Origin of the sequence: Kushneria phyllosphaerae, from assembly GCF_900312995.1 — a bacterium.
GTDB lineage: Bacteria > Pseudomonadota > Gammaproteobacteria > Pseudomonadales > Halomonadaceae > Kushneria > Kushneria phyllosphaerae.
Genome location: NZ_ONZI01000002.1, coordinates 456,702 through 571,414, shown reverse-complemented (window position 1 = coordinate 571,414; position 114,713 = coordinate 456,702). Strand labels below are relative to the sequence as shown.

Below are 114,713 nucleotides of genomic sequence, written 5' to 3'. Positions count from 1 at the left end.
CGGCACTGGGCGTGTTGCAGGTGCATCTCTCCGGCGGTGAGCCGGCGGCCCGGCCGGATCTGGTCGAGCTGGTCGAGACCTGTGCCCAGGAAGGCCTCTATTCCAATCTGATTACCGCCGGCGTCAGCATCACGCCGGAGCGGCTGGCCGCGCTGGACGCCGCCGGGCTGGATCACGTTCAGCTCTCCTTTCAGGGCGCCGATGATGTCGTCACCGAGCATGTTTCGGGAATGCGCGGGGCGTTCGACAAAAAGTGCGCCTTTGCCGGTGAGGTGAGTGCGCGCGGGCTGCCCCTGACGCTCAACGTGGTGCTGCACCGGGCCAATATCCATCAGGTCGATGACTTTATCGAACTGGCGCTCAGGCTTGGCGCCGAGCGTCTGGAGCTGGCGCATGCCCAGTATTACGGCTGGGCACTGCGCAATCGCGGAGCGCTGATGCCCAAAAGGGCAGATGTGATGACGGCGCTGAGAACGGTCGAGGCTGCCAAGGAGCGGTTGAAGGGGCGCCTGGCGATCGATTCGGTCGTGCCGGACTATTACGCCCACTTTCCCAAGCCCTGCATGAATGGCTGGGGCCAGCAAACGATCAACGTCACGCCCTCGGGGCTGGGACTGCCATGCCACGCGGCACAAACGATCCCGGGGCTTGAGTTCTGGAACGTTCGTGAGCATGGCCTCTCGGACATCTGGTACCACTCGCCGGCGTTTAATGCCTTTCGCGGGACCGACTTTTTGCCCGAGACGTGTCAGAGCTGTGATCGGCTCGACATCGATCATGGCGGCTGTCGCTGCCAGGCAATGATGATGACCGGTGACGCTCGCCAGATGGATCCGGTATGCCAGCACTCGCCCTGGCATGAAGATATCCAGACGCTGACGCTGGAAGAAGCCGGTCGTGACGAACCCTTTGCCTATCGACGCTTTGCGAAAACCGCACGGCCCGCCTGAGCAACGCGGCCATGGGCCATTGACCCGAGAAGCAGGATGCAGATGCTTGAAACGGGGCGGCCTGATAAACTTGGGCAACGCCCCGTATCATTTTGAGCCTTCACGTCGTATTCCATGACCCAGTCCGGTGATCTTCACAGCCCGACCCCCGAGGCTGCCCCTGCCGTCATGGTCGGCGGTCAGCCGCTGCATGAGATGCCGGAGGATCTTTATATTCCGCCGGAGGCGCTGCGGGTCTTTCTGGAAACCTTCGAGGGGCCGCTGGATCTGTTGTTGTATCTGATTCGGCGTCAGAATCTCGATATTCTGGCCGTCAACGTGGCGGCCGTCACCCGTCAGTACATCGAATATGTCGAGCTCATGAAGGTCAGCGGTATCGATCTGGCGGCCGAGTACCTGCTGATGGCCGCCATGCTGGCCGAGATCAAGTCGCGCACGCTGTTGCCGCGCCCGCCTCGGGTCAGCGAGGAGGATGACGAGGAAGATCCAACGGCGGCACTGGTGCGGCGACTGCAGGAGTACGAGCAGATCAAGCTGGCCGCCCAGGCCATTGATGAATTGCCGCGTCAGGGACGTGACTGGTATCAGGCCGAAGCCGGCCTGCCAGCGCTTCAGCCTCGCGTGCAGCATCCCGACGTCGAGCTTTCAGAGCTTCTGGGCGCTCTGTCGGCCCTGATGCAGCGTGCCGATTTCAGGCAGGAACATCAGATCACCCGTGAGGTGCTGTCGACCCGCGAGCGGATGATGGCCATTCTTGAGCGCATCAACGAGGAACAGTTCACCGCGTTTGAAGCGCTCTTTGATCCCGAAGAGGGCAAGGCCGGGATCGTGGTGACCTTTATGGCCATTCTGGAACTCAGCAAGGAGCGATTGATCGAAATCGTACAGAACGCGCCGCTGTCGCCCATTCACGTACGCGGTCGGGTGCAGCAGCCCGACAGCGAGGAGGACGCCCTCGAGCAGCCGTTTGAGACCGACGAGCAGGCGGGCATGTCATGACGCCGCCGCTGGATCATATTCTTGAAGGCGTGTTGCTGGCCGCCGGCGAACCGCTGACGCTTGAGCGCCTCGAGGTCGTCTTCGATGATAATGAGCGTCCGGGTCGTCGGGCGCTGCGGGATGCGTTGGCAGTGCTGGACGCGCGACTGACACAGAGTGCCCTGGTGCTTGAAGAAACGGCGTCCGGGTTTCGTCTGCGCGTGCGCGATGGGCTTTCCCCCTGGGTATCACGACTCTGGGATGAGCGCCCGCAGCGCTATTCGCGCGCTCTGCTGGAGACGCTGGCCCTGATTGCCTATCGTCAACCGGTTACGCGCGCCGATATCGAGGACGTGCGAGGGGTCTCGGTCAGTGCCTCGATCATGCGTACCCTGATCGAGCGCGGCTGGGTGCGAGTGGTCGGACATCGTGATGTGCCCGGGCGTCCGGCGGTGTATGCCACCACCAGAAGCTTTCTTGATGATTTCGGGCTGCGTACGCTGGATGCCCTGCCGCCGATCAGTGCGGTAAAAGAGGGAGAAACCGTTGACTGGCTCGAACAGCTCACGCCCAATGCACATACGTCCGCTTCGGTAGCCCCGTCAGATGCCTCGGTGACCACCGTTGGCGCGTTGTCAGGTAATGAAGACGGTGAAGACGATGCTGGCGGTGAAAGGGCCGAGGGCGAAGAGACTGGCAGTGAGGACAGGGGAGAGACTGACAGTGACGATAGTGCCGGCGCCGGCACTGTCAACGAAGACGCTGCCGAGGACGGCAGCAGCAACACCGAGGATGCGCTGACCGATTCGCCCGCAGGCGAGCAGGCGCCATCCGAACGCTCGTCGATTGAGACGCCGATGCTTTCACGTCAGAGCCCGAGTCTTGATGATATCGGTCAACGACTGGCCGAGCGGCTGCGCGACAGGGCAGACCGCGACGGCCCGGATGCTGGGCCCGATGAGAAATCGACGCAAACCAGTTACCCAGAAGATTGAGACTTCGCATGAACACTGAAAAGCTGCAAAAAGTACTGGCCCGTGCCGGGCTGGGATCACGGCGCGAAATGGAAGCCGCCATCGGCGCCGGACGCATCAATGTCAACGGTGAAACGGCCAAACTGGGCGATCGCATCTCTGAGGATGCCCGGGTGACCGTGGATGGCCGTCCGGTCACGCTGAAGTCGAGTGAGGCATCGTCGCGTCGCGTCATCATGTACAACAAGCCGGAAGGGGAGCTTTGTACGCGTCGTGACCCCGAAGGTCGTCGCACCGTGTTCGAACATCTGCCGCGCCTGTCTGGAGAGCGCTGGATTGCCATCGGTCGACTGGACATCAACACCAGCGGTCTGCTGCTGTTTACCACCGATGGAGAGCTGGCCAATCGATTGATGCATCCCTCGATGCAGATCGAGCGCGAGTACGCCGTGCGGGTCATGGGCGAAGTCACCATGGAGAAGGTGCGTGCCATGGTCGATGGCGTGATGCTGGAAGACGGGCCGGCACGCTTTACCGACGTTCAGGAGTTCGGTGGCGAAGGCATCAACACCTGGTTCCATGTGGTCATCATGGAAGGGCGCAACCGGGAAGTGCGCAGGCTCTGGGAATCTCAGGGGCTGACGGTCAGCCGCCTCAAGCGGGTTCGTTACGGCAGCGTCTTTCTGGACAAGCGCGCGAGGGCCGGTGAGTGGACCGAGCTTACCCAGCAGGAAGTCGATGACCTCTCCGTGCTTGCCGGGCTTGAAAAGCGCAAGGTGCCGGCGCTGACACCCGATGAGAAAAATCGCTGGAACCGCGACAAGAACAAGCGTCGTCCCGTACGGGGCGTCAAGTCGCCGGAAGCAGCGCGCAGCGATGCTCAGGAAGGCACGCCTCGTCAGGGCAGTACGTCTCGTCGTCAGGAGAGTACGTCTCGTCACCAGGACAGTGCGCCTCAGCGTCAGGACAGCGCGCCCCGCCGCAGCGAGCGCCGTGATGAAGTACGACCGATGTCGCCCCGCGAGAAGCGCAACGAAAAGCGCAGCGACCTTGGAAACTGGAGCTCTACCGCCCCGACAGGCAATCGTCGTCCGGCTGGCAAGAGTGACAAGGGTCAGGAACGCCGAGGCAGCCATGAGAAGGGCGGCACGGGTGCACCGCAGGGTCGCAAGGGCAGTGGGCGTCGTTAACGCAAGGGTTATGCAATAGGCGCTTGCATCGCGAAGGCTTTCAAAGTAGTATTTGCGCCCGTCGAGTGGGTCGTTAGCTCAGTGGTAGAGCAGTTGGCTTTTAACCAATTGGTCGTAGGTTCGAATCCTACACGACCCACCATCTCGACAGAAATAATGGCATGTTTGTGATTGTCGGTAGAATTGTCGGGTCGTTAGCTCAGTGGTAGAGCAGTTGGCTTTTAACCAATTGGTCGTAGGTTCGAATCCTACACGACCCACCACAAGCATCGTCATTGTTTTGGGCTTCACGCTGTATGCCTGATTTCCGGGTCGTTAGCTCAGTGGTAGAGCAGTTGGCTTTTAACCAATTGGTCGTAGGTTCGAATCCTACACGACCCACCAGTTCTGAAAACGCCTCATCCCTGCAAGGGGGTGAGGCGTTTTTGCATGGCGTGTCGACCGAACTCAACCTGCCGGGCTAGCGAAATTTCTCCAGCGTCTCCTGATATTGTTTAAAATCCTTGCGCCGCTCCCGAATACGGCTGGTCAGGGCATAATCACCATTTTGCTGGGACGCCTTCTCTGCCAGCGTCAGCTGTTCCAGTCCACCGTCGATATCGCCCTTGAGCTGAAGCTGTTCGGCCAGCGCCAGATGACCCCAGTCGTCGCGATTGCTGCGCCCTGCCGCTTCACTGAGCAGGTTCCAGACATCCGGGTCCTCGGCGTGTGTGTCGGCCAGCGTTCGCAGGCTGCGAAAGGCCGTCGCCGGATTAATGCCCAGCTGTGCCTCGGCCTGAATGATCTGCGCCGGATAGTAGTCGGGCGTCAGCCGCAAAATGCGTTCGCAGCGATGAATGGCGTCCTCGCGGCGGCCGGCATCGAGGGCGGCATCGGCGGCACTGGCCGGCAGCATCAGAACCTCCGGCGCCTCGCGGGCCAGCTGATCAAACGCTGCCAGCGCCTGATCGGTGCGCTGGTTAACGCTGTCATTCAGGGCGTCGAGATAGCGCAGGGCAATCGGGTGGGCGTGGTCCTGTTCAAGTCGGGTGCGCACAAACCCCGGGTCGCTCATGTTCATTGCCAGCATGGCACGGGCCCGGATCAGATCATATTCGGGACCCGGGTCGCTGATCTTGCCGGTGTGGTATTGCTGGGCCAGGCTGGTGGTGTTGCTCAGCCGTGAATCGGTCATGGGGTGAGTGAGCAAAAATTCGGGGGGGGTGTTGCCCTGCATGCTCGAAAGCCGTTGCATGGTGGCAAACATGCGCGGCATGGCCATGGGATCCATGTTGGAGCGCGCCATGGCCTGCAGACCGACCCGGTCGGCTTCCTGCTCATAGCGGCGCGAATAGCTCAGCTGGCTCTGCATGGCGGCGGCCTGCGTGCCTGCCATGGTGGCAACGCCCAGGTTGCCACCGCCGCCAGCGGCCAGCACCATGCCGGCCAGCATGGCAGCCATGGTGGGCAGCTGGGTGCGTTCGTTGCGCGCCATTTCACGGGCAAAGTGATGCTGGGACAGATGGCCCATTTCATGGGCAAGGACCGAGGCAAACGCGTCCTGGTCAGGCGCGTAGGCAAATAGCCCTGTATTGATGCCAATGACCCCGCCGGGAACGGCAAAGGCGTTCAGCGTTCGGCTCGAGACCAGTGTGACCACGGGGGTGACATCATCAAGCTGGCTGTTGGGCAAAAGCCTTGCGATCAGCGAGTTGAGATAGTCCTGCGTAATGGGGTCGCGCCATTGTCCGACATGGGCGCGAAACTCTCGCAGCCAGGCCCGTCCAAGACGAAACTCTTCCTGACTGCTGTAGCTTCCTGACGCGTCTCCCAGCGTAGGGAGCTGACCGGCCGGTGATGTCACCGATGAGGTGGCCGTGCCAAGCAGCAGGGCAGCTGTAATAATGCATCGAAAACGCGTACGCCTTGACATGGCATGCTTACCGGATGGCGATGGAGACATGAAAGGGCAGAAGTGACTGTCTGTTTGCAACAGGCAGCAATGGTTGCCGGTAACATCAAGTTGCCTTTAAATCGTGCCGATTACAACCAGCAGAGGAGCCAGTAGCGTTGGAAAACCTTGATGACATCAGGCAGATGGAGCAGGCCGCCGATCATGTACTGGATGCCCGCGGACTTGACTGTCCGATGCCGCTGTTGAAAGCCCGTCAGGCGCTGGCAGCATTGAAGGCGGGGCAGCATTTGCACGTTATCTGTACGGATCCCGGCTCATGGCGTGATTTTGAAAGTTTCGTGGCGCATACGGCACATCAACTTGCTGCGCGCCGACATGATGATGACACCTGGCACTACGTATTGATCAAGGGATGCTGATGCCCGCGCCCGCTGGATGGACCCTTATGGTGACAACAACTTGATGACCTTTAAAAAGCTCTGGAATCATTTCATGGAGCGCTACCTCTCGGATGAGGAAGCGGTCACCCTGGGCGCGCTGCTGGTGTTGGGATTTGCCATCATCATCTTTTTCGGTGGCATGCTGGCGCCGTTTCTGACAGCACTCGTCTTTGCCTTTTTGCTGCAGGGCGTGGTGCGCTGGCTCGAACGGCTGGGACTGTCACGACTGCCTGCCGTCTGTCTGGTGCTTCTGATGTTTGTCGGGGCGATGCTCTTTTTTGCCCTGATCATTTTTCCGATGGTGTGGGATCAGTTTGCCCGTCTGGTGCAGGGCCTGCCTGCCGTGTTGTATCGCAGTCAGGAGCTTCTAAGCGATCTGCAGGCGCGTTATCCCAGTATCGTGACGCCCGACCAGGTGCAGCACCTGATCAATACGGCCAGTCAGGAGGCGACGCAGCTGGGGCGACGGGTGGTCAGCCTGTCCCTGAGCTCGCTGGCCGGTGTGCTCGGCGTCATCATTTATCTGGTGCTGGTGCCAATCCTGGTCTTTTTCATGCTCAAGGATCGCGAGCGTCTGATCGGCTTTTTTCTGTCGCTGCTGCCAAAAAAACGCCTTTTGATGACGCGGGTCTGGTGTGAGATGGACGCTCAGATTGCCAACTTCATCCGTGGCAAGTTCATCGAAATCATGATCGTGGGCGTGGTGTCCTTTTTTACCTTCTGGGCGCTGGGATTACCCTACGCGGTACTGCTGGGGATCGTGGTGGGGCTTTCCGTGCTGGTGCCCTACATCGGGGCGGCGGCGGCCACGCTGCCGGTGGCCGCTTCGGCCGGGCTCCACTTCGGGTTTGATGAGCAGTTTGTCTATGTGCTGCTGGCCTATGCCATTATTCAGGCGCTGGATGGCAACGTTCTGGTCACTCTGCTGTTTTCGGAAGTCGTCAATCTACACCCGGTGGCGATCATTCTGGCTGTGCTCTTTTTTGGCGGCATCTGGGGCTTCTGGGGCATCTTTTTCGCCATTCCGCTGGCCACGCTGATCAAATCCCTGATGTTTGCCTGGCCGCGTGGCGCCAGTGCGCTACGCAAGGAAGGCTCTACCGCCGTCGAATAACCTCGATGGCCCTGCAGGAGTGCAGGGTCATCATGGCCTGGCGTTCAGCGTTCAGCGTTCAGCGTTCAGCGTTCAGCGTTCAGCGTTCAAATTCTGTGCCGCAGCCAGTACCTCGTCGACATGGCCTGTCACCTTGACCTTGCGCCAGAGCGCTGCAATGTTGCCCTCCTGGTCGATCAGAAAGGTACTGCGCTCGATACCTTCATGCTCCTTGCCGTAAAGTTTCTTGAGCTTGATGACATCAAACGCTCTGCACAGGGTTTCCTCCGGGTCGCTGACCAGCTCAAAGGGGAATCCCTGCTTTTCCTTGAAGTTTTCATGCCGGCGCAGCGAATCACGCGAGACGCCAAACACGCGCGTATTGGCCTGTTCAAAGGCCGCCATGCGGTCGCGAAAGTCCTGCCCCTCGGTTGTACACCCGGGCGTTGCATCCTTTGGGTAAAAATAAAGCACAACCTGCTCTCCCTTGAAGGCGGACGGGTTGAAGCCTGTCTCGCCGGTAGCCTCCAGTGTAATGTCCGGGGCGGGCGTGCCGATGGTGATGCTCATGTCAGTGCTCCCTGAAGATAAAACGCATGGCCGGTTTTCGGCCATCCTGAAGCGGCGATGGCGCCAGCGGTACGGCGCCAGGCGAGAGTCGTGACAATAACCGAGACTAAGGGTGAAATCAGCCGCTCGCGGGGCGAGGGCGCGTTTTCCTGCCTGGCTGCGTCTGTACAGCATGGGGTGCGCCGAGTACCATCGTCAGCCTGATGACCGACCCCGTGTGTTCTGCCCTGCAGGCAGACAATACCGGCACAGGTCTGTACCGGCGGCCATGACAGGGCCGCTTTCAAATGAATTCAAAGCAAGAGGTTGGCGGGATGATCACTGGCAGCATGGTCGCTCTGGCGACGCCCATGAAAGCCGATGGGGCCATCGACTGGGACGCCCTCAGGCGTCTTGTAAGCTGGCATCTCGAGCACGGCACTGATGCCATCGTGGCGGCCGGGACCACCGGTGAGCCCACTACCATGAGCGTTGCCGAACACTTCGATGTGATTCGCACGGTCGTTGAAACGGTCAATGGCCGCGTTCCCGTAATTGCAGGTACCGGCGCCAATGCCACGGCAGAAGCCGTTGAGCTTGCACGCTATGCAAGGGATGTCGGTGCCGATTATTGCCTGTCGGTGACGCCCTATTACAACCGTCCGACCCAGGAAGGGCTGTATCAGCACTTCAAGGCCGTGGCACAGGCCTGCGATCTGCCTGTCATCATGTACAACGTGCCCAGTCGTACCGGTGTGGATCTCTACAACGAGACCACGCAGCGCCTGGCATCGATCGACAACATCATTGGCCTCAAGGATGCAACCGGTAACCTCGAGCGTGCCGAGGATCTGATCGAGCGTCTCAAGGGGCGTGATTTTGCTCTGTACTCCGGTGATGATCCGACAGCCTGCGAATTCATGCTTGCCGGCGGGCATGGTGCCATCTCGGTATCGGCCAATGTGGCGCCGCGTGCCATGCACGACCTTTGCAGCGCTGCCACCGGTGGCGACTACGATCGTGCCCACCAGATCAATACCCGACTGATGCCGCTGCATTCGGTACTGGGTATCGAGGCTAACCCGATCCCGGTCAAGTGGGCGCTCAATCAAATGGGTCTGATGGAAAACGGCATTCGCCTGCCCTTGACCTGGCTGTCCGAAAAATACCAATCCACCGTAGCCGAGGCGCTGCAGCTGGCCGGAGTGATGGATCAATGAGCAAGACACGCTGGATGATGGTGACGCCACTGTTGCTCGTGATGGGAGGCTGTGGCAGCGGCTATTACCATGACCGTAACAGCGAGTATGCCGACGCCAAAATGACATCGCCGCTGGAGCTTCCGGCATCGCGTGACCAGACGCGCTATCAAGATGCGATGCCGGTACCGCAGGCCTCCAACGATTTTATCAAGGATCGTGACGGCTACGAGCCGCCGCGTCCGCAGACCCTGTCGACCAGCGACCGTGATACCCGCTTTGTCGAGCCCCGTCAGGCCGATGGCAATCGCTGGCTGGTGGTCAGTGCAGCCCCGGGTGCCATCTGGCCAAGGCTTCAGGAATTCGTGCATGCCAACGGCTATCAGGTACAAAATATCGACGGCAACACGGGGCAGATCACGACCGACCGCGGCGTGCTGTCAGTGCGTCAGGGGATTCGCAACAACACCACGGATGTCTATTGTCAGCAGGGCGGCAATAGCGTGGAGGCCTGTCTGAGCCAGGTCAGTCAGTATCTGTCTTCCAGCGCGCCGCAAAGCGGTGTCTCTCTGGTGGCGCAGAACCTGTCACGCAATGACCGGGTTCGCCTGGAGAGCCGTGATGACAACTGGCGTCTGGCGCTGGCCCTCGATTTTCCGCGCGCCTGGGCAGAACTTGCATGGCAGCTGGAAAACAATTACGAGACCCCCAATCGACGTCTGATTGATCAAAATCGCAGTGAGCGTGTCTTTACCGTGGAATATACGGTAAAGGGCGAGGGCAGCTGGATTCCCTTCCGGGGCAGCAGCGATGAAACGCAGCAGTATCTGCTGCATCTCTCGCCGTCAGACAGCGCCACCTACGTCAGTGTGACCGACAGTGCCGGCAAGCCGGTCGATCAGCAAAGGGCCCATGACCTGCTTGACGGTGTGGCCTCGATTTTGCGCTGATGCGATTTGCATCGCTGGGGAGCGGCAGTCGTGGCAATGCCACGCTGGTCAGCAGTGCCGGTACCACAGTGCTGGTGGACTGTGGTTTTGGTATACGTGAGGCCATCAGGCGGATGCAGAGCCTTGCCATGGATCCGGCCACACTGGCCGGTATCCTGGTCACGCATGAGCACATCGATCACGTTCGCGGTGTGTTTGCCCTGGCGCGCCGGTTTGGCCTGACGGTCTACCTGACTGTCGGGACCTGGCTGTCGCTCAAGCCTGATCCGGCCATCAATGTGGTGCTGATCACGCCGGAAGATACCCTGAGCATCGGTGATTTCGACATTACGCCGGTAACCGTGCCTCATGATGCACGCGAGCCGGTGCAGTACCTGATACAGGCCGGCGAGCATCGGCTGGGCCTTCTGACCGATCTGGGCGTGGTCACACCGCATGTGATCAAGCGCTATCACCAGTGCGATGCGCTGTTTATCGAATGCAATCATGATTCACGCATGCTGGACTACGGGCCCTATCCGCCGAGTCTCAAGCGTCGCGTCAGCGGCAGGCTGGGCCATCTGTCCAATCGTCAGGCCGCAGAGTTTTTGCAGACGCTGGGCACTGATCGTCTGCAGCGACTGGTTGCGTCGCATCTGTCAGAGAAGAATAATCTGCCCGAGCTTGCCTTTGAGGCGTTAAGGCCCTTGCTGGATAACGATGAGTCGCGGCTGGTCATTGCCCAGCAGGGGCGCACCGTTGACTGGCAGTCGGTCAGCTGATGCAACGACATGGCGGGCATGACAGGCACTCAACGTCAGCCCGTTTTTTTTCTATCACCCTCTGATTCCCTGCCGGAGACTTTCGTGGAAAAACGCCAGGAACTTTATGCGGGCAAGGCCAAGTCCGTATTTGAAACCGATGATCCTGATCGCCTGATCCTTGAGTTTCGTGACGACACCAGTGCCTTTGACGGCAAGAAGGTCGAGCAGCTCGCGCGCAAGGGTCGCGTCAATAACCGCTTCAATGCCTTCATCATGGATGCGCTGAAAGCGGCGGGTATTCCGGTTCATTTTGAACGGCTGCGCTCGGATACCGAGTGTGAGGTCAAGCGTCTGACCATGATGCCGGTAGAGTGTGTGGTGCGAAACATCGCGGCCGGTGGGCTGTGTCGTCGTCTGGGGGTAGAAGAGGGGATCGCGCTTGAGCCGCCGACCTTTGAGCTCTTTCTCAAAAATGACGAGAAGGGCGACCCGATGATCAATGAGTCGCTGGCCGAAACCTTCGGCTGGGCGCGTCGTGAACATCTGATGCGCGCACGCGAGCTGACTTTCCGGATCAACGACATTCTTCAAAAGCTCTTTTTGAAGGGCAATCTGCTGCTGGTGGATTACAAGCTCGAATTCGGTCTGTTCAATGGCGAAGTGATGCTGGGTGACGAGTTTTCGCCCGATGGCTGTCGCCTGTGGGATGCCACCACTCGTGAGAAGATGGACAAGGACCGCTTCCGCCAGGGGCTGGGGGGTGTGATCGAGGCCTATGAAGAGGTTGGCCGCCGCATCGGCATCGATTTTGACCAGGCCATCGACTGATCAGCGTTGGCGACTCAGGGTTGATACGGGCGGCGACAAGATATCGTCGCTGCCCTGTCAGCTCAGTTGAACCAGTCTGTCGACCACAATGATGCTGTCATGATCAGGGCCGCTGGCAGGCGCGTTCGCTTCGACATGAAAGCGAACATCCAGATCATGAAGCCTCACGCCATAGCTTCGCTCATCCGGCTTGTGGCGACGATAGGCCGGTCGCGGATCCTGTGACAGTACCTCGTGGATCAGTGCTGCAAGATTTTCCCCGTCAGGACGCGCATTTAGCGTGCGCTGGCAGTCATCGCTCAGCCGGACCTCGAGAAGCGGCGGCGGTTCGGGTGCAAAACCGGCTCTGGCATCGTCAACGCTGTCGGCCCAGGGCAGATAGGGTTTGATATCCACGACCGGCGTGGTGTCCACCAGGTCGTGGCCTCGCAGTATCAGTGCGGGCGTCGGGGTATATTCGATGCCGGCCAGTTCAACCAGTGACAGGCCCAGCCGGTTGGGGCGATGGGTCGAACGTGAGGCGAAAACGCCGATTCTGATATTGCCGCCCAGCCGTGGTGGGCGGATCAGCGGTGTCCATCGTTCGGGGCTTTGATGAAAGATGAAGCTGATCCAGAGGTGGCTGAACTGTTCGAGTCCGCGCACGCAGTCGGGATGATCAAACGGCGCCTTGAGTCGAAGGATGGCCGTGGCACCCGGTGCCAGTCCAGGCTGGCGTGGGATACCAAACTTGTCCGGATAGCAGCTTTCGATGGTGCCGATGATATCAAGCGTCATCGTGGCGCTGATGGGAGAAGACGTATCATGTGTGGTCATGGGCTGATTATGCCATTCGGGCGTGCCGGCGACATCCTGTCATCAAGGGGGGATGGCCGGCGCGCATGTTTGGCCAGGGCCGGGATAAATGACGCCACCCTGATGTCCAACGACCATCGGCACCCTTGATCTGAGACAGGTGCGTGCAGCATTGAAGCAAGGATAAACCATCATGACGGATCACAACGGCGCGGCTTTTGACACGCCGATGCTTTTTACCGAGAAGAAAATCAACACCACGCTTTTGGGCGTGGCCTTTGCCTTCTCGGTGGCCGGCGGTATTACCCTGCTGGTACATGCCTGGCAAACGGAGCGCCTCTGGCCGGTCGGGCCCATCGGGCTTGCCCTGATGGCCTGGGGGCTTCTGGTCGGCAACAATCTGGCCGTACGCAGGCGGCTGTCGCCCGTTTTTAGATTGGAAGCGCAATGCCTGAGCTATATCGGAGGGCCGGCCTGGAAGCCGCGCATGGTGTCAATCAATTTTCGTGACATTACCCATGTCGACAAGGTTCGCAACAGCGGCATCACGCTGCATGTTGAGCAGGAGCCCCGGGCCAGACTTGTGCCGATCGGGCTTTTATCAAAGCGGGACAGGGAAGTCTTTCTTCACGGCTTTCACGCGCGCTGTGACGCGACCCCAACCCTGCAGGCTTCTGCGCAGGGCTCTTGATGATCAGGCTCATGACCTCTGACAGGATGCCCCTGGCATGATGATCGTTGAGCATTATCTTAATGAATCCCGGCGCGTCGATTCCCCCAATGCCGATGCCCGCCCCTTAAGCGAAGTTTCGCTGGTCGTACTGCACTCGATCAGTCTGCCGCCGGGTCAGTTCGGCGGGGATGAGGTCGAGGCGCTTTTCACCAATCGACTGGACTGGGACGCACATCCCTTTTTTCAGTCCATCCGCGGGCTTCGGGTCTCGGCGCATCTGCTGATTCGCCGTGATGGCAGTTGCGTGCAGTTTGTACCCTTCGACCGGCGTGCCTGGCATGCCGGTCGCTCCCGTTGGCAGGGTCGCCAGACACTTAATGATTTTAGTATCGGCATCGAGCTTGAAGGTGATGCACGTCCCTTTACTCATGCTCAGTACCACTGCCTGGTCCGGGTACTGAAAGCCCTTGAAGCGTCCTATCCCGGTATCAATGCCTGCGAGAGGGTGACCCACGAGCAGGTGGCGCCCCTTCGAAAGACCGATCCAGGGCCGAGTTTTGATCATCGGTATCTCGCAAGGCTCATGGCCGACTGACGTGGTCAAACGCGTGCGTTATCGGGCGCTGGCTCATGCAGTATGACGTGACTATTCTGGCAAAATACCCGATAGCATCTGTTGCACTGAACGGGCATGTATCGGCGAAGGCCTTCCCGGTGCGGGCGGTCAGAGGCATGCCCTGCCTGTCACGTCCGGAGACGTTAATTGGCATGACTTCATGTTTGCGGTATCTTCGTCGTCCAATCAGAGCGCCCATGTTCGAGTGTTGCCTGTTTCGTTGATGGCTAAGGAGTCGGAATCCGTTGCAGTGTCCCTATGGCTATCCGCGCCGGCGACTGCACGCCCGATGCCATCGTTTGACGTATCCGGAAACCATGGCCCCTGTAAATATCGGGTGCCTACCCCCGCCTTGAAAGCGCCAGAGGCTCCAAAAGGGCCCGCTGACAACTTATCTTCATTCGGAGAGACGTCTATGAGTCTGGAGGCAAGAGAAGATCACGATCCGATCGAGACAAGGGAGTGGTTGGAAGCCCTGACATCGGTAGTGGATCGTGAAGGTGAGGAGCGTGCTCAGTATATTCTGAGCCGTCTGGCTGATCGCTTGCGCCGTGATGGCAAGCTGCCGCCGTTCTCCGTGAACACGCCTCATCGCAATACCATTCCTGTTCATCGTGAGGCAAAGCTGCCCGGCGACATGTTCATGGAGCGCAAGATCCGCTCCGCGATCCGCTGGAACAGCGTGGCGCAGGTCATTCGCGCCAACAAGAAAAACAAGGGAGTGGGTGGCCACCTGGCCAGCTACATGTCCTGTTCCGTGCTTTATGAAGTGGGTTTCAACCATTTCTTCCGTGCTGACAGCGATGAGCAAAAGGGCGACCTGGTCTACATCCAGGGTCATGTGACGCCTGGTATCTATGCCCGCTCCTTTCTCGAAGGCCGTCTGACCGAAGAGCAGCTCGATACCTTCCGCCAGGAAGCGCTGACCGAAGGTCTGTCTTCCTATCCTCACCCTTATCTGATGCCGGACTACTGGCAGTTCCCGACCGTATCGATGGGGCTGGGGCCGATTCAGGCCATCTATCAGGCGCACGTCATGAAGTACATGAACGCGCGTGGGCTTGCAGATATGGGCGATCGCAAGGTCTGGGCCTTTTTGGGTGATGGCGAATGTGACGAGCCGGAATCGCTCGGTGCGCTGAACCTGGCCAGCCGTGAAAAGCTCGACAACCTGATTTTTGTCATCAACTGCAACCTGCAGCGTCTGGACGGCCCGGTACGGGGTAACGGTCGCATCATGGACGAGCTGGAAGGCATGTTCCGCGGTGCCGGCTGGAACGTCATCAAGGTAGTCTGGGGTGGTCTCTGGGACCCGCTGTTCGAGCAGGACAGCAAGGGCATCATGCAAAAGCGCATGGATGAGGCCGTTGACGGCGAGTATCAGAACTTCAAGGCCCGTGGCGGCGCTTATACCCGCGAGAACTTCTTCGGCAAGTACCCGGAAACGACCGAAATGGTCAAGGACTACTCTGATGAGGACATCTATCGCCTCAATCGCGGTGGCCATGATCCGCAGAAGATGTATGCGGCCTACCATGAAGCGGTGAACAATGCCGGCGGACGACCCACGGTCGTACTGGCGCACACCGTCAAGGGATACGGCATGGGCGGCGGCAGCGGTGAAGCCGACATGGAAGCCCACCAGATCAAGTCGATGGAAACCGATGCCCTCAAGGTCATGCGTGACCGTTTCGGCATTCCGGTTTCCGACAAGCAGCTTGAAGAGGGTATCCCCTATTACAAGCCGGATGACGATAGCCCCGAAATGCGCTATCTGCATCAAAGGCGCAAGCAGCTGGGTGGCTACCTGCCAGCACGCAAAAACGATTTCGATCCCATCGAGATTCCGGGGCTGGATGACAAGATGTTCGCGTCCCAGACCAAGGGGTCAGGCGATCGTGAAGTCTCCACTACCATGTCGTTTGTGCGTGTGCTCAATGGTCTGGTGAAAAACAAGCAGTTCGGTCAGCAGGTGGTGCCCATCATTCCCGATGAGGCGCGCACGTTCGGCATGGAAGGCATGTTCCGCCAGATCGGTATCTATGCGGCGGAAGGTCAGAAGTACGAGCCGATGGATACCGGCCAGATCATGTATTACCGCGAGGATCAAAAGGGTCAGATCCTCGAGGAAGGCATCAACGAGGCCGGTTCCATGGCCGCCTGGATCGCCGCGGCAACATCCTACGCCAACCATCACGTACCGCTGCTGCCGTTTTACATCTATTACTCGATGTTTGGCTATCAGCGCGTTGGTGATCTGGTATGGGCAGCGGGCGACCTGCAGGCACGTGGCTTCATGGTCGGCGGTACTGCCGGACGTACTACCATCAACGGTGAAGGTCTGCAGCACCAGGATGGCCACAGCCATATCCTGATGTCTACGGTGCCCAACTGTCGTGCCTACGACCCCTGCTATGGCCATGAACTGGCGGTCATCATGCAGGACGGTCTCAAGCGCATGTATCAGGACCGCGAAAGCTGCTTCTACTACCTGACGGTCATGAACGAAAACTATGTTCATCCCGAGATGCCGGCAGGCAGCGAGGAAGGCATTATTCGTGGCATGTATCTGCTTCAGGAAGGCGAGAGCGACAAGAAGCAGCCTCGTGTACAGCTGCTGGGCAGCGGCACCATCCTGCGTGAAGTGGAAGCCGCCGCCGAGCTTTTACGTGATGACTTCAACGTGACCGCCGATGTCTGGAGCGTGACCAGCTTCAACGAGCTGCGTCGCGAAGCGTTGGAGTATGATCGTCAGCAGTTCCTCAACCCTGAAGGCGAGCAGCAAAAGCCGTGGGTCACGAGCTGTCTGGAAGGTCGCGACGGGCCGGTCATTGCCTCCACGGACTACATGAAGCTCTATGCTGATCAGGTGCGTGCGTGGGTACCGTCTGACTTCCACGTTCTGGGCACCGATGGTTTCGGCCGCTCGGACACGCGTGAGCATCTGCGTCGTTTCTTCGAAGTCGATCGCTACTTTGTCACCGTACTGGCGCTGCGCGCGCTGGCCAATCGTGGCGAGATCGATGCCAAAGTTGTCAGTGACGCGATGAAAAAATATGACATCGCCCCCAGCAAACCCAATCCGCTGGTGAGCTGAGGCGCCTGTCTCACAAAAGTGCCGCCGGGTGAGTGACACGCTCACCCGGCTCGGGCAACGGCCAGGTGATAAGGAGCGCGACCTTGAGTAGTGAAATCATTAAGGTACCCGACATCGGGGGCAGCGAGGGCGTCGAGATCATCGAGATCTCCGTCCAGGCCGGCGATACGATCGAAGCTGAAGACACCATGATCGTGCTGGAATCCGACAAGGCCAGCATGGACATCCCCGCACCGAAGGCTGGCAAGGTCAGGAAGGTACTGGTCAGCGAAGGGGACAAGGTATCCGAAGGCGACGACATTCTCGAGCTTGAATCCGAGGGTGACGGCGACGCTGAAGAAGGCGATGACGAGGCAGACGAGAGCGGTGATGACACGTCATCGGTCAAGGACGGCCGCAACGCCGAACATCTGGAAGAAGAGGCGCAAGCCGACGAATCTGATGTTAAAGAAGACAAAAAGCCGAAGAAGTCCTCCGGCGGCAAGCGCACGGTAGAAGTGCGTGTTCCGGACATCGGCGGCAGCGAAAACGTTGAAATCATCGAGATCGCGGTCAGCGAAGGCGATGAGATCAGTGAAGAAGATGCCCTGATCACGCTGGAGTCCGACAAGGCCTCGATGGATGTGCCCAGCCCATACAGCGGCAAGCTGGTCTCTCTTGAGCTCAAGGAAGGCGATACCGTCTCCGAGGGCGACCTGATCGGCACCATGGAGATTGCCGGCGAAGGCGATGATGACGCCGACGACGATACCTCCGAAGACGACACCTCCGACGATGATAGTGCCGACCATGAGGATGAGGCCGAGGCTACCGACGACGAAAGCGAAGACGACGTCGAGGAAGGCGACGGCGGTCGTCAGGAGCTGCGGGTTCCGGACATCGGCGGCAGCGACAACGTTGAAATCATCGAAGTCTCGATCAGTGAAGGCGATGAGGTCAACGAAGAAGATGCGCTGATCACGCTGGAGTCCGACAAGGCCTCCATGGACATCCCCAGCCCCTTCAAGGGCAAGATTGTGGAAGTCAGCGTCAAGGAAGGCGATACCGTCTCCGAAGGCGATCTGATCGGCTATATCGAAGTGGCCGGCAGCAAGTCCAAAGGCTCGTCCAAAAAGTCTTCCGGCGACAAGGCTGATTCGAAGAAAAAATCCGACGACTCTGTCAAAAAATCATCTGATTCAAAGGGCAAATCCAGCAGCTCGAAAGAGAGCGGCAAGCAGGATGTGCCGGACAGCAAGGCGAAGAAGGACGAGGGCAGCTACGGCGGTGAGCCTGGTCCCGAGGCTCGTCGCAAGCAGGGCGAAAGTACTTCCGGCAGCAGCGTTCATGCTGGTCCGGCCGTGCGTCTGATGGCACGTGAGCTGGGTGTTGAACTTTCCGACGTCAAGGCCAGCGGTCCGAAGGGACGCGTGCTGAAAGAAGATGTGGATGCCTTCGTCAAGCAGGTCATGGCCGATCGCAGGAAGGGCGGCGGTGCTTCCGCTCAGTCGTCTGCGCCGGCGCAGGGCGGTGCCGGTATTCCGCCGATCCCGGCCATCGATTTCAGCCAGTTCGGTGAGATCGAAGAGAAGCCGATGGGTCGTCTGATGAAGGCGGGTGCGACCAACCTGCATCGCAGCTGGCTCAACGTGCCGCATGTGACCCAGTTCGATGAGGCCGACATCACCGAGCTTGAAGCCTTCCGCAAGGCGATGAAGGACGAGGCGGCACAGCAGGGCGCGAAGCTCACACCGCTGCCGTTCATGATCAAGGCGGCCGCGCACGCACTGGCGAAGTATCCGCAGTTCAATGTGTCGCTGCACCCGGATGGCGACAAGCTGATTCAGAAGAAGTATTTCAACATCGGTGTGGCGGTGGATACGCCCAACGGGCTGATGGTGCCGGTGATCCGCAACGTGGATCAAAAGGGCATTGTCGAGCTGGCAAAGGAAGTGATCGACCTGGCCGGTCGGGCTCAGGAAGGCAAGCTCAAGCGCGAAGAGATGCAGGGTGGCTGCTTTACCATCTCGAGTCTCGGTTCAATTGGCGGCACGGCGTTTACGCCCATCGTCAATGCGCCTGAAGTCGCCATTCTGGGGGTGTCGAAATCGCAGATGAAGCCGGTATGGAACGGCAGCGAGTTCAAGCCACGACTGATGTGTCCGCTGTCCCTGTCCTATGACCACCGTGCGGTTAACGGTGCCGATGCGGCACGGTTTACAGCGTATCTGGCAGCGATTCTGACCGATATTCGTCGACTGACCATGTAACGGTTGACCGTATCAAGGGGCGGCTCTTCGGGGCCGCCCTTTTTATGGGGCATGCGGATCGGTTATTGCTGCGCAGTGGGCAGGCGTCGTCAATATGTCGCAGAGTCGTCGACTTCACTTGTGCCTGCAGGGTGCCTGTCGTTATTGTTGCGTTTTATTTTCAGATGGCCCGCCAGCCACGATTGTCTGGTGGCGTCGGTCCGGATCATGAGTCATTTATTGAGGAGCGGTTTTTCATGCGTTTGATCCTGTTGGGAGCCCCTGGTGCGGGTAAGGGGACGCAGGCCCGATTCATCTGCGAACGCTTCGATATCGTCCAGATTTCGACCGGCGATATGCTGCGGGCGGCCGTCAAGGAAGGCAATGAACTGGGCCTGAGGGTCAAGGAAATCATGTCTGCCGGTCAGCTCGTGTCCGATGATCTGATCATTGAACTGGTCAGGGAGCGTATCGCTCAGCCCGATTGTGCCAACGGCTTTTTGTTCGATGGTTTCCCCCGCACGATCGTGCAGGCGGATGCATTGAAAGAGGCCGGTATCGATCTGGATCACGTGCTCGAAATTCACGTGGCCGATGAAGAGATCATCAACCGGCTCTCCGGTCGCCGGGTTCACCCGGGCTCGGGGCGCGTCTATCACGTCGATAATCATCCGCCTCTCACGGCTGATATCGATAATGAAACCGGTGAGCCTCTGATTCAGCGCGAAGACGACCGCGAAGACACCGTGCGCCATCGTCTGGACGTATACCATGACCAGACCGAGCCCCTGATTGCGTACTATCAGCAGTGGCAGGAGCAGGCACCCGAGAAGGCACCGGCTTTCCATCGGATCGAGGGTGTGGGCAGTGTCGAGGAGATTCGTGCCCAGGTGGTCGCGGCACTCTCTGTCTGATCATTGAGGCCATGACAGGCTCTACAAAAACCGCATGCCCTTGGGGATGCGGTTTTTTTATATCCGGATTTCCCTTTTGAACTGTGCCGTTATGCATGTTTTTCGCAAGGTTGACGGAATAATTGAGCTGGCATGGTGTCTCTGTCATGGCAGTGTCATGATGCGCTGCTTCCATGGCCTGCGCTCATTGCTCATGTGCGGTGATCTCATGGTTGTCTCCAGAACGCGGTTTTGAACGCGTTTTGGACGGGCGTTGCGATACCTACGTATAATGCCGCCTCATTTCCGACTCTGACGTAGCGAGCCCATGACTAGCCTGCTGGCCCTTGATGCTTCCTCTTCTGCCTGCTCCGTGGCCCTTTGGATGGACGGTAATGTGATCAGCAGGGTAGAGCATGCCCCGCGGGGTCATACCCGTCGTCTCATGCCCATGATCGATGCCCTTCTTGATGAGGCCGGTATTGCCCGTACCTCGCTGGATGCTATCGCCTATGGTCATGGACCGGGCGCCTTTACCGGCATTCGTATTGCGGCCGGGGCGGCCCAGGGCATCGCTTACGGGCTGGGGTGCCCGCTGCTGGGTGTTTCAACGCTGCGGGCGCTGGCACACAATGCCTGGCAGCGTGACGGCGCCAGTCTCATCATGCCGGCACTTGATGCCCGTCTGGGTGAGCTTTACGTGGCGCTTTACCGAGTCGATGAAGGGCGGCTCGAAGCCGTGATGGCCGATAGCGTCATGGCGCCGGAATCGCTTGCGTTGTCCTCATGTTCGCCTGGGTCGATCACCATGATCGGCAGCGGTGTTGCTCTCATGGACAGGTTGTCGTCCGAGGTTCGAACGTATGTGGGGATAACGCTTGAGCATCGCGAACCCGAAGCCCGTGACATTGCGCAACTGGCAGCCATGGATTTTGCCTCGGGGCTGATCACCAGCCCGCAGGAGGCCCTCCCCGTTTATCTGCGTGATCAGGTTGTTTCCAGCAAGCGTTAAGGATGCTCTTTATGGATTGGTTTCATGTGGTGGTGCTCTCCTTTATTCAGGGGATCTCCGAATTTTTGCCTGTGTCGTCATCGGCACACCTGATTTTGCCATCACAGCTGTTTGGCTGGCCCGACCAAGGGCTGGCGTTTGATGTTGCCGTTCATGTGGGGACGCTTCTGGCCGTGTTGATGGCCTTTCGCAAGGATGTCATCGCCATCCTGGGCGGCTGGTTTGCGCATGTGTTCAAGCGCCGCCCGAGCGAGGAAGCCCGTATCGGCTGGGCCGTGATTGCGGCCACCCTGCCGGCCGGCATTCTGGGCTTTCTGGGCGATGATCTGATCAGCAGCTACGCCCGATCCGGGCTTGTGATCGCAACCACTACCATCCTGTTCGGTCTGTTGCTGTGGTGGGCAGACGTCAAGGGCATCAGAAAGCTCGTCATGTCTCAGATGACGCTTAAAAATGCCGTGCTGATCGGCTTTGCGCAGGCACTGGCCCTGATTCCAGGCACTTCTCGTTCAGGCATCACCATCACGGCGGCGCTGCTTCTGGGCTATACCCGCCAGACCGCGGCGCGTTTTTCGTTTTTGATGTCGATTCCGCTGATTCTGGCGGCAGGGCTTTTCAAGGGCATCGAGCTTGCCGAGACCGGTGCCGATGCCCACTGGTTGCCTATCATGGGCGGTGTTGTCCTGTCGTTTCTCTCGGCACTGGCCTGTATCAAGCTCTTTTTGGCCGCGCTGGATCGCATCGGCATGCTGCCCTTTGTCATCTATCGCATGATTCTGGGCATCTTCCTGTTCATCACTCTGGCATGACACTGTTAAATCCCATGCCCCGTCCTGTCATGCTCGGCGATGACACACAAGACCATGTCCTGGCGCACCGGCTGGGGCTGGCATTGGTGCCGACGCCGGGCAGTGATGAGCTGTGGCTGCGCCATGGTGAGCACGGGCTGGAACTGGGCGGCGACAAACGTCAATTCGGTGCACCGATCCGGGCCGATCTGGTCGGAGGCGGTGTGGCGCACCGACGTCAGTTCGGCGGCGGGCGCGGTCAGCTGATCGCGCGCGCCTGCGGTCTGAAACAAGGGGTGTCGCCAGACATCATTGATGCCACGGCGGGGCTCGGGCGGGACAGCGCGGTGCTGGCCTCGCTTGGGGCGAGGGTCCTGATGATCGAGCGTCATCCGGTTGTGGCAGCCCTGCTGTTGGATGCGCTGAATCGAGCCTGCCGACTGGAAGCGCTAAAGGCGCTGACGCAGCGCCTTTATTTCGTGGAAGGGGACAGCAGTCAGACGCTGTCAGAACTGATTGCCACGTCAGACGTTGCGCCTCAGGTCGTTCATCTTGATCCCATGTATCCGCATCAGGACAAGTCGGCATTGGTGAAAAAGGAGATGCGCCTTTTTCGCCGTCTTGTCGGGGATGACACGGATGCGCCGCAGCTTTTGGCCCAGGCGCTCGATATCGCGACCCACCGGGTCGTGGTTAAAAGGCCAAAGGGTGCACCGCCCATCGAGGGGCCGTCCCCCAGCCATGAGATTGTTTCCAAAAACAGTCGCTATGACCTTTATGTGCATCGCTCACTAAAACCCTCACGCTGAGGCTTCACTGTGCGCGCGCCCGGCGGTCAGCTCTGTCAGGCGATGGCGAAGGGCCGGATCAAACAGCATGCGGCTTTTCATCAGGGCTTCCGGCAGGCGGGCATCAAAGTTGAGCTTTTCCTGTGACTGCCAGAGCCAGCCGTCGCGTTCCAGACTGTCCAGCAGTCCGGCAAACAGGCGCCGATCGAAAAATTCCGGTGCATTAAGCCCCTGTAGCCGCGTCAGTCGCTCTGCCAGCAGTTGACTCTGTGCTTCCAGCATTTCCCGACTGATGGTGCCATTGGGGTAATGCATCAGCGTTGAAAAGAGGATAAAGCCGCGCTCGAGCGTCGGCTGGATGGCACGGCCCAGCAGGTAGAGCCGTTCCCGCGCCTCATCGCCTGTCTCGGGACGCTGCCAGGTATCCCCCTGGTGTGTCAAAAGCCCCAGTGCCACGAACACTTCCAGGACGCCATTCAGATGCTCGGCAAAGGCCTGGTCATCAGCCTCGATGAAGAACTCCTGCTGCAGCGCCGGCCAGATGGGGGCCAGCAGGCTTTCAAGGGTGGTGAATTCAAGGCGGGCGTTATTGCGAAAGGCAAAGGCGACCAGCGCGTGAAGGGCAAAGAGATGCAGCACGTTGTTGCGATACCAGGTCAGCAGCGGCGCTCGCTCGTCGCTGACCGTAATCAAATCCCCCAGTGAGTGTTCGATACGACTGACCATGCCCAGATATTCACTGCGTTCCACCCATTCCCGTGGTCCCTGTTCGGGCAGTCGAACGCGTTTGCCGCCGGGCAGGCGTTCCTGTAGTGCATACAGCGTCTTGAGCTGGCGCATGAGCAGATCGATTTCGATGGTGCGATGTGGCGTGGCCAGCATCGTCAGGGCGACCATCGAAATGGGCGTGAGCGCGGCGGCGTGATTGATGCGGGTGGCAATTTCAAGGCTTAGATTCGGCACGGCCTCTCGCAGCCAGTCGGCCTCTGGCCCGGGCTTCTGCGAGCGCCAGTCGGGGAAACGCTGATTCAGATAGCTGCCCAGTACCAGCGGTTCGCCGACGCTGACCTGAACGCGTCCAAAGGGCTGGCGCAAATGGCGCAGCACGCGCAGTAGTCCCAGTGGGGTCTCCTTGCGCTTTTTGCCCGTGCGCAGCTCGCGGATATAGGCGTTGGATTCGAGCACTTTCTCGTAGCCGATATAAATCGGTATGAAGGCCAGTTCGCGACTCGGTGCACGGGCATGGGAGCGTAGCGTCATCGACAGCATGCCGGGTTTGGGGGAGAGCATGCGTCCGGTGCGTGAGCGTCCGCCTTCGATGAAGTATTCGACCGGGTGCCCCTGAGACAGCAGCTGATGCAGATACTCGTTGAATACGGCGCCATAGAGGCGGTTACCCTTGAAACTGCGACGCATGAAAAAGGCGCCGGCACGTCGCAGCAGTGGGCCGATCAGGGGCATGTCGAGATTGCGGCCGGCGGCAATGTGCGGTGGCATCAGCCCCTGCTGATAGAGCACGTAGGAGAGCAGCAGATAGTCGATATGGCTGCGGTGGCAGGGGACATAGACCAGCTCATGAGTCCCCGCCAGGGCTTCGACATCCTCGATGCCGTGCACATCGACGCCATCGTAAAGCCGATTCCACAGCCGGCCCAGCACCTGATAAAGAAAGCGCAGCACCGGGGTGGACATGTTGGCGGCAATTTCAAATCCGTAGCGCTCGGCACGCTGAAGGGCGTGCTCATCACGTTCGCCGCGCTCCAGGGCGCTGTCGTGCACGGCTGCCCGAACGGCGGGCTGGCGCAACACCCGCCTGACCAGTGTGCGACGATGAGAAAGGTCAGGCCCGATGGCCTGGAGCCGAATGCGGCGAAAATAGCGCCGTAAAAAGCGGGTGATGCGGGTGCGGTTGAACTGCTGGTCGACCTCGCCATGGGCCATCAGGGTACGCAGCGATACCGGTTCTCCCAGGCGGATCTCAAGCGAGCGGCCGTTGATGATCACGCCCGCCAGACGCTGCAGGCGGCCCACCAGCGACCAGCCGTCGGCGGTCAGGAGATGACGCAGGCCTACGCGTTCACGTTGCGGAGCTCGCCCCCAGAACAGCGTGACCGGTACCAGATCCACATCACTGTCAGGGTACTCTTCCAGTGCCGTGATCAGATGATCCAGCGATGTGGAGCGGTCGACATGGCCACGGTGACGGCGATAGTGCGTCGCATCGAACAGGGCCATGCGCGCCGGAAAACGCTGACCATGGGCCAGGCAGACATTGCCATCGGGAGAGGGCAGATCAAGGCGCTGACAGAAAATGGACAGTGCAAGACGATCAGACAGGGCCGACACCGGTAATATGTAGATGATCGGCCGATCATGCCCGGTCAAAAGTGTTTTCGGGCATTCGGGATCAATGCTGCGAAAGCGCAGCCAAGCGCCGAGTGCCTGGCACCCCAGGCGCTGCCAGAATCCCTGTGAAGATGTTTCAGACATGGCCGGTTTGCTCGCTGAATCGGGAATATGGGAGGTTGAATGATCTGACAATGAGATCTGCACCGATCCGATGACCTGGCACTATAGTATAGCGCTGGTTGAATCGACATGGCCCGGAGGGCAGCAAGACAGGGAGATGCAACATGAGAGAGCAGTGGCATGACGGCAATCATTTTTCCCTGTTGCCGACGGCAGACTGTTTTGTGCCCGCACTGCTTGACGCCATCGATCACGCGAAGGCCTCGATTCTGATCGAGCTCTATATCGTCGAGGATGGCGACATGGGGGTGCGTTTTTTTGAAGCACTTATCCGGGCCCGCGCCCGCGGCGTCGAGGTGCGGCTTTTAATTGATGCCTGCGGATCATGGTCACTTTCCGATGAAAGCAAGCAGCGTCTGGTGGATGCCAACATTTCCCTTCGTGAGTTCAACGTCCTCTCGCTCAGACATCTGGGGCGTTTTATTTCCAGAGATCATCGAAAGCTGGTCATCATCGATGGACATACCGCCTTTACGGGGGGCTTTGGGATCAGTGACCAGTTTCTCGGGTCATGGTTTGAAGTGGCCATCCGCATCACCGGCCCGTGTGTTGATGACTGGATTGGATTGTTCAATCGCGTGTGGCGCTCAAGAAAAGCCCAGGATTTTTTGACCGGTGCCCGTCGCAGGGGCGATACGCCCGAGATTGCGCCGAATCCAATGCGCTGTGAAGGTCATATGGTCGGTCGCGTGGTCTGGGGGCAGGGATATCACTATCAGGCCATCCGTCGCTCACTGCAGCATCAGGTCAGTACGGCTCAAACGCGTATCTGGATCTGTACCCCTTATTTCGTACCCACACGCACGTTGAGAAGGCAGCTGCGCCGAGCGGCACGTCGCGGGGTAGATGTGCGGCTATTGCTGGCCGCACGTGATCATGACCATCCTAGCGTGCGCTACGCCGGACAGCGGTTTTTTACCCGGCTTCTGCGTTCAAACGTGCGCATTTTCGAGTTCCAGCCGCGCTTTATTCATGCCAAGTTCAGCCTGTGTGACGGCTGGGCCACCATTGGCTCATGCAATTTTGATCACTGGAGCCTGCAGTGGAATCTGGAGGCCAATCAGGAAATTGATGATCCTGGCTTCGCCACCGAGCTGGGGGAACTCTTTGAACACTGTTTTGATCAGTGCCATGAAATCAGCGCTGTCCACTGGGCGTCGCGGTCGCGACGCCAGCGGCTGCGTGAATGGGTCTACGGCATGATGGATGCGCTGATTACTCGATTGCGCTGAAGGCTTTTGCCAGGCGTCTTTTACTGGCGCTTGCCCGGGCCTCTGGACTTGCCCTTGCTGTTTGAGTTGCCCCTTGCGCCCTTGCTGCCTTTTGAAGGTGCGGGGGCAGGCTTTTCAACCGGTGCGCGCTGCAGCAGGTAAAGATCCAGCGTCAGCTCGGCCAGCTGACCTGCCAGGCGGGTGGCTTCGGCGGGCTGTTGGCCAAGGGCTGCCAGCTCCGGGTCTTCCTCGTCAAACAGGCCCGACAGGGTCATGAAGGGCAGCAGCAGTTCAGCGGCCGTCTCTTCCTGAGCGCCGAACCAGGCCGCCTCATCAAGAAAGACGCCTTCCATGAAGCCGGCACACCAGAGGCGTACGGGATGCTCTTCGTTGTCTTCTTCGCTGCCTTCAAACTCGAGGTCAAAGGGCAGGTCCGGGATGTTGCCGTTTTCAAACACTTCGACTGCATTGACGAGCAGGGCATCCAGTGCGTCAAGGGTCTCCTGGCGCTGCTGATCGCTTTCAAAGTCGGGCGTGGTGTCAAAAATCAGGGCATGGCGCTCATCGCGCTCGTGAGACACGGTCGAGATGGCCAGCGCCGTCAGAAGCCCATGGGCGCCAAACAGGTCCAGCGCTTCCTCGTTGACGCGTTCGGAGTCGAGAAACTCGAACAGGGCATCAAGACGCTCATCCTCCAGCAGCGGTACCGATTGCGGCGTATCGGCCGTGATATCATTCATTGATCAGCATCCATACAGTACATACAGTAAGCGGCGCGTGGCACGGCAGCCGGGCCGCCGGGTTAAGAGTGCATAGTTTATCATCCATGACCGATTTTCCTGCCAGCGACATTGATGACTTTCCGCTCGGCGATGCCAGCCGTGCCCGGCTGTTGGCTCATGTTGAGCGATGTCTTGTGACAGCCCGCGTTCACTATCCGGCGCTGCCCTCTCCCGAAATCTGGTGCGATCTGCGTGGGCGCAGTGCCGGTCAGGCGCATTATGGTCGCGGTGGTCTGCGCTTTAACATGACGCTTTACGGCGAGCAGCCCGAGGCCTTTCTTGCCGATGTGGTGCCGCATGAAATGGCGCACTGGGTCGTTCATCATGCCTGTCCCGGGCGCGTTCGACCGCACGGCGCGGCGTGGCAGCGGGTCATGATCGAGGTGTTTGACCGACCCCCCAGCGTTACCCATTGCTTTGATACCTCGCGTGCCAGTCCTGCCCCCTATGCCTATCTCTGTGGCTGTCGTCGGCACTACTTTACCCGGCGGCGCCATAACAACGTTTGCCGGGGCAGTCGGTATCGCTGTCGCCACTGCGGCGAGGCACTGCGTCCTGAAGCATGTGACGATCGCGTGTGATCCGATTCAGACGAAAAGAGAATGGTCGAACAGTGACCATCGTCTAATGGTCAGTCTGCCCCTGCCTGACGCTAATCTATGGGTCACACTATCCAATGGTGGGTCTGCGTGACCCATTAGATCAAGGAGATGCGACATGAGCCATACTGCCCCAGCCATGGCAGGTGCCGCACAAAAGCTGCGTAGCCCGATCAGTGAGCAGGACTACCGCGAGCGTTATCGTTATTCGATCGAATCTCCTGAAGACTTCTGGCGTGAAGAGATGCAGCGCCTTGACTGGATCCGCACGCCTGAAAAGATCATCAACGGGCATTTTGGCGAAAATCACTCTCGTATTCAGTGGTTTGAGGACGGTGTGCTCAATGTCTCGGCCAACTGTCTGGATCGTCATCTTGAAAGCCGCGGTGACAAGACTGCCATCCTCTGGGAAGGCGATAACCCCGATCAACAGCGAGTGATTACCTATCGCGAACTGCACGAACAGACGTGCCGGTTTGCCAATATGCTCAAGGCGCTTGGGGTAGGGCGTGGCGACACCGTCACGCTGTACATGCCCATGATTCCGGAAGCGGCCATGGCCATGCTGGCGTGTGCACGTATAGGTGCCGTGCATTCAGTGGTGTTTGGCGGCTTCTCGCCCGAGGCGCTGGCAGGACGGATATCGGATTGTGCCTCCCGCGTGGTGATTACCGCCGATATTTCACGTCGCGGTGGCAAGCAGGTGCCGCTCAAGAAAAACGTCGACGAGGCGCTGGCCATCAAGGGTACCGAGTGCGTCGAGCATGTGCTGGTTGTTCCCTGTGGTGACAAGCCCATCGACTGGCAATCCCGCGATATCGATGCCTGCGCGATGATGCAGGAGCAGTCTGTAGCGTGTGAGCCCGAGGCCATGGGCGCCGAGGACCCCCTGTTCATTCTTTACACTTCGGGGTCTACGGGCACCCCCAAGGGCCTGATGCATACCACCGGGGGATATCTGCTTTATGCGGCCATGACCCATCAGGAGATCTTTGGACTGCGTGAAGATGATGTCTACTGGTGCGCTGCCGATGTGGGCTGGGTCACCGGTCACTCCTATGTGGTGTATGGGCCACTGGCCAACGGTGCCACAACGGTCATGTTCGAAGGCGTGCCGAGCTATCCAGATTATGGTCGTGTCGGGGAGGTGATTGACCGGCACAACATTACAATCTTCTATACCTCGCCGACGGCCATCCGCGCCATGATGGGCCATGGCGATCATGTCATGGACAGCAGCCGACGAGATTCGCTGCGCCTGATCGGGACAGTGGGTGAGCCCATCAATCCGCAGGCCTGGCATTTCAGCCACCAGATTATTGGCAACGGGCGCTGCCCGATCATGGATACCTGGTGGCAGACCGAAACCGGTGGCCACATGATGGCGCCCCTGACCGACGTTGAAAACGTCAAGCCAGGCGCGGCCATGCGGCCTTTCTTCGGCATTCGTCCGGCATTGATGGATGCCGAGGGCAAGCGCATTGAAGGTGATGGCGAAGGCAGTCTGGTCATCGAAGGCAGCTGGCCGGGTCAGGCGCGTACCATTTGGGGCAACCATGAGCGTTTCGAGGAAACCTATTTCAGCATGCATCCCGGCGCCTACTTCACCGGTGATGGCGCGCACCGCGATGCCGATGGGGATTACTGGATTACCGGGCGTATCGATGATGTCCTCAATGTCTCCGGGCACCGCATGGGCACGGCCGAAATCGAATCGGCACTGGTGGCGCATCCGTCCGTTGCCGAGGCAGCGGTTGTAGGCTTTCCTCATGACATGAAGGGGCAGGGCATCTATGCCTACATCACCCTCATGCAGGGGACCGAACCCAGTGAGGCGCTGAGCAAGGAGCTCAATGAGGTTGTGCGCCGCGACATCGGGGCCATTGCCAAGCTGGATGCCATTCAGTGGGCGCCGGGCCTGCCCAAGACGCGTTCCGGCAAGATCATGCGACGCATTCTGCGCAAGATTGCCGCCAACGAAGTGGATGGCCTTGGCGACATCAGTACGCTGTCCGATCCTGACGTTGTGGAAGCCCTGATCAAGGAGCGCGTTCACCACTAGCAAATATGCTCATCTGCTTCTCTATCACGACAAGCGCGTCATCTTGTCGCATAATGAACGTTAGCGCCGGGGAACCGGTTGCTAACGTTTTATTTTGGAAATAAAAAAATCATGGGGTAACATGCTGAGATTGCTGGTTACATGATCGGCAGGTGGCATGATGACGCTCGGCCTTGCACTGCTGATGACGTGGCTGACCGCGTTTTGACCGGGGCTGGGCCGTCCTGAATGATACGGGGAATCCTGGAGGAAACTGCATGGCCTTTGCCCAGAAGTTTATCGTGGCAGACGATCACCCCTTGTTCCGTGCGGCGCTGACGCAGTCATTGCGTCAGGTAGCGGCCAATGCCGAAATTGTTGAAGCCGATACCATGGAAGCCACCATCGAGGTCGTTACGCGCCATCCTGATGCTGACCTGATTCTTCTGGATCTGCGTATGCCCGGTGCACATGGTTTTTCAGGCCTGATTCAGCTGCGCGGACAGATGCCTGACATCCCCGTGGCAGTGATCTCGGGCAGTGAAGAGCCACAGGTGGTTCGTCGCTCTCTTGATTATGGGGCGTCCGGTTTTATTCCCAAGTCGGCGTCACTGGACACGATCGCCGGTGGCATCAGTGCCATCCTTGATGGCGAGATATGGCTTCCGCCTGAAATGGCTGACTATCTGGGAGACGGTGATGAGGAAGAAGCCAAGTTTGCCGCGGCGATCGCATCACTGACGCCGCAGCAGTTTCGCGTGCTTAACATGCTGACCGAAGGCCTGCTGAACAAGCAGATTGCCTACGACCTCAATGTTTCCGAGGCGACCATCAAGGCACATGTCACGGCGATTTTACGCAAGCTGGGTGTTCATTCGCGAACGCAGGCGGTGATCGCGGCCCAGAAACTGGAAGTAGAGCCTTCACGCGTCGAAAACTGAACGCCAATTCGATTGTTAAAAATCCCGGCATGGACCGGGATTTTTTTGTGCCTTGTGATGGTGTGTCGGTTCAGTTCATACGGCGGTTGGCCTGAAGGGTTCGGGTCAGCAGCGCACGCAGTGCCGCCGGTCGCACCGGCTTGTTCAGCAGGTGATAGCCCGCTCTGCGAATCAGATCAGCCACCTCTTCAGTACGGTCAGCCGTGATCACGATACCGGGCACATCTCCGGTAAAGCGCTCGGCAAGCGACTCCAGCGCCATCAGTCCGGTGACTTCGTTGTCCAGATGGTAATCGGCCAGAATGATATCGGGCTCGCCGGTCATGTTGCGTACTACCGAGCGGGCGCCGCCGATCGAGGTGGCCGTAAACACCTCGCACTCCCAACCTTCCAGCATCGCCTTCATGCCTTCAAGCGTCATGGTCTCATTATCGATACAGATGATACGTGCACCGCGAATGCGATTGCCGGCGCTTTTCTGAGCGGCCTGAGTTTCCTGGCGAGTGAGTACCGCGCCTCGCTTGAGCGGCACGCCAAGGGCAAAGACCGTGCCGTGACCTTCCCGCGAGTGAATGGTGATCGGGTGATCGAGCACTCGCGCCATCCGATCGGCGATCGAAAGGCCCAGCCCCAGCCCCTTTTCACTTTCCCGGTGGCGGGACTTTTGATCCAGTCGCCGAAACTCCTGAAAAATCTCGGACTGACGTGACTCCGGAATGCCGGGTCCGGTATCCCAGACTTCGATCGATAGATTCTCGCCCCGGCGGCGACAGCCCAGCAGGACACGACCGTGCTGGGTATAGCGCAGGGCATTGGAGAGGAAGTTCTGAATGATGCGTCTGAGCATCTGCGGATCACTGTCGATCACGGTGCCCGTTTCGACCATGTCCAAGTCCAGCCCGCGATCCAGAGCCATGACCGAAAACTCCGCATACAGAGGGCTCAGAATCTCATTGAGGGCAAACACCTGACGTCGAGGGGTCAGGGCGCCGGCATCCAGCTTGGAGATGTCCAGAAGCGTGCCCAGCAGCTCCTCTGCCGCTTGAAGTGAGTTGTCGATGTGGACCAGCGTGTCGTGATGTTCGCTCTCTGCTAGGCGCTGGGTCAGCGCAGAAGTGAATAGCCGCGCAGCATTGAGCGGCTGGAGCAAATCATGGCTGGCTGCGGCGAGAAAGCGTGTCTTGGAAGCGTTGGCGGTTTCGGCAACCTGCTTGGCCTGTCGCAGCGCCAGTTCTGCTTCCGAGCGCACCCGGTTTTCCTGACGCAGTGCAATGTTGACCTCTGACAGTTCCCGGGTTCGCTCACGCACGCGCTCCTCAAGATGTTCGTTGGTTTCCTTGAGAGCGATCTCTGCCAGCCGACGCTCGGTAATGTCCTGATACAGCGCGAAAAACCCCAGTACCCGGCCTGCTTCTCCGACATGGGGCGTATAGGTGGCCAGCATATAGCGTGTCCCGCCTTCACGGTCGAGCAGGGAGAGCTCCCACGAGACGCGTTCACCGCCGAGTGCCCGCTGCATCCAGGGGGCGCGCAGTTTCCATGTACTGGCGGTCATGACGTCTTCGGCACGCTTGCCAATGGCCTGCAGTCGATCCACCTCCATGGCGGTTTCATAGGCGCGATTGGTAAAGAGGTAGTGACAGTCGCGATCAAAATAGGCGATCAGCGCCGGCACATTGTCGGTATAGATACGGATGTTGTTTTCCGAGCGGATCAGCGCCTCTTCGGTGCGCTTCTGGTCGGTAACATCCTGATAGGTATAAACAAAACCGCCGCCCACCATGGGGTTGCCATGGATGTCGAGCACGCTGTCGTCCTGTCGATAGCGCTGATAGTGATGCGCCTGGCCACCGCGAATATTGTCCATCAACAGGCGCACATGTTCCTGCGGGTCGCCGGGGCCATATTCACCGTGCTCGGCGTTATATAAAAAGATGCGCTCGATGGGTTCGCCGACATGAATCAGGTGGTCAGGAAAGCGAAACAGCTCCAGATAGCGCTGGTTCCAGACCACGATGCGCAGCTTGTGATCCACCACCATCACGCCCTGATTGATGTTCTCGATGGTGGCCTGCAAAAGGGATCGGTTGAACTCGAGCACCTGAGAGGCTTCATCGACGATGGAGACGACATCAGAAATCGACACGTCCCGTCCCGAAAGGGCCGAGTTCATTACGATGCGCGCCGAAGAGGCTCCGATGGCCGAGGCCAGAAGCCGTTCGGTAAAGCCGATCAAATCGATCGACGCGCGCATGCCCGGGTCCAGGCGCTGATGATGGCGCCATCCATAGTCATTGAAGGCGCGTTCGACCTGATCTTCGTTGAGAAAGCGCCGGGACAGGGACTTGAGATCACTCACCGACGTTGTGCCACCCCATGGGCGATTGATCAGCGTCTGGTGAGACGCCACGCTGTCGACAAACAACGATGCCTGAATGCGCTCGACCACACGCTGTCGCGTGACCTGAGAGAAAAAGATGTAGCAGAAAAGGTTCACGCCCAGCGACAACAGTACCCCCTGGGTGATGGGGTCATCCAGAGACAGGCCCAGCAGGTTGGCGGGACTGAGCAGTTCCAGACCCATCGGGCCTGCATCGATGGGAAAGGAGAAAAGGCCCGTGCGTACCAGTGTGGGCAGCAGCAGGGTGTAGGCCCATATCAGAAAGCCCAGCAGCAGCCCCAGGCTGACGCCCAGACGGTTGCCTCGTTTCCAGTAAAGCCCGCCGATCAGTGCCGGGGCCAGCTGCGCCAGCGCTGCCAGTGACAGTACCCCAAGGCTTGCCAGCGAGCTGGAAGGGGCGGTGAGCTTGTAAAAACCGTAAGCCAGCGCCAGCGTCAGCACAATGATAAGTCGGCGGATACGCAGTACCCAGCGGGCATAATCGCCGTGGCGCGCGTCAAACCCCTTGAAGCGCAGCAGCAGGGGAATGACAACTTCGTTGGAGATCATGATGGACAGGGTTACGGCGGCCATGATGACCATGCCGCTGGCGGCCGCAAACCCGCCAATGAACGTGACCATGACCAGCCAGGGCTGGTCCAGTGCCATGGCGAGGTGCAATACCCACGTATCCGGATCAAGCCCCTGGCCTTCAAACAGGGTCAGGGCGGCCACGGCCAGCGGGAGCACGAAAAAACCGGCCGCCACCAGGTACAGCGGAAAAAGCCAGCGGGCTCGGGCGGTGTCGTCGGTACTGGTGTTTTCAACCACGGTGACGTGGAACTGACGGGGAATGCAGAACACGGCCAGCATGGCCAGCAGCGTCTGGGTCCAGAAGCCCTGGCCGAAGCTGGCGCTGCTGAAATGACTGCCGGCGGAAAGATCATGCACCGCGCGGCTTGAAAGCTCACCCAGACCGTCAAAGGCGCCCCAGGTGATCAAGGCGCCCAGCAGCACGAAGGCGCCGAGCTTGACCACGGACTCAAAGGCAATGGCCTGAATCAATCCTTCGTGATGCTCGGTGGCATCGGTGTGTCGTGTACCGAACAAAATGGCAAACAGCGCCATGAGCGCGGCCACATAAAAGGCGGTATCGCCGAGAATGGGAGAGCGCACAATGTCATTGTTGGCGGTCAGCACTGTAAAACTGGCTGCCATGGCCTTGAGCTGCAGGGCCAGGTAGGGAAGGGTGCCCAGCAGGGCGACCAGGCTGGCCAGTGCCGCCAGTGCCTGGGTCTTGCCGTAGCGAGATGCAATAAAATCGGCGATCGAGGTGATATTTTGTCGCTTGGCGACGCGAATCATCTTGGTCAGGATGGGCCAGAACAGCAAAAAGGCCAGGATGGGGCCCAGAAAAACGCTGAGGTATTGAAGACCCGAGTTGGCCACCTGACCCACACTGCCGTAGAAGGTCCATGAGGTGCAGTACACGGCCAGGGCCAGACTGTAGACCAACGGTCGCCGCTTTGCCGGCCCAAGCCTTCTGGCACGCTGGTCACCCCGCCAGGCAATGCCAAAGAGGGTGGCGATGTATAACAGCGAGATGGTGAGCAGTAACCAGCCCTGGAACATCGTGAAAATCCTTGCCTGACCCGCGTAATGGCTGCTTCATGGTGGCAGCCTTGAAATACCGATAACGCGCCGGTGTTTGCCGGCGTGCTATCGCCCCTTCAGCCCCCGCATAACGTGCCGGGGCTTCGCCTGTACCAGACGGCGATGATAAAGTAGCGCCAATGTCGCATTAATCTGAAGTCATCTCCATGCAAGAACTTGATCAGTCCGTGAATACCCGCCAGAAGCGGGAATTAGACAAGCTTCAAAAGCGCCTTCGCCGCCATGTCGGCAACGCCATTATCGACTACGCCATGATCAACGAGGGCGACAGGGTGATGGTGTGCCTTTCCGGTGGCAAGGATTCCTACACCATGCTCGAGATTCTTCGCAATCTTCAGCGCAATGCGCCGGTGAATTTCGAGCTGGTGGCCGTCAATATGGATCAAAAGCAGCCCGGCTTCCCCGAGCATGTGCTGCCGGCGTATCTGGAACAACAGGGCATCGAATATCACATCGTCGAGCGCGATACCTATTCGATCGTCAAGGAGAAGGTGCCCGAGGGCAAAACGACCTGCGGGCTGTGTTCACGGCTGCGCCGCGGCACGCTGTATGGCTTTGCCGAAGAAATCGGGGCCAACAAGATCGCCCTGGGTCATCACCGTGATGACATGCTGGAAACCCTTTTTCTCAACATGTTTTTCGGGGGCTCGCTCAAGTCGATGCCGCCCAAGCTGCTCTCCGATGACGGCAAAAATATCGTGATCCGCCCGATGGCCTACTGCTCGGAGGCCGATATTGTCCGGTTTTCCGAAGCAATGGCCTTTCCCATCATTCCGTGCAATCTGTGTGGCAGTCAGGAAAATCTGCAGCGTCAGGTCGTCAAGGAAATGCTGGCAGACTGGGAGCGCAAGCATCCCGGGCGAGTGGATACCATGTTCAAGGCACTGACCAATGTGGCGCCTTCTCAGCTGGCAGATCGTGACCTGTTCGATTTCCACGGTCTCGAGGAAAAACAGCGTCTGATGCAGCGGGATCGCATCGATACGATTAACCTCATGGCGCAGGATGCCGATACGCCGCTGTCATGAATTTGCCGCTTTTGTTCTGGAAGTGTTTGACTTTCCTGCAATGATCGGTAGAATGCAGCGCCACATGACCCGGGTGGTTAGCTCAGTTGGAAGAGCACCAGCCTTACAAGCTGGGGGTCACTGGTTCGAGCCCAGTACCACCCACCATCATTTTTGATAAGGTCATGTTGCTGTAATCAGGGTTGCGGACTGGTAGTTCAGTTGGTTAGAATGCCGGCCTGTCACGCCGGAGGTCGCGGGTTCAAGTCCCGTCCAGTCCGCCAAATCTCTGGGTACAGTAATATTTCGATAGTCGTTGGACTGGTAGTTCAGTTGGTTAGAATGCCGGCCTGTCACGCCGGAGGTCGCGGGTTCAAGTCCCGTCCAGTCCGCCATCGAAACTGTCGTACTATCGGGTGGTTAGCTCAGTTGGAAGAGCACCAGCCTTACAAGCTGGGGGTCACTGGTTCGAGCCCAGTACCACCCACCATCATCTTCCAAAGATGATCTGATGTTGCAAGTGTATGCGGACTGGTAGTTCAGTTGGTTAGAATGCCGGCCTGTCACGCCGGAGGTCGCGGGTTCAAGTCCCGTCCAGTCCGCCATTCGCTTGAACGTTGATTGCTTTCTCTCCTGCAAAACCCATTCCTGTTTTAATTGTTCTTCCTGCATGATCACTGTCATGTCTGCCTGATTCCGTTCTGCCTGATTCCGTTCTGCCTGATGACGCGTTGTTTCTGTAATGCCATGCGGACGTTGTTTGCGGTATATCGGCTTGCCAGTCTCTGCTGCGCGCGGCATGCTTGAATTGTCATGCCATGGATCGAGTGATCCTCGATCGGCAAGCCGATAACAATCAGCAGGACAACCTCAACATGACTACCCCGGTTTTCAGCAATACTGTCGCCACCAGCGACATTGCCATTGCATCTCCGCGTTTTCTGGCCAGCGACAACACATCGGGCATCTGTCCCGAGGCCATGCATTATCTGCTTCAGGCCAACGAGCAGGATGACCTGGCCTACGGCAACGATGTCTGGACCGAGCGCGCATCGAGCCATTTCAGAACGCTTTTTGAGGCAGACTGCGAAATATTTTTCGTCTTCAACGGGACCGCGGCCAATTCTCTGGCGCTGGCTTCCCTTTGCCAGTCCTATCATGGTGTCATCTGCCATCAGCTGGCGCATATCGAGACCGACGAGTGCGGTGGGCCGGAATTTTTTTCCAATGGTTCAAAGCTTTTGCCGGTGGATACACCCATGGGCAAGCTCACGCCTGAAGGCATTGCCAGCGTCGTGACACGGCGCAACGATATTCACTACCCGCGCCCCAAAGTGGTGTCCATCACTCAGGCCACCGAGGTGGGGACGCTCTACTCTCTAGAGGAGCTACAGGCCATTCGTGAGGTGGCGGATCAACACGATCTTAGAATCCACATGGATGGCGCTCGCTTTGCCAACGCCTGCGCCTCGCTGAATGTGACGCCTGCCGAGATGACCTGGAAGGCCGGCGTGGATGTCCTGTGTTTTTCAGGCACCAAAAATGGTCTGGCCTTCGGTGAAGCCATCGTCTTTTTTGATCGTGAGCTGGCGCGTGATTTTGAATACCGCTGCAAGCAGGCCGGGCAGCTGGCCTCCAAGATGCGGTTTGTCAGTGCGCCCTGGCTTGGGCTTCTGGAAAATGATGTTTGGCTTGCCAATGCCCGCCATGCCAATGCCATGGCAAGGCGCCTGGTCAACGGCGTGCGTGATATCGAAGGTGTTGAGGTCATGTTTCCCGTGCAGGCCAACAGCGTCTTTCTTGAAGTGCCTGCTCTGGCACAACAGTACTTGCGCGATTGCGGATGGACGTTTTATACCTTTATAGGGGAGGGCGGTGTTCGCTTTGTCTGTAGCTGGAACACGTCCGAGACACTGATCGACGCACTGGTGGCTGACCTTCGCCAGGCACTGGCACAACACGATCAACAGTGATATTGATAAGGCATCTTTCCTGACACCGATGCGGCATTGCCTCATGCCGCATCGCCTGAATCAAGCAGGGGTGTTATCCGGTGTGTTCCCGGATCAACACGACCAACCATCCTCGTTTTAACGCCTGACAGTGCTTTCCATAAGCGAGAAAGAACCTTCGATAAGCGGGAGTGCCGCAGTGGCTGATTGATTTCACGGAAATGACGAGCGTGCGTACGGCAGGACACACCGTCGCCACTCAAGGAGAAGTTCATGAGCATTTTTGATCATGTGCAGCATCGCTTTGAGCGCACCCTCCAGGAAGAGATGAGTCTTCAGGAGTATCTTGAACTCTGTCGCAAGGACCCGGAGGCCTACGCCAGTGCTTCCGAGCGCATGCTCAGGGCCATTGGTGAGCCAGAAGTCATTGATACGGCCAAAACCCCCCGCCTTTCTCGTATTTTTTCCAACAAGCTGATCCGTCGCTATCCCGCCTTTGCCGAATTTCATGGCATGGAAGAGGCGATCGAGCAGATCGTTGCCTATTTTCGCCACGCCTCCCAGGGGCTTGAAGAGCGCAAGCAGATTCTCTACCTGCTCGGACCGGTCGGCGGTGGCAAGTCCTCGATTGCCGAGCGTTTGAAGGCGCTGATGGAGCAGATTCCCTTTTATGCCATCAAGGGCTCCCCGGTGCATGAGTCACCGCTGGGGCTTTTTAGCCCCGATGAGGACGGTGACACGCTGGAAAGCGAATACAACATTCCAAAGCGTTACATGCGCAGTGTCATGTCGCCCTGGGCGGCCAAGCGGCTGCGCGAATATGGCGGCGATATTTCCCGCTTTCGAGTCGTCAAGGTCTACCCGTCACGACTCAACCAGATCGCAATCTCCAAGACCGAGCCGGGAGATGAGAACAATCAGGACATCTCCTCGCTGGTTGGCAAGGTCGATATCCGCAAGCTTGAGCTCTTTTCTCAGGATGATCCGGACGCCTACAGCTTCTCGGGCGGGCTGTGTCGCGCCAATCAGGGATTGATGGAGTTTGTGGAGATGTTCAAGGCGCCGATCAAGGTGCTGCATCCACTCCTGACCGCCACCCAGGAGGGCAACTACAATCCGACCGAGGGCATGGGGGCCATTCCCTTTGATGGGGTGATTCTGGCGCACTCCAATGAGAGTGAGTGGCAGCAGTTTCGCAATAATCGCAACAATGAGGCCTTTCTGGACCGCGTGTACATGGTCAAGGTGCCTTATTCGCTGCGCGTCTCCGAGGAGATGAAAATCTATGAAAAACTGCTGCAGCACTCATCGCTGTCCCATGCCCCCTGTGCGCCGGATACCTTGCGAATGCTGGCGCAGTTTTCAGTGCTTTCAAGGCTCAAGGAGCCGGAAAACTCCAGCGTTTACTCCAAGATGCGCATCTATGACGGGCAGAATCTGAAGGATACCGACCCCCGTGCCCGCTCGATCCAGGAGTACCGAGACAGCGCCGGCGTGGATGAGGGGATGGAAGGTTTGTCGACCCGCTTTGCCTTCAAGATTCTCTCGAAAGTCTTCAATTTCGACTCCAGCGAAGTGGCTGCCAACCCTGTACATCTTCTATATGTTCTCGAGCAGCGCCTTGAGCAGGAGCAGTTGCCGAGTGAGGTACACGACCGCTACCTGCGCTTTATCAAGGAGTATCTGGCGCCACGCTATGTCGACTTCATCGGCAAGGAGATTCAAACCGCCTATCTGGAGTCCTACTCCGAGTACGGTCAGAACATTTTTGATCGTTACGTGACCTACGCCGATTTCTGGATTCAGGATCAGGAGTTTCGCGACCCTGAGACGGGTGAACTGCTTGACCGCCAGGCACTCAATGAAGAGCTCGAGAAGATCGAAAAGCCGGCCGGTATTTCCAATCCGAAGGATTTTCGTCACGAAGTGGTCAATTTCGTGTTGCGAGCTCGGGCGCAAAACGAGGGGCTTAATCCCAGCTGGCAGTCCTATGAAAAGCTCAAGGGTGTGATCGAGCACAAGATGTTTGCCAACACCGAAGAGCTTTTGCCGGTCATCTCGTTCAATGCCAAGGCCTCCAATGACGATCGCAGAAAGCACGAGGATTTTGTCGATCGCATGGTCGCGCGCGGCTATACCGAAAAGCAGGTGCGTTTACTGTCGGAGTGGTATCTGCGCGTACGCAAGTCCCAGTAAGCGGTTGGCGCCGGCTGGCCGGTGTCCATTCCCACCCGGAGACGGGGCAGCCGGTGTGAGCGGTCTGCAGGAGGTGGTGACGTGAGCTATTTCATCGATCGGCGCAGCAACGCCCGTCACAAGAGTGCGGTCAACCGACAGCGCTTTTTAAAACGCTATCAAAAGCACATCAAGCGGGCCGTGGAGGAGTCGGTCAATCGGCGCTCGATCACCGACATGGAGCGCGGAGAGAAAGTCAGTATTCCAGGCCGGGACATTTCCGAGCCCGTGTTCCGTCATGGCAAGGGCGGTCGGCGCACCGTGGTCAGCCCCGGCAACCGCGAGTTCGCCGAAGGGGATCGAATGCGTCGCCCGCACGGCGGCGGTGGAGGCGGTGGCAGTGGCGAAGGGTCGGCTTCCAACCAGGGGGAAGGCGTGGATGAATTTGCCTTTACGCTGTCCCGGGACGAGTTTTTAAGCTTTATCTTCGACGGGCTGGAACTGCCGCATCTCGAGCGCAAGCAGATTGCCGACATGGCCGAAAGCCGGCCTGTACGTGCCGGCCTGTCGCGTCAGGGCGTGCCTGCCCGCATGAATATCGTGCGCTCGATGCGCGAGGCACAGGCGCGTCGCATTGCCATGCGCGCACCAATCAGGCGAGCGCTGTGTGATGCACAAAAGGCACTGGAGGAAGAAGAGCGCAAGGATCCGGTCCTGCGCCACCCCGGCCGGCTTCGCGAGCTAAGAGACGAGATAGAGCGGCTGGAAAGGCGTCTGGAAGCTGTGCCCTTCATCGATACCTATGATCTTCGCTATAACCATCTTACCGACCAGCCTCAACCCTCCAACAAGGCGGTCATGTTTTGTGTGATGGATGTCTCGGGCTCCATGACCCAGAACCACAAGGACATCGCCAAGCGATTTTTTCTACTGCTGTATCTGTTTCTTGAGCGCGACTACGAACGCGTCGAGCTGGTGTTCATCCGCCATCACACCTCGGCGCGCGAAGTCGATGAAGAAGCCTTTTTCTACTCGCGTGAAACCGGCGGCACCATTGTGTCCAGTGCGCTGCATCTGCTCGATGAGATCATCGAGGCGCGCTATCCGCCCGCGCAGTGGAATCTCTACGTGGCTCAGGCAAGTGATGGCGACAACTGGGATGACGACTCCATTCAGTGTCGCCAGATCCTCTCGGATGCCCTGATGCCCAGGCTTCAATATTACGCCTATGTCGAAATCACCCCGCATGCCCATCAGGCGCTCTGGGAGGAGTACACGCGGGTGCAGGACCGCTATCCCGAGCGATTTGCCATGCGCCAGATCGTGCAGGCCGGTGATATCTATCCGGTCTTTCGTGAGCTCTTCAAAAGCCGCCAGAGCGGTCAGGAGGCGCACTCATGAGCACATCCTACAAGCCGATTCACGACGAGGATTTTCTGGGGCAGGGGTCGGACTGGTCCTTTGACGATCTTGAACACTATGAGCGAGAGATTGCTCGCATTGCCGGCGAATTTCGCCTGGACACCTATCCCAATCAGATCGAAATCATTACCTCCGAGCAGATGATGGATGCCTATTCCAGCATCGGCATGCCGGTGGGTTACAGCCACTGGTCGTTTGGCAAGCAGTTCCTGTCCGTTGAGCAGGCCTACAAGCGCGGGCAGATGGGGCTGGCCTATGAGCTGGTCATCAACTCCGACCCCTGCATTGCCTATCTGATGGAAGAAAACACCCTGATGATGCAGATTCTGGTCATGGCGCACGCCTGCCATGGCCACAACTCATTTTTCAAGGGCAACTATCTTTTCCGGGCGTGGACCGATGCCTCCGCCATTGTGGATTATCTGGTCTTTGCCCGTCGCTATGTCAGCGAATGCGAGGAGCGTCATGGCGTCGAGGCCGTCGAGCAGCTGCTGGATGCCTGTCACGCGCTGCAAAATCAGGGTGTAGATCGCTACAAGCGTCCCTCTGCCATTTCGGCCGAGGAGGAGGCGCGTCGCCAGCAGGAACGTGAAGGCTATCTGCAGCAGCAGATCAATACGCTCTGGAGTACTATTCCTCAACTGCGTACCGCCGATGCCCCGGGTGCGGATGGCGATGCTCAGGGGCTCAATCAGCGTCCACGCTACCCATCAGAACCGCAGGAAAACCTGCTCTATTTCATCGAAAAAAATGCGCCGCTGCTGGCGCCCTGGCAGCGTGAGATCGTACGCATCGTGCGCAAGCTGGCGCAATATTTCTATCCGCAGCGCCAGACCCAGGTCATGAATGAAGGATGGGCCACCTTCTGGCACTACAACATCATGCATCGCCTCTTTAATGAAAAGCTCATTGATGAAGGCGTGATGCTGGAATTTCTCCAGTCGCATACGGCGGTGGTAGCGCAGCCGGGCTTTGACAGTCCCTGGTATAACGGCATCAATCCCTATGCGCTGGGATTTGCCATGTTCACTGATATACGGCGTATCTGCACCGAACCTACCGAGGAGGACCGGGCATGGTTTCCGGAGATGGCCGGCAGCGACTGGCTCGACACGGTCCATTTCGCCATGCACAACTTCAAGGATGAATCCTTCATTCAGCAGTTTCTGTCGCCGAAGGTGATGCGAGACATGAAGTTTTTTGCACTGCTTGATGACGATCAGGATGACATGGTCGAAATTTCGGCCATTCATGATGAACGCGGTTACAGGCGCATTCGTGAGGCGTTGTCGCTGCAGTATTCGCTGGGGCACCGGGAGCCGGATATTCAGGTCTGGGCGGCCAATATTCATGGCGACCGCTCGCTGGTGCTGCGTCATGAGCGAACGCAGCGGCGAACGCTGGATGATACGTTGTCACCGGTCATGCACTATCTGCATCAGCTGTGGGGATTTCCCATCGTGCTGGAAGTCGTCGACAACGGTGAAGTGGTAGATACCCATCACTGGCCGCAGAACTTCGGATAGTGGCATGCCCCGCCGATGTTGTACTTGCACTGGATGAAACGGGCCTTCTGGCCCGTTTTTTTAGTCATATCAGCAGCCTGTTACTGACTGATGTATACTCGCCGCCGCCTGGATGGGCGGCTTTCGAAAAGTCAGCGGTTTTTGAAAAAAACAGTGGCAGGGGATGGATATGGCGCGGCGACGCCCAGGGCTTTTAAAGCGCTTCAGGCGCATGAGTGGTGCCGGCCTTATGGCAACGGCGGTCATTTATGGGCTCTGGTATTACCAGGAGCGCACGTACTGGGCGCAGATGAGCTGGATGGGTACGCCCCAGGCCGAAGTCTGGTATGACTGGAAAACGCTCAATCGAACGCTTCGCAACGACGGGTTCCTGACGGGCTGGTCGGATCTGCGCGCCAATCCATTATGGACGGTTTATCGTCTGAACCGGGTGAACCATCCCGCCATTGGCGCCCGCCCGGGGCATTTCAGTGATGACTGGCGTACGCTCTGGCCGGTCACCAGTGATGACTATACCGGCAGTGGCTTTGATCGTGGTCATCAAGCGCCCAATTACGCGGTTGCCGCCGTTCACGGTCGTCAGGCGCAGCTTGATACCTTTCAGATGAGCAATATCTCGCCCCAAAGACCCGACCTGAACCGGCGCGTATGGCAGCGGCTGGAAGAGGTAGTGATCGATGATTTTGCCGATCGATTCGGTACTCTCTGGATCACCACCGGCCCTGTCTTCGATGACGATATCAAGCGGCTGTCATCGTTTATCGAAATTCCGGACGCCTTTTACAAGATTGTGGTGGCACCGGGCAGCGCCGATACCGCGCCAAAAATGATTGCCTTTATCGTGCCTCAAAACGTTCGTGGCGATGAGCCGCTTGATCGTTTTCTGGTCAGCGTGGACGAGGTTGAAGCGCGCACGGGATTTAACTTCTTCAGCGAACTGCCACTTGATATGGCCGAGCCGCTGGAATCCGGTGTTAATACGCAAGGGTGGGGGCTTGAGAAGGTAGCAAGACAGCCGGCGCGCTATTGAGCCCGGTCACGGCATCAGCCTGAGTCGGTGTCATGACGATGTCAGCGTTGCTGAAGATGTCAGGGCGCCAGACAGGGCAGGGAAGTCATTTAAACCACGTGTAGGAAACCATCGCGCGAAGAGGTGATCAGACAGGCGCGTCTGACAATACCATCAGGGATGGGATCCAGATATCGAAGGATAAAACAGATCAAAAGGTCAATCAGGGGAGAAACATGGTGCCCGGGAAAGGACTTGAACCTTCACGACCATACGGTCACTAGCACCTGAAGCTAGCGCGTCTACCAATTCCGCCACCCGGGCAGGGTGTCATCAGTCCGAAGACCGTGATGAAAGCGATGTCTGATCAACTGGTGCCCGGAAGAGGACTTGAACCTCCACGACCATACGGTCACTAGCACCTGAAGCTAGCGCGTCTACCAATTCCGCCATCCGGGCGTCGATCAAACGATACTGCAGCTACCTGAGTTCGACAAAACCAGCCATCGGTATCTGTCTTTTCACCGTCTCGGTGTTTGAGATGGTGCCCGGAAGAGGACTTGAACCTCCACGACCATACGGTCACTAGCACCTGAAGCTAGCGCGTCTACCAATTCCGCCATCCGGGCAGGTGGGCCGAAATAATACGCAATTTTTTGAGTGATGCAAGAGGAGAGGGTCACCAAAAGCCATTTTTTTACACCCTGCAACGTTTTCGGGGTAATAAAGGGGTTTGGGTCGTCCAGTCGAGACCGCTATAATCGATGTTATGAAGACAAGACATCACATTATCCCGCGCCCGCTGCTCGCCATCTTGCCCGGTATCACAAGACAACCATTTCAGGGAAGCAATCTATGAGTCAATGGACGCCAGCCGACGATCCGCAAGCGGAACGCGAGGCCAGTCAATATGACAACCCGGTCCCCAGTCGTGAATACCTTCTGCAGATTCTGACCGAGCACGGCAAGCCGATTGCACACGAAGATGTCAGCAAGTTGCTGGGTATCAAGGATGAGGATCGTCTGGAAGCGGTCCGCCGACGCCTGTCTGCCATGGAGCGTGACGGACAGATCCTGCGTCAGAAAAGCGGCGCGTTTGAAATTATCGACCCCGATCTATTGCTGGATGGTCGCGTGGTCGGCCATCGCGATGGCATCGGCTTTTTTGTCCGCGATGACAAGCAAAAGCCGGACCTTGTCATTCCGCCGCGTCAGATGCGCCGTCTTTTTGACGGTGATCGCGTGCGTGTACGTGTCAGCGGCAAGGATCGACGTGGCAGGGAAGAGGCCAGTGTCAATGACATTCTAGAGCGCAATACGCCCACATTGATCGGGCTATATCGCAATCGCGGCAGCGATATCGCCGTGGTTGTGCCCGAAAATAGTCGCATTGCTCATGAAATCATCATCGAGGAAGGCTCGGCCAACGGCGCTGAAGATGGTCAGGTGGTCGAGGTGCGCATTACCACGCAGCCTGGTCTGCGCCAGCAGCCCATTGGTGAAGTGACCGAAGTGCTGGGTGAGCGCATGGACCCCGGCATGGAAATCGATATCGCCATTCGCGAACATGATATCCCGGCCGAGTTCCCGGTCGAGGTGCTGGATCAGATCCGCGACATGAGCGAGGAAGTTCTCGACGAGGACAAGCAGCAGCGCGTCGATCTGCGTGACTGGCCGCTGGTCACCATCGACGGTGAAGACGCCAAGGACTTTGACGACGCCGTTTATTCCTGGAAGACCAAATCCGGCGGCTGGAAGCTGATTGTGGCCATTGCCGATGTCTCGCACTACGTCGAGGTCGATTCGCCGCTGGACCGCGAGGCCTGGCAGCGAGGCAATTCGGTTTACTTCCCCGGCCAGGTCGTGCCCATGCTGCCCGAGCTGTTGTCCAACGGACTGTGCTCGATCAATCCGGATGTCGACCGGCTCTGCATGGTCTGCGAGATGAATATCTCGCAACGCGGCGAGATCAGCCGCTACAAGTTCTATGAAGGCGTGATGCGCTCGCATGCGCGGCTGACCTACAACAAGGTCGGCACCATGCTTGAAGACGCCGACAGCGAAGAAGGTCAGGCCCTGCGCGGCGAATACGCCCATGTGGTCAAGCCGCTGGAAGCGCTGCACGGGCTTTACAAGACACTGCGCCAGGCGCGCACCGTCCGCGGTGCGATCGATTTTGAAACGACCGAAACCCAGATCGTTTTCAACGAGCAGCGCAAGATCGAACGCATCGTGCCGCGGACCCGCAATGATGCCCACAAGCTGATCGAAGAGTGCATGCTGGCGGCCAACGTGGCCACCGCGCGCTTTCTGGAAAAGCACAAGCTGCCGGCGCTTTATCGCGTTCACGCCTCGCCCTCTGATGAAAAGCTTGCCACGCTGCGGGCATTTTTGGGCGAGCTGGGTCTGACGCTGGGCGCCAGTGGCGAAAAGGGCAAGTCCACGCCGCAGGATTTCCAGACGCTTCGTGAAGTGATCAATGGCCGTCCGGATGCCGATATCATTCAGACTGTCATGCTGCGCAGCATGAACCAGGCCGTTTATTCGCCGCACAATGAAGGCCATTTCGGGCTGGCCTATGCCGCCTACGCTCACTTTACGTCGCCGATCAGGCGCTATCCTGATCTGCTGGTGCATCGCGCTATTCGCTCGGTCATTCGCAGTCAGCGTGAATCGACCAACGTGGAGCGTGTGGAAGGTGCGGCCAATAATGAGCCGCAGCGCTGGTGCCCGTATAACTTCGAACAGATGGTCGCCATGGGTGAGCATTGCTCGATGACCGAACGGCGTGCCGATGAAGCCACGCGCGATGTCGAGGACTGGCTCAAGTGCGAGTTCATGGCCGACAAGGTCGGTGATGTCTTCGAAGGCGCCATCGCCTCGGTTACTCAGTTCGGCCTGTTTGTGCGGCTCAACGAGCACTTTGTCGAGGGGCTGGTGCATATCACCAATCTGCCTTCCGACTATTACCAGTATGAAGCCGAGCGGCATCAGCTCAAGGGCGATCGCAGCGGCGTGACCTATCGTCTCGGCGATGGCGTCACCGTTCAGGTGGCTCGCGTCGATCTTGATGATCGCAAGATCGATTTCATGCTGACCGATGCCAAACCCCAGTCGCGTCGCCGTATTCGCAAGCCCGGTGCCGATGCGCCGGCCGGTGACAGCAAGACGCCTGTCGAAACGGAGGCGCCGAGCAAGAAGCGTCGCAAGTCCCGCCCGGGCAAGAAGGAACGTCTGCGCCGTCGGGAAGAGAAGGCCTCCAGCACAGAGGCCCCTGATACCCTAAAGGCTGAAGAAGACGCGGCCGAGCGGAAGTCTCGCAAACGTAGTGACAAGTCTGCCAGCGTCAGCGGTAGTGAGCCCGACAAGCGAAAGAGCGGCAAAACCAGGAGCAGTGGCGAGAAAAAAGGCAAGCGTGAGACTGACAAGGGCCGTCGCAAGTCATGAAAGGCGATCATCAGCGCAGTGATAAAAGTGGCAAACGCGGCGGCAGCAAACCACAGGAGCAACGCCGGCAGCAGACTACTGGCCGTGGCAAGGGCGGTGGTCACTCGGGTGCCCGGGCTGGCGCGCCGCGCGGGCTTGATGCTGTCCATGGCGTTCACGCCGTCGAAACCCTGCTGGCACGCCAGCAGGTGCCCGTGGAGCTCTGGGTGCAGGAAGGTCAGGCAGAAAAGCGTCTGGCCGATATCCAGCAGCAGGCCACTACGCTCGGCGCGCGTCTTGTGCTTCAGCCTCGTGAGGTGCTCGATCAGATCGCCGAAGGGGCTCATCAGGGGGTGATTGCCTTTTGTGAGCCGCTGGTCGCCGACAATGAGGCCTCTCTTTTCTGGCAGCTTGACGCGCGGGCTGATCAATCACCGCTGCTTCTGGTGCTTGATGGCGTCACCGACGTACATAACTTCGGAGCCTGTCTGCGCTCGGCCGATGCAGCAGGCGTCATTGGCGTGATGGTCGCCAAGGACCGCTCGGCGCCGCTTAATGCCACGGTGCGAAAGATTTCCTGTGGCGGTGCCGAAAGCGTGCCGGTGTATCAGGTGACCAATCTGGCAAGAGCTCTGGTACGGCTGAAAGAGTACGGCATGCAGGTTCTGGGGGCCGCGGGAGAAGCCGAGGCTCTGGTTCACGATGTCGACCTGCGCGGGCCCACCGCGCTGGTCATGGGGGCCGAAGGCAAGGGCCTTCGACGTCTGACGCGCGAGCACTGTGATCAGTTGGTCAAGCTTCCCATGGCCGGCCAGGTGTCGAGTCTCAATGTGTCGGTGGCCACCGGCATCTGTCTGTTTGAAGCGGTGCGTCAGCGAAGCACCCACTGATCCTTTTGCTTGCAAGCAGCGGGCCATCTCCCTACAATTGTGCGGTTTCGCGGCGGCTACGGCCGCCGAATGCATTTGCAGGGCATCGAGACAACATCCTCGGGCCTGCCCTTGTAACGAAAAATACCCTTCTATCAACTCCTTGCTTCCCATGGCGGATATGTCTGTCATCGAGAAGCTGTCAAACCGAAAGGAGACACCATGCGTCATTACGAAATCGTGGTCATGGTCCATCCGGACCAGAGCGAGCAGGTGCCTGCCATGATCGAGCGCTATACCGGCCTCGTGACTGAAAACGGCGGTACTGTTCATCGTCTTGAAGACTGGGGCCGTCGTCACCTGGCTTACCCGATCAACAAGATCCACAAGGCTCACTACGTTCTGATGAACGTGGAATGCAGCGGCGAAACACTGGCTGAACTGGAAAACATCTTCCGTTTCAACGATGCCATTATTCGCAACATGGTCGTGCGTTGCACTGAAGCGGTCACTGAAGCATCTCCGATGATGAAAGCGGCAGATGAGAAGGGACGCCGTCGCGAGCGCTCTGATGATGACCGCCCGCGTGAACGCTCTGATTCTGACGACGATCGCCCGCGCGAACGCTCTGACGAGTCGACCGAAGCTGCCTCCTGAGCTGATGCTCTGGCCTGAATCCACCTACTGGAGAGACTGACATGGCCCGTTTTTTCCGTCGTCGCAAGTTTTGCCGCTTCACCGCCGAAGGCGTGAAGTACATTGACTACAAGGACCTCGACACGCTGAAAGCCTACGTGACCGAGACCGGCAAGATTGTCCCGAGTCGTATCACCGGTACACGTGCACGCTATCAGCGTCAGCTGGCTACCGCGATCAAGCGCGCTCGTTATCTGGCCCTGCTGCCCTACACCGACAGCCACCAGTAAGCTGCATACGCCATGCAGGGTTTCGCTCGCTGGATAATGCAGAGTACGCCACGCGCGGTTGGTGTGGCGCTACTGGGCTCACTGGTCCCATGGCTTTTCTGGCTGTCTGCTGCCATCAGCGCGCTGGTGACGCTGCGCCGCGGTTTTGGGCCGGCATCACCGGTCGTGCTGGCCGCCGCAGTGCCGGCAGGCTGGTGGTGGATGCAGGGAGATGCCATACCGCTGGCCAGCATTTTGCTGGTGACGGTGATGGCCATTATTCTGCGAGAGCGATTTCGCTGGGGGGAAACCCTGCTGGCAGGGGCCATTGTGGTGGCCGTGTTGATCCAGATTGGGGTCTTCGCACCACCTGATGCCTCGCAACTGATTGAGGAAGTGCGCGCCCAGGCGCCGGAGATTGACGAGCTGCTTCGGCAGTACGCAAGTCAGGGTGTGCCGGTTGAACAACTGGCACGATTGATGATCTCGGCCGTTACCGGCCTGATGGTCATGCTGGCTGCGACGGCCTGCCTTTCGCTGGCGCGCAGCTGGCAGGCGGCCCTGTATAATCCCGGCGGTTTTCGAGAAGAGTTCCATCGCTTTCGCCTGTCGAGGCTGGAACTTGCCGGGGTGGTCCTGATGACTGCCGTTGGCCTTCTGGGTGCGTTGCCGGGTGCTGTCCTGATGGCCTGGGTACCTCTTCTGGTAGCGGGTATTGCCCTGGTGCACGGTGTTGTAGGTGTAAAGTCCATGAGAGGGTTCTGGCTGGTCGGCTTTTATGCCTTGCTGCTGACCACCTGGCCCACGTTAGTGATTGTGCTGCTGCTGGCGCTGATAGATACCTTTGCGGATTTCCGCACGCGTCTGATCGGCAGTCAACGTTAAGAGGTCCACGAGATGGAAGTCATTCTGCTCGACAAGCTCGGCAAGCTGGGAGATCTGGGCGACCAGGTTACCGTTAAGCCGGGTTACGGTCGTAATTACCTGGTGCCCTACGGCTTGGCCGTTCCGGCAACCAAATCCAACGTCGACGCCTTCGAAACGCGCCGTGCCGAACTTGAAGCCAACGCTGCAGAGCGTCAGGCCGAAGCCGAGCGCCGCGCTGAAGAGCTGTCCGAGATCGAGCTGTCGCTCGTTGCTCGCGCCGGTGAAGAAGGCAAGCTGTTCGGTTCCATCGGTCCGCGCGATCTGGCTGATGCCATCGCTCAGGCGGGTATCGATGTCGCACGCAGCGAAGTGCGCATGCCGACAGGCCCGATTCGCCAGACCGGCGAATATGACATCGAGCTGCGTCTGCACTCCGATGTTACTGCCAGCGTTCGCGTGGTCGTTGTTGCTGAATAAGCCACATTGATGGCACTGCGCATATCGATGATATGCCACGAGAAGGGGCACCTTGTGTGCCCCTTTTTTTAATGACTGTTTTCAACGAATGTTCAAGCGCGGAAGAGGTCATGACATGTTCTTCCCGCGAGCGTAGGCTATGATCCTGCGTTGAATGACTCTCCCTGGTAAGTCGTCATGGTTAATCGTCCTCATGAGTGAAGTGATCGAATTTGATCGGGAAACCGCTGCACTCAAGGTGCCGCCACACTCGCTTGAAGCCGAGCAGTCCGTTCTGGGTGGCCTGATGCTGGACAATCAGGCCTGGGACGAGATCGCCGACCGCCTGGTCAGCGATGACTTCTACCGCATCGAGCATCGCGATGTTTTCAAGGCCATGGTGCGTCTGGCAGAAGAGGGCCGCCCGTTCGATGTGGTGACGCTCTCTGAAGAGCTTGAATCGCATGACCGTCTGGGGCGTGTGGGCGGACTGTCCTATCTGGCCGAACTTGCCCGCAACACGCCTTCTGCCAGCAATATTCGCGCCTATGCCGATATCGTGCGCGAGCGTGCCACGCTGCGAAAACTGATCGCTGCCGCCAATCAGATTGCCGATGGGGCCTTCAATCCGCAGGGACGTAGTGCGGACGAGCTGGTCAATGAAGCCGAGCGGCTGGTGTTTCAGATTTCCGAATCCCGCCCCAAGACCGGCGGGGCCATTGGCATGAGCGATCTGCTCAGTAAGGCAGTGGACCGCATCGATGAGCTTTTCAATCTCAAGGGGCAGATGACGGGGCTGTCGACCGGCTTTCGCGATCTGGACGACATGACTTCCGGCCTGCAGCCTTCTGATCTGGTGATCGTGGCGGGGCGCCCATCGATGGGCAAGACCACCTTCGCCATGAACCTGGTCGAACACGCCGTGGTCAGCAGTGACAAGGCGGTAGTGGTCTTCTCGATGGAGATGCCTGCTGACTCGCTGATGCTGCGCATGATCTCCTCACTGGGTCGCATCGATCAGACCCGGGTGCGTAACGGGCAGCTTGAGGACGAAGACTGGCCGAGGCTGACTTCTGCGGTCAACCTGCTCAAGGACAAGCAGCTCTACGTCGATGATACAGCCGCGCTCTCACCCAATGAGATGCGCTCGCGAAGCCGACGTATTGCGCGTGATGCCGGGGGCATTGGTCTAATCATGATCGATTACCTGCAGCTGATGCAGGTGCCGGGAATGTCGGAAAACCGCACCGCGGAGATCTCGGAAATTTCGCGCTCGCTCAAGGGGCTGGCCAAGGAATTCAACTGCCCGGTCGTGGCACTGTCGCAGCTTAACCGCTCGCTTGAACAGCGACCCAACAAGCGTCCGGTGATGTCGGATCTGCGTGAATCCGGCGCCATCGAGCAGGACGCGGACGTGATTGCCTTCGTCTATCGTGACGAGGTGTATAACAAGGACAACCCTGACAACAAGGGACTGGCCGAACTGATTATCGGTAAGCAGCGTAACGGTCCCATTGGCACCGTACACATGGCCTTTATCGGCAAGTACACCCGGTTTGAGGATCTGGCACCGGGCAGTTACGGCCAGTACGAAGAGTAAACCGCATGCTGTGCGCGTTCTGATAGATAAAACAAGGCGCTCCGGGCGCCATTTCCCTTTTTCCTGATAAGCCTGACAGGAGTCAATATGCCGGCTGGATACCGTCGCGGCGGACGTCGTCAACCCAAACTGGAAGCACGCGGTACGCTTGAAAGTGTCGAAACCGAAGGGCCCTTCAAGGAGTGGCTGGGGATGCCGGACCTTTACCGGCATACTCTGACCGTTGATGGCGAGATCTACTCCTATCAGGTTGAAGACGCCACGCTGGATGTCGCGATAGGCGACTATGTCGTGTTTCGCTACAAGGAGACCAAGGCCGGACGCTGGATTGACCGCCGCTCGCTGGGTGTCGCCATTGATCCGGCGACCTTTAATCGCGAGTAGACCTTCGGGGCCGGATGTCGGCGTCGTGTTCAAGACCTGCGGGACCGAATGATGCCATTCGGTCCCGTTTTGCATTCAAACGGGCCGTAACAGGAAATACCAGTTGTTTCGTTTGAAATGAGAAGCATTATTATTTAAATTCAGACATCTATCCGTTTATACGGTGTCGGTGATCAGGCGAGGTTACCTGTTCTGGCCGGCAAGCCGTTATCAGAACCCGCACAGGGGTGGTATTGCAGAAGATGGTGATCTCATGAGTCAGGCCGATTTTCTTCCCGTTAGCGGCGCACAGGCTGGTATCTGGTACGGCCAGCAGAGCAGTGCCCGTCAGGGAGGATACTCCACCGCACAGTGCCTCGAGTTCACCGGTGCCATTGATGTTGATCGGCTGGCGCTGGCAGCAGCAATGGCGGTCAGCGAGGCCGATGGTCTGTTTGAAGGGTTTGTGGCCACTGACAGTGGTCCGGCAAGGCGTAAAGGCGAGATCGCGCAGCGAGCGGATCTTCCCGAGATCATCGATCTACGCGGCAATAGGCATGCCCGGGAGCTGGCCTGGCAGCAGATGGCCGAGCGCCGTGAGGTGCCCTTCGCACTGCAGCAGGGACCGCTCTATCGCCAGGCGCTCTGGCGGCTGGCCGACGATCACGTGCTCTGGTGGCTCAACATGCACCATGTGGCGGCCGATGCCTGGGCCTACGGGCTGATTCAACAGCGTGCCGCCGAGCACTATGTTGCGCTGGGTAAAGAGGAGAACGTCAAATCCGTCTGGTATGGCAGCATTGAGCGCGTCATCGAAGAAGAGCAGCGTTATCTGGCCGGTCCGTCGCCTGGGCAGGATCGTGATCACTGGCAGGCAATGTTTGCCGACGACCCCGAGCCCGTGTCTCCCGCTGGCCGATTTGCCCCGGCGCAGCCTCATGCGCTGCGCTGCGAAGTGACGCTGGATCATGAGCAGAGCCAACAGTTTCACGCTCGATGCACCGAACAAAAGCAGGGACTGGCCGAAACCATTCTGGCTGCCAGCGGTGCCTGGTATGCGCGTATGTGTCAACGATCTGATGTCACGCTGGGCGTTCCCATGATGGGACGCATGCAGGGCGCTGCGCTGCGCACGCCCATGACCCAGGTCAATATGTTGCCGCTGCGTCTTCGTGATGACTTCAGCGCTACTCCCCTCCAGTGGTGCCGGTCCGCGGCAGAGTCGCTCGTGGCGCTAAGGCGTCATCAGCGCTATCGCCATGAATGGCTGCTGCGCGATCTGGGGCGTCGTCCCGGCCGGCGTCCGCTTCTTGGCATGCACGTTAATGTGCTGCCCTTTGATTCAAGCGGTCAATGGCCGCAAAGCCGGGTTCACAAACATCATCTGGTGGCAGGGCCGGTCGATGACCTGGTCTTTTCGGTCTATCTCGGCGGCGACAGCGAGGCCATGCGGTTGGCACTTGATGGTAATCCGGCGCTGTATGACCAGAACGAGCTTCAGTGGCATCTTGCACGCCTGGCGCAGTGGCTTGTGAATTTCATGGCAGCCCCCGAGACGCCTGTAGGCGAACTGAAACTGACCCTCCCTGAGGATCACCAGGCGCTCTTGCAGTTCAATGCCACGGATCACCCGGTAGAAGAGACCCATATGGCGACGCTGTTCGAGCGTCAGGTCCATGAGACGCCCACTGCGACAGCACTGGTGGCCAACGGAGAGGTACTGGACTATCAAACGCTGGGGACTCAAGTGCAGGCACTGGCTGATCGCCTGCGCATTAATGGCGTACGGCCCGGTGATGCCGTCGGCGTGGCGCTGCCAAGGTCGCTGGAAATGCAGGTGGCGCTGCTGGCCATTCATCATGCAGGGGCGGCCTGGCTGCCACTGCCGCTGGAATATCCGGACGCGCGATTGGCGGATATTATCGCGCGCGCTGCCCCCCGGGTGATTTTAAGCCATGAGGCGCAGTGTGGCCGCTTTGAGCAGGCGCCTGTCCTGAACATGCCCCTGGCAGAAAGCAATAGCGGCCAGACGCTCATTCCCGGCAGCCCTACGCAGCGTGACCCGCGACTGGGCGCCTATGTTCTCTTTACTTCCGGTTCCACTGGCAAGCCCAAGGGTGTGCTGGTCGAGCATCACGCCATCGTTAACCGCATTCTCTGGATGCAGGGAAGCTATGCGCTGGGAAAAAACGACCGGGTGCTGCAGAAAACGCCCAACGGCTTCGATGTGTCGGTATGGGAGTTTCTCTGGCCCATGGTCAGCGGTGCAGCACTGGTCATGGCACGTGAAAACGGCCACCGTGAGCCGCGCTATCTGATCGATACCATCATTGATGAAGCGATTACCACGCTGCACTTTGTGCCCTCGATGCTCGATATTCTGCTGGATGAACTCGGTGATCGAGATGTCGAGCGCATGGGTGCCCTGCGCCAGGTGTTTGTCAGCGGCGAGGCGCTGTCACGGGAGCTGGAACAGCGCTTTTTGACACGCCTGCCCGGGGTGGCGCTGCACAATCTGTATGGCCCTACCGAGGCCGCCGTCGATGTCAGTGCCTGGCAATGTCATGATTCGGACACCGGCAGCAGTGTGCCCATTGGTGCGCCGATCTGGAACACACACCTGCATGTGCTGGATGCGAATTTCCAGCCGGTACCGGTAGGGATGCCCGGCGAGCTTTATATTGCCGGTCGCAATCTGGCGCGTGGGTATCTGGGCCAGCCGGAGCTGACCGCCGAGCTCTTTATCGACTGTCCGGCGCTGGAGGCTGATTCAAGGCTTTATCGTACCGGCGATCTGGCCCGCTGGCGCTTTGATGGCGTGCTCGACTATCTCGGGCGCATCGACCATCAGGTCAAGCTGCGCGGGCAGCGCCTGGAACTGGGCGAAATCGAGTCCGTCCTGCTGTCTCATGAGGGGGTGGCGCACGCGGTGGTCAGCGTCCATGGCAGCGGCAACAGCGCCCGGCTGGTCGGGTATATTGTCCCCCGGGGTAGCGATGCGCCATCACTGGAGGGGCTCAAGCGCCACCTGGCCCGCGCGCTGCCGGATTATATGGTGCCTGGGGTCATCATGGTGCTGGCGGCGCTGCCGCTGAGCGCCAATGGCAAGCTCGACCGTCGCGCTCTGCCGGCGCCCGAATCCGATCAGGAAAGCGTGGCGCCGGCCAGTCCACGTCAGCAGATCATGGCCGAGCTGTTTGCCGAAGCACTCGACCTTGAGCGGGTCGGCATTCGGGATAACTTCTTCGATCTGGGGGGCAACTCGTTGAACGCCCTGAGGCTGGTGCGTCGTTTAAACGAGGCGCTGGGCACCCGGCTCACGATTGCCACACTGTTTGAGGCGCCCACCATCGAGGCGCTGGATGCGCTCGATATGCAGGACATGGCCGCTGGCGGGCTGGATGTTGTGCTGCCGCTGCGGGAAAGCGGCACAGCGTCTCCCGTATTCTGCATTCATCCGGCGGGGGGGCTGGCCTGGTGCTATGCAGGCCTTGCACAAGCGCTGCCATCGCGCTATCCCCTGTACGGGCTGCAGGCACGCGGGCTGCTGCCTGAAAGTCGTCTGCCGGACACCATGGAGGAGATGGCGCGCGACTACATTGCCCGCATGCGTCGCATTCAGCCTCATGGGCCCTATCGTCTGCTGGGCTGGTCGGTCGGCGGCATGATTGCGCACACCATGGCCGCCCTGCTGGAAGGTGAGGGAGCAACGGTGGACATGCTGGCGCTGCTGGATGCCTATCCGGCCGATCTCTGGCGCGACATGACGCCACCTGATGAGGGCATGGCGCTGGAGGCGCTTCTGCGTATTGCAGGGCTTGCCGACAGGACATTGTCAGAGGATGGCGGGACGCGCCGGGCCCAGGTGATCGCCCTGTTGCAGCGTGAGGGCAGTGCGCTCGGTCAGCTGTCCTCACAGACGCTGGATGCGCTGGTGGATGTGGTCATCAACAACAGTCGCCTGGTGCGTGAAAGTCGCCATCTCGTGTATAGCGGTGACATGCACTTCTTTACCGCGGCCACGCCTCGTGACGAATACTGGCTGGATCGGCACGCCTGGCAGCCCTATGTGGGCGGACGCATCCTCAATCTGGATCTGCCGGCCACGCATCCGGAGCTGATGTACCCGGCGCATCTGGCAACGATTGCGCAGCGTCTAATGACAGTGCTTGAAACTCAAATAGACTGCTGCGATAGCGTGTCATGACGGCCGTTCGGCCCGAGACGCTTCTGGCGGATATCCTTCAGCGCCGCTCTCTGGTGGGGCTTGGTGAGATTCACTGGTGCCCACAAGTGATGATCGAAATCACCGCGCTTTTGGAAAATCCGGCGCTGGAGGGAACGTTTGACGACATTGTTGTCGAATTTGGCAGTGCACGTCATCAGGCATGGCTTGATCGCTATATTGGCGGTGAAGACATGGAGGAGACCGGGCTTGAAGCCGTCTGGCAGGATACGCTCTATTTCCTGCTGTGGAGCCCACCGGTTTATGCCGATTTTTTCAGGCGTCTGCGTGCGCTCAACCTGAAGCGTTCGCTTGATCGCCGTGTTCGCGTGGTACTGGCAGAACCTGCCCTTGATTGGGAAACGCTGAATGATGACGCCTTTGCCCGCTGGCATGAAGCGCGTGAAAGGGCCTATGCTGAACGGGTCGAACAGGAAGTGCTCGATCGCGGGCGGCGCGCGGTTCTGGTATTTGGTCTGCGCCATTTGACCCATCACTCGCTGCCCGGGGCACCATACAGCCCGCTGGCAGAGCTGCTGGTTAAGCGCGAGCCAGGGATTATCGAGCTGATTCATCCTTATCATGGGGAAAAGGGTGTCTTTTCAGGCGATCACCCTTCGCTGGATGTCCGTCATAATGGTCTAATGATACCCGCTGCCGAGTCCTCAGGCGGCCCTGCCATGATCGACCATATCTGGTATCTCGGTGATCTCGAGCGCCGGATCGCGCTACCCGATGCACTTTTTGCCGATACGACTTGGCTTGCCACGATCGTGGCACGACTGCAACGTCTGGGTGAACATCACCTTGCGCGTGCCCGAAAAATGATGACAGCGCCGCAAAGGGCCATCTTCGATGACTGGCTGGTGCATCACCATGACGGTTTTGGCACGGGTCCGACAGCATAGTATCAAGCGTTTCAACACTGGAAAGACAATGTCGGCGCTGACACGGAATCGTCATCCGGCACTGTTATTCTTTTAATAACTGATAGAAAAGACATAGAAATAACCGTCGCCCAGAGTGCGACGAGAAGATAGCCCAGGGAGGGTTACATGGAATTACAGCAACTTCGATATGCCGCGTCACATCACAATGAAATGGAAGTACGCGTTGTACGCAACACACTGAGCCATATTTATCAGATCGAATGTGAAACGGGCAGCGGCAATCGCCAAAAGCTCAGTCGCCGGGGCAAGCCCTGCCTGTTCCGCTCGATTGATGAAGCCATCGACCAACTGCTGGTGGCCGGTATCAGCTACGCCTGGATCGTGCGTCAGAATGAAGAAGATGGCAGTGACAGTTCACGCCGTCTGGTGCAGCTGGGCAACCTGCCCGAGCTGGCCATTGCGATCTGATCATCGCGAATTCGATTGGGGCGCATGCCGTTAAAAATACCAAAACATGACACATTGATTGAATGACCTTGCGCCGGCTTTTGCCGGCGTTTTCCATGGTGGCCCGGGTCAATCACCGCCCTTGCCGGTTCGCCTTTCATATCCCGCCAGATGATCGCCCTGTCCGTAAGCCGGTGTCTCCTCAAGCTGATCCAGAAAACGAAGGGCCTGTTCACGCAGGGCCTGTCGCTTGTCGTCACTCATTTTATTAAGTGAGCCATAAATGAGCTTCATGCGCTGATTGCCGGACAGCTGCTTTTCATTGCGCTCAAGAAAATGCCAGTAAAGGCTGTTGAAGGGGCAGGCGTCCTCGCCGATGCTTTTTTTGACGTCATAGCGGCAGTGCTGACAGTGATCCGACATGCGATCGATATATTTACCCGAAGCGCAGTAGGGCTTGGAGCCCAGATAGCCGCCATCGGCATACAGCACCATACCCAGGGTGTTGGGCAGTTCGACCCACTCAAAGGCATCGATATACACGGCCAGATACCAGTCGCACAGCGCCGCCGGGCTGACACCGCAGAGCAGGGCAAAGTTGCCGGTGACCATCAGCCGCTGAATGTGATGGGCATAGGCGTGATCCCGTGTCATCTCGATGGCGCGTTTCAAGCAGCGCATATCGGTGTCGCCGGTCCAGTAGAAGGCCGGCAGGCCCCGGTCGGCATTGAGATCATTGCGCCTTTTGTAGTCGGGCATGTTCAGCCAGTAAATGCCGCGCACGTATTCGCGCCATCCCAGAATTTGTCGAATGAAGCCTTCCGCACTGTTAATCGGCACCTTGCCGTCACGCCAGGCATTTTCGGCAGCCTGACAGACCTCCCGCGGTCTGAGCAGCCCGGCATTGAGCGCACCGGACAGTCGGGCATGATACAAAAAAGGATGCTGATCGCTGATGGCGTCCTGATAGTCGCCAAAAAAGGGCAGGGCGTGCTCGATAAAATGAGCCAGGTCATTGAGTGCCTGACGTCTAGTGACAGGCCAGTTGAATCCTTCAAGGGTGCCAAAATGGTGGCCGAAATGCGTCTCGACCAGTGTCATCACCTCACGGGTGAGTGAGTCTGGTTGGTGTTCGGGTGGTTCAGGTGGGATGAGGTGTTTGGGCATAGGCTTGCGGTTGTTCTGGTCGAAATTCCACTGATCCCCCTGCGGGTTGTTCTGCTCATCCATTAACAGGCCGGTTTCGCGACGCATCCAGCGATAAAAGTGCTCCATGCGAAATCGCTGACGGCCCTGTGCCCATTGATTAAAACCTTCGCGTGAGCAAAAAAAGCGATCATCGGTCACCATGTACCAAGGAAGTGTGTTGCCTCGCCTTTTCTGAATGCGATCAAAAAGACGCCATTCGCCGGGAGAAGTCACTCGAATGTCGTCGCAGTCATAAAGGCCTGCGATCCGTTCGGCTTCGCTGATCAGATCCTGGGTGTTATCGCTGTCGTCCAGACAGGTGTAGTGCACCTGATGCCCCTGCTGGCGAAGCATGTGCGCAAAATGGCGCATGGCCGAAAAAAGAAAGGCGATCTTTTGCGGATGGTGGGGCACATAGCGACCTTCTTCTTCTACCTCGAACAGGGCCACCACGGCGTTTTCCGGTGCGCCTGTCAATACGGGAAGATCGTGGGTCAATTGATCACCCAGGATTACGATCAGGGGTCGAGACATTTACACTTCCTGCATATGGCGAATAGGGACATTTCATCAGCACTGCCCGAACAGCGCTGATAGAATAATTTCATTAAAATTGATTGTTTTGAGGGTTTGTACAATCAAGCCCCTCTTGTCACTGCAAGGAGTATAGACATGGCGCAGGCCCCCTTCGGCGTACTGCTGGCCAATCTTGGCACCCCGGATGAGCCCACCCCCTCCGCCGTACGGCGCTATCTTGGCGAGTTTTTGTGGGACCGGCGCGTGATTGACGTTTCCCGCCCGCTCTGGTGGTGCATCCTGAATGGCATTGTGCTGAGGACTCGTCCCAAAAGGGTGGCCGAGGCTTATGCCAGCGTCTGGGAGGAAGAAGGGTCGCCCCTGCTGGCCATTGGCAAGCGTCAGCAGCGTGCCCTCAAGGCGCATCTGGATGCGCAGTATGGTTGCGACATGCCGGTCGAACTGGGCATGACCTACGGCCGGCCCACCATGGAAAGCGCCGGCCTTACCTTTCGTCGCGCCGGGGTCAACCGAATCGTGGTGCTGCCGCTCTATCCGCAATATTCACGCACCACCACGGCAGCCGTTTTTGACCGTCTGGCCGATGCGCTCAAGCCGTGCCCGGATATCCCCGAGATGCACTTCATCCGCGATTACCATGATGACCGCGGCTACATTACAGCGCTTGCCGAAAGCGTTCGGGAGCACTGGGCCACGCGTGGCAAGCAAAATCACTTGCTGATCTCATGGCACGGCATCCCGAAGCGTTATGCCGAGGAAGGTGACCCCTATCCGAAGCACTGTCGTGGGACCAGTGAAGCCCTGGCCCGCGAGCTTGGCCTTGAGGACAGCCAGTGGACCATGACCTTTCAGTCGCGTTTCGGGCGGGAGGAGTGGCTCAAGCCCTATACCGATGAAACGCTCAAGAACTGGGACGTAAAAACCACGCCCGGTATCGACGTCATTTGCCCCGGCTTTTCGGCCGACTGTCTGGAAACGCTGGAAGAAATTCAGCAGGAAAACCGGGAATATTTCGTGGAAGCCGGCGGAGAAGACTACAGCTATGTGCCGGCGCTCAATGACCGCGAAAGTCACATTGAGGCGCTGGCGGGACTGGTCGAGAGAAATACGCGCAACTGGCGCTGAGCCTCGCGCCGGTCAGCGCCTCAGGGGCTGTGGCGCTGACCGCTGCCGGGGTCTTCCGGATGCGGTGTGTCCGGTTCCTGGCCGACATCCTCTTCACGCAGCTCACTGGGGGCTCCGGTGGTCGAGATATCGCTGGGCAGCTTCTGATGCAGTGCCACCTTGGCCAGCAGGTGGGCGCTAATGGGCGCCGTGATCAAGAGGAAAATGGTGACCAGCAGCAACTGAATATGAAAGGTGCGCTCAATCAGCAGAAAATAAAACATGCAGGCGACCAGAATCAGGCCCACGCCAAGGGTCGTGGCCTTGGCCGGCCCATGCATGCGCAGGTAGAAATCACGCAGATGCACCATTCCGAAAGAGCTGATGAAAGTGATCAGCGCCCCGGCGATCAGAAAAAAGGCCGTTAACGTCTCAAGTGCCGTATCAACCCATGCCTTGTCCAGCCACGCCATGATGGTCTCCTATTCGATGATGTCGCCGCGCAGCAGATACTTGCATACGGCCACGGTACTGATAAATCCCAGCATGGCAATCAGCAGGGCGCCTTCGAAATAGACCCGCGTACTCAGCCAGATCGTGTACAGGATAATCAGCGCAATGCTGTTCACGTACATGGTATCGAGCGCGATGATGCGATCGGGCAGGGAAGGGCCTACCAGCAGTCGATAGGCGTTGAGAATGATGGCCATGGCGACCAGAAAAAAGCTGATCCACAGCGCAATACCGATCATTCGTAAATCTCCATGAGCGGTCGCTCGTAGCGGTTGTATATCTCGTCAATGATGGCCTGCTCATCGTCGGTATCCAGCACATGAATCAGCAGACTGCGCCCGTCGAGCCTCAGATTGGCCGAAATAGTGCCCGGCGTCAGGCTGATGGTGCTGGCCAGCAGCGTAATGCTGAAGTCACGTTTGAGTGTCAGGGGATACTCGATAAAAGCGGGACGAGGGCGCCGCCAGGGACGGGAAATCAGCCAGGCCACTTCCAGGTTCGCCACGAGAATGTCCAGCATGACGCGCAGGGTGAACCGCAGCAGCAGCAGCGGTTTTTTGACCACCGGTTGCGCATCCCAGAAACGCTGGGTCATCAGTGGAATGGCAATCCCCAGGATGATGCCCATGATGACGGAGCCATAGGTGATAATGTCGGACAGCATGATCCAGACCATCGTCAGGATCGACGAAAGAATGGGTCTGGGGAGACAGCGTTTAATCAGCATCGACAGACGCTCCTGACGTGTCTGAAGTGACATTGCCCAGTACGGCGCTGCGATACTGCACGGTGTCCGTGATCTGCTCGGCGGTAGCCTGAGTGTAGCCGCCGATGGGGCCTGCCAGTATCACCAGCAGCGGTGCGGCAGACAACAGCACCACGGTGCCGACCAGCTTGCCACGGGAAAGGCGTTCACCTGCCGGGTCGCCGTTACCGTGACGCCAAAAGATGGTCGAACCGGCACGTGAGGCGGCCACGACCCCTGCAAGGCCGGATAATAGCAGCAGTGGCCAAAGCCAGAGGCCTTCCGACAGGGTCGCCGTTGACATCAGCCACGCCTTTGCCAGCGCGCCGGACAGTGGGGGAAGCCCGGCGGAACTGACGGCGCCGATCATGTACAGGGCGCTGAGCAGAGTGGCGTATTTGAATTTCTTGCTGCGAACGATGCGGGTGCCGACCTTGCCGCGCTGGTCGGCAATCATGTCGGCCAGCAGGAAAAGCCCGCCGTTGATCAGCGTGGTATGCAGCATGTAGAACAGCATGGCCCCACGCGACGCCGTCCCCTCCATGCCCAGACCGCACAGCAGGGTGCCGATCGAGATCAGCATGAAATAGGAAATCTGCATGCGCAGGTCGCGTGCAGACAGCACGGCAAGCGTTGCCATGCCAAGGGTTGCCAGCCCGCCCCACCACAGCCAGGGCTGTGCCAGATGCGCAAGCCCCCCGGCCTGCTCACCAAAGATCAGGGTGAATACGCGGAAGATGGCGTAGATCCCTACCTTGGTCATGATGGCAAAAAGAGCGGCGATTGGCGCAGGCGCCGAACTATAGGCCCGGGGCAGCCAGAAATAGAGCGGCAGGATGGCGGCCTTGAGTCCAAACACCACCAGCAACAGCAGGGCGCCGGCGCGGACGAGGCCCTGCCGGTCCGCCGGCAGCTGGCTGACGCGCTCGGCCATGTCGGCCATGTTGAGCGTGCCGATGCTGCCATACAAAACGCCCAGCGCGATCAAAAACAGCGAAGAGCCGGCCAGATTCAACACGACATAATGCAATCCGGATTGAACGCGCGCCTTGCCACCGCCGTGCATCAAAAGCGCGTAGGACGCCAGCAGCAGGACTTCAAAAAAGACAAACAGGTTGAAAAGGTCACCGGTCAGAAAGGCACCGTTGATCCCCATCAGCTGTAGATGAAAGAGCCCGTGGAAGTTGGAGCCCTGATTGTCCTCACCGCCACTGGCGTGAATCACGCTGCCCAGCGCCAGCAGGGCCGTCAGCAGGACCATCATGGCAGATAGCCGATCGGCCACCAGCACGATGCCATAGGGCGCCTGCCAGTTGCCCAGTCGATAGACCAGGGTCTCCCCGTCGGCCACCTGACTGACCAGCCAGAAGGCAATCGCGACCAGCAGTGCCGTGGCTGTAATGGAGATGGTTCGCCTGACCGGATCAGCGCCTTCACGCTTTCGCAGCAGGATAATGGCCACCAACAGAGGCAGCAGAACCGGAAAAATGGGCAGATGCTGCATCACGCCTTGTTCTCCCGCGGGTCTTCACGATCGGTGCGGTTGCCATCGACGCTGTCGCTGCCCAGATCGCCTCTGGAGCGCATCGCCAGAATGATGGCAAAGGCCGTCATGGCAAAACCGATAACGATGGCAGTCAACACCAGCGCCTGTGGCAGGGGGTCGGCGTAGTGTTCAGTGGTGCCGACCAGCGCTGCGCCATGAGTGGTCAGACCGCCCATGGAAAACAAAAACAGGTTGACGGCATAAGAGAGCAGCGTCAGCCCGACGACTACCGGAAAGGTACGCCCGCGCAGGGTCAGATAAATGCCGCTGGCGGTCAGGATACCGGTGGTGATGGCGTAGAGCGCTTCCATCAGGGGTTGTCCTTGTTGGGTCGATGTGCGGTGGTGAGCTTGCCCAGATTGGCCAGGATCATCAGCGTGGCGCCAACGACCGCCAGATAGATGCCACCATCAAAGATCAGTGCACTGGCCAGTTCGATATCACCGATCAGAGGCAGATGGAAATGATCAAAGGTCGAGGTCAAAAACGGGTAGCCAAACAGCCAGCTGCAAAGCCCGGTAAAGGTCGACAGGGCAACGCCTGCAATGGCGATGGGCTGGAACTGAAAGTCCAGCCGCTGCTGTGCCCATTCGACGCCGCGTGACATATACAAAAGAATCAGGGCCACTGCCGTGATCAGACCGGCGATAAAGCCGCCGCCGGGCTGGTTATGGCCGCGCAGGAAGATGAAAAACGACACCAGCAGGGCCAGCGGCAGCAGGGTCTGGGACACCACCATCAAAAGCGTCGGATGGCGATCATCGGACCACAGGCGACCTTCCATATCGGTGGCCGGCATGAACAGGCGAAGCCGGTTGAGCAGCTTGAAAATGGCCAGGCCCGCAATGGCAAGCACGGTAATTTCACCCAGCGTATCGAAGCCACGAAAGTCCACCAGGATGACGTTGACCACGTTGTGGCCGCCACCGCCCGGTACGCTCTGACGGATGAAAAATTCCGAAATGCTGTCGAGATCACGGGTCAGCACCGCGAAGTTGAGACTTGCAACGGCCCCCCCGAATCCCGTGGCGATCAGAACGTCACGCACCACGCGGGCACCCCCGGACTCCTTGGGTGTTTTTTGCGGCAGGAAAAAAAGCGCCAGCATCAAAAGAATCATGGTCACGACTTCAACCGACAGCTGCGTCAGGGCCAGGTCCGGCGCCGAGAAACGAGCAAAGGTCAGCGAGACCACCAGCCCCACTACCGAGAGCATCAACAGGGAAATCAGGCGATAGCGGTGCAGGGCAGCGGTCAACACGCCCCCCATGATCAAAAGTGCTGCGCCCATGGCCACGATCGGGTCCAGCGGCTGCTGGCCGAGGTTGCCGGTCAGTGTATCCAGATCTGCCAGGCCCAGCGCCATGGCCAGTACCGATACAGCCATCAGAAGGAACATGTAACGCTGCAGCGAGCCATTTTCGAGCCGGTCGGTCAGACGCTGACACAGCCCGACCAGGCGCTGAACAAAGGCTTCAAAAATGTAGCGGGCATCCTGAGGGCGAAACTGACGATTGAATCGCATCATGTGGCGATGGAGCAGATGCAGCACGATGCCAGCGGCAATGACCGCCATGCTCAGCAGCAGGGCAGGGTTGATGCCATGCCAGAGCGCCAGGTGAAATTCGGGCATCTCACCGGACATCGTCACGCGAACGGCATCTTCTAGGATCGGTGTCTGCGGCAGGGTCGGTACCAGCCCTACAATGATGCACAGAACCACCAGCAGCTCGATGGGAAAGCGCATCGGCCAGGGGGGCTCGTGAGGGGTTTTGGGTGGCTCCTGACGCGGGCGCCGGAAGAAGGTGGCATAGGCCAGACGCAGCGAATAGGCGACGGAAAGCAGCCCGCCCAGGCCTGCCAGCAGGGGCACAATCCATGACAGACCACCGAACTGCTGTGAGGCCAGCGCTTCGGTGAAAAACATTTCCTTGGAGATAAAGCCGTTCAGCGGCGGCACACCGGCCATCGAAATGGTGGCAATACAGGTAAGTGCCGTCGTGATCGGCATCAGGCGGTAAAGGCCACCCAGCTTTCGCACATCACGAGAGCCGGTTTCGTGATCAACGATCCCGGCGGCCATGAACAGCGAGGCCTTGAACAGGGCATGGTTGATGATGTGAAAAAGGGCCGCAATCAATGCCTGAGAATTGCCAAGCCCGAGCAGCGAGGTGATCAGGCCAAGATGGCTGATGGTCGAAAACGCCAGAATTCCCTTGAGGTCGGTCTTTAAAAAGGCAAACCACGCCCCGTAGACCAGCGTGACCAGGCCGGTCAGCGTCACGATGACCGTCCAGAGCTCGGTACCTGACAGCGCCGGATGCAGGCGCAGCATCAGGAAGATGCCCGCCTTGACCATGGTGGCCGAGTGAAGATAGGCCGAGACCGGCGTCGGGGCCGCCATGGCGTGAGGCAGCCAGAAATGAAACGGGAACTGGGCCGACTTGGTAAAGGCGCCCAGCAACACCAGCACGACAATGGCCGGGTAGAGCGGGCTTGCCGTGATCAGATCATGGCTTTCAAGCACCGTGCCGATGTCATAGGTGCCGGTCACCTTGCCGATCAGCATGATGCCGGCCAGCAGGGCCAGACCTCCGGCGCCGGTCACGGTCATCGCCATGCGCGCCCCCTTGCGCGCCGTCGTTTCGTGTGACCAGAAGCTGATCAGCAAAAACGAAGAGATGCTGGTCAATTCCCAGAACCCCCACATCAGCAGCAGATTGTCCGACATGACAATGCCGACCATGGAGGTCATGAACAAAATCAAAAAGGCATAAAACCGCGACATCGAGTCCTTTTCGGACAGGTAGTAGCGGGTATAGAGGATGATCAACAGACCAATGCCGAGAATCAGCAATAAAAAGAGCAGCGATAGCCCATCCAGGCGAAAGGCCACTTCAAGGCCCAGCGATGGAAGCCACTGAAATGAGGTGCGCATGACCTCTTCACCGTCATGCCCCAGATAGAAAAACAGGACCAGGCCAAGGGCGATGGCCGGGGCGACGGCCGTGGCCAGTGCACAGACGGTTCTGCCGCCACGAATGGCAAGCGCGGGCACAAAAACGCCCAGAAAGGTCAGCAGAGGGATCCAGGGCAGGGTCATGAATGCTTGTTTCCTGATGAATGGCTTCCAGTGTACTGACTATTCGACATGCCACGATGACCGGTGACCCGCAGCACAGGTGCTGAAGCAAGCCGGATAACGGGCATCATGAATAGACGACACAGCGAGCAAATCCCGCAGTGCAGTATGCGTCAGTTGATTCCTTGCAGGGCCGGTCAGAGGTCTCGAACAGAAACCCGCCATGAGCGGGAAGCCGTCTCCCGTTGAGGGGCCGGCCCTTGTTGTTAATCATTTGCAGAATGTTGCGCTATGCAATGACATCAAGCAGTTAGGCGATTCTCCCTTGCAGATGACGTGCTGGCAATACCCCTTGTCATGCGCAGACGCCCTTTTCGCCGTCAAACCCGAATCTTAAGGTTAAATGATTGAAAAGGGCACGCCATTCCCGCTGTAATGCGAATCTACCATAGCATATCAAGCCCGATTTGCTGCCTTCTTCCACAAACAGGCAAGGATGTAAGCGGCATAATTGATGCCACGCGTCGCGGTCATCTCATCACCCAGGACAGCAAAAGGAGAGAGCGCATCATGCAGATTGCCGTGCTGGCCGGATTTGCTCTGGCCATCCTTGTTCCCTTTCTGTCTCGCTGGTGCGGCAGCCGTACCGGACTGGTCCTTGCGCTTTACCCTGCCGCCATTGCCTGTTGGCTGGTGTCACTGGCACCTCAGGTCCTGCAGTCGGGCGGCCTTTATTTCGAGCAGGCCTGGGCTCCGAGCCTTGGGCTCAGCTTAAGTTTCTGGCTGGATGGCCTATCGCTACTGTTCGGTCTTTTGATCAGCGGCATCGGCACGCTGATCATCCTTTACGCCAGTGGCTATCTCTACAACCATCCTCAGCTTGCCCGGTTTTATGTCCTGATTCTGTCGTTCATGTCTTCCATGCTCGGGGTGGTCATGGCGGACGGGCTGATGACGCTTTTCGTGTTCTGGGAACTGACCAGTATCACTTCCTATTTGCTGATCGGCTTCAATCACGAGGACGCGGCCGCGCGCAAATCGGCCCTGCAGGGGTTACTGGTCACCTTCACCGGGGGGCTGGCGCTCATGAGCGGTCTGATTCTGCTCAACGTGGCGGGCAGCAGCTGGTCGCTTCAAACACTGCTCAGTGATGGCGAATCGCTGCGCGAACACGCGCTTTATCTGCCGATGCTGCTGTGCCTGCTGGGTGGCGCCTTTACCAAGTCGGCCCAGTTCCCGTTTCATTTCTGGCTGCCCAATGCCATGGCCGCCCCGACCCCGGTCTCGGCCTATCTGCACTCGGCCACCATGGTCAAGGCCGGTATCTATCTCATGGCGCGTCTGCAGCCGGGCCTGGGCGGCACGGAGGCTTGGATGACCATCCTGTGTGTGATCGGCGCGATCACCATGGTGGTCGGGGCCTTTCTGGCCCTTCGGTTTACGGGCATCAAGAAGGTGCTGGCCTATTCCACGGTCATGGCACTTGGCACCCTGACCATGCTGCTGGGCATCGGGGGTGAGGCCGCCATGATCGCCTTTGTCACCTTTCTGACCGCGCATTCGCTCTACAAGGGCGCGCTGTTCATGGTGGCCGGGGCGCTTGATCATGAGACGGGCACCAAGGATATCGATGAGATGGGTGGCCTGCGTCGGCTCATGCCGATCACGGCAACCTGTGCCTTCGTGGCGGCCCTGTCGCTGGGCGGGGTCATTCCGCTTTTTGGGTTTGTGGCCAAGGAGCTGATGTTTGAAGCCGTGCTTGAGGCGCCGCGCTATACCGGCTTTCTCATTGGCATGAGTCTGCTGGCCTCTGTACTGGTCGTGGCCGCTGCCGGCATTGTGGCCCTGCGACCCTTTTTCGGTGCGCTCAAGGCAACCCCGAAAACGCCCCATGAGGCGCCCCTGTCCATGCTGGCCGGGCCCTGTGTGCTGGCGGGCCTGTCACTGGTGCTGGGCTTTATGCCGTGGCTGGCCGGCGATGGTCTTTTGAACGCGGCGGCGGGTGCGGTCATGGGCGCCGAGGTGGTGACAGACCTGTATCTCTGGCACGGCCTCAATACGGCTTTGATGATGTCGATGATCAGTCTGGGCGTGGGGCTTCTGGTGTGCTGGCGTTGGCCGGGCGTGCGAGGCGTAATTCATCGCTTCAGCCCGGTGCTCGATCGTGGCCCTGAAGCCGGGTACTGGAAGCTGATGGATCTGCTGGTCCGCGTGGCCGGGTGGCAGACACGTCTTTTGCAAAGCGGCTACATGCGCAATTACCTGATTCTGACCCTGCTCAGCTTTACGGGGCTGACCGGCTATACACTGCTGGTGCGTCATGGCCCGGTATTTGACCTGGCGCTTGATGTGCGCCTGCAGGAGGTGGTTGTGGCGCTTGTCATCGCCGCCAGTGCCATCGTTGCCTGCATGATGCGCTCGCGCCTGGCCGCCGTGGCAGCCGCGGGGGTGATGGGTTTTGGAATCGCGCTGATCTTTTTACTGTTCAGTGCGCCGGACCTTGCCATCACGCAGCTTCTGATCGAGACCCTGACGGTCATTTTGCTCATTCTGGTGCTCTTTCGAATGCCGCAGTTTGCGAGCCTGTCGACGCCCATGGAGCGGGTGCGTGACATGTTCGTGGCCGTCATGACGGGCGGGCTCATGACCCTTTTGATGCTGACCGTGCTTGGGCAGGATCTCTTTACGTCCATTTCTGAATACATGATCGACAACAGTGTGCCGCTGGGGCACGGCCACAACATCGTCAACGTGATTCTGGTCGATTTCCGCGCACTCGATACACTCGGTGAGATCTTTGTGCTGTCACTGGCGGCCATCGGTGTGCTGGCCATGCTCAGACTGCAGGCCAAAGAGAGGAAGATGCCATGAAAACAGGCACCCTGATCCTCTCGGTCGCCGCCCGGACGCTGGTGCCGCTACAAATTCTGTTTTCTCTTTTTTTATTGCTGCGGGGCCACGATGAGCCGGGTGGTGGCTTTATTGCGGGGCTTGTGGTCGCCGGCGCCTTTGCGCTGCATCAGTTCGTTAACGGCCCGGCCGCTACCCGACGGCTACTGCGTGTCGACCCGCGTGACTGCGTCGGTTTTGGTCTTTTGCTGGGGGTGGGCTCGGCCCTGCCTGCCTGGTGGCAGGGAGAGGCGTTTTTGACCGCTCAATGGTGGGAAGTGCCGGGTCTGGGGCTCAAGCTGTCCACGCCGCTGATCTTTGATATCGGTGTGTACCTGGTGGTGCTGGGGGCAGTGCTGACGGCCGTGATCACGCTGTCGGAGGTCGACAAGGATGAAGCATGACGCGCGCGTACCATCCGGGGAGGGCATCACATGGAACCGATAATGGCAGTGGTCATCGGCGTGATTTACGCAGCGGCCATTTACATGATGCTGCGACGGTCGATCGTCAAACTGGTGATCGGGCTGATCCTGATTTCAAACGCGGCCAACCTGCTGATCTTTGCAACCGCGGGCATGACGCGGGATGCGCCCCCGCTGATCCCCATGAACGGTGATCCGCTGGGGGATGTCATTGCCGACCCGTTGCCGCAGGCGTTGGTACTGACGGCGATCGTGATCGCCTTTGGGGTTCTGTCGTTTGCCGTGGTGCTGATTCGCCGCGCCTGCCAGATTGTCGGGGTCGACGATCTGGATCAGATGAAGGAGAACGACACGTGAGCCCGGAAGTCGCTCTTCCCATCCTGATTCCGCTCATGGCGGGCGCCCTGTCGATGGCGTTCTGGCGCTCGCGTCTGATGCAGCGATTGATTGGTGTTGCCGGGACGGCGGCACTGCTGGGCACCAGCATCTGGCTTTTTGTCAGCGTGCAGGCGCAAGGGTACGTGATCATGAATGCCGGCGGCTGGGCCGCGCCCTTTGGCATTACGCTGGTGGCAGATCTTTTAAGCGCCATCATGGTGGTGTTGACCGGCATTATCGGGTTTGCCGTGGCGGTGTATTCACTGCCGACCATCGGGCGGGGGCATGAAACCTTTGGCTATTATCCGCTCATGCATCTGCTGCTGGCCGGAGTGGCGGGGGCCTTTTTGACCGGCGACATCTTTAATCTGTATGTCTGGTTTGAAGTGATGCTGCTGGCGTCCTTCGCGCTGTTGATTCTGGGCGGCGAGCGGGCTCAGATGGAAGGGGCCATCAAGTATGTGACGCTCAACCTGCTCTCATCGGTCATTTTCCTGAGCGCTGTTGGCCTGTTATACGGCACGCTCGGTACGCTCAATATGGCGGATATCGCCCGTCGCGTCGCGCTGGTGGAGGACAAGACGCTCATTGATGTGCTGGCGGTGATGTTCATGATTTCATTTGGCATCAAGGCGGCGGCCTTTCCCCTGTTTTTCTGGCTGCCAGCGGCTTACCACACGCCACCGGTGGCGGTATCGGCCCTGTTTGCAGGGCTTTTGACCAAGGTCGGCGTCTACGCCCTGTTTCGCGTCTTCACGCTGATCTTCAATCAGTCCGTGGATTACACCCACGACATTCTATTGTGGGTGGCAGGGCTGACCATGCTGACCGGTGTTCTGGGGGCGGCAGCCCAGTTCGAGTTTCGTCGCATCCTCTCCTTTCATATCGTCAGCCAGATCGGCTACATGCTGATGGGGCTGGCGCTTTTTACGCCGCTGGCGCTGGTTGGCGGGGTGTTTTATATCCTTCATCACATCATCGTGAAGACCAATCTGTTCCTGATCAGTGGTGTCGTATATCGCTTGAAGGGCACCCATGACCTCAAGCGACTGGGCGGTGTCTACAAGGCCTGGCCGCTGTTGGGCGTGCTCTTTCTGATTCCGGCGCTGTCGCTGGCCGGGGTGCCGCCACTGTCCGGATTTTTTGCCAAGTTTGTCCTGATTCGTGCCAGTATCGAGGCCGGCCATATCACCATTACGGTGGTGGCGCTGCTGGTGGGGCTTTTGACGCTCTATTCGATGACCAAGATCTGGGCCGAGGTGTTCTGGAAAGCATCTCCTGAGAATAAGGGGGCCGCTCTTCGGGGCACGCCGCTGTCCCAGCGTCATCTCTGGCTGATGCTGTTGCCCATCGTGGGACTGGCGGGCTGTACGGTGTTCATCGGTCTCAACGGTCAGCTGCTTTATGACGTGGCAGAAGCATCGGCTGCGCAGCTTCTTGATCCACAGGGCTACATCGATGCCGTATTGGGAGAGCAGCCATGACCGGGCTTTTATCCAATCTGCTGCTGGCGGTGGCCTGGATTGCGCTGAGTGGCGATTTCAGCATGGGCGGCATGCTGGCCGGTCTGGCCTTCGGCTATCTGGTCATTTTGTTGCTGCAAAACCAGCTGCCCGGCCTTCAGGGCTACGGCACGCGCCTGCCGAAAATGATTTCTTTTGTTTTCTATTTTCTGCGCGAGCTTTTCATGGCCAATTTCAAGGTCGCCTTTGATGTCCTGACCCCGCCCTGGCACATGACGCCGGGCGTGATTGCATTCGAGCTGGAAGCGAAGACCGATTTTGAAATTGCGTTTGTGGCCAATCTGATTTCACTGACACCGGGCACGCTGAGTCTGGATATTTCCGACGATCGGCAGGTGCTGTTCATTCATGCCATGTTCCTGGACGACGAGCAGACCCTGAGAGGAGATCTTCGGGAGATGGAGCGGCGGGCTCTGGCGGTGCTGAGATGACCACGACCATCGTGAACATGACGGGGGCCACATGCAGATACTGATCCATCTGAGTTTTGCCATTCTGGCCCTCTCCATGGTCCTCTGCCTTGCGCGCCTGGTGATGGGCCCCAGCCTGCCGGACCGGGTGGTGGCGCTTGAGCTTTTGTCGATGATCATTGTCGGCATCATCGGGGTTCACACACTCCAAAGCGATGAGACCAGCTTTCTGGATGTTGCCATTGTCGTGGCCTTGATGTCGTTTCTGGCCACTGTCGGATTTGCACGTTTTCTGGAGCGAGGAGGGCGTCGGGATGATTGAACTGCTTCAGGGATTTTTGTTGCTGGCAGGCTCTTTTTTCATGCTGATTGCAGCGCTCGGTATTGTACGGCTACCGGATCTTTTGACCCGCATGCATGCCTCTACCAAGGGAGCCTCGCTGGGGGTCATGCTGTTGATGGCAGGCGTGGCACTGCATTTTCTGGAAGAGGTCGTGTTTGCCCGGACGATCGCCATCACCTTTTTTGTATTGATGACCGCGCCGGTAGCGGCGCATGCCATTGGTCGTGCCGGCTATTTCGTCGGGATCGAGCTGTGGAAGGGGACGGTAAAGGATGAGCTGCGGCCCAATTACAATCCGTTGAGCCATCGCCTGCACAGCGGTCTGAAAAAGACGGCAAGAGGGCAGGAGGCAGGAAAATCTCATGCCCATGACAGTCACAAGGGCGAGGACTGACGTCAGACGCTGCATGTATCGTCAGCCACCGGGCGTTGCTATGCTTGTTATCACCACTTTCTGAATACTGATCCTGCCATGCTGTCTGGAAAAAAATTTGCGACATTGCCCTGGCTTCTGGGTATCGCCGGACTGATCCCCTTTGTGGGGCTTGCCACCGTTATTCTGCTCTCGGTGCCGGGGTGGCAGGCTGTCGCATTTCAGGCCTTTCTCTATTACAGCGCCGTTATCCTCTCGTTTCTGGGGGGCGTGCACTGGGGGGTGGCGATGAGCATTGATCATGAGGGCAGCCATCACTTCACTTCTCGCATGGTCGTGGCCATGGCGCCCTCACTGCTGGCATGGCCGGCACTGATGCTCAGCCCCCGCTTTGCGCTGTTGGCACTGATGACGGGATTTTTATTGATTCGTCTGTATGAGGCCCAGAGTGATAGCGTTGAGCGCCTGCCGCCTTGGTATACCTCACTGCGTACCCTGCTGACGGTCGTGGTGGTGATCTCCCATCTGTCCATTCTGGCGTTATTGACGCTGACGTAGGCATTCAATATCAGCATCAGCGCTCCGGTCGCCATGACGATGGGCCTATTAAAACTTAACTTTTACTGAAATTTTTTTGGCAGACTTAATTGTCGAGCAATATTTAAAGTCATCATATTCATGAAAACGCCCTCGTTTAATAACGAGCGGCGTTTTTTTGTATGGCACTTCCTACAACATCCCATTCTTTTATTTATAGTCAATGACAGTCTTTCCTGGAAGTGCTGAGCAACCATAATTCATGGCGGTTTCGGCACAACATATGAGCATTTTGTTTGTCTATCCTCTGTAACTATTACGTTATCAATGCCAGCCAATATTCATTGTTATTAATATTATTTTTATATTAACAAATACTGCTGTCAGGCTGGTGGCCAACGAAAAATACTCTCTTGTGTCGATTATCCTTATAGACAAAAGTCGGGCCGGCACATGAGATCAGGGGATAGCACATCATGCAGACTGTCATCGTTACCGGAGGTGCGGGGTTTATCGGCTCGGCATTGATACGCCACCTTATCGCGCACGATACCTGCCGTATCGTAAACGTTGACTGTCTGACCTATGCCGGACATACCGCCACGCTGAAAGATATCGACCAGGACCCACGCTACTGCCTGGAACAGGTAGACATTCGTGATCGCTCGGCGCTGGATCGGCTGTTTTCGACCCATCAACCGGATGTGGTGGTGCATCTGGCTGCCGAGTCTCATGTTGACCGCTCCATCGATGGCCCTGCTGTCTTTATCGACACCAACATTGTTGGCGTCTTTAACCTGCTGGAAGCCGCCCGCAGCTGGTATGAAGGGCTCGAAGGTGAGGCGCGCGAGCGCTTTCGCTTTCACCATGTCTCAACGGATGAGGTCTTTGGGGATCTCGCCCTTGATGCCGCGCCCTTTAGCGAAACGTCACCCTATGCGCCCAGTTCCCCCTACGCCGCCAGCAAGGCCAGCGCCGACCATCTCGTGCGCGCATGGCAGCGCACTTACGACCTGCCCACCCTGATCACGAACTGCTCGAACAACTATGGGCCTTGGCACTTCCCGGAGAAGCTGATTCCGCTGGTCATTCTCAACGCCCTGCAGGGGCGCGACATCCCGGTGTATGGGGAAGGCCACCAGATCCGTGACTGGTTGTACGTCGAGGATCACGCCCGGGCGCTTCACCTGGTCATGACGCAGGGAAAAATCGGCACCAACTACAACATCGGTGGTCATGAAGAGCGTCGCAATATCGACGTGGTGACCACGATCTGTGATGTGCTCGAGCGCCTTGATGTCCCCCATCCTGCCGGTGTTAGCCGCTTTCATGACCTCATTACTCATGTGACCGACCGCCCGGGGCACGATCGGCGCTACGCCATCGATGCCTCGCACATTGAGCGTGAGCTGGGCTGGCGTCCACAGGAGAGCTTCGAAAGCGGCATCGAAAAGACCGTGCAGTGGTTTCTGGCGCACGGTGACTGGTGCCATGGCGTCGAGGTCGAACAGACCCGCGAGCGTCAGGGCCTGAGGGTGACAGCATGAAAGGCATCATTTTAGCCGGCGGCAGCGGTACACGGCTGTATCCGCTCACGCTGGGCGTGTCGAAGCAGCTGCTGCCCATCCATGACAAGCCGATGATCTACTATCCGCTGTCGATACTGATGCTGGCCGGTATCCGGGAAGTACTGATCATTACCACGCCTGTCGAGCAGCCCCTGTTCAAGCGCCTTCTCGGGGATGGCGGGCGCTTCGGGATATCGATCGAATACGCCGCGCAGCCCAGCCCTGACGGGCTGGCGCAGGCATTTCTCATCGGCCAGTCCTTTATCGGCAATGACAGTGTCTGTTTGGTGCTGGGAGACAACATCTTCTACGGGCACGGTTTTGTCCCGCGTCTCAAGCGTGCGGTCGAGCGCGGTACTGGTGCCACGATCTTTGGCTATCAGGTGCGCGACCCGGAGCGCTTTGGCGTCGTGGAATTTGACAGTGAGCAACGTGTGCTGTCGCTGGAAGAAAAGCCTGTCGAGCCAAAATCACGCTATGCCGTGACCGGTCTTTATTTTTACGACAACGACGTGGTCGACATTGCCCGTGATGTTCGGCCTTCCCACCGAGGGGAGCTGGAGATCACCAGCGTCAATCAGGCGTATCTGGAGCGGGGCAGACTCAATGTCGAGCTGCTGGGTCGCGGGTTTGCCTGGCTTGATACCGGTACCCACGAAAGCCTGCTGGAAGCTGCCCAGTTTGTCGAAACCATCGAAAAGCGACAGGGCTACAAGGTGGCCTGTCTTGAAGAGATTGCCTGGCGTAACGGCTGGATCGACAGTGACGCGCTGATGGCAGAAGGGCGCGCTCTGGAGAAAAACGGTTACGGGCAGTACCTGATCTCGCTACTGGAGTCGCCATGATCCCCTTTACGCGTCCTTTCCTGCCTCCCGAGGCGGATTATCAGCGCTATATCAACGATATGTTTTCAAGGCAGTGGCTGACCAATCACGGGCCACTGGTGCAGTCCTTTGAAGGCCACCTTCAGGACTTTCTCGGCATCGACCACTGTCACTTTGTCGCCAACGGTACGCTGGCGCTGCAGGTGGCGTTCAAGGCGCTGGCGCTGGAAGGCGAGGTCATCACGACACCGTTTTCCTTCGTGGCTACCCTCAATGCGCTGCTGTGGGAAGGACTGACCCCGGTATTTGTGGATATCGAGCCCTGGACCCTGACGCTGGATCCTGCACGTATCGAGGCGGCCATCACGCCCGAGACCTGCGCTATTCTGGCCACCCACATCTATGGCCACCCCTGTGATGTGGAAGCCATCGAGGCCATCGCCCGGCGTCATGACCTGAAGGTGATTTATGACGGCGCGCACGCTTTCGGGTCGCGCCATCTCGGTCGCAGTCTGCTGGATTATGGCGATATCAGCATCACCAGCTTTCACGCCACCAAGCTCTTTCACACCATCGAAGGTGGGGCACTGTTTACCCGCAACGCCGATCTGAGCCGGCGCATCGCGTCACTGCGTGCCTTTGGACAGGAAGGCGGCGCCGGCATCAATGCCAAGGGTTCGGAAGCGCACGCCGCCATGGGGCTGGCGCTCTGGCCCTGGCTGGAGCACATCCTTGAAAGCCGGGCCAGTATCGCGGGGATTTATGATCGGTGGATCGATCATCATGGTCTGCCCATCACGCGCCCGGGGCTGGTCCCGGGGGCCGAGATCAATCACGGCTATTATCCCGTCCTGCTGCAAAGTGAAGCGCAGCTAGAAAGGGTGCTTCGCTATCTGGCCGAGCAGGACATTCATCCGCGCCGCTACTTTTATCCCTCGCTCAATCTCATTGGTGCGGTGGAGGGTAATGGCGCTCATATGCCCGTATCAGAGGATATCGCCGCTCGGGTTCTGTGCCTGCCCAATTTTGTGACCATGCCCCGGGAAGATGCCGACAGGGTGATGCGTCATATCGAAGAAGCCCTGCTACTGGAGACCGCATGAGCAACGATGCCCAAGGGCTTGTCTTTTATCATCATCGCGACCGTGCAGTCTCGCCGGAAGCGTTTCTGCGCTTTATCGAGCAGGTGGAGCACGAGTTTGAGCCGCCTCTGTCAGCTCAGCATCATCTGCCTGACTACGTGGACAAGCTGCTGCGCCTGGCCGAGGTCAACTATGTGCTCTATGGCGATGATGTCGTGGCGGCCATCGCCTGCTATGCCAATGATCTCGAGCACCATCAGGCCTATGCCACCTTCATCAGTGTGTTGCCGAACTATCGGGGCAGCGGGATTGCCAGGCCCCTGCTGACCCGAGGCATTGAATCCTGTCGAGCGGCCGGCATGCACAATCTGCGGGCAAGAACGTGGCATCGTGGCAAAATTCTGGCCTTTTATGAAGAGATGGGTTTTGTGGTCGAGCGTGTGGAGACCAATGAATGGGGCGTCGAATCACTGCAGCTGAACATGGTGCTCAATGATCCATCTGATCATGCCCGTTAATGCAATGCAGTGGGCCCATTGCAGCGACTCTGGAGTGAATTCATGAACATACTGCTGTCCTGCGTGGGCCGGCGCGGCTACCTGGTGGACTATTTTCGTGAGGCGCTCGCCGGCCAGGGCCGCGTGATCGCGGCCAATAGCGACCCTCTGACCGATGGCATGTGGCGCGCCGATCGTGCCTATGAGGTGCCTGGCGTCAATGATCCGGGCTATATCGATGCGTTGCTCGATATTGCCGAGAAGGAAAAGGTCGGGCTGGTGGTGTCACTGTTTGATATCGATCTGCCTTTTCTCAGCGCCGCCCGCAAGCGATTTGCCGAGCGTGGCATTCAGGTGGCCGTTTCCGATGAGGCGGTCGTGGATATTGCCAACGACAAATGGCGTACCCAGATCTTTTTGCAGGAGCACGGTTTTGATGGCCCACGCACCTGGGCGTCACTGTCGTCGGCACTGGAAGCCGTCGATGCGGGTGAGGTGCGCTGGCCGCTGTTTATAAAGCCTCGCTGGGGCATGGGTTCCATTGGCGTGCAGATGGCCCGTGACGCCGATGAGCTGCGCTTTTTTCATGAGCATACCCGCCGTGGCATTGCCCGCAGTTACCTGACGCTGATGGAAGAGCGTGTTATCGAAAAGGATGGCCGAGGCGATGTACTGATCCAGGAAGGCATTTCAGGTCAGGAATACGGACTTGACGTGTTTAACGACTTCAAGCGCCATCATGTGGTGACCACCGTCAAGCGCAAGGTACGCATGCGCTCGGGAGAGACCGATGTGGCCGAGGTCGTGGATATGCCTGAACTGACACGACTGGGCGAGCGACTGGGGCGTCAGCTGGGACATGTGGGCAATCTGGATGTCGACGTCATGGTCAGTGGTGACCGTCTGGCCGTGATCGAGTTTAATGCCCGCTTCGGCGGTGGGTATCCGTTCTCGCATCTGGCGGGTGCCAACTATCCTGAAATGCTGGTGCGTCTGGCTCAGGGACAGTCACCGGTGCCCTGTGTGGCTCGTGTCGGAACCTTCGGCCTCAAGGCACTGGTGCCCATGCAGGCCCCTGAATCGGCCAGAAATACCTGAACCACAGGCCCCGCGGTTTCGTTTGACAGGAGTACCACGTGTCGGTCAAGGCCAATGCGCTTGCCAACTATGCCGGTCAGCTTTACACCACGCTGATCGGTATTGTCGTTTATCCCTTTTATCTGGCCTGGATGGGCGAGGAAGCCTACGGTCTGGTGGGTTTTTTCATCGTTTTACAAGCTTGGCTCAATCTTCTGGACATGGGCATGTCGCCCACGCTTGCCCGCGAAACGGCCCGGGCGGCAACACATCAGGGCGATCAGTGGCAGCTGCTGCGCAGGCTGGTGCGAAGCCTTGAAATCGTGTTTCTGGGGCTGGCAGTCGTCATGGTGGTGTCGATCGTGCTGGGCAGCGACTGGATCGCCACGAACTGGCTCGAGGTCAAGACGCTGTCACGCGATGAGGTGGCCTGGTGCATTGTGCTCATGGGGTACATGATCGGCATGCGCTGGCTGGCATCATTATATCGAAGCGGCATCCAGGGACTGGAGCGTCAGGTCTCGCTCAATGTGGCCAATGTCGTGATTGCCACGTTCAAGTTCGTCGGTGTTCTGCTGATTTTGCAGTTTGTCAGCACCCGTCCCAGCGCCTATTTCGAATATCAGATTGCCATCGCACTGCTGGAGCTTGTGGTGCTGGGCGTGATGTTCTATCGCCTGCTGGGCGGGCGCGAGCAGTGGCAGGGATTTTCATGGGCCGTGCTGCGCCCGGTGCTGCCCTTTGCCGGCGGCGTGGCCTATACGGCCGGTATCTGGATACTGATGACGCAGCTCGACAAGCTATTGTTGTCCTCGTTTTTGCCGCTGTCGGAATACGGCTATTTCACCCTGGTTGTGGTGGTGGCCAACGCGATCATGACGCTGACCATGCCGATCAGCCGCGCTCTGATGCCCCGCATGACGGGGCTTCTGGCCAGTCAGGAGGAGGCGCAAATGCTGCGCCTTTACCGCCGTGCCTCCCAGTTCATTGCGGCCACTCTGCTGCCGGTAGCCGGAATGGTCGCCCTTTACGGTGGGCAGCTGCTGTATGCCTGGACCGGTAACATGGAGGCCGCCCGGTGGGGCGCGCCCATTCTACTCTGGTATGCGCTGGGCAATGGGCTGCTGGCCATCGGCGCCTTTCAGTATTATCTCCAGTATGCCCATGGTCAGTTGCGCCTGCATGTCATCTACAACACGGTCTCTGTCCTGATCGTGGTGCCGGTGGTGGTGGTGGCCGCCTGGCAGTGGCAGGCGATCGGTGTGGCGGTGGCCTGGTGTGGCTTTCGCCTTCTCTCGTTTTTGCTCTGGACGCCGTTTGTGCATGCAAGGTTTGCCCCGGGGATTCATCGTGAGTGGATGACCCGGGACATTTTGCCCTGCGCGGTCGCCACGGCGCTAATGCTGCTGTTTTATCAGTGGCTGGGGCTGTCTCTCTGGACGCTGCCCAGGCCCTGGATTTTTGTCTGCCTGATGAGCATGGGCATTGCCATTTTGCTGGTCAACGCGGTTGTTTCCTCGGTCGGGCGCGACATGATCATTCGCCGTTTGCAGGAGAGAAAGCATGCCCGCGCTACCCACTGAAGCGATGCTGGTCCGGCAATGGCCGACCGGGGCGGACGCGCCGGAAGTCAGCGTTATCTGCACGACCTTCAACCAGGCCGGCTATATACGGGAGACCATTGAGAGCTTTTTGCATCAGCAAACGGATTTCTGCTTTGAAATCATTGTGCACGACGATGCCTCGACCGATGGTACGGCAGAAATCGTCGCCGAATATGCCCGTCGCTATCCGCGCGTCATTCGGGCCGTACTGCGTGATGACAATCAGTACCAGAAAGGGCACAGAATCATGCCGCTGGCGGCAGGGTTTGCCAGCGCCCCGTATCTGGCGCTGTGTGAAGGCGATGATTTCTGGTGTGACGAGAAAAAGCTTGCCCGACAGTATCGCGCCATGCAGGCCCGACCGGACATCGCGATCAGCTATCACAACGTGATACGGCGCGGCCCCGAGAAGGAAACCCTGCACATTGAGGACCAGGACAGACGCAATCATGAGCGCGTCGTGCCCCTTGATGAACTGCTGGTGCATACCGGTGATTACTGTCCGTCACCGTCATTGATGTTGCATCGACACGTACTGGAGCGCCTGCCCGAATGGTTTTATACCACGGCACCGGTTGGTGACTTTTATCTTCAGGTTTTGGCCGCCTGTCCGGCCGGCGCGCTTTATCTGCCCGATGTCATGGCGGTCTATCGCACGCATGCCCAGGGCTCGTGGTCGCAGCAGCAGCGTCAGCTGGAAGATGACAGACGTTATGCGCGCCATCAGGATTTCATGGCCCGTCACGCCGAGTGCATGACGCATCTGGCGGGCCAGCTCGACGCGTCTCATACGCCAGCCATTACGCTGGCCATGGCGCGGCGCTGGTATTACGCCTCGGTGGAATATCTTCAAGCGGGTCGCTATCGCGGCTTTCGAGAGGCGATCACGACCAGCATGCATCATCAGACCATCTCGTTGCCGCAGCGCTTGCTATTTTTGTTGCGTCGAACCCCCTGGCTGGCGGGTAGAGTCGTGGCGCTGCGTCACTGGTATCAGCGCCAAAGCTCCACCGCCAGCGCCTGACAGCGGTTTAAGTCCGATAAACCTGTGGGGCTACAACCCTGCAGGGCTGACAGGCCGTCCAGGCCCTGTCGGGGCCAAAGAACCTGTCAACGCGGGCTCAGACAGTAGCCATCCGGGTCTTTTGATGCTCGCGCAGCGCATATTTTTGAAGCTTGCCGGTCGAGGTTCTCGGCAGTGACGTTTGAAACGTGACATGCCTTGGCACCTTGAAATGGGCCATGTGCTCACGACACCAGCCCAACAGTTCGGCTTCACCGGGTTGGTCGATATCACAGGCCAGGACCACGAAGGCATGTGGCGTCTCCCCCCAGAAATCATGAGGCCTTGCGATCACGGCGACTTCGCGGATGGCAGGATGGCCCATCATGATTTCTTCGATCTCGATGGAGGAAATCGATTCACCACCTGAAATGATGATGTCCTTGGCGCGATCACGGATCTCGATATAGCCGTCTTCATGCATCACGGCGATGTCGCCGGTATCGAGCCAGCCACGTCCCATGGCTTCGCGAGTGGCGTCAGGGTTTTTGATATAGCCCTGCATGATGGTATTGCCACGCAGCATCAGATGGCCCAGTGACTGCCCATCGGCGGGGACATCTTCATGGGTGACCGGGTCCTTCAGGGCCACGCGTTCTATGGCAAGGGTGCCCACGCCCTGGCGGATCTGAAGGCGCGCGCGCGTCTCGGCGGTCAACGTCGACCACTCCGGCTGGAACTGACAGACCAGTGAGGGGCCATAGGTTTCTGTCATACCGTAGAGGTGCAGCACGTCAAATCCCAGCGCGCTCATGCGGGCAATGGTGGCCGAGTTGGGTGGTGCGCCGCCGGTGGCCAGCATGACCGGGCGCGGAAGCGGCGTGGCCGCTTCCGGGCGCTCCAGCAGCATGGTCATGATGATGGGCGCCGCCGCCATGTGCGTAATGCCTCTGGCATGGATCATTTCAAGTACGCGGCCCGGCTCGATCCGGCGCATGCAGACGTGTGTGCCACCAGCCGCCGTGACCGCCCAGGTATGGGTCCAGCCATTGCAGTGAAACATGGGCAGCGTCCAGAGATAGACCGTGCGGTCATCCATCCTGAGCGTCAGCGTATTGGAAAGGGCGTTGAGATAGGCCCCTCGATGGCTATAGATGACGCCCTTTGGGTTACCTGTCGTGCCCGAGGTGTAATTGAGCGCGATACAGTCATTTTCGTTCTCTGGCGACAGAGAAGGGCACGGCAGGGCACTGTCTACCAGCGCGTCGTAGTCATGAGGCGCGGGCCATTTCCATGATGATGCATCGCTGCTGCCATCCCTGACTTCGATCAGCACGGGCGCCGGTGTTGTCAAAAGTGACAGTGCCGTGGCCACCGTGCTGCGCAGGCCCTGATCAAAGATCAGTACACGCGTTTCAGCATGCGCCATGATGAAGGCGATGGAAGCGCCATCGAGCCTTGCATTGATGGCATTGAGAATGCCGCCTGCCATCGGTACGCCATAGTGTGCTTCCAGCATGGCTTTCGAGTTCATGCCAAGCGTCGACACCACCTCGCCCGGTGCAAGCCCAACCGCCTGAAGGGCACCACCAAGTTGCCGACAACGCTGATAAAACGCTCGATACGTGAGGGTGACGTCCTCTTCAATGACGGCAGCCCGGTCAGGATGAACCCGAACGGCACGCTCCAGAAAGCTGACGGGTGAAAGGGGGGCGTAATTGCTTTCACACTGTGGTGAGCATGACGATGATGCTGGTGCACGGTAATGATTCAATGCCATATCTCCACGAGGCCATGAGTATGCTGTTTTATTTTTTTAATGAGTTTTAAGTCCGACAAATAATATTGGGTATGTCAGTCTCGCAAACTCGGCCTACGATTTAATAATCTGTTAACAAGGCTGGCGAGTTAAACAGATTAAGTTTGAATTAAAAGGTTCACGGTTTTACTCATACAATATAAACACGGTCTCGCTGCTTTTTTGTTTTGTAAAAACAACATGGTCGATACGGCACATTCCGATGAAACAATACGTCGTAGTTTAAAAGTTATTATCTGTTTTATACCCACCGATTATTTGAATCGCTTATGTTTAATATTGAATATAAGGATGCACTGTCGTGTGCGGGCCATGTGTTGCCTCGGAAGATGGAGTCGTCATGACGACGGGTATTGAAGGGCGTCTATGTCTTGAAGGTCGAACGGCGCTGATCACGGGGGCTGCCAGTGGTTTGGGTGCGCATTTCAGTCAGGTGCTTGGAAGCGCCGGTGCGTCATTGATGCTGACGGGGCGGCGACGCGAGCCTCTGGAAACGCAGGCCGCTGAACTGCGCGCGCAAGGCATTACGGTATGGGTGTGTGCCATGGACATTCGTGATGAAAAGGATGTGCGTCATGCACTCGAAACGCTGACGCTTGAGGCGGGTCAGGTTCCTGACATCGTGGTCAACAATGCCGGCATTACCGATACGACCCCGGCGATATCGCGCGACATGGATGCATGGACCGACATCATCGATACCAACCTCAACGGGGCAATGCGGGTCTCAAAAGCTGCAGCGCAGGCCATGCAGGCGCAGGGCACCGGCGGTGCGATCGTCAACGTGGCCTCGATTCTCGGACTGCGGGTGGCCGGTCATGTGGCGGCCTATAGTGCCAGCAAGGCAGGGTTGATCCAGCTCACCAAAAGCCTGGCACTTGAATGGGCACGCTACGGCATTCGAGTGAACGCCCTGGCACCGGGCTATATCGATACGCCTCTCAACCACGACTTTTTCGGGAGCGAGCAGGGGCAGCAGCTGATTCGGCGTATCCCCCAGCGACGCCTGGGCGCGCCCGAATCCCTTGATGGTCCTCTGCTGCTGCTGTGCAGCGACGCCGGCAGCTACATGACCGGCAGCGTACTTACAGTCGATGGCGGCCACACGGTCAGCTCGCTTTGATGCTTATTTCCCTACCTTTCTGGACATCACATGGATTTCTCACTCCCCCGGGACATTGAGCAGTACCGTCAGCGCATCGCTACCTTCGTGGAGGAGCAGATCATGCCGCTGGAGAAGGACCGCGCCAATTACGATGAGCACGAAAACATCGTGGATCATCACCTTCAGCGGCTGCGTGGCGAGGTGAAGGACGCTGGTCTCTGGTCGCCACAGATGCCGCGGGAGCGCGGCGGCATGGGACTTTCCATGGTAGGCATGGCGGCCTGCTATGAAGCCATGAACCGCTCCATTTTCGGACCGGTGTGCTTTAACGCCGTAGCCCCCGATGACGGCAACATGATGGTGCTTGAAAAGGTCGGCACCGAAGCGCAGAAGGCGCGCTGGCTTCAGCCGATTGTTGATGGCCGGGTACGCAGTGCCTTTGCTCTGACCGAGCCACATCCCGGCTCCGGCTCCGATATGGCCGGCATGATGCAGACCCGGGCCGAGCGCCGCGGTGATCGCTGGGTCATCAACGGTCACAAGTGGTTCATTACCGGTGCCGGCCTTGCCGAGCATTTCATGCTGGTGGCAAGAACCAGTGATGATGCGCGCAAAGGGCTGACGGTTTTTCTGTTTCATCGAGATCAGCCCGGCTGGGAGATCAAGCGTCGTATTCCGATCATGGGACCCGAAGAGCACGGGGGGCACTGTGAGCTGATCTTTGACGGGCTTGAAATTCCCGACGACCAGGTGGTGCTGGGGGTGGGCGAAGGCATGAAGGTCGCCCAGATCCGGCTGGCACCGGCGCGGTTGACGCACTGCATGCGCTGGCTGGGTCTGGCACAGCGTGCGATGGAAGAGGCGCTGGGGCATGTCGAGATGCGTCAGGCCTTTGGTGCTGCACTGGCAGATAACCAGAGCATCCAGACGATGCTGGGGGAAGTGGCCATGGAGATCGAGATAGGCCGGACGCTGGTCATGAAGGCTGCCTGGGCACTCGATCAGGGCAGCTTTGCCCGCAAGGAAGTCAGCATGGCCAAGGTGGCCGTCTCCAACGTACTCAACAAGGCCGTGGATGTGGCCATCCAGGTGCATGGTGCCAAGGGGTACTCCCAGGACACGGTGCTGGAGTGGATCTACCGCTACGCGCGTCAGGCTCGCATTGTGGATGGCGCTACCGAAGTCCATCAGATGTTGCTGGCGCGCATGCTTCGCAGTGAAGGCAACGACTTCTGGCACTGGGAGGTGGCTGATCAATGAGGGATGACGGTTCCGATTCGGTTCTGAGGGCGTGGCTGGCACAGCGCAGCGGCGCCGACAACGTGGTGATCAGATCACAGCGGCGCCTGGGGGGCGGCGCCGTGCAGGACAATCGTCTTCTGGAGGTGGCTGTGACCGGCGGGCCCATGGCCGGAGAGCAACGCTGGGTACTGCGCAGCGATGCCCGTGCACCGCTGGCCATTAGTGCCAGCCGTCAGGAAGAGTTTGCGGTGCTTGAGCGTGCCTGGCGCCACAATATTCAGGTGCCCGAGCCGCTGTGGATGTGTGCGGACGACAGCGTTCTGGGTCGCCCCTTCATGGTCATGCGCCATGTTGCGGGTGAGGCATCGCCCCGGGCGCTCGTCGCTCAGGCAGGTGACGGTGCACTCGAGTCGCTGGTGGAAGCTCTGGGGGCAGAGCTTGCGCGCATTCATGCCTTCCCGCTGCCCAGCGATGACGATCACGAGGGCGTTGATGTGGTCTCCACTCAGCTTGCCGATTTTCATGCTCGTCTGGCGCGGCTGGACCAGCCTCAGCCGGTGCTGGCATGGGCGCTGCGCTGGCTGGAATGCCACCCACCGGCATCCGCTCAGCCCGTTTTTGCTCACAACGATTTTCGTACCGGCAATCTCATGATCAACGACGGTCGACTCGAGGCCGTGCTGGACTGGGAGTTTGCCGGACCCAATGCCGCGCTTGCCGACATTGGCTGGTTCTGCGCGCCCTGCTGGCGTTTCGGCGGCCCGGGCGAGGCCGGTGGTCTGGGTTCGATCGACGCCTTTATACGCGGCTATGAGAATGCCGGCGGGGTGCATGTTGATCGTGAGCAGCTCGATAAATGGATTATCCTGGCGACGCTTCGCTGGGCCGTTATCGCCCTGGAGCAGGGCGCGCGGCATGATAGCGGTGTTCAGCCGGATCTTGAGCTTGCGTTGACGTCGCATCTACTGCCGGGCCTTGAGCTTGACCTGCTGCGCCTGATCCCTGTCGCTGCCGGTATCGACCCGGCCAGCCTGCCGTCGTCATCCGATCTGGCAGACGCCCATACGACCGAGCATTCTCTTCCCGTCGCGTGGGAGGCGCTTTCGGCCCTTAATGATGACGCACGCGATCTGATGGAGATCACGCGTCAGACCCTCAAGTCAGAGATCATTCCGGCGCTGGAGGGAGAGGCACGGCATTCGGCCCTGATGGTCGCCAATGCACTATCGATCATTGCTCGCCAGCAGTATCGGGGTGTCTCCATATGGGGCGAGGTCAGGGAAACACTGGCCCAACAGCTCTCCCTGCCGATGGATGCCGAAGACGACCATGCCGGGGCACGGGCGTTGGTCGATGAAATTTCTCGAGGGGCGCGCGATACCCCTGAGCAGTTTGAGGCGCTGCGTCATCTGCTCCGGGAAGACGCGCTGGCGCGTGCGCGTATCAGCCAGCCGCGCGCTGCGCAGCAGTAGAGACGGTCGGTAGTGACATATGCCTGGGCGGCCCGGGCGTTTAAAAAAGCCGTGACAGCAGCGACACGACCGCTGTCTCAACGCGCAGTATGCGCGGACCCAGATGAATCCCTTCAAAGCCCAGTGTCTGAAGTCTTTCGACTTCATAGGGGATAAACCCGCCTTCGGGACCAATCGCCAGGGTCACGGGCTGATCCATGGGCAGCCCGCGAGGGCAGCTTTCTCCGATGCCGGGGTGGGCCAGTAGCGCCCGATGACCGGTCAGTGCCGCAGGCAGCTGATCCTCGATAAAGGGTTTAAAGCGGGGCTGCAGGTCCACTACCGGTAATACCGTGTCGCGGGCCTGCTCAAGGCCAAGGCGCAGATGCGCCTCGATGCGCTCGGGCTGAAGCTCGGGCGACTGCCAGTAGCTTTTCTCGACTCTGGCGGTATGCAAAAGCGTCAGCCGTTTGACCCCCATTGTGGCGATGTTCTCGAGCGAGCGGGCCAGCATTCGCGGGCGTGGCAGGGCCAGCAACAGATGCACCGGCAAAGCCGGTGGCGGGGGGGTGTCAAGATGCAGTATCTCGAACAGTGCCCGCTCTTTTTCAAGTTCGATCAGTCGCGCCCGGCCGATCCCTTCATCGGTCATGCCGACAGTCAGCTCCTCGCCCGGTGAAGCCTTGTGTATCTCGTGAAGATGGCGCAGTCGTCGGCTATCGTGGATACACGCTTGAGCGGGCGTCACAAGGTCGTCAGGAGTGAGCAACAAAAGATTCATGGGGGCGGTATTTCCAAAAGCGAGGGCGTGTCGATGGGGGCGACAATGATAGCGCAGCGGCCACGGGCGGACGACCCGTTCGCTTTCTGACATAATGCGCCGGACACGCACCCGGGCACACGGGTAATGGCTTGAACCATGACGCAGGAAAGCTTCGGCATGAAGGTACTGATGATTGGCGGCGGTGGCCGCGAACACGCGCTGGCGTGGAAACTGGCACAGTCACCGCGGGTGAATGAAGTGCTGCTGGCTCCCGGCAATGCCGGTACCGCACGCGCGCCCGGCCTTCGTAACGTGGATGTTGCCGGCGGTGACATTGAAGGGTTGCTGGCGGTCGCCCTCAATGAAAGGGTGGATCTTACCGTGGTGGGCCCTGAAGCGCCGCTGGTGGCCGGTGTCGTTGACCGTTTTCAGGCCGAAGGCCTCAGGATTTTTGGCCCAAGCGCGTCAGCCGCAAGGCTTGAAGGTTCCAAGTCTTTCAGCAAGGATTTCCTGGCGCGCCACGGCATCCCGACCGCCCGCTATCAAAGCTTTACGGAAGTGGCGCCGGCGCTGGCCTATCTTGAGTCACAAGGGGCACCGATCGTGATCAAGGCTGACGGTCTGGCCGCCGGAAAGGGCGTGATCGTGGCCATGGACATGGCGCAGGCACGCGCGGCCATTCAGGACATGCTGGAGGACAACGCTTTCGGTGATGCCGGCGCGCGCGTGGTCATCGAGGAGTATCTTGACGGCGAAGAAGCCAGCTTTATCGTCATGGCTGATGGCGACCACGTTGTGGAAATGGCGACCAGCCAGGACCACAAGCGGGTAGGTGACAACGACAGCGGTGCCAACACTGGCGGCATGGGTGCCTATTCGCCGGCGCCCGTAGTCACTGAAAGCGTGCGCAAGCGTGTCATGCGTGAAATTATCATGCCGACCATTCAGGGCATGAAGGCTGACGGCAATGCGTATACGGGCTTTTTGTATGCAGGGCTCATGATCGATGATCAGGGCGCCCCGCGCGTTATCGAATACAATTGCCGGTTTGGCGACCCCGAAACCCAGCCGATCATGCTGCGCTTGCAGTCTGATCTGGTTACGCTGTGCGAGGCGGCCATCGATGGCCAGCTTGGCCAGTATCACTGTCAATGGGACCCGCGCCCGGCAGTGGGTGTCGTGATGGCGGCCGAGGGGTATCCGGGCAGCTATCGAAAGGGTGATGTGATTACGGGATTTGATGACGCCGAGCGCCTTGGCTGTCACGTGTTTCATGCCGGCACCCGAGAGAGTGAAAACGGCGCCATCGAGACAGCGGGCGGGCGTGTCCTCTGTGTCACGGCGCTGGGAGATGATGTGAAGGCGGCGCGCGACATTGCCTATGAGGGCGTGGCCGCCATGCAGTTTGAAGGCGGGTTTTATCGCAGCGACATTGCTGCCCGCGCCATCAACCGATAGCGCTGCACGCCGGCCGGCCTTCAGGGCTGACCGGTGTCAATAACAACACCCGTCTCGGGTCTGCAGCTCAGGAGGCGCCATGTCACGCGAGCACCCCGTGATTGCCATTACCGGCTCGTCCGGCGCAGGAACCACTACCGTGCGGCGCGCCTTCGAGCGCATGTTTTCGCGCAAGGGCATCAGGGCGGCCTTTGTGGATGGCGACGCCTTTCACCGCTATAGTCGGGAAGATCTTGCCCGTATCTTTCGTGACGAGCCCGAACGCAAAAACGAGCTCTCACACTTCGCGGTCGAGGCCAACCTGCTGGACCGCCTCGAGCGCCTGTTTGCCGAGTACGGTGAACATGGTACCGGCACCTACCGTCATTACATCCATTCCGAAGACAAGCGTATGCTGGAGGCCGGTTATCGTGTCGGGACCTTTACCGAATGGCAGCCCCTGCCCACCGGTACGGATCTTTTGTTCTACGAGGGACTGCATGGTGGTCTGGTCTCTTCCAGCCAGGACCTGGCACAGCACGTTGATCTGCTGATCGGGGTAACGCCTACCGTTAATCTCGAATGGATTCAAAAGATCGATCGCGACATCAACATGCGCGGTCATTCCCATGAAGCGGTGGTCGAGACGATTCTCGGACGCATGCAGGACTATGTGCGCTATATCGTGCCGCAGTTTTCCCGCACGCATATCAATTTTCAGCGTGTGCCCACGGTAGATACCTCCAATCCCTTCGAGCCGCAGGCGATTCCTTCTGATGCCGAATCCTTCGTGGTGATTCGCTTTCGCGACCGGGACAGCGCGGATTTCCCTTACCTGTTGACCATGCTGTCGGGTGCCTTCATGACGCGGCCCAATACACTGGTGGTGCCCGGGTCACAAATGCCACTGGCCATCGAGTTGATTCTTGAACCTCAGATAGAAGCCCTGCTGGCCCAGCGGCGTTTTCGATAGACGCGCCGACGATAATGATCCATTTCCGACCAGGGAGTTTTCATGTCCACGATCTTTACCAAAATCATCAATCGCGAGATCAATGCCAGCATCGTCTTTGAAGACGATGAGGTGCTGGCGTTCAACGACGTCAATCCTCAAGCGCCGGTGCATGTCCTGATCATTCCCAAAAAGGAAATCGCTACCCTTAACGACCTCACTGAAGCCGACGCGCAAGTGGTGGGCAAGCTGCATCTTGTGGCGGCGCAGATTGCACGTGAAAAGGGAATCGCCGAGCAAGGCTACCGCGTGGTGATGAACTGCAACGAGCAGGGCGGCCAGAGCGTCTACCACATTCACCTGCATCTGATGGGCGGGCGCCAAATGAGCTGGCCTGCCGGTTAAGGCCTTGCATCAACCCTCAAAAGCGCCTGCAGCCTGACTGCCGGCGCTTTTTTCATGCCTGGTACTTCACGATAGGGGCTCTGGCTGGCGGTGTCATCAGGGCGATGGGCCATCGTGGTGCGCGATACGGATAAAAGGCCATACAGGAGATCATGAACAAACGCCCCGGATGACAAATAGGATAAAACGCACCTTTATTCCGCTGTGTTATCCGGGGTTGGTTATATCTGGCACGTGTCTTGCTCGGTAATCGCGTCACGACGCGCCCGGGGCATTCCAGATCAGACCTGCGCCGGTGTGAGTGCGATGAAGCGACTGTTCTGTACGCCTTTTGAAACGCGCGCAGGCGTCATCAAGCCCCTTACCGAGACAGCATCATGGACATCAGAAACAAGGCCACCCGCATTCGGCTTTTCGATTTTAAAACGCCGCAGATGCGTGCGTTTCACCTGTCCTGGTTTGCCTTCCATGTGTGCTTTTTTGGCTGGTTTGGCATCGCGCCGATGATGGCTGTTGTACGAGATGACCTGAACCTGACCAAGACCCAGATTGGTAATACGATGATCGCCTCGGTCGCCGTGACCGTGGTGGTGCGCCTGTTCATCGGGCTTTTATGTGACCGTATTGGTCCGCGGCGCACCTACACCTGGCTGTTGTGCCTGGGCGCACTGCCGGTCATGTCGATCGGGCTTGCCGACAGTTTTGAAAGCTTTTTACTGGCGCGCCTGGCCATCGGCGCGATTGGTGCCTCCTTTGTGATTACCCAGTATCACACCTCGATCATGTTTGGTCCCAATGTGGTGGGCACGGCCAATGCGGCCACGGCCGGCTGGGGCAACCTGGGTGGTGGAACGACCCAGATTCTCATGCCTCTGGTGCTGTCGGGGCTTTTGATGCTGGGCGTTAGTGAAACGCTGGGCTGGCGGCTGGCGATGATCGTGCCGGGTCTGGTGTTGTTTCTGACTGGTATCGCCTATTGGCATTTCACCCAGGACGCACCGGATGGCAATTTTGCCGATCTGCGTCGCTGTGGAGAGCTTGTCGAGGCCAAAAACGAATATGGCGCGCGGGCCAGCTTTGGCTCGGCCATCAGGGATATTCGCGTCTGGGCCCTGTTTCTGGTCTATGGCGCCTGTTTCGGCGTTGAGCTGACCATCAACAATATCGCCGCGCTGTATTATTTCGATAACTTTGAGCTGTCGCTGGGCACGGCCGGCCTGATTGCGGGCCTTTTCGGCATGATGAACCTTTTTGCTCGAGCGCTGGGTGGGTTTTTCTCTGATCGCTTTGCCCGTCTGAGTGGCCTCAAGGGGCGCGTGCGCTGGCTTTTTTTGACGCTGCTGTGCGAGGGCGTGGCGTTGATCCTGTTCTCCCAGATGCAGGTACTGGGCATCGCCATCATGACCATGGTGCTGTTCAGCCTTTGTGTACAGATGGCAGAAGGCGCGACCTATGGTGTGGTGCCCTTTATCAATCGTCGGGCTCTGGGAGCCGTGGCCGGGATCGTCGGCGCCGGCGGCAACGTGGGCGCGGTGGCCGCCGGTTTTCTGTTTCGATCGGAATCACTGAGCTATCAGCAGGGACTTTTCTTTCTGGGGATCGCGGTGACGCTGATTGCCTTTGCTGCATTGAGCGTGCGGTTTCCGCAGGGGGCGACCAGCGAGTCAGGTGAGGCGGGCAGGCCGGTACATGATCAGCCACGAACGCCGGCCGGCGGACACCGTACCGGTGAGCAGATGAGCTGATCATCATTCCTTCTATTGCAGACGGCGCGGCGCATCGATGAGGTGCGTCGCGCCGTTTGATATCCAGCATCGCAAGCCTGAAGGATGGCCGCTATAGTCAGGGCATAATTTGCTTTTTCATCATGAACGCTCTTCAGGAGTCATGCCATGTCTCGTCGGTTCACGCGCAGTGATCGCCTTGTTGATCAGCTCGATACCATGCTGCGTACCCTGGTGCCGGGCGCAACCCGGGCCAGTCGTGCCCGGCCAGGCATGATGACGCGGGACAAGCCGATGGCGGCAGAGGAGACCCGTCATTCCACCGATGTCATGCGCCATCATCATCGGAGTCGGGTGATCGGTCAGGGCATCTATCAGGGACAGCGTTTTGCCACGGGCATCAGCAGCCATTATCAGCCGGTGGATGACCTTTCGGTTCGAGGGGTCGATCATCTGAACTGGTGCGACACGCGACTGCGTGAACTGGGAGGGCGGCCATCGCGTCTGACGCCTTTTTATTACACGACCTCACTGGGTGCCGGAATGTTGCTCAGCCGCCGCAGCCACGTGCGTGGGCTTGGGCTGGTCAATCTGACAGAAAGTCTGCAGGCGCAGTCGCTGGAACGTCAGCTGTCGGCGTTGCCGGGCGAGGATGAAAAATCGCGTGCCGTCATTCGTCAGATGCTCGATGACAGCACGCGTCATGCTCGTGTGGCGCTTGAGGCCGGTGGGCAGCGCTGGCCGGGTGGCTGGCGCTGGGTGACCTCGATGGGCGCCCGGGTGTGCGAATGGCGCCGCCTGCGCCGCTATTCCTCTGCCGGGCTGATCGACTGACTATTGGCCGTCGCGTGGCTCGGGAGACGGGGTTTTCAGGGCTGCGTTTTCAAGGGCTGTGTCTTGCCGGGCTCTGTCGAGATCGGCGACAGCTCGGTAATGGCACCGGCTTCGTCTTCTTCCTTTTCATGAGAGAAAAGATCCCAGGCCGCAATGAACAGGGCCGCAATCAGCGGACCAATCACAAAACCATTGATGCCAAAGAGCGCCATGCCACCCAAGGTCGAGATCAAAACCACGTAGTCAGGCAGCTTGGTATCCTTGCCGACCAGAAGCGGACGCAGGAAGTTGTCGGCAAGACCGATGACCACCACGCCCACAAAGGTCAGGATGACCCCGTCAAGCGTATTGCCGGTCAACAGGTAGTAGATGGCGACCGGTGCCCAGACAAGGGCGGCGCCGATGGCCGGCAGCAGGGACAAAAAGGCCATGATGACGCCCCACAGCAGGGGCGCTTCAATGCCAAGCCCCCAGAAGGCCAGACCACCGATGGCCCCCTGCGTGGCGGCAACGATGATGTTGCCCTTGACCGTGGCACGCGTCACCGTAATGAACTTGTTGAGCAGCTGATACTTGTAGCGCGCACTCAGCGGAATGGCCTGACGAATGCGCCGACCCAGCGGCACACCATCGCGGAACAGGAAAAACAGCAGGTAGAGCATGATGCCCAGGCTGATGAAAAACTGCAGGGTGTTCTGTCCAATGCTCAGGGCTCTTGAGGCCAGCATCTGACTGCCCTGTGCTGCCCCTTCGGAGACGCGATCGCGCAGCTGGGAAAGATCTCCCATTCCCGTACTTTCAAGCCAGCCATCGACCGATGGCGGTAGTGCCTGGCGTGCCTGCTCTACATAGGCACCGATATCCAGATCTCCCGAGCGGATGCGCTGATAAACGCTGGTGCCTTCCTGAACCAGTGAGCCTGCAATCAAAGTGACCGGGATGATGACGATAAATACGCAGATGAGCACGTTGGTCATGGCGGCCAGATTGCGCCGTCCGCCATAGAGGCTCAAAAGGCGCCGCTGCAGCGGCATGAACACCAAAGCCAGAATGACGCCCCAGAAAATGGCGCTGAAAAAGGGCAGCAGTATCCAGATAAAGGCGACCGAGACCACGACCAGCAGCAGCTCAAACGCCCTTTTTTCAATCGGTTTTTCCATACCTTCTCCTGCCTGGCCGTGACGTCAGCAGCGCTGATCGGCAGAGCCTGTAACCGTCGCAAAAAACCCGGCGTAATGCCGGGCATGTGGCCATCAGTGTAGTCGGACTGCGCCGAAGGATATCGGTTCGTTACACGCCATGACGCCGTTGTGGCTTTCAGGCTTCAACGATCTCCCATGAATGGGTGATGTCGACGCCGCCTTTGGCAAGCATCAGTGACGCACTGCAGTATTTCTCGGCCGAAAGCTCCACGGCCCGCTTGACCTGAGCTTCCTTGAGCGCCATACCGGTGACCACGAAGTGGAGATGGATGCTGGTAAACACGGCTGGCGTGGTGTCAGCGCGTTCCGCCTTGAGCTGTGCCACGCAGTCAGTCACTTTCGCGCGCGCCTTTACAAGAATGTTGATGACGTCATAGGCGCTGCACCCGCCGAGTCCCATCAGGACCATTTCCATCGGCCGGGGGCCGGTATTACGACCGCCATTGTCCGGATTGCCATCCAGGATAACGGCATGACCGCTGCCGGATTCGGCCACGAACTGCCGTCCGTCGGTCCATTTGATGCTGGCTTCCATGAGTCTTGCTCCGTACAAATAAAGAGGTGAACCCTCTCATGGGATGATTGAAACAGGGACAGGCATCAATCCCTGTCCTGGTGTGAGAGTTGCTGCTCAAGAGCGGCCAGGCGTTCGGGGGTGCCGATATCCGACCATTGCCCTTTATGGTGATAACCGCCGAGTCTCTGCTGCTGCATGGCATTGACCAGGCAGGGCTTCAGCGGGCAGGGAGTGTCGTTGTCAAGGTCTGCTACCAGTGACGGGTGCATGAGTGCCACGCCGGCATAGACCAGCCTTGGCGTGCCTTTCTCATGCAGGCGCCCGGCATCGTCCAGATAAAAATCTCCCTGACGATGATGCTCGGGCGGATCGACCATGACCAGTCGTGCCAGGTCGCCCTCAAGTGGGCCCAGACTGTCGGGCGTAATATCACACCAGACGTCGGCATTGACCAGCCAGAATGGGTCGTTCCCCAGCAAGGGCAGGGCATGGCGAATGCCGCCGCCCGTTTCAAGCGCGGTGGGCTCGACGCTATAGCGCAGCTGAACGCCGTAGCGCGCACCATCGCCCAGCGTTGTCATGATCTGATCGCCCAGATAGCTGACATTGATGACGATGTCGGTTATACCTGCCCTGCGCAGCCGCTCGAGATGATATTCGATCAGGGCATGGCCCCCCACCTTGAGTAATGGCTTGGGGCAGTGTTCGGTCAGCTCGCGCATGCGCGAGCCGCGACCGGCGGCAAGAATCATTGCTTTCATGTCAGCTCCCGTGACGGGCAGTGCGGTGCTGAATCAGGTGTGCATCCAGCTTCGGCACGAAGCAGGTATCAAACCATTGCATGAACGTTTCAAACCCCGGCTGCCCCATGAGCCCCTGGCGGACGTGTTCGGCAAACAGTGGCAGCAGGGTAAGGTAGCGCGGCTTGCCATCGCGCAGGGCCAGCCGGCAGAACCCACCCAGCACCTTGAGGCTGCGCTGGGCGGTGGTCAGATCAACCATGCGTCTAAATGCTTCCGGTGTGATGGGCGCCGTCACGCCAGCATCCTGTGCCTTCTGGCGCCACATCTCGATCCAGCGCGCCTGATCATTTTCGGGCCAGGCGTTGTTGCGATCGCGCAGCAGCGACACCAGGTCAAAGGTCAGCGGCCCGCGGACGGCGCCCTGAAAGTCGATCACCCAGATGCGTTTTTCATGGCACATGAGATTCTGTGCGTGGAAATCGCGATGCACGCAGACCTGCGGCTGGGCGGCAAGGGCCGTGACCAGCTGGTCGCGAACCTGCGGCCAGCTGTCGGGGGCGGCGATATCCAGCCACTGGCTCAGACACCATTGGGGGAAAAGATCAAGCTCCTCGCCGAGCCAGCGGGCATCGTACTCGGGCAGGTCATCGGCCGGCAGGCCTGCAATGGCCACCGACGTCGAAATGGCCTGTGACATGAGCGCTTCACGCTGATCTTCCTGTGTCAGATGTTGACGCAGCGTGTCATCGCCCAGGTCCTGCAGCTCGATAAACCCTTGATCCAGATCGACATGATAGAGCTCGGGGACAGGAATGCCATGCCGGCGCCACAGGCGCGCGATGTCCACGAACGTGTGGCTGTTTTCGCGTTCCGGTGGGGCGTCCATCAATATGCGTGACTGCCCGGTGTCGAGATGCAGGCGAAAATAGCGTCGAAAGCTGGCATCATCTGCCACGACCTCAAGCTTGGGAGGGGTAATCTCAAGGTCGTGATGAGATGCCGCCCAGTGGCGCAGGGCGTCAAGTCGCGCTGTCATTGGAACTCCTGGTTGACGGTACGGTTGCGGCACCGCATGCTGAGCGCTCAAGGGCCGCAACAGGACACTTTTGTCGCTGTTTTCAGGCTGCTGCGGTTCTGATGCCGCGTACCATACCGATTTTTAAAAGCAATCACATCGCTTCATTGCAAGGAAGAACAAGGATCATGGGCCAGCGTATCTTCTGGACCGCCGCCTCGCTGACCGGTCTTCTCTCGACCATGGCTCAGGCGGCGCCCCAGCCACTGCCTGCAAGCGAACTTGACTGGCAGGCCTGGGGGGATGACCGCCCCGCCAATGCGCTGTGTCGGGGTCGCTATATCATGCCGGATTATCGTATTGATGCCGGTAGTAACCCGTCACAGGTGCGCACCGAATCCGATGACGCCGGATATGGCAGCAATGGTGAAACCCTGCTTGATGGCGAGGTGGTTCTGCGTCGTGGGGATGAGCAGCTGGAAGCCCAGCGTGCCACGCTCAATGAGGCGCGCACGAATGTGGCGCTGCAGGGGCCGGTGTCCTACCGCCAGCCCGGCTTTCTGGTACGCGGCGACAAGGGGCAGGTCGCACTGAACAGTGATGCCGCCGAAATTGATCAGGCCCATTATGTGGCCCACCAGCAGCGCCTGCGTGGTGATGCGGGTCAGCTGTCGCGCCTCGAGGATGGACGCTACCGTCTTCAGGACGCCTCCTTTACGACCTGTGAGCCACAGTCCAGCCTCTGGAAACTGGTCAGCAGCGACATCACGCTGGATCAGAAAAACGGATACGGTACGGCGAAGCATGCGCGTATGGAAATCGAGGACGTCCCGGTCTTTTACTGGCCCTGGGTCCGTTTTCCAATTGATGATCGCCGCCTGACCGGTTTTATGTGGCCCTCTGTCAGTCTGGGCAGTGAGTCAGGGTTTGATTACGCCCAGCCGTTTTATTTGAATTTGGCACCCAACTACGATGCCACGATCACACCACGCTATATTTCGCGACGTGGCGAGGCGATCGGTGGGCAGTTGCGCTACCTCTTTGATGAGGATGCCGGCACGCTGGAAGGCAACTATCTCGGTCACGATGATGGCGGAGAGGACAAGGACTACGAAGGCGAAGACCGCTGGTTCATACGTTACGCCCATGACGGTCGTTTCTCGCCGCGAACCACCTATAACCTGCGCTATGGTGCGGCCAGTGATGGCGACTACTTTGACGATTTCGGTCAGACCTTCGAAGAGCAGGACACCGATAATCTCGAGCGTCTGGCGCGGCTGAATTATCAGGGAACCACCTGGAATCTTCAGGCTCGAGCCCGGGGCTATCAGAAGCTCGATAATCCGCTGCGCGACGATGACAAGCCGTTCTATGAGTTGCCGGCATTGTTGGCCAGCGCCCGCTGGGATCAGGCCAGTGGGCTTTACGAAGAGTTCAACTCCAGCGCCACCTATTTCTGGCGTGACGTCGACTACAGTGACCCCTCCATCATCCCGCAGGAATCCGCCACCGGCGCTCGTGTCCATGTCGCACCTGCCGTTGGTTTCCGGCGCTCTCCCTCCTGGGGATTTTTCGAGCCGCGTGCTCAGCTGATGGCCACTCAGTATGACCTGGACTGGCACGGCCGCGATGACACAACGGGTTTTGATCGCTCGCCTGATCGAGTGCTGCCGGTCCTTTCGGTGGACTCGGGCCTGATCTTTGAGCGTGATACCAGCATTTTCGGACGTGACTGGCGCCAGACCCTGGAGCCACGCCTGTACTATGCTTATGCCCCGTATCGCGATCAGTCAGAGCTGCCACAGTTCGATAGCCGTGAGCAGCCGCTGTCCTATTCGCAGCTGTGGTCACCCTATCGTTTCAGTGGTGTCGATCGCATCGGGGATACCAACAAGGTTTCCTATGGGGTCAGTACCCGCTTCCTTGAAGATGATACCGGGCGTGAACGACTGGGGTTGTCGGTAGGGCAGAGTCATTATTTTGAAGACCGCCGTGTTATCGATGCCCGTTTTGAAGATCGCGTCATCAATGAGCAGAGCGATCTCTTTTACCGCAATACCCGCGACCGCTCGCCGATCGTTGCTGAAGCCGACTGGCAGATCAGCGATCGCTGGTCGGCGCGTCAGTCCTTTTTCTACGACGATCATCGCGATCGGACCGAGAAGACGTCGTCCTATCTGACCTATCAAGATCCGGACAATCTGATTTTGAACATGGGCTATCGCTGGACCGTTCAGGACTTCGATCCTTTCGGAGATCAGGATGACCGCCTGACCTATAACCGTGAAGAGTACGATCTCTCGGCGGCATATCGTGTGACCCCGGCAATTTCACTGCTTGGGCGCTATCTGTATGATCAGACCAATAATCGTACGCTCGAGACGCTGGCCGGGGTGCGCTTCAATGACTGCTGCTACGGCGTTCAGCTTGCCTGGCGTGAATACATCGATGATAACGATACTGCTCGTGTCGAAGATGACGATCGCAAGCAGGGTCTTTTCTTGTCCTTTATCTTCAAGGGACTTGGCGGTGTCGGGCAGGGCAGCAGCGACGGCTATTTCTCCGAGGCCATCCCCGGGGTTCGAGACGATGACTTCGGCGCCTACACCGGCGTGAGCAATTAGGCCACACGATCGCTTGTGACTGGGCCATAACCCGTAGCGAAGGCACGACCTTGCTGCACTACTGACGTAACGTCGGTTTTATGAATGAGAAGAGAGATTTCATGAAAGCACGCAACGCAAACACGCTAGCCGCTCTGGGCCTTGCGCTGAGTCTTTCCGTTTCGCCGCTGGCGACTGCCGCCGTGCAGCCTCTGGATCGTGTCGTCGCCGTGGTCAACGATGAGGCCATCATGTCCAGCGATCTGGATCAGCGCGTCAGTCAGGTGCGTCAGCAGATGCAGTCGCGCAATATCGGCATGCCGGATCAAGGTGAGCTGCGTGATCAGGTGCTCTCGCGCATGATCACCGAGCAGATCGAGCTGCAGATGGCCGAACGTGCCAATTTGAGCGTCAGCGACAGCGACCTCAATCAGGCGATGCGAGGCGTTGCCCAGCGCAACAACATGACGCTTGAACAGTTTGTTGATCGGGTCGAGCAGGAGGGCATGAGCTATGCCCAGGTCAGGGAGCAGGTTCGCCGCGAGCTTTTGATCACTCAGGTACAGCAGCGCAGTGTGGCAAGCCAGGTCAATATTTCCGACCGCGAAGTGGATCAGTATCTAAAACAGGCCGGTAGCAACGCCAATGTGCAGTATCATCTGGCGCACATTCTGATTGCCGTGCCGCAGGCGCCTACGCCTCAGCAGGCTGAAGCGGCCCGTAAAAAGGCCGAGCAGCTACGTCAGGCCATTACCTCGGGTCAGGCGAAGTTTCAGGAAGTTGCAGCGGCCCAGTCCGATGGCCCTCAGGCATTGGACGGCGGTGATCTGGGCTGGCGCTCCGGGGCCGAAATGCCCAGTATCTTTGATGATGTCGTGCCCCGTCTGGAAAAGGGAGAGGTCAGTGAGCCCATCCGCAGCCCGAGCGGTTATCACCTGATTACCCTTCTGGACAAGCGCGGCGGTGGTAATGCCGACCAGCAGCGCGAGCAGATTCGACGTACGCTGTTTCAACGCAAGGTCAACGAGGAGCTGGAAGCCTGGACGCAGGAGATTCGCGCCTCGGCCTACGTTGATAATCGATTGAAACAGGACGACGGCACTGCGCCGTAACAGGCCCTGCCTCCTTTCGGATATCCGCGCTGATGACAGGCCGCGAGCGACCCTCGCGGCCTTTCGTTAATGCAGGTCGCTATCTTTTACGCAAGGATCATTCATGTCACGACAACCGGCCCCCATGCGCGCTCGCAAGCGCTTTGGGCAAAACTTCCTCCAGGATCACGGTGTCATCGAACGTATTGTGCGCTCGATACATCCACAAAAGGGTGACCGGCTGGTCGAAATCGGGCCCGGACAGGGTGCCCTGACCGAGGAGTTGTTGGCCGCGCATGGGTCGCTGGAGGCCATAGAGCTTGACCGGGACCTGATTCCGGGATTGCGCACGCGTTTTTTTAATTATCCTGATTTCAATATCACCGAAGGTGATGCGCTGGCCTTTGATTTCAGGACGTTTTGTGGAGAGGGCGCGCCGCTGCGAGTGGTTGGCAATCTGCCCTACAATATTTCTACACCGCTGATCTTTCATCTGTTGGGTGCCGGTGATGCGGTGCGCGACATGCACTTCATGTTGCAAAAGGAAGTGGTGGCCCGGCTTGCAGCAGAGCCCGGTACGGGGCAGTGGGGCAGGCTGTCAGTCATGACCCGCTATTACTGTCAGGTAGAATCTCTTTTTGATGTGCCGCCGGAAGCCTTTTTTCCTCAGCCCAAGGTAGATTCGAGCATTGTAAGGCTCATTCCCTGGCAGGTACGGCCTCACGTGGCACACGATGAGGAGCTGCTGTCCAATCTGGTACGTCGTGCCTTTTCCCAGCGGCGCAAGACGCTTCGCAACAATCTGCGTGATGTCTTGAGTGCCGAAACGCTGGAGTCGCTCGAGATCGCCCCTGCGCGCCGCCCGGAGACATTGAGTGTTGGCGAGTTCGTGACGATTGCCAATCATCTGTTCGAGAATGCGTCATGAGTGAGCCTGCCCGGGATATTGTGGTCGAGGTTGAAAGCTTTTATCTGCCGCACGAATCGGATCCTTCGCAGCAGCGCTTTGTGTTTGGCTATCGGGTCGCCATTCGCAACCAGTGGGAATATTCCATACAGCTTCTGGCACGCTACTGGCGGATTTCGCTGGGTAGCGGTGAAGTGCGTGAAGTCCGCGGTGAAGGGGTTGTGGGCAAACAGCCCATGATTGCGCCCGGCCTGCCCTTTAATTACTCCAGTCGCGCCATTCTCGACAGTCAGGTCGGTGTGATGGAAGGCAGCTATACCTTCATGGCGCCGGCACTGGGGGAAACGTTTGATGTGCCGATCGCTCCCTTCCGCCTGGCCTGTCCGTTGCATCTGCATTGATGTCTCAAAAAAAGTGCCTGAAAGGGGCGGCGGTATCTTATTCATTCAATGGTTCTGGAGTAGACGATGACAACCTGGGTCATTGGTGATTTGCATGGCTGTTGCCATGAGTTTGACGAGTTGCTTGAAACGATCGATTTTGTGCCCGGGCGCGACCATCTGTGGATTACCGGCGATCTGGTCAACCGTGGTCCGCAGTCGCTTGAAACGCTTCGCCGCGTTTATGAGCTGCGCGAGCATGCAAGCGTCGTACTGGGTAATCATGATCTTCATCTTCTGGCAGTGGCCTTTGGTCACGGTCGCCTCAAGCCCTCGGATACACTGATGGACATCCTTGAAGCGCCTGATCGCGAGACGCTGCTGGAGTGGCTTCGCTGTCAGCCCTTGATGGTCGAATCCCTGACACATCAATGTGTCATGACCCATGCCGGCCTGCCGCCGCAATGGTCGTTGGAGCGTGCCCGGCAGTATGCGCGCGAAGGGGAGGAGATGCTCTCATCTCGCCAGTTTCTCGAGTTTCTGCCTCACATGTACGGTAATGAACCGGCGCGTTTTGAGCCTGCGCTGCGAGGCAATGATCGCCTGCGTGCCATTATCAATGTGTTTACCCGCATGCGATTTATTGATGAGCATGGCACGCTCGACTTTAGCGCCAAGGAAGGGCTGGACAGCGCGCCCGAAGGCTTCAGCCCCTGGTTCTGTTTTGAGCGAGGCGATACCCGTCGGTTGATTTTTGGTCACTGGGCCGCCCTTGAGGGTCGGGCGCCGGGCGCGCGGGCCAACGTTCGCTCTCTTGATGGAGGCTGTGTCTGGGGCGGTGTTTTGATGGCGATGAACCTTGAAACCGATCAGGTCGTTACGGTGGAAGCCAGATCGCGCCCATAAACGCGGGTGCGACGTCACAAACAGCTTCAAAGGAGACTTCATGTCCTTTAGTCATCTCGACCACGACACCCTGAGCCAGTGGCAGGATAACGGCACGGCGCATGAGGTGGTGGATATTCGTGACCCCATGAGCTTCAGTCAGGGACATATTCCGGGCAGTTACCATCTGGACAATACGAGCGTCGGCGATTTTGTCGAGCGCACGCCGCAGGACAGCACGGTGGTGGTGGTCTGCTATCACGGCCATTCCAGCCAGCAGGCAGCGCTGTGGCTGGCCGGACAGGGCTTTGCAAAGGTGTACAGTCTGGAAGGTGGCTTTACCCATTGGCAGCATCACCACCCCGAGCAGGTGGTGCGTGACGAGGGGGCAGGGCCGCAGTGATTCGTTTTGAGCTTGACGAGGCGCTTCAGGGGCTTGAGGTTTACTGCGTTGGCGGTGCCGTACGCGATGATCTGCTGGGCATTGCCCATGATGACCGCGACTGGGTCATCGTGGGCACGACCAGTGAAGAGATGCAAAAGCGTGGATTTCGTCCGGTTGGGCGGGATTTTCCGGTTTTTTTGCATCCTCATACCCAGGAGGAGTATGCGCTGGCGCGGACCGAGCGAAAATCCGGTCATGGTTATACCGGTTTTGAGGTGCACGCCGCCCCCGAGGTGACGCTTGAAGAAGATCTGATACGGCGTGATTTGACCATTAATGCCATGGCGCAGGACAGTTCAGGTCGGCGTGTGGACCCCTACCATGGTCTTGAGGATTGTCGTGCCGGCATTTTGCGTCACGTCTCACAGGCCTTTGGCGAGGATCCTCTGCGCATCCTGCGCACCGCTCGCTTTCTAGCCCGTTTTCGCCCGCGCGGTTTTACGGTGGCCGACGACACCATGACCCTGATGAAGGCCATGGTGGCTGAGGGCGAAGTGGGTCATCTGGTGGCCGAGCGGGTCTGGCAGGAAATTGGGCGAACCCTGGGGGAGTCGGATCCGACGGCTTTTTTCGAACTGCTGCAGCAGTGCGGGGCACTCAAGGTGCTCATGCCGGCGCTTGATGACGTGCTGGCCGCAGGGCTGTCGCGCATGAGAACGGCCGAGGTGCCCATGGCGCGTTGGGCGCTGTTAACGGCGGACCTGTCTCATGATGCGCTGACCGCACTGTGTGACCGTTACCGCGTGCCGGGAGAGTGGCGTGACCGGGCGCTGATGGTCGTGCGCAGCAGGAAACTGCTGTCAAGTTCGCCGGATGCCGACCAGGTGCTGGCCTGGGGCCAGGCCATGGATGCCTGGCGACGGCCATCCCGGCTGGATGAAGTACTCGATATGCTGGCTATCGGCGACCTCGGGTTGCCGGTCGCCGCACTCGAGCAGGCCATCGACCAGGCAAGACAGGTCTCACCGCAGTCACTCATGGCCCAGGGGCATCGGGGTGCCGAGCTGGGTCGCATGATCGATGTGGCGCGCCGCGACGCTATCGAACGCGCGCTGGCGCAAGCGTGACGGCCTCAATGGGTTCCGACGCTGAAATCTGTTTTCCCTGCCACTCGAAGTTGACCGGCCAGAGCCCCTGGGAGTCGGCATCGAACGCCTGCCATAACGCTCGATAGGCGGTGTCTGTAAGCGGGTGTCGATACTCGCCAAAGCTTTCCGCCAGCGGGCGCAGGACAAAGGCATTATAGGTGATCTCTTCGCGGGGCAGAGTCACTCCATCAACGCAGCCGGTAAGGTTGTCCACGCATAAAATATCGATATCCAGCGCGCGTGAGCTGAACTTCGGGGCGCTGTGATCACGGCCGTTATCGCGCTCGACCTGCTTGCACCATTGATTGAGCCTTGCCACCGACCAGGGGCATGACGCCCCCACCACCAGGTTGTAGAAGTTACACGGACTGTCAAAGCCCACCGGATGGCTTTCAAATACCCGCGAGATCAGCAGCTCACCAAAAGCGCCATGCAGGGCCGAAAGCGCGGCATCGATGCGTCGATGACGGTGGGCGTTGCTGCCCAGGCTGAACAGTACGAACGCCATGTCAGCGACCGTACTCGCCGCGCTCGATACGCACGCCGACAAAGGCGGCATCTGCCACGGCGCCGGGCTTTTTCAGCGTCAGACGCAGCCAAGCAATGCCAAACTCCTCCCGAAGCAGGGCTGCAATGCGTTCGGCAAAGGTTTCGACCAGCTCGAACTGGTGCTCGCTGCAGTACTGCTGGAGGCGCTGGCTGATGGCGGCGTAATCAAGGGTTGCTCCCAGATCATCATCGCGCGCGGCCTGTGCGATGTCACACCCCAGTTCCAGAGTCAGTAAAAGACGCTGATGGATGCGCTTTTCCCACTCATATACGCCAATCACGGCTTCCAGCGCCAGTTCTTCGATCAGGACCATGTCCATGGCGTTACTCCTGTCATGGGTTATTGGGTGGCATCACGGCGCGATGCCGGCGGGCTGAGCTCGGAAAGTGGCCAGCGCGGCGTGGCGATCATGGCCTGGTCATCGTGCTCACCCGCCATCAGTCGCTGGGCGCCGACGTAGGCAATCATGGCGCCGTTGTCGGTACAAAACCGTCCTCTCGGATAAAAGGCGCGTGCGCCCAGTTTTTCCAGTGCCGCATCCAGGCGCTGGCGCAGGCGTTGATTGGCGCTGACGCCGCCGGCCACGACCAGCCGCTTGAGGCCGGTCTGCTCCAGCGCGCGTCGACACTTGATGACCATGGTGTCGGCAACGGCTTCCTCAAAGGCACGTGCCACGTCGGCGCGGGTCTGATCATCCAGCGCCCCTTCGGCTTCGAGTGCCTTGATGGTGGTCAGCGTATGGGTCTTGAGCCCCGAGAAGCTGAAGTTCAGGCCGGGGCGGTCGGTCATGGGCCTTGGAAATCGAAAGCGGGTGGGGTCTCCCTGCTCGGCCAATCGGGCGATATGCGGGCCGCCGGGGTAGGGCAGCGAGAGCATGCGGGCTGCCTTGTCAAAGGCTTCTCCAGCGGCATCGTCCACGGATTCACCCAGCAGCTCATAGTCTCCCAGTGCATGCACGGCCACCAGCTGTGTATGTCCGCCGGACACCAGTGCGGCGACAAAGGGAAACTCGGGCCGTTCTTCTTCCAGCATGGGCGCCAGCAGATGACCTTCCATGTGATGCACGCCCAGTACGGGTACCTGCCAGGCCCAGGCCAGACCGTGAGCGGTAGCAGCGCCCACCATCAGGGCACCGACCAGGCCGGGGCCCGCCGTATAGGCAATGGCATCAACATCACGGGCTTCAAGGCCTGCCTCGGCCAGTACCTGGTCAATAAGGGGGAGCAGGCGACGTACGTGATCACGCGAGGCCAGTTCCGGTACAACGCCGCCGTGTTCGACATGCATGTCGATCTGGCTGAACAGGGCGTCGGCCAACAGTCCGTGTTCACTGTCAAACAGGGCGATCCCCGTTTCATCGCAGGAGGTTTCGATCCCCAGTACGCGCATGGTGTGTCCTGATTTCGGTAAGGGCGTCTTTCAATGGCGGGTGCCGTTCTGCAGCTCATTCTGGTTGCAGCCGGCAGGTGGGCAAGTTTACCCGTTTGTACTTCTCGCGTCAGGCGCTTTGCAAACCGAAGGCGCGACGTTTATAATGCGTGTCCCTGTAATACCGGGCTGTGCTTCTGGCCGCTGATCGCGGCGCCTTCGCTGAATCGTGATAAACATGTCATGACCGGTTTAAGTGCCGCATCGACGGCATTGAGCACATTCAAACCTCATTGATCTCCTTAAGGTGGTGATTGCTTAATGCCTTCCGTCAAAGTACGTGACAACGAACCGTTCGACGTTGCTCTGCGTCGCTTCAAGCGCTCCTGTGAAAAGGCTGGCGTGCTTTCCGAAGTCCGTCGTCGTGAGAACTACGAAAAGCCCACGGCCGAGCGCAAGCGCAAGGCAGCAGCAGCTGTCAAGCGCCATGCCAAGAAGCTGCAGCGCGAACGCAAGCGCTTCGAGCGGTTGTATTGATCCGTACCTGAGCGTATGCCCAACGCTTCAGCGGGATGCCGAACGGCCGCCATTGGCGGCCGTTCGTTTTTGTAGATGTTCATTTTACAGGTAATGATGCGTCAGACGCTGCCGATGGGGTGGCAAGTGCTGATGCCATCATGAATAACGCCACACGACACACCCGAGGCAGGCTGCATTTCGATTAATCGGAATGACGGCGCTGGATCAGGCGTGACCACTGACTCTTGAGGTAGTGCAGGACATTATGGCCGGCAGAATCCCTCAACGATTTATCGACGATTTACTGGCACGAACGGATATCGTTGACCTCATTGGTTCTCGTGTACAGCTTAAAAAGACAGGGCGCAATCATTCGGCGCTTTGTCCATTTCATCAGGAAAAGTCTCCTTCCTTTACCGTCAGTGCTGACAAGCAGTTCTATCATTGCTTCGGATGCGGTGCGAGCGGTAATGCGCTGCGCTTTGTCATGGAGTTTGATCGCCTGAACTTTCCGGAGGCGATCGAGGCACTGGCAGGCCGCGCGGGCATGGAAGTGCCCCGGGAAGGAGAAAGCGACGAACAGCGCCAGCAGGCACGGGTGCAGGCGAAACGCCAGGAAGAAGCCGTCAATCTGCTGGAGCTGGGGACGCAATTCTATCAGCAGCAGCTGGCGTCACCTGCGGCGCATCATGCACATGAATATCTGTCGCGCCGCGGTCTGAGTGACGACATCGTCAGCCGCTATGCCATCGGGTATGCGCCTGCCGGCTGGGATACGCTCAAGCGTCATTTGAGCGAGAAGGGCGTAGATGAAAATGTTCAGGTCGAATATGGCCTGCTGGTCAGAAAGGAAGAGGCCGGGCGTAGCTGGGACCGCTTTCGTGATCGGGTCATTTTTCCTATTCGCGACTGGAAGGGGCGTACCATTGGCTTCGGCGGTCGGGTATTGGGGGATGAAAAGCCCAAGTACCTCAACTCGCCCGAGTCTCCGGTATTTCACAAGGGGCGGGAGCTTTACGGTCTCTACGAGACTCGGGTTCAGTCAAAGCGCCCCGAGCGCATGCTTATTGTTGAAGGTTATATTGATGTGGTGGCCCTTGCGCAGCACGGGGTCGACTATGCTGTAGCAACGCTTGGTACTGCCACTACCGATGAACACCTTCGGCGCCTGTTTCGCCTGGTCGACGAAGTGGTGTTCTGTTTTGACGGTGATGCTGCCGGGCGGCAGGCCGCTCATCGTGCGCTGAATACCGTGCTGCCGTTGATGATTGACGGGCGTCAGGCCCGGTTTTTGTTTTTGCCAGACGGAGAAGACCCCGATTCGCTGATCCGCCAGGAGGGTGGTGAGGCGTTTGAGCAGCGCATCGTGAGAGCCGGCTCGCTGACGGAATATCTTTTTGATCATGCTGGTGAAGGGCGTGACCTGCGTCGTATCGAGGATCGTGAACGTTTTGCCAGTGCGGTGCTCGAAGGCATCGGGAAGTTGCCTCAGGGTCTTTTGAGGTCCCTTTTGATGCGTGAGCTCAGCGAGCGTACGGGGCTTGAGCGCAGCACGCTGGAAGAGCTTTCCGAAGGCAGTGCCAGATCCGCGTCTGGCGCTTCACAGGCACCGCAGCATCAGGCACGTACTCAGGCGTCCGGGCCTCAGGAATCACCAACCAGAAAGGGGTCGCCTCCTCGGCAAAAGGGTACTGCGACGCTGAGCTCGAGCGGTCGGATCCTGCACCTGATTGTACATTCTCCGGTTCTGGTCGAGTCGTTGCCGGAAGGGGAGGCATGGTGTCCCGACGATGAGGACGGTCAGCTTCTGCTGGACGTTGTCAGACTGTTGCGCGCCGGTGGTTATCGCTCCTCCCAAGTGCTGCTGGCGCATTTTCATGGCAGCAGCCATGGCAACCGACTGCTGACGCTTTTGCAACGCGAGCCGTTGATTCCGGCGGCACTGCGTCAGCGGGAAATGGAAGTGCTCGTAGCGCATTTTGAACAGCAGCGCCAGCGTTTGAGTCCGGAGCGTGAGCTTGACGCGCTTCAGGCGCGGGAGCGAAACGGTGAAAAGCTTACGCGCGAGGAAGCGGGTCGGCTATGGCAGCTGGTCTGCGAGATCAAGCGCTGAAAGCCCTGCCATGGGGTTGAAACAAGCGTTTATCCCCCATATTTAGTAGGGATATAGCAATAGGCGTCGCATGGCTTTTGGCGCCCGAATCAATACACAGGATTGGTGAGAAGCGTCAGCCTTCTGCTGTCGGCTCCCTGCTGGTCTATACTGGATTGCCTGGTATGCCTTTTGGCATGATCCAGGCGCTTCACTCTTCTTCGAGATAGGTTTCTATGGCTGGAAATACACCGCAGTCACGTCTGAAGGAGTTGATCGCGCAAGGCAAGGAACAGGGGTTTCTTACCTATGCCGAGGTCAACGACCATCTGCCTGAGGATATTGCAGATCCCGATCAGGTAGAAGACATCATCGGCATGATCAACGACATGGGCATCAAGGTCGTTGAAGAAGCGCCCGATGAAGACACGCTGATGATGTCGGATCAGTCACCTGACGAATCTGCCGCCGAAGAAGCTGTCGCAGCGTTGGCGGCCGTTGAAAGTGACGTTGGGCGCACGACTGATCCGGTTCGCATGTACATGCGTGAAATGGGTACCGTTGAACTTCTGACGCGCGAAGGTGAAATTGAAATCGCCAAGCGTATCGAGGAAGGTACCCGTGAGGTCATGTCTGCACTGTCCAGTTTGCCGGGCTCTGTCGACTCCATCCTGCAGGCTTATGATGCCACTCAGGACGAGGAGGCGCCGGGTCGTCTGTCGGATCTTTTCTCCGGTTTCATCGATCCTGATGAAGGGGTTCCGGGTGTAGCAGAAGTTGAAGAGCCTGTACCCGAGGTTGTCGCCGAGGATTCAAACGACAGCGACAGCGATGATGACAGCGACGAGGAGGATAGCGACGAGGAAGACGATACTGCTTCCGAAGGCGGTCCGGACCCGGAGCTGGCGCGCGTTCGTTTCGAGCAGATCCGCGAGCAGAACGAGCAGACCAAGGCAGCGATCGAAGCGCATGGCCTGTCTTCTTCACAGGCGCGCAGCGAGCAGGCGCGTCTGGCAGAGCTTTTCTCGCCGATCAAGCTGGTGCCGCGCCACTTCGAACGGCTCGTCGGTCAGCTGCGCCTGAGTGTTGGTCAGATCCGCGAGCAGGAAAAGACCATCATGCAGCTGTGCGTCAAGCGCGGCAAGGTGCCTCGCAAGGCGTTCATCACTTCCTTCCCGGGTCGCGAGTCCGACTCGAGCTGGCTTGATGATTTTATGGCGCGCAACAGCAAGCACGCCAGCAATATCGAGCCGCTGCGCTCTGACATTGAGCGGGCACAGCGCAAGATTGGCTTTGAAGAGGAGCTGGCGCTGTTGCCGGTATCCGAGCTCAAGGACATCAACCGTCGGCTGTCGATTGGTGAAGCCAAGGCGCGCCGTGCCAAGAAGGAAATGGTGGAAGCCAACCTTCGTCTGGTGATCTCGATCGCCAAGAAGTACACCAACCGTGGTCTGCAGTTCCTGGATCTGATTCAGGAAGGCAACATTGGTTTGATGAAGGCCGTCGACAAGTTCGAATATCGCCGCGGCTACAAGTTCTCGACCTATGCCACCTGGTGGATTCGTCAGGCGATCACGCGCTCGATTGCCGACCAGGCCCGTACCATCCGTATTCCGGTACACATGATCGAAACGATCAACAAGCTCAACCGCGTCTCGCGTCAGATGCTTCAGGAAATGGGCCGCGAGCCTACGCCGGAAGAGCTGGGTGAGCGCCTTGAGATGCCGGAAGACAAGGTGCGCAAGGTGCTCAAGATTGCCAAGGAGCCGATCTCGATGGAAACTCCCATCGGTGATGACGACGACTCCCACCTTGGTGATTTCATCGAGGATTCCACCATGGTTTCCCCGATCGATTCGGCCACCGGTGAAGGTTTGATCGAGGCCACTCGTAACGTTCTGGGCGGTCTGACGGCGCGCGAGGCGAAGGTGCTGCGCATGCGCTTTGGTATCGACATGAATACCGACCATACGCTGGAAGAAGTGGGCAAGCAGTTTGATGTTACCCGCGAGCGTATCCGACAGATTGAAGCCAAGGCACTGCGCAAGCTGCGTCATCCGTCACGTTCCGAGTCACTGCGCTCCTTTATTGACGAATAAATCGTTGATGAACAAGTGATCACCTTGATGTTCAACGCCCGTATCCTTTCCGGATGCGGGCGTTTTTTATGGCCATGATGTCGGGTCGTCACGACCCGGGGGTGCGTCTGGCCTCGGCGCAGATCCAGTCATGAACGGCGCGAATGCGAGGGTCATCCAGTGCCCCAAAGGCATGGACGATCGCATAATGACGTCCTGTATTGACCCGCTGCGGTAGCGGTGCGATCAGTTGGCCGCTGCTTAATTCATCACGTAACAGCGTCTGTCGGGCGATGGCGATCCCCATCCCGGCACGTGCCGCCTCCATGGTGAGGTCATGGCGATTAAAGCTGTAGCCACGCTGGATGCCCACCGGGTCGGCGCCGATGGCCTCAAGATAGTGATGCCATTCGCCGTGTGGGCTGCTGCCGCGCCAGGCGGTGACATCATGCAGCAGGGGGTAATGGGCAATCCTGTCAGGGTGATTCAGCGCCGGACGGTGGCTGAAAAGAGACGGTGCGCATACCGGAAAAATGATCTCTTCCATCAAGAGCGTGGAGGCCATTCCCGGATAGTGATCATTGCCAAGATCGATGGCCAGATCGAAATTTTCCTCGGTGAGGGCGCGGTCGCTGTCTTCAGCGTGCAGGTAAATATCCAGCGCCGGCAGCTGTGCCTGCAGCCGTGGCAGGCGCGGCATCAGCCAGCGGGTCAAAAAGGACGGCACACAGCGCAGTATGAGCTCTCCGCTCATCAGGCCGCGGGACAGTTGCTTGAGCTCCTGGTCGATACGACCGTGGGCACTCAATACGGCCTCGGCCAGGCGCTCGCCCTCGGCTGTCAGCGACAGCCTTCTCGGGTGACGATGGAAAAGTCGAAAGCCGAGCCTTTCCTCCAGCAGTCGAATCTGTTGGCTGACAGCACCGGTGGTCACATTAAGTTCACCCGCTGCACGGGTAAAGGAAAGGTGACGTGCTGCGCAGGCGAAGACATGAAGACCTGCATGCATGGAGGTCGTGGCTGAAGGCATGAAAGACTCGTCATCAGCAGTGGCCCCAATGTCAGGGCAATAAGTGTGATGGTTTAGTAAAACTAAACCCTGGTCGCCTATTTATGCTTTGAAAGGCGCCTCAAGGCAATACATGCTGGCCCCATCGCGCATAAATCCAATGACGGTTTAGCGCTCCTTACACCGATTATGGGGTGACAGCATGCCTATCAGCGTCTTCGAATTGTTCAATATCGGCATTGGTCCATCCAGTTCGCACACGGTCGGCCCCATGCGTGCGGCCAAATTATTTCTGGATGCGCTGGATGAACGGCAGGCGACCTCGCGGGTGACCGGTGTCGAGATTCATCTTCATGGATCGCTGTCGGCTACCGGTGTCGGGCATGGCACCGACCGCGCTGTTATCATGGGATTGATGGGCGAGCTGCCGGCATCGATCGACCCTGACATTATCGCGCCTGCCATCGATGAGCTGCTGGAGTCACAAGTGCTGCGCCTGGGCGGACGGGTCAGCGTCCCCTTTCTGTGGGAGCGTGATTTCTACTGGTCCAACGAGCCACTGCCGCGCCACCCCAACGCCATGACGCTGGTGGCCACGCTCAGGGATGGCAGCAACATTACCCAGACCTGGTATTCGGTCGGCGGCGGTTTTGTGATCAATGGTGCCGACGAAGAGAACGCTGATGCCGAAGCCGGCGTCACCTTGCCGTACGATTTTGACAGTGCCGATGCGCTGCTCGAGATCTGCAAGCGCGAGAACATGAGCATCGCTCAGGTCATGATGGCTAACGAACTGGTCTGGCGCAGTGAAGAAGAAGTGCGTCAGGAGCTCTTTGGTATTTGGCAGGCGATGCAGGCCTGTATCGCCAAGGGCCTTGAGCAAACCGGCGTCCTGCCGGGCGGGCTGAACGTGAAGCGTCGCGCTGCCTCGCTGCTGGTGCGTCTTGAACGTGCCGAGAAGAATCTGATCGCCACTACCTTTTCAGCGATGGACTGGGTCAACCTGTTTGCTCTGGCGGTCAATGAAGAAAATGCCGCTGGCGGACGCATGGTGACCGCACCGACCAACGGCGCCGCCGGTATTATTCCGGCCGTGCTGGGCTACTGGATGAAGTTCGAGGAAACGGCCTGTGAGCGCGGTGTTGTCGACTTCCTGCTGACAGCCGGTGCCATTGGCATCCTGTGCAAGAAAAACGCCTCGATCTCCGGCGCTGAAGTCGGGTGCCAGGGGGAAGTGGGTTCGGCCTGTGCCATGGCCGCGGCCGGTCTTTGCCAGGTCATGGGGGGCACGCCCGAGCAGGTGGAAAATGCCGCCGAGATCGGACTTGAGCATAACCTGGGGCTGACCTGTGATCCGGTCGGTGGCCTGGTTCAGGTGCCGTGCATCGAGCGTAATGCCATCGCGTCGGTCAAGGCCATCAATGCCGCGCAGTTTGCCCTCAACGGCGATGGCACTCACTTTATTTCGCTGGATCACGCCATTCGCACCATGCGCGATACGGGTCGGGACATGCAGAGCAAATACAAGGAAACCTCGCTGGGCGGACTGGCCGTTAACTACGGTCTGGCTGTCAATGCCATCGAGTGTTGAGCCCTGATCGGGTCATGCGTATCCCCTCATGACCCGATAAAAAGCATCAGAGTATAGGCGGCCACCCCGGCCGCCACTGGCAGTCCGAGCGTTCGCGTTTTGTACCAAAGGCACAGTGTGGCAAGACTCCCGACGACCATACTGCTCCAGCCCAGAGCACTGCTCGGATGAGGGGGCAGCGATAGCCCCAGAAGCGCTGCGATCATCAGCGGTGCCAGCACCCCCGGCCACTCTGGAAGCTGCCTCTCCCTTTCGATATCGGATACGCGGCTCATACATCGCTGCATAACATATAGTGGCAGCATTCGAATCAGAAATGTCCCTACGGCCGTCGCCGCAGCGGCCCACCAGATGGCACCGTTCATGAGCGTGTCCTCGCAGTACTTGCCGGCAATAGATAAAAACACAGTGCACCGAGCGCTGCCGCCAGCGGGATGGCGATATTGGTCATGTCATGAAGGCTCAGCATCAAGGCAGAAAGAACGCTGGCCAGCAGCGCGATAAACCAGCGTATTGAGGTAAAGCGTGGCGCCAGCAGTACCCAAAAAAGTGCCGGCAGTGCGAAGGTCATGGCGTTTGCCAATAGCGGCCACCGTTGAATCAACTGCTCACCGGCAAGGCTACCCATGAGCGTCCCGCCCCCCCAGCCTGCCCAGGCCACAATGGCCGTACTGGAAAACCAGCTTATGCGATCATGCTCACTCAGCAGTGGCAGCCGATAATTTGCCAGCGCAAACACCTGGTCTGTCAGGCCATGCATCAGCCATGGCCATCGACGGTTCTGTGATATCCAGGGTGCCAGCGTGATGGAATAGACCAGGTGACGTGCATTGATCAAAAGCGTCATGACCACTGTCAGCCATAGCGGTGCGCCCCCGGCAATCATGCCCACGAACAGAAACTGCGAGGCGCCGGCGTAAATGAAAAGCGATAGCGCCGTTGCCTCCAGTGGGCTGAAGCCGGCCTGGCCTGCGATCAGGCCAAAGGAAAGCGCCACCGGCAGATAGCCACTGAGCAGCGGCAGGGCTTCGCAGGCCCCCATTCGCCACGCTTTCACATTCATGCTCCATCTCCCTGCGGATAAAAGATGGTGACGAGCACCGTGGCGCCCTGAGGGCCCGCTCGGTAGGTATGGGTCTGATCCGCTTCAAACTGATGTATCCCTTCGGCTTCCAGCATGGCGAGTGCCTGGTCAGGGCCGGCCTGCAGTCGGCCAGCGATGACCTGAAGGGTTTCGCGTGTTCCTGCCGCATGAGCGACGGCGTAACGCACGGCTTCAGGGGCCAGCGTCATCAGGTAGATGTCGACGGGTAGAACGCCTTGATGGCGATCAAGCAGGGACACCAAGACATCCTCATCGCTGATACTGCTCTGGGCAGTAGCGATCAGGGCGCTGAAAGGGATATCCAGCTGCAGGGCCAGGCGCCACAGGGTGTCGAGTGTCGGATTGCCCTTGCCCTGCTCAAGGCGTGACAGGCTCGATTTGGCAATGCCGGCCTTGTCGGCCAGAAAGGACAGGGACCACGGTTTGTGCTGGCGCAACGCTGTAATGCGTCGTCCCAGTCGTTGCAGGGCATCATCATCCATGAGAGCTATCGTTCCATTGTGCGCAAAGAAATCGTTTCATATATAGAACGTTTTATATATGCAACGATGTGCTGTCAATGAGACATGCC

General features: G+C 58.7%; 99 protein-coding genes, 11 tRNA genes and 1 pseudogene (1 of these 111 only partly in view). 82 read left to right on the top strand and 29 right to left on the bottom strand.

Going from position 1 to position 114,713, the window contains the following annotated elements:
* The 7 genes and pseudogenes from pqqE to KSP9073_RS08520 all read left to right on the top strand — a co-directional run.
* Positions 1–950, top strand: partial view of a pyrroloquinoline quinone biosynthesis protein PqqE gene (gene pqqE, locus KSP9073_RS08550; RefSeq protein WP_108842539.1) — the 3' portion only. It extends 172 nt beyond the left edge of the window; 950 of the gene's 1,122 nt are visible here — the last part of the coding sequence; the start codon falls outside the window, past its left edge; the stop codon is at positions 948–950.
* Positions 951–1,064: 114 nt separating this feature from the next.
* Complete coding sequence (locus KSP9073_RS08545) at positions 1,065–1,949, top strand: segregation and condensation protein A (RefSeq protein ID WP_108842538.1); 885 nt, start codon at positions 1,065–1,067, stop codon at positions 1,947–1,949.
* The gene (scpB, locus tag KSP9073_RS08540) at positions 1,946–2,923 is read left to right on the top strand and encodes an SMC-Scp complex subunit ScpB (protein ID WP_108842537.1); all 978 of its coding nucleotides are present in this window, start codon (positions 1,946–1,948) and stop codon (positions 2,921–2,923) included. Before KSP9073_RS08545 ends, scpB begins: the two co-directional genes overlap by 4 nt.
* Positions 2,924–2,931: 8 nt before the next feature.
* Positions 2,932–3,768: pseudogene (gene rluB, locus KSP9073_RS08535) on the top strand (23S rRNA pseudouridine(2605) synthase RluB); the annotation flags it as partial.
* Positions 3,769–4,159: 391 nt separating this feature from the next.
* Positions 4,160–4,234 (top strand) — tRNA-Lys (locus tag KSP9073_RS08530).
* 46 nt (positions 4,235–4,280) lie between these two features.
* Positions 4,281–4,355 (top strand) — tRNA-Lys (locus KSP9073_RS08525).
* Between the two features lie 46 nt (positions 4,356–4,401).
* Positions 4,402–4,476, top strand: a tRNA-Lys gene (locus tag KSP9073_RS08520).
* A gap of 76 nt (positions 4,477–4,552) precedes the next feature.
* On the opposite strand, the gene KSP9073_RS08515 is transcribed toward KSP9073_RS08520, so the two are convergent.
* Positions 4,553–6,004, bottom strand: coding sequence for a M48 family metalloprotease (locus tag KSP9073_RS08515; protein ID WP_108842535.1), 1,452 nt, complete (start codon positions 6,002–6,004; stop codon positions 4,553–4,555).
* A 137-nt stretch (positions 6,005–6,141) separates the two neighbouring features.
* Between KSP9073_RS08515 and KSP9073_RS08510 the strand changes: the two genes are divergently transcribed.
* Together KSP9073_RS08510 and KSP9073_RS08505 are read left to right on the top strand one after the other, a co-directional pair.
* Positions 6,142–6,405, top strand: a complete 264-nt coding sequence (locus KSP9073_RS08510) for a sulfurtransferase TusA family protein (RefSeq protein ID WP_341476555.1) — start codon at positions 6,142–6,144, stop codon at positions 6,403–6,405.
* 43 nt (positions 6,406–6,448) lie between these two features.
* Positions 6,449–7,540, top strand: a complete 1,092-nt coding sequence (locus KSP9073_RS08505; protein WP_108842806.1) for an AI-2E family transporter — start codon at positions 6,449–6,451, stop codon at positions 7,538–7,540.
* A gap of 72 nt (positions 7,541–7,612) precedes the next feature.
* Here the strand turns inward: KSP9073_RS08505 and KSP9073_RS08500 are convergent, their stop codons facing one another.
* Positions 7,613–8,089, bottom strand: coding sequence for a peroxiredoxin (locus tag KSP9073_RS08500; protein WP_108842534.1), 477 nt, complete (start codon positions 8,087–8,089; stop codon positions 7,613–7,615).
* A 314-nt stretch (positions 8,090–8,403) separates the two neighbouring features.
* Between KSP9073_RS08500 and dapA the strand changes: the two genes are divergently transcribed.
* The 4 genes from dapA (at position 8,404) to purC (ending at position 11,788) form a co-directional block, all read left to right on the top strand.
* Positions 8,404–9,288 carry a 4-hydroxy-tetrahydrodipicolinate synthase gene (gene dapA / locus KSP9073_RS08495; RefSeq protein ID WP_108842533.1) on the top strand — a complete coding sequence of 295 codons (885 nt, stop codon included), beginning with the start codon at positions 8,404–8,406 and terminating at the stop codon, positions 9,286–9,288.
* The gene (gene bamC, locus KSP9073_RS08490) at positions 9,285–10,217 is read left to right on the top strand and encodes an NlpB/DapX family lipoprotein (RefSeq protein WP_108842532.1); all 933 of its coding nucleotides are present in this window, start codon (positions 9,285–9,287) and stop codon (positions 10,215–10,217) included. Before dapA ends, bamC begins: the two co-directional genes overlap by 4 nt.
* Positions 10,217–10,978, top strand: coding sequence for an MBL fold metallo-hydrolase (locus KSP9073_RS08485; RefSeq protein ID WP_108842531.1), 762 nt, complete (start codon positions 10,217–10,219; stop codon positions 10,976–10,978). The genes bamC and KSP9073_RS08485 overlap by 1 nt, the downstream gene beginning before the upstream one ends.
* An 84-nt stretch (positions 10,979–11,062) precedes the next feature.
* Positions 11,063–11,788, top strand: coding sequence for a phosphoribosylaminoimidazolesuccinocarboxamide synthase (purC, locus tag KSP9073_RS08480; protein ID WP_108842805.1), 726 nt, complete (start codon positions 11,063–11,065; stop codon positions 11,786–11,788).
* A 57-nt stretch (positions 11,789–11,845) separates the two neighbouring features.
* On the opposite strand, the gene tsaA is transcribed toward purC, so the two are convergent.
* On the bottom strand, positions 11,846–12,604 hold the full coding sequence (tsaA, locus tag KSP9073_RS08475) for a tRNA (N6-threonylcarbamoyladenosine(37)-N6)-methyltransferase TrmO (RefSeq protein ID WP_108842530.1): 759 nt from the start codon (positions 12,602–12,604) through the stop codon (positions 11,846–11,848).
* 172 nt (positions 12,605–12,776) lie between these two features.
* On the opposite strand from tsaA, the gene KSP9073_RS08470 reads away from it, so the two are divergent.
* From KSP9073_RS08470 to KSP9073_RS08430, 8 genes are all read left to right on the top strand, one after another.
* Positions 12,777–13,274 (top strand): hypothetical protein, encoded by a 498-nt coding sequence (locus KSP9073_RS08470; protein WP_108842529.1) that lies wholly within the window; start codon positions 12,777–12,779, stop codon positions 13,272–13,274.
* A gap of 37 nt (positions 13,275–13,311) precedes the next feature.
* A complete protein-coding gene (gene ampD / locus KSP9073_RS08465) occupies positions 13,312–13,851 on the top strand; it encodes a 1,6-anhydro-N-acetylmuramyl-L-alanine amidase AmpD (protein WP_108842528.1) in 540 nt (179 codons plus the stop codon).
* 436 nt (positions 13,852–14,287) lie between these two features.
* Complete coding sequence (gene aceE / locus KSP9073_RS08460; protein ID WP_108842527.1) at positions 14,288–16,969, top strand: pyruvate dehydrogenase (acetyl-transferring), homodimeric type; 2,682 nt, start codon at positions 14,288–14,290, stop codon at positions 16,967–16,969.
* 83 nt (positions 16,970–17,052) lie between these two features.
* Positions 17,053–19,218, top strand: a complete 2,166-nt coding sequence (aceF, locus tag KSP9073_RS08455) for a pyruvate dehydrogenase complex dihydrolipoyllysine-residue acetyltransferase (protein ID WP_108842526.1) — start codon at positions 17,053–17,055, stop codon at positions 19,216–19,218.
* 236 nt (positions 19,219–19,454) lie between these two features.
* Positions 19,455–20,111, top strand: a complete 657-nt coding sequence (gene adk / locus KSP9073_RS08450; protein WP_108842804.1) for an adenylate kinase — start codon at positions 19,455–19,457, stop codon at positions 20,109–20,111.
* 307 nt (positions 20,112–20,418) lie between these two features.
* Positions 20,419–21,102 (top strand): tRNA (adenosine(37)-N6)-threonylcarbamoyltransferase complex dimerization subunit type 1 TsaB, encoded by a 684-nt coding sequence (gene tsaB, locus KSP9073_RS08440; protein ID WP_108842524.1) that lies wholly within the window; start codon positions 20,419–20,421, stop codon positions 21,100–21,102.
* 11 nt (positions 21,103–21,113) lie between these two features.
* Positions 21,114–21,911, top strand: a complete 798-nt coding sequence (locus KSP9073_RS08435; RefSeq protein ID WP_108842523.1) for an undecaprenyl-diphosphate phosphatase — start codon at positions 21,114–21,116, stop codon at positions 21,909–21,911.
* A 14-nt stretch (positions 21,912–21,925) separates the two neighbouring features.
* Complete coding sequence (locus KSP9073_RS08430; protein ID WP_207771442.1) at positions 21,926–22,699, top strand: class I SAM-dependent methyltransferase; 774 nt, start codon at positions 21,926–21,928, stop codon at positions 22,697–22,699.
* On the opposite strand, the gene plsB is transcribed toward KSP9073_RS08430, so the two are convergent.
* Positions 22,691–25,168 carry a glycerol-3-phosphate 1-O-acyltransferase PlsB gene (plsB, locus tag KSP9073_RS08425; RefSeq protein WP_108842521.1) on the bottom strand — a complete coding sequence of 826 codons (2,478 nt, stop codon included), beginning with the start codon at positions 25,166–25,168 and terminating at the stop codon, positions 22,691–22,693. The genes KSP9073_RS08430 and plsB overlap by 9 nt on opposite strands.
* 143 nt (positions 25,169–25,311) lie before the next feature.
* Between plsB and KSP9073_RS08420 the strand changes: the two genes are divergently transcribed.
* Positions 25,312–26,439, top strand: a complete 1,128-nt coding sequence (locus KSP9073_RS08420; RefSeq protein WP_108842520.1) for a phospholipase D-like domain-containing protein — start codon at positions 25,312–25,314, stop codon at positions 26,437–26,439.
* Between the two features lie 20 nt (positions 26,440–26,459).
* Here the strand turns inward: KSP9073_RS08420 and KSP9073_RS08415 are convergent, their stop codons facing one another.
* Positions 26,460–27,158, bottom strand: coding sequence for a YecA/YgfB family protein (locus tag KSP9073_RS08415; protein ID WP_108842519.1), 699 nt, complete (start codon positions 27,156–27,158; stop codon positions 26,460–26,462).
* Positions 27,159–27,244: 86 nt separating this feature from the next.
* On the opposite strand from KSP9073_RS08415, the gene KSP9073_RS08410 reads away from it, so the two are divergent.
* From KSP9073_RS08410 to KSP9073_RS08400, 3 genes are all read left to right on the top strand, one after another.
* On the top strand, positions 27,245–27,781 hold the full coding sequence (locus tag KSP9073_RS08410; protein ID WP_108842518.1) for a SprT family zinc-dependent metalloprotease: 537 nt from the start codon (positions 27,245–27,247) through the stop codon (positions 27,779–27,781).
* A gap of 157 nt (positions 27,782–27,938) precedes the next feature.
* Entirely contained in the window at positions 27,939–29,861 is a 1,923-nt protein-coding gene (acs, locus tag KSP9073_RS08405) for an acetate--CoA ligase (RefSeq protein WP_243409184.1), read from the top strand.
* A gap of 257 nt (positions 29,862–30,118) precedes the next feature.
* Positions 30,119–30,781, top strand: a complete 663-nt coding sequence (locus KSP9073_RS08400; protein WP_086622302.1) for a response regulator — start codon at positions 30,119–30,121, stop codon at positions 30,779–30,781.
* A 70-nt stretch (positions 30,782–30,851) separates the two neighbouring features.
* On the opposite strand, the gene KSP9073_RS08395 is transcribed toward KSP9073_RS08400, so the two are convergent.
* Positions 30,852–34,793 carry a hybrid sensor histidine kinase/response regulator gene (locus tag KSP9073_RS08395; protein WP_108842516.1) on the bottom strand — a complete coding sequence of 1,314 codons (3,942 nt, stop codon included), beginning with the start codon at positions 34,791–34,793 and terminating at the stop codon, positions 30,852–30,854.
* A 188-nt stretch (positions 34,794–34,981) separates the two neighbouring features.
* Here KSP9073_RS08395 and ttcA point away from each other — a divergent pair, with 188 nt between their 5' ends.
* From ttcA to KSP9073_RS08335, 11 genes are all read left to right on the top strand, one after another.
* Positions 34,982–35,863: a tRNA 2-thiocytidine(32) synthetase TtcA gene (gene ttcA / locus KSP9073_RS08390; protein WP_108842515.1), complete on the top strand. Its 882-nt coding sequence runs from the start codon at positions 34,982–34,984 to the stop codon at positions 35,861–35,863.
* 71 nt (positions 35,864–35,934) lie between these two features.
* Positions 35,935–36,010 (top strand) — tRNA-Val (locus tag KSP9073_RS08385).
* A 39-nt stretch (positions 36,011–36,049) separates the two neighbouring features.
* Positions 36,050–36,126: transfer RNA gene (locus KSP9073_RS08380), tRNA-Asp, on the top strand.
* A gap of 34 nt (positions 36,127–36,160) precedes the next feature.
* Positions 36,161–36,237, top strand: a tRNA-Asp gene (locus KSP9073_RS08375).
* A 19-nt stretch (positions 36,238–36,256) separates the two neighbouring features.
* A tRNA-Val gene (locus KSP9073_RS08370) sits at positions 36,257–36,332 on the top strand.
* Between the two features lie 38 nt (positions 36,333–36,370).
* Positions 36,371–36,447: transfer RNA gene (locus tag KSP9073_RS08365), tRNA-Asp, on the top strand.
* A gap of 270 nt (positions 36,448–36,717) precedes the next feature.
* Entirely contained in the window at positions 36,718–37,815 is a 1,098-nt protein-coding gene (locus KSP9073_RS08360; RefSeq protein WP_108842803.1) for a threonine aldolase family protein, read from the top strand.
* 252 nt (positions 37,816–38,067) lie between these two features.
* Positions 38,068–39,990 (top strand): PrkA family serine protein kinase, encoded by a 1,923-nt coding sequence (locus tag KSP9073_RS08355; protein WP_108842514.1) that lies wholly within the window; start codon positions 38,068–38,070, stop codon positions 39,988–39,990.
* Between the two features lie 81 nt (positions 39,991–40,071).
* Positions 40,072–41,370, top strand: coding sequence for a YeaH/YhbH family protein (locus KSP9073_RS08350; protein ID WP_108842513.1), 1,299 nt, complete (start codon positions 40,072–40,074; stop codon positions 41,368–41,370).
* Positions 41,367–42,917: a SpoVR family protein gene (locus KSP9073_RS08345; protein ID WP_108842512.1), complete on the top strand. Its 1,551-nt coding sequence runs from the start codon at positions 41,367–41,369 to the stop codon at positions 42,915–42,917. Before KSP9073_RS08350 ends, KSP9073_RS08345 begins: the two co-directional genes overlap by 4 nt.
* A gap of 169 nt (positions 42,918–43,086) precedes the next feature.
* Positions 43,087–43,947, top strand: a complete 861-nt coding sequence (locus KSP9073_RS08335) for a DNA/RNA non-specific endonuclease (protein ID WP_108842510.1) — start codon at positions 43,087–43,089, stop codon at positions 43,945–43,947.
* A 216-nt stretch (positions 43,948–44,163) separates the two neighbouring features.
* Here KSP9073_RS08335 and KSP9073_RS08330 read toward each other — a convergent pair.
* The 3 genes from KSP9073_RS08330 to KSP9073_RS08320 form a co-directional block, all read right to left on the bottom strand.
* Positions 44,164–44,250 (bottom strand) — tRNA-Leu (locus tag KSP9073_RS08330).
* Positions 44,251–44,298: 48 nt separating this feature from the next.
* Positions 44,299–44,385 (bottom strand) — tRNA-Leu (locus KSP9073_RS08325).
* Between the two features lie 83 nt (positions 44,386–44,468).
* Positions 44,469–44,555 (bottom strand) — tRNA-Leu (locus tag KSP9073_RS08320).
* A gap of 226 nt (positions 44,556–44,781) precedes the next feature.
* Here KSP9073_RS08320 and rnr point away from each other — a divergent pair.
* The 11 genes from rnr (at position 44,782) to KSP9073_RS08265 (ending at position 57,995) form a co-directional block, all read left to right on the top strand.
* Positions 44,782–47,373 (top strand): ribonuclease R, encoded by a 2,592-nt coding sequence (gene rnr, locus KSP9073_RS08315; protein ID WP_108842509.1) that lies wholly within the window; start codon positions 44,782–44,784, stop codon positions 47,371–47,373.
* Entirely contained in the window at positions 47,370–48,242 is an 873-nt protein-coding gene (rlmB, locus tag KSP9073_RS08310; protein WP_108842508.1) for a 23S rRNA (guanosine(2251)-2'-O)-methyltransferase RlmB, read from the top strand. Before rnr ends, rlmB begins: the two co-directional genes overlap by 4 nt.
* Before the next feature lie 201 nt (positions 48,243–48,443).
* Positions 48,444–48,878, top strand: coding sequence for a 30S ribosomal protein S6 (rpsF, locus tag KSP9073_RS08305; protein WP_108842507.1), 435 nt, complete (start codon positions 48,444–48,446; stop codon positions 48,876–48,878).
* A 41-nt stretch (positions 48,879–48,919) separates the two neighbouring features.
* Positions 48,920–49,147: a 30S ribosomal protein S18 gene (gene rpsR, locus KSP9073_RS08300; protein WP_086622313.1), complete on the top strand. Its 228-nt coding sequence runs from the start codon at positions 48,920–48,922 to the stop codon at positions 49,145–49,147.
* A gap of 12 nt (positions 49,148–49,159) precedes the next feature.
* On the top strand, positions 49,160–50,011 hold the full coding sequence (locus tag KSP9073_RS08295; RefSeq protein ID WP_108842506.1) for a hypothetical protein: 852 nt from the start codon (positions 49,160–49,162) through the stop codon (positions 50,009–50,011).
* Positions 50,012–50,023: 12 nt separating this feature from the next.
* Positions 50,024–50,470, top strand: coding sequence for a 50S ribosomal protein L9 (gene rplI / locus KSP9073_RS08290; protein ID WP_108842505.1), 447 nt, complete (start codon positions 50,024–50,026; stop codon positions 50,468–50,470).
* A 193-nt stretch (positions 50,471–50,663) separates the two neighbouring features.
* Positions 50,664–52,049: a replicative DNA helicase gene (dnaB, locus tag KSP9073_RS08285; protein ID WP_108842504.1), complete on the top strand. Its 1,386-nt coding sequence runs from the start codon at positions 50,664–50,666 to the stop codon at positions 52,047–52,049.
* An 87-nt stretch (positions 52,050–52,136) separates the two neighbouring features.
* On the top strand, positions 52,137–52,433 hold the full coding sequence (locus KSP9073_RS08280) for a hypothetical protein (protein ID WP_108842503.1): 297 nt from the start codon (positions 52,137–52,139) through the stop codon (positions 52,431–52,433).
* Positions 52,434–52,686: 253 nt separating this feature from the next.
* Complete coding sequence (locus KSP9073_RS08275) at positions 52,687–56,619, top strand: non-ribosomal peptide synthetase (protein WP_108842502.1); 3,933 nt, start codon at positions 52,687–52,689, stop codon at positions 56,617–56,619.
* Positions 56,616–57,545: a hypothetical protein gene (locus KSP9073_RS08270; protein WP_108842501.1), complete on the top strand. Its 930-nt coding sequence runs from the start codon at positions 56,616–56,618 to the stop codon at positions 57,543–57,545. The genes KSP9073_RS08275 and KSP9073_RS08270 overlap by 4 nt, the downstream gene beginning before the upstream one ends.
* Positions 57,546–57,692: 147 nt before the next feature.
* On the top strand, positions 57,693–57,995 hold the full coding sequence (locus tag KSP9073_RS08265; protein ID WP_108842500.1) for a hypothetical protein: 303 nt from the start codon (positions 57,693–57,695) through the stop codon (positions 57,993–57,995).
* Between the two features lie 108 nt (positions 57,996–58,103).
* On the opposite strand, the gene KSP9073_RS08260 is transcribed toward KSP9073_RS08265, so the two are convergent.
* The gene (locus KSP9073_RS08260) at positions 58,104–59,696 is read right to left on the bottom strand and encodes a cryptochrome/photolyase family protein (protein ID WP_108842499.1); all 1,593 of its coding nucleotides are present in this window, start codon (positions 59,694–59,696) and stop codon (positions 58,104–58,106) included.
* 138 nt (positions 59,697–59,834) lie between these two features.
* On the opposite strand from KSP9073_RS08260, the gene hemH reads away from it, so the two are divergent.
* The gene (hemH, locus tag KSP9073_RS08255; protein WP_108842498.1) at positions 59,835–60,824 is read left to right on the top strand and encodes a ferrochelatase; all 990 of its coding nucleotides are present in this window, start codon (positions 59,835–59,837) and stop codon (positions 60,822–60,824) included.
* Positions 60,825–60,844: 20 nt separating this feature from the next.
* Here the strand turns inward: hemH and KSP9073_RS08250 are convergent, their stop codons facing one another.
* Genes KSP9073_RS08250 through KSP9073_RS08225 form a run of 6 tightly spaced genes read right to left on the bottom strand, consistent with a single transcriptional unit; the run spans position 60,845 to position 66,710 of the window.
* The gene (locus KSP9073_RS08250; protein WP_108842497.1) at positions 60,845–61,276 is read right to left on the bottom strand and encodes a Na+/H+ antiporter subunit G; all 432 of its coding nucleotides are present in this window, start codon (positions 61,274–61,276) and stop codon (positions 60,845–60,847) included.
* A gap of 9 nt (positions 61,277–61,285) precedes the next feature.
* Positions 61,286–61,555: a K+/H+ antiporter subunit F gene (locus tag KSP9073_RS08245; protein ID WP_108842496.1), complete on the bottom strand. Its 270-nt coding sequence runs from the start codon at positions 61,553–61,555 to the stop codon at positions 61,286–61,288.
* On the bottom strand, positions 61,552–62,043 hold the full coding sequence (locus tag KSP9073_RS08240; protein ID WP_108842495.1) for a Na+/H+ antiporter subunit E: 492 nt from the start codon (positions 62,041–62,043) through the stop codon (positions 61,552–61,554). Before KSP9073_RS08240 ends, KSP9073_RS08245 begins: the two co-directional genes overlap by 4 nt.
* A complete protein-coding gene (locus KSP9073_RS08235) occupies positions 62,033–63,568 on the bottom strand; it encodes a monovalent cation/H+ antiporter subunit D (RefSeq protein ID WP_108842494.1) in 1,536 nt (511 codons plus the stop codon). The genes KSP9073_RS08240 and KSP9073_RS08235 overlap by 11 nt, the downstream gene beginning before the upstream one ends.
* Entirely contained in the window at positions 63,565–63,918 is a 354-nt protein-coding gene (locus tag KSP9073_RS08230) for a Na+/H+ antiporter subunit C (RefSeq protein ID WP_108842493.1), read from the bottom strand. The genes KSP9073_RS08235 and KSP9073_RS08230 overlap by 4 nt, the downstream gene beginning before the upstream one ends.
* Positions 63,918–66,710 (bottom strand): monovalent cation/H+ antiporter subunit A, encoded by a 2,793-nt coding sequence (locus tag KSP9073_RS08225; RefSeq protein ID WP_108842492.1) that lies wholly within the window; start codon positions 66,708–66,710, stop codon positions 63,918–63,920. Before KSP9073_RS08225 ends, KSP9073_RS08230 begins: the two co-directional genes overlap by 1 nt.
* Positions 66,711–67,259: 549 nt before the next feature.
* On the opposite strand from KSP9073_RS08225, the gene KSP9073_RS08220 reads away from it, so the two are divergent.
* The 15 genes from KSP9073_RS08220 (at position 67,260) to KSP9073_RS08150 (ending at position 81,243) form a co-directional block, all read left to right on the top strand.
* Positions 67,260–69,560 (top strand): putative monovalent cation/H+ antiporter subunit A, encoded by a 2,301-nt coding sequence (locus KSP9073_RS08220; RefSeq protein WP_108842491.1) that lies wholly within the window; start codon positions 67,260–67,262, stop codon positions 69,558–69,560.
* Positions 69,557–69,982 (top strand): Na+/H+ antiporter subunit B, encoded by a 426-nt coding sequence (locus tag KSP9073_RS08215; protein WP_108842490.1) that lies wholly within the window; start codon positions 69,557–69,559, stop codon positions 69,980–69,982. The genes KSP9073_RS08220 and KSP9073_RS08215 overlap by 4 nt, the downstream gene beginning before the upstream one ends.
* Before the next feature lie 30 nt (positions 69,983–70,012).
* A complete protein-coding gene (locus KSP9073_RS08210) occupies positions 70,013–70,360 on the top strand; it encodes a Na+/H+ antiporter subunit C (protein ID WP_108842489.1) in 348 nt (115 codons plus the stop codon).
* The gene (locus tag KSP9073_RS08205; protein ID WP_108842488.1) at positions 70,357–71,865 is read left to right on the top strand and encodes a Na+/H+ antiporter subunit D; all 1,509 of its coding nucleotides are present in this window, start codon (positions 70,357–70,359) and stop codon (positions 71,863–71,865) included. The genes KSP9073_RS08210 and KSP9073_RS08205 overlap by 4 nt, the downstream gene beginning before the upstream one ends.
* Positions 71,862–72,335 carry a Na+/H+ antiporter subunit E gene (locus KSP9073_RS08200; protein WP_108842487.1) on the top strand — a complete coding sequence of 158 codons (474 nt, stop codon included), beginning with the start codon at positions 71,862–71,864 and terminating at the stop codon, positions 72,333–72,335. Before KSP9073_RS08205 ends, KSP9073_RS08200 begins: the two co-directional genes overlap by 4 nt.
* 31 nt (positions 72,336–72,366) lie before the next feature.
* On the top strand, positions 72,367–72,636 hold the full coding sequence (locus KSP9073_RS08195; protein WP_108842486.1) for an MrpF/PhaF family protein: 270 nt from the start codon (positions 72,367–72,369) through the stop codon (positions 72,634–72,636).
* Positions 72,629–73,051 carry a monovalent cation/H(+) antiporter subunit G gene (gene mnhG / locus KSP9073_RS08190; RefSeq protein ID WP_108842485.1) on the top strand — a complete coding sequence of 141 codons (423 nt, stop codon included), beginning with the start codon at positions 72,629–72,631 and terminating at the stop codon, positions 73,049–73,051. The genes KSP9073_RS08195 and mnhG overlap by 8 nt, the downstream gene beginning before the upstream one ends.
* A gap of 78 nt (positions 73,052–73,129) precedes the next feature.
* Positions 73,130–73,588, top strand: coding sequence for a DUF3429 domain-containing protein (locus tag KSP9073_RS08185; RefSeq protein WP_108842484.1), 459 nt, complete (start codon positions 73,130–73,132; stop codon positions 73,586–73,588).
* Between the two features lie 455 nt (positions 73,589–74,043).
* Entirely contained in the window at positions 74,044–75,114 is a 1,071-nt protein-coding gene (gene rfbB, locus KSP9073_RS08180; RefSeq protein ID WP_108842483.1) for a dTDP-glucose 4,6-dehydratase, read from the top strand.
* Positions 75,111–75,980, top strand: coding sequence for a glucose-1-phosphate thymidylyltransferase RfbA (gene rfbA / locus KSP9073_RS08175; protein WP_108842482.1), 870 nt, complete (start codon positions 75,111–75,113; stop codon positions 75,978–75,980). Before rfbB ends, rfbA begins: the two co-directional genes overlap by 4 nt.
* Entirely contained in the window at positions 75,977–77,062 is a 1,086-nt protein-coding gene (locus tag KSP9073_RS08170; RefSeq protein WP_108842481.1) for a DegT/DnrJ/EryC1/StrS family aminotransferase, read from the top strand. The genes rfbA and KSP9073_RS08170 overlap by 4 nt, the downstream gene beginning before the upstream one ends.
* On the top strand, positions 77,059–77,559 hold the full coding sequence (locus tag KSP9073_RS08165) for a GNAT family N-acetyltransferase (RefSeq protein WP_108842480.1): 501 nt from the start codon (positions 77,059–77,061) through the stop codon (positions 77,557–77,559). The genes KSP9073_RS08170 and KSP9073_RS08165 overlap by 4 nt, the downstream gene beginning before the upstream one ends.
* Positions 77,560–77,601: 42 nt before the next feature.
* Entirely contained in the window at positions 77,602–78,636 is a 1,035-nt protein-coding gene (locus KSP9073_RS08160; protein ID WP_108842479.1) for an ATP-grasp domain-containing protein, read from the top strand.
* Between the two features lie 38 nt (positions 78,637–78,674).
* Positions 78,675–80,198 (top strand): lipopolysaccharide biosynthesis protein, encoded by a 1,524-nt coding sequence (locus KSP9073_RS08155; RefSeq protein ID WP_108842478.1) that lies wholly within the window; start codon positions 78,675–78,677, stop codon positions 80,196–80,198.
* Positions 80,179–81,243, top strand: a complete 1,065-nt coding sequence (locus KSP9073_RS08150) for a glycosyltransferase family 2 protein (RefSeq protein ID WP_108842477.1) — start codon at positions 80,179–80,181, stop codon at positions 81,241–81,243. Before KSP9073_RS08155 ends, KSP9073_RS08150 begins: the two co-directional genes overlap by 20 nt.
* A 97-nt stretch (positions 81,244–81,340) precedes the next feature.
* Here the strand turns inward: KSP9073_RS08150 and KSP9073_RS08145 are convergent, their stop codons facing one another.
* A complete protein-coding gene (locus KSP9073_RS08145; RefSeq protein ID WP_207771441.1) occupies positions 81,341–82,996 on the bottom strand; it encodes an AMP-binding protein in 1,656 nt (551 codons plus the stop codon).
* A 385-nt stretch (positions 82,997–83,381) separates the two neighbouring features.
* Between KSP9073_RS08145 and KSP9073_RS08140 the strand changes: the two genes are divergently transcribed.
* The 3 genes from KSP9073_RS08140 to KSP9073_RS08130 are packed head-to-tail and all read left to right on the top strand — an operon-like array spanning position 83,382 to position 86,860.
* Positions 83,382–84,164, top strand: coding sequence for an SDR family NAD(P)-dependent oxidoreductase (locus KSP9073_RS08140; protein ID WP_108842475.1), 783 nt, complete (start codon positions 83,382–83,384; stop codon positions 84,162–84,164).
* 30 nt (positions 84,165–84,194) lie between these two features.
* Positions 84,195–85,406 (top strand): acyl-CoA dehydrogenase family protein, encoded by a 1,212-nt coding sequence (locus KSP9073_RS08135; protein WP_108842474.1) that lies wholly within the window; start codon positions 84,195–84,197, stop codon positions 85,404–85,406.
* Positions 85,403–86,860 (top strand): phosphotransferase, encoded by a 1,458-nt coding sequence (locus KSP9073_RS08130; protein ID WP_108842473.1) that lies wholly within the window; start codon positions 85,403–85,405, stop codon positions 86,858–86,860. Before KSP9073_RS08135 ends, KSP9073_RS08130 begins: the two co-directional genes overlap by 4 nt.
* Before the next feature lie 40 nt (positions 86,861–86,900).
* Here the strand turns inward: KSP9073_RS08130 and KSP9073_RS08125 are convergent, their stop codons facing one another.
* Positions 86,901–87,620: a 16S rRNA (uracil(1498)-N(3))-methyltransferase gene (locus KSP9073_RS08125; RefSeq protein WP_108842472.1), complete on the bottom strand. Its 720-nt coding sequence runs from the start codon at positions 87,618–87,620 to the stop codon at positions 86,901–86,903.
* 159 nt (positions 87,621–87,779) lie between these two features.
* On the opposite strand from KSP9073_RS08125, the gene purD reads away from it, so the two are divergent.
* From purD to KSP9073_RS08100, 5 genes are all read left to right on the top strand, one after another.
* The gene (gene purD / locus KSP9073_RS08120; protein WP_108842802.1) at positions 87,780–89,060 is read left to right on the top strand and encodes a phosphoribosylamine--glycine ligase; all 1,281 of its coding nucleotides are present in this window, start codon (positions 87,780–87,782) and stop codon (positions 89,058–89,060) included.
* A 79-nt stretch (positions 89,061–89,139) separates the two neighbouring features.
* Entirely contained in the window at positions 89,140–90,012 is an 873-nt protein-coding gene (locus tag KSP9073_RS08115) for a phosphoribulokinase (RefSeq protein WP_108842471.1), read from the top strand.
* 42 nt (positions 90,013–90,054) lie between these two features.
* The gene (locus KSP9073_RS08110) at positions 90,055–90,396 is read left to right on the top strand and encodes a histidine triad nucleotide-binding protein (RefSeq protein WP_108842470.1); all 342 of its coding nucleotides are present in this window, start codon (positions 90,055–90,057) and stop codon (positions 90,394–90,396) included.
* A gap of 377 nt (positions 90,397–90,773) precedes the next feature.
* The gene (locus KSP9073_RS08105) at positions 90,774–92,141 is read left to right on the top strand and encodes an MFS transporter (RefSeq protein WP_108842469.1); all 1,368 of its coding nucleotides are present in this window, start codon (positions 90,774–90,776) and stop codon (positions 92,139–92,141) included.
* 147 nt (positions 92,142–92,288) lie between these two features.
* Positions 92,289–92,954, top strand: coding sequence for a 3-demethoxyubiquinol 3-hydroxylase (locus KSP9073_RS08100; protein WP_108842468.1), 666 nt, complete (start codon positions 92,289–92,291; stop codon positions 92,952–92,954).
* Positions 92,955–92,989: 35 nt separating this feature from the next.
* On the opposite strand, the gene KSP9073_RS08095 is transcribed toward KSP9073_RS08100, so the two are convergent.
* The 4 genes from KSP9073_RS08095 to KSP9073_RS08080 all read right to left on the bottom strand — a co-directional run bounded on the left by KSP9073_RS08095 (position 92,990) and on the right by KSP9073_RS08080 (position 96,452).
* Positions 92,990–94,114, bottom strand: coding sequence for an AI-2E family transporter (locus KSP9073_RS08095; RefSeq protein ID WP_108842467.1), 1,125 nt, complete (start codon positions 94,112–94,114; stop codon positions 92,990–92,992).
* 157 nt (positions 94,115–94,271) lie between these two features.
* A complete protein-coding gene (locus KSP9073_RS08090; protein ID WP_108842466.1) occupies positions 94,272–94,691 on the bottom strand; it encodes an OsmC family protein in 420 nt (139 codons plus the stop codon).
* Between the two features lie 65 nt (positions 94,692–94,756).
* Positions 94,757–95,434, bottom strand: a complete 678-nt coding sequence (murU, locus tag KSP9073_RS08085; RefSeq protein WP_108842465.1) for an N-acetylmuramate alpha-1-phosphate uridylyltransferase MurU — start codon at positions 95,432–95,434, stop codon at positions 94,757–94,759.
* A gap of 1 nt (position 95,435) precedes the next feature.
* Positions 95,436–96,452, bottom strand: a complete 1,017-nt coding sequence (locus KSP9073_RS08080; protein ID WP_108842464.1) for an aminoglycoside phosphotransferase family protein — start codon at positions 96,450–96,452, stop codon at positions 95,436–95,438.
* 167 nt (positions 96,453–96,619) lie between these two features.
* Here KSP9073_RS08080 and KSP9073_RS08075 point away from each other — a divergent pair, with 167 nt between their 5' ends.
* The 7 genes from KSP9073_RS08075 (at position 96,620) to KSP9073_RS08045 (ending at position 103,809) form a co-directional block, all read left to right on the top strand.
* Positions 96,620–99,055, top strand: coding sequence for an LPS-assembly protein LptD (locus tag KSP9073_RS08075; RefSeq protein WP_108842463.1), 2,436 nt, complete (start codon positions 96,620–96,622; stop codon positions 99,053–99,055).
* Positions 99,056–99,156: 101 nt separating this feature from the next.
* Positions 99,157–100,146, top strand: coding sequence for a peptidylprolyl isomerase (locus KSP9073_RS08070; protein ID WP_108842462.1), 990 nt, complete (start codon positions 99,157–99,159; stop codon positions 100,144–100,146).
* A gap of 103 nt (positions 100,147–100,249) precedes the next feature.
* Complete coding sequence (gene rsmA, locus KSP9073_RS08065; protein ID WP_108842461.1) at positions 100,250–101,053, top strand: 16S rRNA (adenine(1518)-N(6)/adenine(1519)-N(6))-dimethyltransferase RsmA; 804 nt, start codon at positions 100,250–100,252, stop codon at positions 101,051–101,053.
* A complete protein-coding gene (gene apaG / locus KSP9073_RS08060; protein ID WP_108842460.1) occupies positions 101,050–101,433 on the top strand; it encodes a Co2+/Mg2+ efflux facilitator ApaG/CorD in 384 nt (127 codons plus the stop codon). The genes rsmA and apaG overlap by 4 nt, the downstream gene beginning before the upstream one ends.
* Before the next feature lie 66 nt (positions 101,434–101,499).
* Complete coding sequence (locus KSP9073_RS08055; RefSeq protein WP_108842459.1) at positions 101,500–102,318, top strand: symmetrical bis(5'-nucleosyl)-tetraphosphatase; 819 nt, start codon at positions 101,500–101,502, stop codon at positions 102,316–102,318.
* A 40-nt stretch (positions 102,319–102,358) separates the two neighbouring features.
* Entirely contained in the window at positions 102,359–102,700 is a 342-nt protein-coding gene (gene glpE, locus KSP9073_RS08050) for a thiosulfate sulfurtransferase GlpE (protein ID WP_108842458.1), read from the top strand.
* Positions 102,697–103,809, top strand: coding sequence for a tRNA nucleotidyltransferase/poly(A) polymerase-related protein (locus tag KSP9073_RS08045; RefSeq protein ID WP_341476554.1), 1,113 nt, complete (start codon positions 102,697–102,699; stop codon positions 103,807–103,809). Before glpE ends, KSP9073_RS08045 begins: the two co-directional genes overlap by 4 nt.
* Here KSP9073_RS08045 and folK read toward each other — a convergent pair.
* The 3 genes from folK to tsaD are packed head-to-tail and all read right to left on the bottom strand — an operon-like array spanning position 103,781 to position 105,769.
* Positions 103,781–104,338: a 2-amino-4-hydroxy-6-hydroxymethyldihydropteridine diphosphokinase gene (folK, locus tag KSP9073_RS08040; RefSeq protein ID WP_108842457.1), complete on the bottom strand. Its 558-nt coding sequence runs from the start codon at positions 104,336–104,338 to the stop codon at positions 103,781–103,783. The two genes, KSP9073_RS08045 and folK, sit on opposite strands and share 29 nt — an antisense overlap.
* A 1-nt stretch (position 104,339) precedes the next feature.
* Entirely contained in the window at positions 104,340–104,699 is a 360-nt protein-coding gene (gene folB, locus KSP9073_RS08035) for a dihydroneopterin aldolase (protein ID WP_108842456.1), read from the bottom strand.
* A 20-nt stretch (positions 104,700–104,719) separates the two neighbouring features.
* Positions 104,720–105,769 (bottom strand): tRNA (adenosine(37)-N6)-threonylcarbamoyltransferase complex transferase subunit TsaD, encoded by a 1,050-nt coding sequence (tsaD, locus tag KSP9073_RS08030; protein ID WP_108842455.1) that lies wholly within the window; start codon positions 105,767–105,769, stop codon positions 104,720–104,722.
* A gap of 300 nt (positions 105,770–106,069) precedes the next feature.
* Between tsaD and rpsU the strand changes: the two genes are divergently transcribed.
* The 3 genes from rpsU (at position 106,070) to rpoD (ending at position 110,458) form a co-directional block, all read left to right on the top strand.
* The gene (rpsU, locus tag KSP9073_RS08025) at positions 106,070–106,285 is read left to right on the top strand and encodes a 30S ribosomal protein S21 (protein ID WP_086622362.1); all 216 of its coding nucleotides are present in this window, start codon (positions 106,070–106,072) and stop codon (positions 106,283–106,285) included.
* 247 nt (positions 106,286–106,532) lie between these two features.
* Positions 106,533–108,380 carry a DNA primase gene (gene dnaG, locus KSP9073_RS08020; protein WP_108842454.1) on the top strand — a complete coding sequence of 616 codons (1,848 nt, stop codon included), beginning with the start codon at positions 106,533–106,535 and terminating at the stop codon, positions 108,378–108,380.
* Positions 108,381–108,595: 215 nt separating this feature from the next.
* Positions 108,596–110,458, top strand: coding sequence for an RNA polymerase sigma factor RpoD (gene rpoD / locus KSP9073_RS08015; protein ID WP_108842453.1), 1,863 nt, complete (start codon positions 108,596–108,598; stop codon positions 110,456–110,458).
* 88 nt (positions 110,459–110,546) lie between these two features.
* On the opposite strand, the gene KSP9073_RS08010 is transcribed toward rpoD, so the two are convergent.
* Complete coding sequence (locus tag KSP9073_RS08010) at positions 110,547–111,467, bottom strand: LysR substrate-binding domain-containing protein (protein WP_108842452.1); 921 nt, start codon at positions 111,465–111,467, stop codon at positions 110,547–110,549.
* 181 nt (positions 111,468–111,648) lie between these two features.
* Here KSP9073_RS08010 and KSP9073_RS08005 point away from each other — a divergent pair, with 181 nt between their 5' ends.
* Positions 111,649–113,037 (top strand): L-serine ammonia-lyase, encoded by a 1,389-nt coding sequence (locus KSP9073_RS08005; protein ID WP_108842451.1) that lies wholly within the window; start codon positions 111,649–111,651, stop codon positions 113,035–113,037.
* Between the two features lie 26 nt (positions 113,038–113,063).
* On the opposite strand, the gene KSP9073_RS08000 is transcribed toward KSP9073_RS08005, so the two are convergent.
* The 3 genes from KSP9073_RS08000 to KSP9073_RS07990 are packed head-to-tail and all read right to left on the bottom strand — an operon-like array spanning position 113,064 to position 114,624.
* Positions 113,064–113,402, bottom strand: coding sequence for an AzlD domain-containing protein (locus KSP9073_RS08000; RefSeq protein WP_108842450.1), 339 nt, complete (start codon positions 113,400–113,402; stop codon positions 113,064–113,066).
* Positions 113,399–114,100, bottom strand: a complete 702-nt coding sequence (locus KSP9073_RS07995; protein WP_108842449.1) for an AzlC family ABC transporter permease — start codon at positions 114,098–114,100, stop codon at positions 113,399–113,401. The genes KSP9073_RS08000 and KSP9073_RS07995 overlap by 4 nt, the downstream gene beginning before the upstream one ends.
* Positions 114,097–114,624 carry a helix-turn-helix domain-containing protein gene (locus tag KSP9073_RS07990; RefSeq protein WP_108842448.1) on the bottom strand — a complete coding sequence of 176 codons (528 nt, stop codon included), beginning with the start codon at positions 114,622–114,624 and terminating at the stop codon, positions 114,097–114,099. Before KSP9073_RS07990 ends, KSP9073_RS07995 begins: the two co-directional genes overlap by 4 nt.
* Positions 114,625–114,713 lie beyond the last annotated feature (89 nt).

Coding starts and splice junctions, on each gene's coding strand:
- rnr (WP_108842509.1), top strand. CDS start 44,782: ATGAGTCAATGGACGCCAGCCGACGATCCGCAAGCGGAACGCGAGGCC.
- KSP9073_RS08545 (WP_108842538.1), top strand. CDS start 1,065: ATGACCCAGTCCGGTGATCTTCACAGCCCGACCCCCGAGGCTGCCCCT.
- KSP9073_RS08215 (WP_108842490.1), top strand. CDS start 69,557: ATGAAAACAGGCACCCTGATCCTCTCGGTCGCCGCCCGGACGCTGGTG.
- rpsR (WP_086622313.1), top strand. CDS start 48,920: ATGGCCCGTTTTTTCCGTCGTCGCAAGTTTTGCCGCTTCACCGCCGAA.
- KSP9073_RS08515 (WP_108842535.1), bottom strand. CDS start 6,004: ATGTCAAGGCGTACGCGTTTTCGATGCATTATTACAGCTGCCCTGCTG.
- aceE (WP_108842527.1), top strand. CDS start 14,288: ATGAGTCTGGAGGCAAGAGAAGATCACGATCCGATCGAGACAAGGGAG.
- KSP9073_RS08500 (WP_108842534.1), bottom strand. CDS start 8,089: ATGAGCATCACCATCGGCACGCCCGCCCCGGACATTACACTGGAGGCT.
- KSP9073_RS08240 (WP_108842495.1), bottom strand. CDS start 62,043: ATGCTGATTAAACGCTGTCTCCCCAGACCCATTCTTTCGTCGATCCTG.
- KSP9073_RS08200 (WP_108842487.1), top strand. CDS start 71,862: ATGACCGGGCTTTTATCCAATCTGCTGCTGGCGGTGGCCTGGATTGCG.
- KSP9073_RS08150 (WP_108842477.1), top strand. CDS start 80,179: ATGCCCGCGCTACCCACTGAAGCGATGCTGGTCCGGCAATGGCCGACC.
- KSP9073_RS08090 (WP_108842466.1), bottom strand. CDS start 94,691: ATGGAAGCCAGCATCAAATGGACCGACGGACGGCAGTTCGTGGCCGAA.
- rsmA (WP_108842461.1), top strand. CDS start 100,250: ATGTCACGACAACCGGCCCCCATGCGCGCTCGCAAGCGCTTTGGGCAA.
- tsaA (WP_108842530.1), bottom strand. CDS start 12,604: ATGACCACACATGATACGTCTTCTCCCATCAGCGCCACGATGACGCTT.
- KSP9073_RS08005 (WP_108842451.1), top strand. CDS start 111,649: ATGCCTATCAGCGTCTTCGAATTGTTCAATATCGGCATTGGTCCATCC.
- KSP9073_RS08000 (WP_108842450.1), bottom strand. CDS start 113,402: ATGAACGGTGCCATCTGGTGGGCCGCTGCGGCGACGGCCGTAGGGACA.
- KSP9073_RS08505 (WP_108842806.1), top strand. CDS start 6,449: ATGACCTTTAAAAAGCTCTGGAATCATTTCATGGAGCGCTACCTCTCG.
- KSP9073_RS08485 (WP_108842531.1), top strand. CDS start 10,217: ATGCGATTTGCATCGCTGGGGAGCGGCAGTCGTGGCAATGCCACGCTG.
- plsB (WP_108842521.1), bottom strand. CDS start 25,168: ATGTCTGAAACATCTTCACAGGGATTCTGGCAGCGCCTGGGGTGCCAG.
- KSP9073_RS08355 (WP_108842514.1), top strand. CDS start 38,068: ATGAGCATTTTTGATCATGTGCAGCATCGCTTTGAGCGCACCCTCCAG.
- KSP9073_RS08165 (WP_108842480.1), top strand. CDS start 77,059: ATGAGCAACGATGCCCAAGGGCTTGTCTTTTATCATCATCGCGACCGT.
- KSP9073_RS08230 (WP_108842493.1), bottom strand. CDS start 63,918: ATGGAAGCGCTCTACGCCATCACCACCGGTATCCTGACCGCCAGCGGC.
- KSP9073_RS08430 (WP_207771442.1), top strand. CDS start 21,926: ATGCCCCGTCCTGTCATGCTCGGCGATGACACACAAGACCATGTCCTG.
- folB (WP_108842456.1), bottom strand. CDS start 104,699: ATGGACATGGTCCTGATCGAAGAACTGGCGCTGGAAGCCGTGATTGGC.
- rpsU (WP_086622362.1), top strand. CDS start 106,070: ATGCCTTCCGTCAAAGTACGTGACAACGAACCGTTCGACGTTGCTCTG.
- KSP9073_RS08100 (WP_108842468.1), top strand. CDS start 92,289: ATGTCTCGTCGGTTCACGCGCAGTGATCGCCTTGTTGATCAGCTCGAT.
- KSP9073_RS08400 (WP_086622302.1), top strand. CDS start 30,119: ATGGCCTTTGCCCAGAAGTTTATCGTGGCAGACGATCACCCCTTGTTC.
- KSP9073_RS08345 (WP_108842512.1), top strand. CDS start 41,367: ATGAGCACATCCTACAAGCCGATTCACGACGAGGATTTTCTGGGGCAG.
- KSP9073_RS08135 (WP_108842474.1), top strand. CDS start 84,195: ATGGATTTCTCACTCCCCCGGGACATTGAGCAGTACCGTCAGCGCATC.
- KSP9073_RS08245 (WP_108842496.1), bottom strand. CDS start 61,555: ATGATCGGTATTGCGCTGTGGATCAGCTTTTTTCTGGTCGCCATGGCC.
- dapA (WP_108842533.1), top strand. CDS start 8,404: ATGATCACTGGCAGCATGGTCGCTCTGGCGACGCCCATGAAAGCCGAT.
- KSP9073_RS08435 (WP_108842523.1), top strand. CDS start 21,114: ATGGATTGGTTTCATGTGGTGGTGCTCTCCTTTATTCAGGGGATCTCC.
- rpsF (WP_108842507.1), top strand. CDS start 48,444: ATGCGTCATTACGAAATCGTGGTCATGGTCCATCCGGACCAGAGCGAG.
- KSP9073_RS08130 (WP_108842473.1), top strand. CDS start 85,403: ATGAGGGATGACGGTTCCGATTCGGTTCTGAGGGCGTGGCTGGCACAG.
- tsaD (WP_108842455.1), bottom strand. CDS start 105,769: ATGCGCGTACTGGGGATCGAAACCTCCTGCGATGAAACGGGGATCGCC.
- KSP9073_RS08195 (WP_108842486.1), top strand. CDS start 72,367: ATGCAGATACTGATCCATCTGAGTTTTGCCATTCTGGCCCTCTCCATG.
- KSP9073_RS08415 (WP_108842519.1), bottom strand. CDS start 27,158: ATGAATGATATCACGGCCGATACGCCGCAATCGGTACCGCTGCTGGAG.
- KSP9073_RS08170 (WP_108842481.1), top strand. CDS start 75,977: ATGATCCCCTTTACGCGTCCTTTCCTGCCTCCCGAGGCGGATTATCAG.
- KSP9073_RS08395 (WP_108842516.1), bottom strand. CDS start 34,793: ATGTTCCAGGGCTGGTTACTGCTCACCATCTCGCTGTTATACATCGCC.
- KSP9073_RS08080 (WP_108842464.1), bottom strand. CDS start 96,452: ATGACAGCGCGACTTGACGCCCTGCGCCACTGGGCGGCATCTCATCAC.
- purD (WP_108842802.1), top strand. CDS start 87,780: ATGAAGGTACTGATGATTGGCGGCGGTGGCCGCGAACACGCGCTGGCG.
- KSP9073_RS08250 (WP_108842497.1), bottom strand. CDS start 61,276: ATGGCGTGGCTGGACAAGGCATGGGTTGATACGGCACTTGAGACGTTA.
- KSP9073_RS08410 (WP_108842518.1), top strand. CDS start 27,245: ATGACCGATTTTCCTGCCAGCGACATTGATGACTTTCCGCTCGGCGAT.
- KSP9073_RS07990 (WP_108842448.1), bottom strand. CDS start 114,624: ATGGATGATGATGCCCTGCAACGACTGGGACGACGCATTACAGCGTTG.
- ampD (WP_108842528.1), top strand. CDS start 13,312: ATGATGATCGTTGAGCATTATCTTAATGAATCCCGGCGCGTCGATTCC.
- KSP9073_RS08010 (WP_108842452.1), bottom strand. CDS start 111,467: ATGCCTTCAGCCACGACCTCCATGCATGCAGGTCTTCATGTCTTCGCC.
- KSP9073_RS08265 (WP_108842500.1), top strand. CDS start 57,693: ATGGAATTACAGCAACTTCGATATGCCGCGTCACATCACAATGAAATG.
- KSP9073_RS08260 (WP_108842499.1), bottom strand. CDS start 59,696: ATGTCTCGACCCCTGATCGTAATCCTGGGTGATCAATTGACCCACGAT.
- KSP9073_RS08070 (WP_108842462.1), top strand. CDS start 99,157: ATGAAAGCACGCAACGCAAACACGCTAGCCGCTCTGGGCCTTGCGCTG.
- KSP9073_RS08470 (WP_108842529.1), top strand. CDS start 12,777: ATGACGGATCACAACGGCGCGGCTTTTGACACGCCGATGCTTTTTACC.
- KSP9073_RS08055 (WP_108842459.1), top strand. CDS start 101,500: ATGACAACCTGGGTCATTGGTGATTTGCATGGCTGTTGCCATGAGTTT.
- bamC (WP_108842532.1), top strand. CDS start 9,285: ATGAGCAAGACACGCTGGATGATGGTGACGCCACTGTTGCTCGTGATG.
- KSP9073_RS08360 (WP_108842803.1), top strand. CDS start 36,718: ATGACTACCCCGGTTTTCAGCAATACTGTCGCCACCAGCGACATTGCC.
- dnaG (WP_108842454.1), top strand. CDS start 106,533: ATGGCCGGCAGAATCCCTCAACGATTTATCGACGATTTACTGGCACGA.
- KSP9073_RS08140 (WP_108842475.1), top strand. CDS start 83,382: ATGACGACGGGTATTGAAGGGCGTCTATGTCTTGAAGGTCGAACGGCG.
- glpE (WP_108842458.1), top strand. CDS start 102,359: ATGTCCTTTAGTCATCTCGACCACGACACCCTGAGCCAGTGGCAGGAT.
- KSP9073_RS08125 (WP_108842472.1), bottom strand. CDS start 87,620: ATGAATCTTTTGTTGCTCACTCCTGACGACCTTGTGACGCCCGCTCAA.
- KSP9073_RS08280 (WP_108842503.1), top strand. CDS start 52,137: ATGCCGGCTGGATACCGTCGCGGCGGACGTCGTCAACCCAAACTGGAA.
- rpoD (WP_108842453.1), top strand. CDS start 108,596: ATGGCTGGAAATACACCGCAGTCACGTCTGAAGGAGTTGATCGCGCAA.
- ttcA (WP_108842515.1), top strand. CDS start 34,982: ATGCAAGAACTTGATCAGTCCGTGAATACCCGCCAGAAGCGGGAATTA.
- apaG (WP_108842460.1), top strand. CDS start 101,050: ATGAGTGAGCCTGCCCGGGATATTGTGGTCGAGGTTGAAAGCTTTTAT.
- KSP9073_RS08295 (WP_108842506.1), top strand. CDS start 49,160: ATGCAGGGTTTCGCTCGCTGGATAATGCAGAGTACGCCACGCGCGGTT.
- folK (WP_108842457.1), bottom strand. CDS start 104,338: ATGGCGTTCGTACTGTTCAGCCTGGGCAGCAACGCCCACCGTCATCGA.
- mnhG (WP_108842485.1), top strand. CDS start 72,629: ATGATTGAACTGCTTCAGGGATTTTTGTTGCTGGCAGGCTCTTTTTTC.
- KSP9073_RS08185 (WP_108842484.1), top strand. CDS start 73,130: ATGCTGTCTGGAAAAAAATTTGCGACATTGCCCTGGCTTCTGGGTATC.
- tsaB (WP_108842524.1), top strand. CDS start 20,419: ATGACTAGCCTGCTGGCCCTTGATGCTTCCTCTTCTGCCTGCTCCGTG.
- rfbB (WP_108842483.1), top strand. CDS start 74,044: ATGCAGACTGTCATCGTTACCGGAGGTGCGGGGTTTATCGGCTCGGCA.
- KSP9073_RS08270 (WP_108842501.1), top strand. CDS start 56,616: ATGACGGCCGTTCGGCCCGAGACGCTTCTGGCGGATATCCTTCAGCGC.
- KSP9073_RS08075 (WP_108842463.1), top strand. CDS start 96,620: ATGGGCCAGCGTATCTTCTGGACCGCCGCCTCGCTGACCGGTCTTCTC.
- rplI (WP_108842505.1), top strand. CDS start 50,024: ATGGAAGTCATTCTGCTCGACAAGCTCGGCAAGCTGGGAGATCTGGGC.
- KSP9073_RS08275 (WP_108842502.1), top strand. CDS start 52,687: ATGAGTCAGGCCGATTTTCTTCCCGTTAGCGGCGCACAGGCTGGTATC.
- hemH (WP_108842498.1), top strand. CDS start 59,835: ATGGCGCAGGCCCCCTTCGGCGTACTGCTGGCCAATCTTGGCACCCCG.
- KSP9073_RS08225 (WP_108842492.1), bottom strand. CDS start 66,710: ATGACCCTGCCCTGGATCCCTCTGCTGACCTTTCTGGGCGTTTTTGTG.
- KSP9073_RS08335 (WP_108842510.1), top strand. CDS start 43,087: ATGGCGCGGCGACGCCCAGGGCTTTTAAAGCGCTTCAGGCGCATGAGT.
- KSP9073_RS08220 (WP_108842491.1), top strand. CDS start 67,260: ATGCAGATTGCCGTGCTGGCCGGATTTGCTCTGGCCATCCTTGTTCCC.
- KSP9073_RS08115 (WP_108842471.1), top strand. CDS start 89,140: ATGTCACGCGAGCACCCCGTGATTGCCATTACCGGCTCGTCCGGCGCA.
- KSP9073_RS08210 (WP_108842489.1), top strand. CDS start 70,013: ATGGAACCGATAATGGCAGTGGTCATCGGCGTGATTTACGCAGCGGCC.
- KSP9073_RS08095 (WP_108842467.1), bottom strand. CDS start 94,114: ATGGAAAAACCGATTGAAAAAAGGGCGTTTGAGCTGCTGCTGGTCGTG.
- KSP9073_RS07995 (WP_108842449.1), bottom strand. CDS start 114,100: ATGAATGTGAAAGCGTGGCGAATGGGGGCCTGCGAAGCCCTGCCGCTG.
- adk (WP_108842804.1), top strand. CDS start 19,455: ATGCGTTTGATCCTGTTGGGAGCCCCTGGTGCGGGTAAGGGGACGCAG.
- scpB (WP_108842537.1), top strand. CDS start 1,946: ATGACGCCGCCGCTGGATCATATTCTTGAAGGCGTGTTGCTGGCCGCC.
- acs (WP_243409184.1), top strand. CDS start 27,939: ATGGCAGGTGCCGCACAAAAGCTGCGTAGCCCGATCAGTGAGCAGGAC.
- rlmB (WP_108842508.1), top strand. CDS start 47,370: ATGAAAGGCGATCATCAGCGCAGTGATAAAAGTGGCAAACGCGGCGGC.
- rfbA (WP_108842482.1), top strand. CDS start 75,111: ATGAAAGGCATCATTTTAGCCGGCGGCAGCGGTACACGGCTGTATCCG.
- KSP9073_RS08420 (WP_108842520.1), top strand. CDS start 25,312: ATGAGAGAGCAGTGGCATGACGGCAATCATTTTTCCCTGTTGCCGACG.
- KSP9073_RS08160 (WP_108842479.1), top strand. CDS start 77,602: ATGAACATACTGCTGTCCTGCGTGGGCCGGCGCGGCTACCTGGTGGAC.
- KSP9073_RS08105 (WP_108842469.1), top strand. CDS start 90,774: ATGGACATCAGAAACAAGGCCACCCGCATTCGGCTTTTCGATTTTAAA.
- KSP9073_RS08110 (WP_108842470.1), top strand. CDS start 90,055: ATGTCCACGATCTTTACCAAAATCATCAATCGCGAGATCAATGCCAGC.
- dnaB (WP_108842504.1), top strand. CDS start 50,664: ATGAGTGAAGTGATCGAATTTGATCGGGAAACCGCTGCACTCAAGGTG.
- murU (WP_108842465.1), bottom strand. CDS start 95,434: ATGAAAGCAATGATTCTTGCCGCCGGTCGCGGCTCGCGCATGCGCGAG.